Annotated in this window: 81 protein-coding genes, 3 pseudogenes and 1 riboswitch (1 of these 85 only partly in view); of the genes and pseudogenes, 43 read left to right on the top strand and 41 right to left on the bottom strand. The window is 72.2% G+C overall.

The window, feature by feature from the left end; genetic code table 11:
* Positions 1-106: 106 nt before the first annotated feature.
* Both rsgA and ACGFWI_RS02065 read right to left on the bottom strand, forming a co-directional pair.
* Positions 107-1234, bottom strand: a complete 1128-nt coding sequence (gene rsgA / locus ACGFWI_RS02070) for a ribosome small subunit-dependent GTPase A (RefSeq protein ID WP_393903952.1) — start codon at positions 1232-1234, stop codon at positions 107-109.
* 398 nt (positions 1235-1632) lie between these two features.
* On the bottom strand, positions 1633-2160 hold the full coding sequence (locus ACGFWI_RS02065; protein ID WP_393903951.1) for a DinB family protein: 528 nt from the start codon (positions 2158-2160) through the stop codon (positions 1633-1635).
* 332 nt (positions 2161-2492) lie between these two features.
* On the opposite strand from ACGFWI_RS02065, the gene ACGFWI_RS02060 reads away from it, so the two are divergent.
* Together ACGFWI_RS02060 and ACGFWI_RS02055 are read left to right on the top strand one after the other, a co-directional pair.
* Positions 2493-5045, top strand: a complete 2553-nt coding sequence (locus ACGFWI_RS02060) for a SpoIIE family protein phosphatase (protein ID WP_393904001.1) — start codon at positions 2493-2495, stop codon at positions 5043-5045.
* A 184-nt stretch (positions 5046-5229) separates the two neighbouring features.
* Positions 5230-5718 (top strand): hypothetical protein, encoded by a 489-nt coding sequence (locus ACGFWI_RS02055; RefSeq protein WP_393903950.1) that lies wholly within the window; start codon positions 5230-5232, stop codon positions 5716-5718.
* A 65-nt stretch (positions 5719-5783) separates the two neighbouring features.
* Here the strand turns inward: ACGFWI_RS02055 and ACGFWI_RS02050 are convergent, their stop codons facing one another.
* The gene (locus tag ACGFWI_RS02050) at positions 5784-6248 is read right to left on the bottom strand and encodes a DUF4118 domain-containing protein (protein ID WP_393903949.1); all 465 of its coding nucleotides are present in this window, start codon (positions 6246-6248) and stop codon (positions 5784-5786) included.
* Between the two features lie 285 nt (positions 6249-6533).
* Here ACGFWI_RS02050 and ACGFWI_RS02045 point away from each other — a divergent pair, with 285 nt between their 5' ends.
* Both ACGFWI_RS02045 and ACGFWI_RS02040 read left to right on the top strand, forming a co-directional pair.
* Positions 6534-8501, top strand: coding sequence for an amino acid transporter (locus ACGFWI_RS02045; protein WP_393903948.1), 1968 nt, complete (start codon positions 6534-6536; stop codon positions 8499-8501).
* A gap of 160 nt (positions 8502-8661) precedes the next feature.
* Positions 8662-9462 (top strand): maleylpyruvate isomerase family mycothiol-dependent enzyme, encoded by an 801-nt coding sequence (locus ACGFWI_RS02040; RefSeq protein ID WP_393903947.1) that lies wholly within the window; start codon positions 8662-8664, stop codon positions 9460-9462.
* Positions 9463-9484: 22 nt separating this feature from the next.
* Here the strand turns inward: ACGFWI_RS02040 and ACGFWI_RS02035 are convergent, their stop codons facing one another.
* Complete coding sequence (locus ACGFWI_RS02035; protein ID WP_393903946.1) at positions 9485-9919, bottom strand: MarR family winged helix-turn-helix transcriptional regulator; 435 nt, start codon at positions 9917-9919, stop codon at positions 9485-9487.
* 18 nt (positions 9920-9937) lie between these two features.
* On the opposite strand from ACGFWI_RS02035, the gene ACGFWI_RS02030 reads away from it, so the two are divergent.
* The gene (locus tag ACGFWI_RS02030) at positions 9938-10258 is read left to right on the top strand and encodes a hypothetical protein (RefSeq protein WP_393903945.1); all 321 of its coding nucleotides are present in this window, start codon (positions 9938-9940) and stop codon (positions 10256-10258) included.
* A gap of 98 nt (positions 10259-10356) precedes the next feature.
* Here the strand turns inward: ACGFWI_RS02030 and ACGFWI_RS02025 are convergent, their stop codons facing one another.
* Both ACGFWI_RS02025 and ACGFWI_RS02020 read right to left on the bottom strand, forming a co-directional pair.
* Positions 10357-11562, bottom strand: a complete 1206-nt coding sequence (locus ACGFWI_RS02025; protein WP_393903944.1) for an acyltransferase family protein — start codon at positions 11560-11562, stop codon at positions 10357-10359.
* Positions 11559-13985 carry a glycosyltransferase gene (locus ACGFWI_RS02020; RefSeq protein ID WP_393903943.1) on the bottom strand — a complete coding sequence of 809 codons (2427 nt, stop codon included), beginning with the start codon at positions 13983-13985 and terminating at the stop codon, positions 11559-11561. The genes ACGFWI_RS02025 and ACGFWI_RS02020 overlap by 4 nt, the downstream gene beginning before the upstream one ends.
* A gap of 645 nt (positions 13986-14630) precedes the next feature.
* On the opposite strand from ACGFWI_RS02020, the gene ACGFWI_RS02015 reads away from it, so the two are divergent.
* On the top strand, positions 14631-15356 hold the full coding sequence (locus ACGFWI_RS02015) for a transcriptional regulator (protein ID WP_393903942.1): 726 nt from the start codon (positions 14631-14633) through the stop codon (positions 15354-15356).
* 82 nt (positions 15357-15438) lie between these two features.
* On the opposite strand, the gene ACGFWI_RS02010 is transcribed toward ACGFWI_RS02015, so the two are convergent.
* On the bottom strand, positions 15439-17034 hold the full coding sequence (locus ACGFWI_RS02010; RefSeq protein WP_393903941.1) for a solute carrier family 23 protein: 1596 nt from the start codon (positions 17032-17034) through the stop codon (positions 15439-15441).
* Positions 17035-17421: 387 nt separating this feature from the next.
* Here ACGFWI_RS02010 and ACGFWI_RS02005 point away from each other — a divergent pair, with 387 nt between their 5' ends.
* The 5 genes and pseudogenes from ACGFWI_RS02005 to ACGFWI_RS01985 form a co-directional block, all read left to right on the top strand.
* A complete protein-coding gene (locus ACGFWI_RS02005) occupies positions 17422-19764 on the top strand; it encodes an FHA domain-containing protein (RefSeq protein ID WP_393903940.1) in 2343 nt (780 codons plus the stop codon).
* A 16-nt stretch (positions 19765-19780) separates the two neighbouring features.
* On the top strand, positions 19781-20506 hold the full coding sequence (locus ACGFWI_RS02000; RefSeq protein WP_393903939.1) for a hypothetical protein: 726 nt from the start codon (positions 19781-19783) through the stop codon (positions 20504-20506).
* Positions 20503-21555, top strand: coding sequence for a serine/threonine-protein kinase (locus ACGFWI_RS01995; RefSeq protein WP_393903938.1), 1053 nt, complete (start codon positions 20503-20505; stop codon positions 21553-21555). The genes ACGFWI_RS02000 and ACGFWI_RS01995 overlap by 4 nt, the downstream gene beginning before the upstream one ends.
* A 145-nt stretch (positions 21556-21700) precedes the next feature.
* Positions 21701-22249 (top strand): annotated as a pseudogene (locus ACGFWI_RS01990) (YciI family protein); the annotation flags it as partial.
* A 157-nt stretch (positions 22250-22406) separates the two neighbouring features.
* Positions 22407-22493, top strand: a pseudogene (locus ACGFWI_RS01985) (VOC family protein); the annotation flags it as partial.
* A gap of 37 nt (positions 22494-22530) precedes the next feature.
* On the opposite strand, the gene ACGFWI_RS01980 reads toward ACGFWI_RS01985, so the two are convergent.
* Positions 22531-22944: a DUF1398 family protein gene (locus ACGFWI_RS01980; RefSeq protein ID WP_393903937.1), complete on the bottom strand. Its 414-nt coding sequence runs from the start codon at positions 22942-22944 to the stop codon at positions 22531-22533.
* Between the two features lie 99 nt (positions 22945-23043).
* On the opposite strand from ACGFWI_RS01980, the gene ACGFWI_RS01975 reads away from it, so the two are divergent.
* Positions 23044-23496, top strand: coding sequence for a MarR family transcriptional regulator (locus tag ACGFWI_RS01975; protein WP_393903936.1), 453 nt, complete (start codon positions 23044-23046; stop codon positions 23494-23496).
* 33 nt (positions 23497-23529) lie between these two features.
* Here the strand turns inward: ACGFWI_RS01975 and ACGFWI_RS01970 are convergent, their stop codons facing one another.
* Positions 23530-24834, bottom strand: coding sequence for a streptophobe family protein (locus ACGFWI_RS01970; RefSeq protein ID WP_393903935.1), 1305 nt, complete (start codon positions 24832-24834; stop codon positions 23530-23532).
* 574 nt (positions 24835-25408) lie between these two features.
* Between ACGFWI_RS01970 and ACGFWI_RS01965 the strand changes: the two genes are divergently transcribed.
* Positions 25409-26410, top strand: coding sequence for a DUF6777 domain-containing protein (locus ACGFWI_RS01965; RefSeq protein WP_393903934.1), 1002 nt, complete (start codon positions 25409-25411; stop codon positions 26408-26410).
* Positions 26411-26733: 323 nt separating this feature from the next.
* Positions 26734-27915 carry an Ig-like domain-containing protein gene (locus ACGFWI_RS01960; protein WP_393903933.1) on the top strand — a complete coding sequence of 394 codons (1182 nt, stop codon included), beginning with the start codon at positions 26734-26736 and terminating at the stop codon, positions 27913-27915.
* 16 nt (positions 27916-27931) lie between these two features.
* Here the strand turns inward: ACGFWI_RS01960 and ACGFWI_RS01955 are convergent, their stop codons facing one another.
* The 3 genes from ACGFWI_RS01955 to ACGFWI_RS01945 form a co-directional block, all read right to left on the bottom strand.
* Positions 27932-28381: a hypothetical protein gene (locus ACGFWI_RS01955; RefSeq protein WP_393903932.1), complete on the bottom strand. Its 450-nt coding sequence runs from the start codon at positions 28379-28381 to the stop codon at positions 27932-27934.
* A 38-nt stretch (positions 28382-28419) separates the two neighbouring features.
* Complete coding sequence (locus ACGFWI_RS01950) at positions 28420-28818, bottom strand: cupredoxin domain-containing protein (protein ID WP_393903931.1); 399 nt, start codon at positions 28816-28818, stop codon at positions 28420-28422.
* Between the two features lie 172 nt (positions 28819-28990).
* Entirely contained in the window at positions 28991-30049 is a 1059-nt protein-coding gene (locus tag ACGFWI_RS01945) for an aldo/keto reductase (protein WP_393903930.1), read from the bottom strand.
* Between the two features lie 96 nt (positions 30050-30145).
* Positions 30146-30364, top strand: a riboswitch (cobalamin riboswitch).
* Positions 30365-30520: 156 nt separating this feature from the next.
* Here ACGFWI_RS01945 and metE point away from each other — a divergent pair.
* Entirely contained in the window at positions 30521-32845 is a 2325-nt protein-coding gene (gene metE / locus ACGFWI_RS01940; RefSeq protein WP_393903929.1) for a 5-methyltetrahydropteroyltriglutamate--homocysteine S-methyltransferase, read from the top strand.
* A 54-nt stretch (positions 32846-32899) separates the two neighbouring features.
* Here metE and ACGFWI_RS01935 read toward each other — a convergent pair whose 3' ends face one another.
* Positions 32900-34348 (bottom strand): APC family permease, encoded by a 1449-nt coding sequence (locus ACGFWI_RS01935; protein WP_393903928.1) that lies wholly within the window; start codon positions 34346-34348, stop codon positions 32900-32902.
* A gap of 36 nt (positions 34349-34384) precedes the next feature.
* A complete protein-coding gene (lysA, locus tag ACGFWI_RS01930) occupies positions 34385-35716 on the bottom strand; it encodes a diaminopimelate decarboxylase (protein WP_393903927.1) in 1332 nt (443 codons plus the stop codon).
* A gap of 137 nt (positions 35717-35853) precedes the next feature.
* On the opposite strand from lysA, the gene ACGFWI_RS01925 reads away from it, so the two are divergent.
* The 3 genes from ACGFWI_RS01925 (at position 35854) to ACGFWI_RS01915 (ending at position 37849) form a co-directional block, all read left to right on the top strand.
* Positions 35854-36132, top strand: a complete 279-nt coding sequence (locus tag ACGFWI_RS01925) for a hypothetical protein (RefSeq protein WP_393903926.1) — start codon at positions 35854-35856, stop codon at positions 36130-36132.
* A 40-nt stretch (positions 36133-36172) separates the two neighbouring features.
* Positions 36173-36961 (top strand): PucR family transcriptional regulator, encoded by a 789-nt coding sequence (locus ACGFWI_RS01920; protein WP_393903925.1) that lies wholly within the window; start codon positions 36173-36175, stop codon positions 36959-36961.
* Positions 36962-37327: 366 nt separating this feature from the next.
* Positions 37328-37849 (top strand): RICIN domain-containing protein, encoded by a 522-nt coding sequence (locus ACGFWI_RS01915; RefSeq protein ID WP_393903924.1) that lies wholly within the window; start codon positions 37328-37330, stop codon positions 37847-37849.
* Positions 37850-37927: 78 nt separating this feature from the next.
* Here ACGFWI_RS01915 and ACGFWI_RS01910 read toward each other — a convergent pair whose 3' ends face one another.
* The 4 genes from ACGFWI_RS01910 to ACGFWI_RS01895 all read right to left on the bottom strand — a co-directional run bounded on the left by ACGFWI_RS01910 (position 37928) and on the right by ACGFWI_RS01895 (position 42910).
* Positions 37928-39985 (bottom strand): phosphocholine-specific phospholipase C, encoded by a 2058-nt coding sequence (locus ACGFWI_RS01910; protein WP_393903923.1) that lies wholly within the window; start codon positions 39983-39985, stop codon positions 37928-37930.
* 641 nt (positions 39986-40626) lie between these two features.
* The gene (locus ACGFWI_RS01905; protein WP_393903922.1) at positions 40627-41184 is read right to left on the bottom strand and encodes an ATP-binding protein; all 558 of its coding nucleotides are present in this window, start codon (positions 41182-41184) and stop codon (positions 40627-40629) included.
* Positions 41185-41985: 801 nt separating this feature from the next.
* Complete coding sequence (locus ACGFWI_RS01900; RefSeq protein WP_393903921.1) at positions 41986-42369, bottom strand: hypothetical protein; 384 nt, start codon at positions 42367-42369, stop codon at positions 41986-41988.
* A 145-nt stretch (positions 42370-42514) separates the two neighbouring features.
* On the bottom strand, positions 42515-42910 hold the full coding sequence (locus ACGFWI_RS01895; protein ID WP_393903920.1) for a VOC family protein: 396 nt from the start codon (positions 42908-42910) through the stop codon (positions 42515-42517).
* A gap of 521 nt (positions 42911-43431) precedes the next feature.
* On the opposite strand from ACGFWI_RS01895, the gene ACGFWI_RS01890 reads away from it, so the two are divergent.
* A complete protein-coding gene (locus ACGFWI_RS01890) occupies positions 43432-44625 on the top strand; it encodes a serine hydrolase domain-containing protein (RefSeq protein WP_393903919.1) in 1194 nt (397 codons plus the stop codon).
* A 12-nt stretch (positions 44626-44637) separates the two neighbouring features.
* On the opposite strand, the gene ACGFWI_RS01885 is transcribed toward ACGFWI_RS01890, so the two are convergent.
* A complete protein-coding gene (locus tag ACGFWI_RS01885; protein ID WP_393903918.1) occupies positions 44638-45177 on the bottom strand; it encodes a MarR family winged helix-turn-helix transcriptional regulator in 540 nt (179 codons plus the stop codon).
* 170 nt (positions 45178-45347) lie between these two features.
* Here ACGFWI_RS01885 and ACGFWI_RS01880 point away from each other — a divergent pair, with 170 nt between their 5' ends.
* A complete protein-coding gene (locus ACGFWI_RS01880) occupies positions 45348-45599 on the top strand; it encodes a hypothetical protein (RefSeq protein WP_393903917.1) in 252 nt (83 codons plus the stop codon).
* A gap of 25 nt (positions 45600-45624) precedes the next feature.
* Here the strand turns inward: ACGFWI_RS01880 and ACGFWI_RS01875 are convergent, their stop codons facing one another.
* Positions 45625-47028 (bottom strand): hypothetical protein, encoded by a 1404-nt coding sequence (locus ACGFWI_RS01875; protein ID WP_393903916.1) that lies wholly within the window; start codon positions 47026-47028, stop codon positions 45625-45627.
* A gap of 248 nt (positions 47029-47276) precedes the next feature.
* On the opposite strand from ACGFWI_RS01875, the gene ACGFWI_RS01870 reads away from it, so the two are divergent.
* Together ACGFWI_RS01870 and ACGFWI_RS01865 are read left to right on the top strand one after the other, a co-directional pair.
* Entirely contained in the window at positions 47277-48530 is a 1254-nt protein-coding gene (locus ACGFWI_RS01870) for a molybdopterin-dependent oxidoreductase (protein WP_393903915.1), read from the top strand.
* Between the two features lie 104 nt (positions 48531-48634).
* Complete coding sequence (locus tag ACGFWI_RS01865; protein WP_393904000.1) at positions 48635-49099, top strand: hypothetical protein; 465 nt, start codon at positions 48635-48637, stop codon at positions 49097-49099.
* Here ACGFWI_RS01865 and ACGFWI_RS01860 read toward each other — a convergent pair.
* From ACGFWI_RS01860 to ACGFWI_RS01845, 4 genes are all read right to left on the bottom strand, one after another.
* The gene (locus ACGFWI_RS01860; RefSeq protein ID WP_393903914.1) at positions 49030-49767 is read right to left on the bottom strand and encodes a methyltransferase domain-containing protein; all 738 of its coding nucleotides are present in this window, start codon (positions 49765-49767) and stop codon (positions 49030-49032) included. The two genes, ACGFWI_RS01865 and ACGFWI_RS01860, sit on opposite strands and share 70 nt — an antisense overlap.
* Before the next feature lie 8 nt (positions 49768-49775).
* Complete coding sequence (locus ACGFWI_RS01855) at positions 49776-50444, bottom strand: DUF2064 domain-containing protein (protein WP_393903913.1); 669 nt, start codon at positions 50442-50444, stop codon at positions 49776-49778.
* A complete protein-coding gene (locus ACGFWI_RS01850; RefSeq protein WP_393903912.1) occupies positions 50441-51160 on the bottom strand; it encodes a glycosyltransferase family 2 protein in 720 nt (239 codons plus the stop codon). The genes ACGFWI_RS01855 and ACGFWI_RS01850 overlap by 4 nt, the downstream gene beginning before the upstream one ends.
* An 86-nt stretch (positions 51161-51246) precedes the next feature.
* Entirely contained in the window at positions 51247-52308 is a 1062-nt protein-coding gene (locus ACGFWI_RS01845) for an NAD-dependent epimerase/dehydratase family protein (RefSeq protein WP_393903911.1), read from the bottom strand.
* Positions 52309-52638: 330 nt separating this feature from the next.
* On the opposite strand from ACGFWI_RS01845, the gene ACGFWI_RS01840 reads away from it, so the two are divergent.
* Positions 52639-53643, top strand: a complete 1005-nt coding sequence (locus tag ACGFWI_RS01840) for a PP2C family protein-serine/threonine phosphatase (protein WP_393903999.1) — start codon at positions 52639-52641, stop codon at positions 53641-53643.
* A gap of 123 nt (positions 53644-53766) precedes the next feature.
* On the opposite strand, the gene ACGFWI_RS01835 is transcribed toward ACGFWI_RS01840, so the two are convergent.
* From ACGFWI_RS01835 to ACGFWI_RS01795, 9 genes and pseudogenes are all read right to left on the bottom strand, one after another.
* Entirely contained in the window at positions 53767-54501 is a 735-nt protein-coding gene (locus ACGFWI_RS01835) for a hypothetical protein (protein WP_393903910.1), read from the bottom strand.
* Between the two features lie 390 nt (positions 54502-54891).
* Positions 54892-56094, bottom strand: a complete 1203-nt coding sequence (locus ACGFWI_RS01830; RefSeq protein WP_393903909.1) for a 4-hydroxybenzoate 3-monooxygenase — start codon at positions 56092-56094, stop codon at positions 54892-54894.
* Positions 56091-57344 carry a 4-carboxymuconolactone decarboxylase gene (gene pcaC, locus ACGFWI_RS01825; protein ID WP_393903908.1) on the bottom strand — a complete coding sequence of 418 codons (1254 nt, stop codon included), beginning with the start codon at positions 57342-57344 and terminating at the stop codon, positions 56091-56093. The genes ACGFWI_RS01830 and pcaC overlap by 4 nt, the downstream gene beginning before the upstream one ends.
* Complete coding sequence (gene pcaB / locus ACGFWI_RS01820) at positions 57341-58846, bottom strand: 3-carboxy-cis,cis-muconate cycloisomerase (protein WP_393903998.1); 1506 nt, start codon at positions 58844-58846, stop codon at positions 57341-57343. Before pcaB ends, pcaC begins: the two co-directional genes overlap by 4 nt.
* 55 nt (positions 58847-58901) lie before the next feature.
* Complete coding sequence (gene pcaG, locus ACGFWI_RS01815; protein ID WP_393903907.1) at positions 58902-59561, bottom strand: protocatechuate 3,4-dioxygenase subunit alpha; 660 nt, start codon at positions 59559-59561, stop codon at positions 58902-58904.
* A complete protein-coding gene (pcaH, locus tag ACGFWI_RS01810) occupies positions 59561-60436 on the bottom strand; it encodes a protocatechuate 3,4-dioxygenase subunit beta (protein WP_393903906.1) in 876 nt (291 codons plus the stop codon). The genes pcaG and pcaH overlap by 1 nt, the downstream gene beginning before the upstream one ends.
* A gap of 83 nt (positions 60437-60519) precedes the next feature.
* Positions 60520-61767 (bottom strand): thiolase family protein, encoded by a 1248-nt coding sequence (locus ACGFWI_RS01805; RefSeq protein ID WP_393903905.1) that lies wholly within the window; start codon positions 61765-61767, stop codon positions 60520-60522.
* Positions 61767-62600: a CoA-transferase subunit beta gene (locus ACGFWI_RS01800; protein ID WP_393903997.1), complete on the bottom strand. Its 834-nt coding sequence runs from the start codon at positions 62598-62600 to the stop codon at positions 61767-61769. The genes ACGFWI_RS01805 and ACGFWI_RS01800 overlap by 1 nt, the downstream gene beginning before the upstream one ends.
* 300 nt (positions 62601-62900) lie before the next feature.
* Positions 62901-63701: pseudogene (locus ACGFWI_RS01795) on the bottom strand (CoA transferase subunit A); the annotation flags it as partial.
* Positions 63702-63877: 176 nt separating this feature from the next.
* Between ACGFWI_RS01795 and ACGFWI_RS01790 the strand changes: the two are divergent.
* A complete protein-coding gene (locus ACGFWI_RS01790; protein ID WP_393903904.1) occupies positions 63878-65620 on the top strand; it encodes an IclR family transcriptional regulator C-terminal domain-containing protein in 1743 nt (580 codons plus the stop codon).
* A gap of 206 nt (positions 65621-65826) precedes the next feature.
* Here the strand turns inward: ACGFWI_RS01790 and ACGFWI_RS01785 are convergent, their stop codons facing one another.
* Positions 65827-67197, bottom strand: coding sequence for an MFS transporter (locus ACGFWI_RS01785; protein ID WP_393903903.1), 1371 nt, complete (start codon positions 67195-67197; stop codon positions 65827-65829).
* Positions 67198-67426: 229 nt separating this feature from the next.
* Positions 67427-68551: a YihY/virulence factor BrkB family protein gene (locus ACGFWI_RS01780; protein ID WP_393903902.1), complete on the bottom strand. Its 1125-nt coding sequence runs from the start codon at positions 68549-68551 to the stop codon at positions 67427-67429.
* Positions 68552-68569: 18 nt separating this feature from the next.
* On the opposite strand from ACGFWI_RS01780, the gene ACGFWI_RS01775 reads away from it, so the two are divergent.
* From ACGFWI_RS01775 to ACGFWI_RS01760, 4 genes are all read left to right on the top strand, one after another.
* A complete protein-coding gene (locus ACGFWI_RS01775) occupies positions 68570-70213 on the top strand; it encodes an acyl-CoA dehydrogenase family protein (RefSeq protein ID WP_393903901.1) in 1644 nt (547 codons plus the stop codon).
* 464 nt (positions 70214-70677) lie between these two features.
* Positions 70678-71964: a GAF domain-containing protein gene (locus ACGFWI_RS01770; RefSeq protein WP_393903900.1), complete on the top strand. Its 1287-nt coding sequence runs from the start codon at positions 70678-70680 to the stop codon at positions 71962-71964.
* A gap of 240 nt (positions 71965-72204) precedes the next feature.
* Positions 72205-73065 (top strand): LLM class flavin-dependent oxidoreductase, encoded by an 861-nt coding sequence (locus ACGFWI_RS01765; protein WP_393903899.1) that lies wholly within the window; start codon positions 72205-72207, stop codon positions 73063-73065.
* 214 nt (positions 73066-73279) lie between these two features.
* A complete protein-coding gene (locus tag ACGFWI_RS01760) occupies positions 73280-73948 on the top strand; it encodes a class F sortase (protein WP_393903898.1) in 669 nt (222 codons plus the stop codon).
* Between the two features lie 121 nt (positions 73949-74069).
* On the opposite strand, the gene ACGFWI_RS01755 is transcribed toward ACGFWI_RS01760, so the two are convergent.
* Positions 74070-75221: an ABC transporter substrate-binding protein gene (locus tag ACGFWI_RS01755; protein WP_393903897.1), complete on the bottom strand. Its 1152-nt coding sequence runs from the start codon at positions 75219-75221 to the stop codon at positions 74070-74072.
* A 422-nt stretch (positions 75222-75643) separates the two neighbouring features.
* Here ACGFWI_RS01755 and ACGFWI_RS01750 point away from each other — a divergent pair, with 422 nt between their 5' ends.
* From ACGFWI_RS01750 to ACGFWI_RS01700, 11 genes are all read left to right on the top strand, one after another.
* Positions 75644-76243, top strand: coding sequence for a GNAT family N-acetyltransferase (locus tag ACGFWI_RS01750; protein ID WP_393903896.1), 600 nt, complete (start codon positions 75644-75646; stop codon positions 76241-76243).
* Between the two features lie 391 nt (positions 76244-76634).
* The gene (locus ACGFWI_RS01745) at positions 76635-78332 is read left to right on the top strand and encodes a nitrite/sulfite reductase (RefSeq protein ID WP_393903895.1); all 1698 of its coding nucleotides are present in this window, start codon (positions 76635-76637) and stop codon (positions 78330-78332) included.
* Complete coding sequence (locus tag ACGFWI_RS01740) at positions 78329-78532, top strand: hypothetical protein (RefSeq protein ID WP_393903894.1); 204 nt, start codon at positions 78329-78331, stop codon at positions 78530-78532. Before ACGFWI_RS01745 ends, ACGFWI_RS01740 begins: the two co-directional genes overlap by 4 nt.
* A complete protein-coding gene (locus ACGFWI_RS01735) occupies positions 78529-79221 on the top strand; it encodes a phosphoadenylyl-sulfate reductase (RefSeq protein ID WP_393903893.1) in 693 nt (230 codons plus the stop codon). The genes ACGFWI_RS01740 and ACGFWI_RS01735 overlap by 4 nt, the downstream gene beginning before the upstream one ends.
* A gap of 20 nt (positions 79222-79241) precedes the next feature.
* Positions 79242-79775, top strand: coding sequence for an adenylyl-sulfate kinase (cysC, locus tag ACGFWI_RS01730; protein WP_393903892.1), 534 nt, complete (start codon positions 79242-79244; stop codon positions 79773-79775).
* Positions 79772-80716 (top strand): sulfate adenylyltransferase subunit CysD, encoded by a 945-nt coding sequence (gene cysD / locus ACGFWI_RS01725; RefSeq protein ID WP_393903891.1) that lies wholly within the window; start codon positions 79772-79774, stop codon positions 80714-80716. The genes cysC and cysD overlap by 4 nt, the downstream gene beginning before the upstream one ends.
* A gap of 2 nt (positions 80717-80718) precedes the next feature.
* The gene (locus ACGFWI_RS01720) at positions 80719-82080 is read left to right on the top strand and encodes a sulfate adenylyltransferase subunit 1 (RefSeq protein ID WP_393903890.1); all 1362 of its coding nucleotides are present in this window, start codon (positions 80719-80721) and stop codon (positions 82078-82080) included.
* Between the two features lie 209 nt (positions 82081-82289).
* Entirely contained in the window at positions 82290-83399 is a 1110-nt protein-coding gene (locus ACGFWI_RS01715) for an aliphatic sulfonate ABC transporter substrate-binding protein (protein ID WP_393903889.1), read from the top strand.
* A 40-nt stretch (positions 83400-83439) separates the two neighbouring features.
* On the top strand, positions 83440-84246 hold the full coding sequence (locus tag ACGFWI_RS01710; protein ID WP_393903888.1) for an ABC transporter ATP-binding protein: 807 nt from the start codon (positions 83440-83442) through the stop codon (positions 84244-84246).
* Entirely contained in the window at positions 84233-85171 is a 939-nt protein-coding gene (locus tag ACGFWI_RS01705) for an ABC transporter permease (protein ID WP_393903887.1), read from the top strand. Before ACGFWI_RS01710 ends, ACGFWI_RS01705 begins: the two co-directional genes overlap by 14 nt.
* A gap of 3 nt (positions 85172-85174) precedes the next feature.
* Positions 85175-85945, top strand: a complete 771-nt coding sequence (locus ACGFWI_RS01700) for a sirohydrochlorin chelatase (protein WP_393903886.1) — start codon at positions 85175-85177, stop codon at positions 85943-85945.
* 22 nt (positions 85946-85967) lie between these two features.
* Here the strand turns inward: ACGFWI_RS01700 and ACGFWI_RS01695 are convergent, their stop codons facing one another.
* The 4 genes from ACGFWI_RS01695 to ACGFWI_RS01680 form a co-directional block, all read right to left on the bottom strand.
* Complete coding sequence (locus ACGFWI_RS01695) at positions 85968-87638, bottom strand: glycoside hydrolase family 13 protein (protein ID WP_393903885.1); 1671 nt, start codon at positions 87636-87638, stop codon at positions 85968-85970.
* A gap of 106 nt (positions 87639-87744) precedes the next feature.
* Positions 87745-88593, bottom strand: coding sequence for a carbohydrate ABC transporter permease (locus ACGFWI_RS01690; protein WP_393903884.1), 849 nt, complete (start codon positions 88591-88593; stop codon positions 87745-87747).
* Positions 88590-89573, bottom strand: coding sequence for a carbohydrate ABC transporter permease (locus ACGFWI_RS01685; RefSeq protein WP_393903883.1), 984 nt, complete (start codon positions 89571-89573; stop codon positions 88590-88592). The genes ACGFWI_RS01690 and ACGFWI_RS01685 overlap by 4 nt, the downstream gene beginning before the upstream one ends.
* Positions 89574-89578: 5 nt before the next feature.
* Positions 89579-90904: an ABC transporter substrate-binding protein gene (locus tag ACGFWI_RS01680; RefSeq protein ID WP_393903882.1), complete on the bottom strand. Its 1326-nt coding sequence runs from the start codon at positions 90902-90904 to the stop codon at positions 89579-89581.
* A 149-nt stretch (positions 90905-91053) separates the two neighbouring features.
* On the opposite strand from ACGFWI_RS01680, the gene ACGFWI_RS01675 reads away from it, so the two are divergent.
* The 3 genes from ACGFWI_RS01675 to ACGFWI_RS01665 all read left to right on the top strand — a co-directional run bounded on the left by ACGFWI_RS01675 (position 91054) and on the right by ACGFWI_RS01665 (position 94894).
* Positions 91054-92085 (top strand): LacI family DNA-binding transcriptional regulator, encoded by a 1032-nt coding sequence (locus ACGFWI_RS01675; protein ID WP_393903881.1) that lies wholly within the window; start codon positions 91054-91056, stop codon positions 92083-92085.
* A gap of 343 nt (positions 92086-92428) precedes the next feature.
* A complete protein-coding gene (locus tag ACGFWI_RS01670) occupies positions 92429-93679 on the top strand; it encodes a DegT/DnrJ/EryC1/StrS family aminotransferase (protein WP_393903996.1) in 1251 nt (416 codons plus the stop codon).
* 42 nt (positions 93680-93721) lie between these two features.
* Complete coding sequence (locus ACGFWI_RS01665) at positions 93722-94894, top strand: hypothetical protein (RefSeq protein WP_393903880.1); 1173 nt, start codon at positions 93722-93724, stop codon at positions 94892-94894.
* Positions 94895-94917: 23 nt separating this feature from the next.
* Here the strand turns inward: ACGFWI_RS01665 and ACGFWI_RS01660 are convergent, their stop codons facing one another.
* Positions 94918-95775, bottom strand: coding sequence for a LysR family transcriptional regulator (locus ACGFWI_RS01660; RefSeq protein WP_393903879.1), 858 nt, complete (start codon positions 95773-95775; stop codon positions 94918-94920).
* A gap of 1118 nt (positions 95776-96893) precedes the next feature.
* Here ACGFWI_RS01660 and ACGFWI_RS01655 point away from each other — a divergent pair.
* A protein-coding gene (locus ACGFWI_RS01655; RefSeq protein WP_393903878.1) for an FAD/NAD(P)-binding protein crosses the window boundary here: on the top strand, positions 96894-97908 show its 5' portion. The gene runs 935 nt beyond the window's last position; 1015 of the gene's 1950 nt are visible here — the first part of the coding sequence; it begins with the start codon at positions 96894-96896; its stop codon lies beyond the right edge, outside the window.

Below are 97908 nucleotides of genomic sequence, written 5' to 3'. Positions count from 1 at the left end.
AACCACCCGCCCGCCGCCGACCGGGGGGGGGGGGGGGTCTGGGGGGGGGGGGGGGGGGGGGGGGGGGCGCCGGCCCCCCCCCCCCCCCCCCCCCCGCCGCGTCACCTCACTTCTGCGGCCCCCGCTTCCGCTCCATCATGTGTCGGCCCAGCGCCTGCTTCTGCTTCCAGTCCCGGCGGATCTCGGCGCGCAGCCGGGCGTCCGTCTTGGCCACGATGCGCTGGTTCTCCCGCAGCAGCTTGCGGTAGCTCTCCAGCCGGCGCACGGGCAACTCCCCGCTCCCGAGGGCCTCTTGCACCGCACAGCCGGGCTCCGCCTCATGCGCACAGTCATGGAAGCGGCAGTCCTCGGCCAGCGACTCGACATCCGAGAACGTCCGGGCCAGCCCGGTCCCGGCATCCCACATCCCGACCCCGCGCAGCCCCGGCGTATCGATCAGCACCCCGCCGCCGGGGAGCGCCCGCAGATCCCGTGTGGTCGTGGTGTGCCGGCCTTTGCCGTCCCGGTCACGGATGGCCTGCACAAGCTGGACCTCCTGGCCGAGCAGGGCGTTGGCCAGCGTGGACTTGCCCGCACCGGACTGCCCCAGGAGGACGGACGTACCTCCCGTGAGCACGGCGGTGAGCACATCGAGCCCCTCGCCGGTCGCCGAGCTGACCGCCAGCACCTGCACCCCGGAAGCCGCGGACTCCGCATCGGCGGCGAGATACCCCAGAGTGTCCGCCCCACCGGCCAGATCCGCCTTCGTCAGCACCACCAGCGGCTGCGCCCCGCTCTCCCAGGCCAGCGAGACGAAGCGCTCGATACGCCCGAGATCCAGCGCGTCGGCCAGCGACACCGCGATCACCGCGTGGTCGACGTTCGCCGCGAGGATCTGCCCCTCGGAACGCTTGGAGGAAGCGGAGCGCAAAAACGCCGTACGCCGGGGCAGCAACGCCCGCACCACACCGTCGAGATGGCTGCCGACCAGCCCGTTCTCCAGGTCGATCACGGCCCAGTCACCGGTGCACGGCACCCGCATCGGATCGCTCGTGGCCACCAGCGCGGTATCCGCCAGAACGGTCCGGGTGCCCTCGCCCTCGGGCACGACGACATCCACCCGCCCGCGGTCCACGCGGACGATACGGCCGGGCACGAACCCCTGCCCGGCATGGGGGGTGAAATTCTCCGCGAACCCGTCGTCCCAGCCATAGGCGGTCAACGGGTGCGCAGCAGAGAGATCGAGGTCGAACAACGGGATGGCCCTTCAGGAAGGAGCAGCCCCGGCCGCCCGCGCAACGCGCGGGGAGAAGAAGAGATGTGACGTCGAGTCAGCCGGAGACCGCAGAAGTGAGATTGATGATCTTCTGGATGCGGACAGCACCCTGCGCAGCGACAGTCATCAGTACTCACCTCCCGCATTCCTCGACGGCCAACGACGGTGACCTCGGGACACCGTCTCGAACAGGGCTCACCGTAGACCGGCCCGGCACAGCGGCGCCATCCTTTTTCCCGACGCCACCTCCGCCCTCATCGGCGCCGCTCCCCCGGCGCCGCCCGCGCCATGCCCGCGAGGGGCCCGACCGCGTCATCCGGTCGGGCCCCTCGTACGCGCGGTGGACGGTCCGGGCCCAGGCGCCCGGTGTCACGGATTCAGGCGCCCGTGACGCCGTCGATGCTCTCCCTGAGCAGATCCGCATGGCCGTTGTGGCGTGCGTACTCCTCGATCATGTGGACCAGGATCCAGCGCAGCGAAACACCCTGACCGCCGACGAGAGCGGCCTCCTGTTCCGGGAGTTTGCCGGTGTCGTCCAGCGAGGCGGCGGCGATCAGCTCGCGGCTCCGGGCGACTTCCGCGCGCCAGAGGGCCAGTACCTCGTCGATCCCGCGGTCCGGCGCGAGCGCGAAACCGTCTTCGTTCCCCGCGCCGTTCACCGGCGGGACGTCCTGACCGGCGAACACCCTCTGGAACCAGTTGCGTTCGACCTCCGCCATGTGCTGGACCAGGCCCAGCAGCGTCATGGACGACGGTGCCACCGAGGCGAGGCGGAGCCGACGGTCGTCCAGTCCCTCGCACTTCAGCGGGAGCGTGGCACGGTGGAAGTCCAACCAGCTTTCCAGCATGGCGCGTTCATCGGCCTGTAGGGGCGGAATGGTCCGCCCGTCCGGTGTGGTCCCCATGGGCCCTACCCTTTCACGGGGCGCGGGCGGGTGGCAGGGCAATGTGGCAGCCCGCAACCAGGCGTCAGAGTGTCCTGTGAGACGGGCAGGACGAGGAAGGCGAGGGGCTTCGCCCCGGCGTCTCACGCGTAAGGGACCTGCGGCACGGGATGGGCGGTTAAGCACCGCTCAATAGCGTGTGGCGAGGGCGTAGCGGCGGCACACGGGGCCGACGCGGCCGAGCACCCCGCGGCGGAGCACAATGCTAAATATGGGTCATGACGGAAATTTTCGGGCGAGAGGGTGACACTTCCCGGCCGTCATCACGCTTCCCGGGACGGCGCCTCCGCTCGCTGCTGAAAGTGCAGAGCGTTGCGGGCCAGGTGTTGGTGCTGCGGCTCGCCCTCGCGGTGCTGCTGGTCGTCGCGACCGTCGTGGCTCTCGTCCCCCAGGCGGAGGCCGCGAGCATGCAGGAGGCCCGTCAGCGCTCCGTCGTCGGGGCGGCCGCCTTCGCCCTCGGCCCCGCGGTGAACACGACCGTTCCGGTCGCCGACCGGAACGGCTCGGCCGCCGGGTTCGTGTCCGTCGGGATCCGTGTCCGGCGGGCGGACGAACAGGTGGTGCACCCGTTGCCGCTGCTGCTCGGCGCCGCCGGTGGCCTGCTGGTGGTCGCCGGCGGGGCGGCGTGGGTGAGCCGTCGGCTGCGGCGGCAGACGCACGGGTTGCCTCCGGCCGAGTTGCGGCGGATGTATGAGCATCACGACGCGGTGCTGCACGCGGTACGGGAGGGCGTACTGATCATCGGCAGCGACGGACTGCTGCTGCTGGCCAACGACGAGGCCCGGCGGCTGCTCGCACTGCCCGTCGACGCGGAGCGGCGCCCGGTCGCGGAACTGGGTCTGGAACCGCGGCTGAGCTCGCTGTTGACCTCGGGACGGGAAGTGACCGACGAGGTGCTGCCGGCGGGCGACCGGCTGATTGCGGTGAACGTCCGGCCGACCGCCCCCTACGGCGGGCCCGCCGGGACCGTGGTGACGCTGCGGGACACCACCGACCTGCGGGCGCTGGCTGGGCGGGCGGGGGTCGCCCAGGAGCGGCTGAAGCTGATCTATGACGCGGGGCTGCGGATCGGCACCACGCTGGAGGTGGGGCGTACCGCCGAGGAGCTGGCCGATGTCGCGGTCCCCCGGTTCGCCGATGTGGCCACCGTCGAGCTGCTGGAGCCGGTGCTCCGCGGCGATGAACCGGCGGCCGGGACGGGCACCGATCTGCGGCGGATGGCGGTCAGCGGGGTCCCCGACGAATCGGCGATCTACCGGGTGGGCGAGGTGCTCAGGTTTGTGCCCGGCACCCCGATGGCGACGGCGCTGGAGAGCGGCCGGCCCATCCTGGTGGACGATCTGCGCAGGTCGGACGAGTGGCGGCGACCGGACCTGGAGAGCGCACAGCGCGTGCTGGACGCCGGTATCCGCTCGCTGATCGCCGTACCGCTGCAGGCGCGGGGCGTGGTGCTGGGCCTGGCCAACTTCTGGCGGACCGAGACGTCCGGCGGCTTCGAGGAGGAGGATCTGGCCTTCGCCGAGGAGCTGACCGCGCGGGCCGCCGTCGCGATCGACAACGCCCGCCGCTACACCCGTGAGCACACCACGGCCGTCACCCTGCAGCGCAGTCTGCTGCCGCAGACCCTGCCCGAGCAGTCCGCCCTGGAGGTGGCCCACCGCTATCTTCCCGCGCACGCCGGGGTCGGCGGCGACTGGTTCGATGTCATCTCGCTGCCCGGCGCCCGGGTCGCGCTGGTGGTCGGCGATGTCGTCGGACACGGTCTGCACGCCGCCGCCACCATGGGCCGGCTGCGCACCGCGGTCCACAACTTCTCCGCGCTCGACCTGCCGCCCGACGAACTGCTCAACCATCTGGACGAACTCGTCACCCATATCGACACCGACGAGGCGCAGGCGGCGGCCTCCGGAACCGGTGCGGAGGGCGAGGGCGAGGGGCCCTGGCCGGGCGGCATGGACAGCGGCTCCGAGGGGGTGCCGGCGTACACGGGGCGCACCGGCATCACCGGCGCGACCTGCCTGTACGCCATCTACGACCCGAGCGACGGCCGGACCACCCTGGCCAGGGCGGGCCACCCGGGACCGGCCGTGGTCGCCCCCGACGGCACCGTGTCGTTCCCCGACATGCCCGTCTCCCCGCCTTTGGGCCTGGGCGGCAGCGAGCCGGTGGAGACCACGGAACTCACCCTGAGCGAGGGCTCCCGGCTGGTGCTGTACACGGACGGGCTGATCGAGGGCCGCGACCGCGATATCGGCAGCGGCCTGGAACTCCTGCACACGGCCCTGGCCACCGCGGCGGACCGCACACCGGAGCAGATCTGTACGGCGGTCCTCGACACGATGCTGCCCGAACACCCCAGTGACGACATCGCCTTGCTGGTGGCCCGTACCCAGTTGCTGGACCCCGGCCGGGTCGCCGAATGGGAGGTGCCCTCCGACCCGGCGGCCGTCGGCCGGATCCGGTCGGCATGCCTGCACACACTGGAGTCCTGGGGGCTGGCGGCGCTCTCGTTCACCACCGAGCTGATCCTCAGCGAACTGATCACCAACGCCATCCGCTACGGGGCCCAGCCGATCCGGGTCCGGCTGCTGTACGACCGCGCCCTGATCTGCGAGGTCTCCGACGGCACCAGCGCCTCCCCGCATCTGCGCCGGGCCGCCACCACGGACGAGGGCGGCCGCGGTCTCTTCCTCGTCGCCCAGTTCGCCCAGCGCTGGGGCACCCGTTACACACCGAACGGCAAGGTCATCTGGACCGAGCAGTCCCTCGACGGCGGCCGGCCGGAACCCGGTGCGGACTCGGTCGACGACATCCTCGACCAGTGGGACGACGTGCCGGCGCTGTGACGACGTGCCGGCGCTGTGACGTGGCACGGCGGGGGGCGCGCCCGGGACGGCTGGGCGGAGGGCCGTCCGCCGTCACCCGTGCCCCGGCCGCCCGGCCCCGCCCGCGGCGGCCGGGCGGATGCACCCCCGTTGCCCCCTGGCTAAGCTCGGTGAAGGGGCCGAAGATCTGATCTTGGAGGCTCCCATGGTGCAGCTGCCCGAAGCGCGTGATCTGGCCCCCCGTCTGGCGACCGGTGCGTTCATCCTGAATTCCGGGCTGACGAAGCTGCACGCCGACCAGGCCACCGCGGAGGCCGTGCACGGGATGGCCTGTGTGGCGTATCCGTTCCTGGACAAGATTCCCGCCGAGCGGTTCACCCGGCTGCTGGCATGCTCGGAGCTCGTGGTCGCCGGCGCACTGCTGGTGCCGTTCGTACCGACCCGGCTGGCCGGACTGGCACTGACCGGGTTCTCCGGCGGGCTGGTCGGTCTGTATCTGCGCATCCCCGGGATGCGGCAGGAGGGAAGTCTGCGGCCGACCCAGGACGGGATTCCGATGGCCAAGGACACCTGGATGCTGGGCATCGGCCTGGGGTTTCTGGGCGCGTCGGGCCGGCGTCGGAGGGCCGCGGCATCCCGGTACCGGCACTCGGCCTTCTGCCGGCGGCACCACCGGGGACGTTGCTGGTGCTGAGGGCCGCGGAGGCCGCGTGCCGGTGCTGAGCCCCGGTCAGCCGTTCCCGGGCCGAAAGACACCGGCTAGTGCCGCCGGACCGCCCGTACGACGGCGGCGCAGCCCGCACCCGTGACACCGGCGAGGAGGAGGACCAGCAGGCCCGTCCGGTCCTGCGGTTGGAAGGCCAGGTCCGAGCGCTGGTTCAGCACGAAGCCGTCGTAGAACATCCACGACACCAGTGCCACGACGGGTACGAGCACCGGCCGGGCGAGCAGCGACACGGCCGCCGTCAGCAGGGCGAAGACCGCGAGCGCGACCGCGGCGTGGGCACGCTGACCGGTCAGCATCAGGGCGGTCACCAGCAGCGCCGCTCCCAGGGCCCCGAGCGGCAGCGCGAGGTCACGGGCGAGGGTGCGGCCGGGCGGCGCCCGGTGGGCCGGCTGCGTACGGGGCAGCGTCACCCGCGGGAGGTGTGGGGTGCGGGGGATGTCGGGGGTGTGGGGGAGGTGCGGGCCGGGTGAGGGCGCCGGGCGGTGAAGCGTGGCCACCGGGAACACCTCCTGCTATGGCCCCTGCGGCGGACCGGTCGGTCCCGTGAACCGCGGTGGACCCTTGCGGCCAGAGTGCGCGCCGGAGACGGAGCAGGAGCGCCGCGGCGCAGTCCTTAACGCCCTGCGTACGGGCGGCGGACGCTTTCTGACGCAGCCTTGACGGCCGGGGTGAACCCACCGATGTCGCCCGGCGCGGGGTGGGACGAGGCGCCGCTGACGTGGTGATGCATACTCGCTCCTCGTTGCCCGAACGACGACCGATGATCGGCAGGACCTCCCCGCATGACCACTGTCCAGGCGGACCCCACGCCCCCCACCTCCACCTCCCGACGGTGGCGCGCCTGGCTCCTGGACGGGCTCAGCAGCCAGGCCGCCCGCCACCCCGGGCCGCACGGCACCCCGCCGGCCGAGCACAAGGGCCACTCCTGGTGGCGCGTCATGTGCCTCACGGGCGTCGACTACTTCTCCACGCTGGGCTACCAGCCCGGCATCGCCGCGCTGGCTGCCGGACTGCTCTCGCCGTTCGCCACGCTCGTACTGATCGCGCTGACGCTGCTCGGCGCGCTGCCCGTGTACCGCAGGGTCGCCAAGGAGAGCCCGAACGGCGAGGGCTCGATCGCCATGCTGGAGCGGCTGCTGCCGTGGTGGGCGGGGAAGCTGCTGGTCCTGGTGCTGCTGGGGTTCGCCGCCACGGACTTCATCATCACCATGACGCTGTCGGCCGCCGACGCCTCGGCGCATGTCGTGGAGAACCCCTTCGCCCCTCCCCTGCTGCACGGCGCGAACCTGTGGATCACCCTGGTGCTGCTGGCCGCCCTGGGCGCGGTGTTCCTCAAGGGCTTCCGTGAGGCGATCGGCATCGCCGTCGGACTCGTCGGGACCTATCTGGTGCTGAACGTCGTCGTCCTGGCCACCGCGGCCTGGAATGTGCTGTCGCACCCCGTGGTGGTCGGCAACTGGTGGGGCGCGATGACCGCCGAGCACTCCTCACCGGTGGCGATCATCGGTGTGGCGCTGCTGGTCTTCCCGAAGCTGGCGCTGGGCATGTCCGGCTTCGAGACGGGCGTGGCGGTCATGCCGCAGGTACGGGGCGCCGCCACCGACACCGATGCGCGCCCGGCCGGCCGGATCCGGGGCACCCGCCGGCTGCTGACTACCGCGGCGCTGGTCATGAGCTGCTTCCTGCTGCTGTCGAGCCTGGCCACCACCCTGCTCATCCCGCAGAAGGAGTTCGAGACCGGCGGGTCGGCCAACGGGCGCGCGCTGGCCTACCTCGCGCACCAGTACCTGGGCGAGGCCTTCGGCACCGTCTACGACCTCTCCACCATCGCCATCCTCTGGTTCGCCGGCGCCTCCGCGATGGCGGGGCTCCTCAACCTCGTTCCGCGCTATCTGCCGCGTTACGGCATGGCTCCGGAGTGGGCCCGTGCGGTGCGTCCGCTGGTGCTGATCTTCCTGGCCACCGCCTTCGGCATCACCTTCTTCTTCAACGCCAGCGTCGATGAGCAGAGCGGCGCGTATGCGACCGGTGTGCTGGTGCTGATGCTCTCCGCGTCCTTCGCCTCCACGGTCGCCGCCCGCCACCGGCGGCTGCGCGCGGCCACCGCCGGCTTCGGCGCCATCACGCTCGTCTTCGGCTACACCCTGGTCACCAATGTCATCGAGCGGCCGGACGGCCTGAAGATCGCGCTGCTGTTCATCCTCGGCATCCTGCTGACCTCGTTCGCCTCACGCGTCCACCGGGCCTTCGAACTGCGCGCCGTACAGGTCGAGTTCGACGAGACGGCGGAGCGGCTGATCGGCGCCGCGATGGCGGCCGGGCCGCTGCGGGTCATCGCCAACGAGCCCGACGAGCGGGACGCGGCGGAGTACCAGGAGAAGGAGTACAGCCAGCGCGAGGAGACCCATATACCCGACGGCCGGCCGGTGCTGTTCCTGGAAGTGACCGTGAGGGACTCCTCGGACTTCACCACGGACCTGCACGTCCGGGGCGAGGAGCGGTACGGGGCGCAGATCCTGCGGGTGGAGGGCGCGGGCGTGGCGAACACCATTGCCGCCGTGCTGATGCAGCTGCGCGAGCACACCGGCCAGGTGCCGCACGCCTACTTCAACTGGACCGAGGGCCATCCGTTCAGCCATCTGCTGCGGTTCCTGGTCTTCGGTGACGGCGAGGTCGCTCCGGTCGCCCGGGAGGTCCTCCGCCGCGCCGAGCCCGACCCGGCCCGGCGCCCGCGGGTCCACGTCGGCTGAACGCCGCGGGCCGGCCCTCCGCCCCGCGGTACCTGAGGACCGGCGTCGGGGCCACCCGCACACGGGGTGGCCCTCCTCCCCCGCGGCCGGCTGTGACACGCTGCGCGCAGATGCCCGGCGGGTCAGGTCGCCGGGCCGAGGAGATCGGGAAACAGCGCCCATGAACACGTCGGACACCTCGGGCCGGGCGACCGTCACCCCTGCCGTTCACCGCGATGCCGTCGCTACGGAGACCGCGCGGTTCGTCGCGGCACTGGACGGCGCGGATCTCTCGCTGCCGGTGCCCGGCTGCCCCGACTGGACGCTCCTCGACCTGGTCAGGCACACCGGGAGGGTGCAGCGGGTGTTCTCCCTCCTGCTGCGTCAGCGCGTCCAGGAGCCGCCGCGCAGCCGCGAGGTGGAGGTGGAGCTGCCCGCGGACGACAACGGCTGGGGCGGCTGGCTGACGGCAGGTGCGGCTCAGGCTGCCGACGCGTTCGCCGAGACCGACCCGGATGCCCCGATGTGGGCCTGGGGCGCCGATCCCCATGCCCGGTTCTGGATGCGGCGGATGCTGTTCGAGACCCTGGTGCACCGCACCGACGCGGAACGCGCCGTCGGTCTCCGCACGGTGATCGACCCCGGCCTCGCGGCCGACGGCGTGGACGAGTTCCTGGTCAATCTCCCGTTCGCGGCCTCCTTCGCCCCCAAGACGGCGCAGCTGCGCGGCAACGGCGAGACCCTGCGCTTCCGGTGCACGGACACCGACGGCGAGTGGCTGGTCCGCCTGCGGCCGGACGGCTTCGGGGTCGAGCCGCAGACCGGCGACGCGGCGGCCGGCTCCGCCGACGCCGTCGTCGAGGGAGCCGCCGCGGATCTGCTGCTCCTTGTGTACGGGCGCCTCGACCGCGGCGCGGACGTCCTGCGGACCGGGGGCGACGAGGAGCTGCTGACCCGCTGGTTCACCAACTCCTCGTTCTGAGGCCGGTGTTGCCGGCAGGCGCTCATCCGCGGGCCGACAACTCCTTGAGGCGGGCCGTCTGCTCTTCCTGGATCCGGCGGGCCGCCTCCAGAAAGTCAAGGACCGCGGCGAGCTGCCGCTCGTCGTACTGCCGCAGGGCACGCCTGCCCGCCTCGCCCACGGGCCCGTACACCTCGCGCTCGGCGGCGCGAGCCGCCTCGGTGGCGGTGACCAGAACCCGCCGCCGGTTGGCGGCATCCCGGCTGCGGGTGACGAACCCCGCGCGTTCGAGGCGGTCGATGGCGGTCGTCGTGGCCGCGGGGCTGAGCTTGGCCGCGGCGGTGAGCTCCCCCGCCGCCATCGAGCCCTCGGCCAGGATCAGGTCCAGGCAGCGCAGGTCGGTGCGGTTCAGTCCGAGCACCGCCGCGGCGGCCTCGTCACCCATGCACGGGGACGCGCCGCCCTCCAGGAAAACCACGACCGGCTCTTCCGTGGCGTGCTGGCCGGATCGATGCTCGTCGGCGGTCCGGAGGCCGTCCGCCACCTCACAGCGGACGTCGCCGTCCTCCACGGCACGGCCTCGGTGCTGATGCCCTGGCGCTCCGAGTTGCCCAAGCGGCGGCTGTCCCGGCAGACACTCGTGGTCGTCCGTACGGAGCGGGGCTGGCTGATCTCCGCCCTGCACAACGGCCGGGTGCGGCCGGTGGCCCTCCCCGCCCCGGACGCCTTCCCGTCCCGGATGTCCCGGGCGATGAGCCGGATCAGCCGGCGGCTGGGCAGGGGACGCCGCCGCGGCGCCACGGATCTCGCGCACTGAGCAGCGGTGCACACCGCTCCCTGCCCGCGTGCATCGAAGATCTTCGCCGGAGACCGGCGCAAGCTGCGCTGATCTCCGGCGAAAACGGTGGCGAGGGGTCAGCGGGTGGCCGGCTCCGGGCGGGTGACCGGCTCCGGATAGAACTCCCGCGGACGGCCGCGGTGGTCCTTGAGGCCGCCGAGCAGGCTCGCCGGGTATTCGATGAGCCAGTAGCTCGCGGCGGCCACGGGCACCGCCGCCAGGAACACGATCAGCAGCGCCAACGGGAAGCCGGGCTGCCCGGTGGGCAGCAGGCCGGCGTTATGGAGCTGGAGCATGACCGGCTCGTGCCAGATGAACAGGCTGTAGCTGATCAATCCGGTCGCCGTCAGCCAACGGGACGTCAAGAACCCCTGCCAGAAGGTGTGTTGACGCACATGGACGGTGCTGAAGATCAGCACCACCCACAGGGCCGAGGCGATCGGATGGTAGAAGGTGAAGGTGAAGTTCTCCGGACCGGAGTCCAGGGAGAGCGCGAACAGACCGGCCAGTGCGAGCGCGGTCAGCGGCAGCGCGGTGCGCGGGCCGAGTCGGCCCCGGTCACCGAGCGCGGCCGTCAGCACGGCCAGCCCCATTCCGGCCGCGAAACCGCCGAAGCGGGCCTGCGGGCCGAAGTACGCCACCCAGTCGGTGTGCGGCACCCCGAACCCGTAGTGGGCCACGGCGATCCAGGCGAGCGGCGCGGCGAACAGGAACAGGCACCCCGCCGCGCACACCGCCACCCTGGTACGGCGCTGCCGCAGCGGACGGCAGGCGCGTACCGCCAGCGGCCCGAGCGCCACCAGGACGAGGTAGAAGAACACCTCCAGCGACAGCGACCAGGTGGGACCCAGGGTGTAGAAGATCCGCTGCTGGTCGAAGACATGGGTGAAGGTGAGGTGCTCGACCAGGTCCCGCCAGTTGCCCGGCAGCGTCGGATTGCGGCTCGCCCAGACGACCAGCACCGCCAGGACGTACAGCGGCAGGATCCGGATCGCCCGCCGGAAGAGGAAGTGCCGGGCCGGCCGGATCGAGCGCCCGTCGAGGGCGGCCCGTGCGTACGACAGCGTCAGCAGGTACGCGGACAGCACGAAGAAGAGGTCGATGACTTCGAGGGAGAGGGCGGCGCCGAGGACCGGGTTGTCGACCGGCGGGTGGCTGCCCTGCGCGTCGTAGCGGAAGTACTGCTGCCAGACGTGGAAGGCGACGGTGCTGATCGCGGCGAGCCCGCGGAAGCCGGAGATGGCATTGGTCCGGCTGCCGGCCGTGGCATCCGTGCTGCTCATCGCCGGGCCACCGCCTTCGTCGCGACGACCCGCGGAGTGACCCGCCACTGCCGGTCCCCCAACGCCTCCTTCAGATGGGCCTGTCGGGCCACCATGTTCTTGAAGTGGCTGTAGAAGAAGGTGGAGACGAAGAGGTAGGACCAGAACCACGGTCCGCGGCCGCGCAGTTCGGGAACCGCCAGCCGCCAGGCGAAGAGCGCCTGCACCGGACCGGCCGCCATGGTGAACAGCATCGCCAGCACGCACACCGGGACCGCCCAGTCGAGCCGCTGCAGCCCGCCGGCCTTCCAGGCCGCGTACAGCAGGATGGGCAGGATCTGCAGCGTCAGCCAGGGCTGCACCTCCCGCCAGCCCAACAGGACGAGAAGACCCAGCTTCTGACGGATCGTGAACACCGGTGAGCGCAGGCCCCGCCACAGATGCTTCAGCGACACCTGGAGCCAGCCCTGCGCCCAGCGGGAGCGCTGGTTCCACAGCGCCTTGAGGGTGGTGGGCGCCAGCTCACGGGAGATGAGGGTGCGGTCGACGGCGAACCGGGCGCCTTCGCCCAGTGCGCGCAGCGTCGAGTCGATGTCCTCGGTCAGCATCGAGCCGTGCATCCGGGTACGGGCGAGCAGGTCGGTGCGCCAGAACCCGTTCGAACCGCCGAACACACCGAAGCCGTAGAGCCGGGTACGGCCCGGGTGGCTGACCGCGTAGATCGCCTCGAACTCCACCGCCACCAGCTTGGCGACCCGGGAACTGTCGCCGTTGCGGATCACACAGTGACCCTGGACGACGTCATGGCCGTTGGACAGCCAGTGCCAGGCGTCCCGGAAGGAGTGCCGGGCCGGGTGGTGGTCGGCGTCGAAGATGCCGACGAACTCACCGCGGACGCGGGTGACCGCGGCATTGATGTTCTGCGCCTTGGAGGTGGAGCCGGCGACCGGCAGCAGCACCAGCCGCGGGTCGCGTACCGCGATCTCGCGGAGGGTGTCCTCGACGGGCAGCGGGTGCGGCGTGTTGTACGCCAGCACGATCTCCAGCTCGCCGGGGTAGTCGAGGCGCAGGAACGACTCGACGGTGTCCACGATCGTCGCGGCCTCATTGGGCAGATACGCGGCGATGACGGCACTGGCCGGCGGGTACGGCGCTCCGGGCGTCTCGGGCCGGGTGACCGCGTCGAGCGAGAAGAGGCACTCCAGGACGATCAGCAGCGCGGACAGCACCAGTCCGGCCACCACCACCCAGTACATGCCGGAGCCGAGGTCGAAGCCCAGCTCGTACGCCTGCCGGTAGAGCACGAACGGGACCGCGACGCCGAGCAGCAGCGCCAGGAGCGGGGAGAGCGCCGAGACGACGGGCCGGATCAGGGTGCTGAGCGGCGGGCGCCGGTGGCGGTGCGGTGTGCCGTGCATCCACGGCGCATAGCGGACCGGGCGCAGGTCCCGGTGGCGGAGCGCTTCTTGCACGGCGTCCCTGGCCTGGCCGGTGGCTCGGTCGCCGTCCGCGCATCCGGTCAGCGGGAGCCAGCCGATCGCGGGGGTGAGGCGGACGTTCTCGTCGGCGACGATGAACCGGGTGCCGGCCACGGTGGCGGCGAACTTCTCCAGGCCGCGGCGGGCCGTCTCCTCGTCGACGCCGGGCAGCAGCATCAGCAGATGACCGTCGTCGTCCCAGCCGAGCCGGTCACAGAAGCTGCCGAGCCGTTCCGCGACGCCGGCCAGCCGTTCGGCGACCTCGCGGCGCACCCGCTGCCCGAGCCGGGCCTCCAGGGCCGCCATCTCGGCCACGCCGACCACGGCGAGCACGCCGCCGTGCCGGGCGGCCTCGGGACGCTGTAATTCGCGGTCGAGTTCATCCAGGAAGTGCGGATGGGAGTACAGGCCGGTGCGCGGGTCGCGCAGCAGGTTCTCGACCGGCACGGGGACCCGTCGGAGCTTGGCCTCGATACGGGCGGACAGCTCGACCGGGTCGGAGGCCTCGGGTATGCAGTCGTCGGCGCCGTGGTGCAGCATCTCCGCCACTGCGGCGGGCTCCGGGGTGGCGGTGACCATCAGGAGCGGCAGCGCGCGGCCGGCGGGGACGGTGCGGACCTCGCGGATCACTTCGAGGCCGCGCTCGTCGTGGGCCCCGGGTGCGCCCTGTTCGCCGAGGGCGACGATGGCGTCCGGCTGTGCCTGCCCCATCCGCCGGTCGACCTCGCCGGGCGGGGCGTGGCTCACCTCGTGGCCGGTGGAGCGCAGGGTCCGGGTGAGCCGCTCCAGACGCGGTCCCGGAAGGCCGACCAGCAGGACGTGACCTCCGCCCCTTGAGCCGTCGGCGGGGTCGGTAGGGGCGGTGGGGTCGTCGCGGCGGGGGTGGGCCGGACGGACGGGGTGGTGCGCATCGTCGAGGAGGGCCGTGGGTGAGCCCTTTGAGTTGTGGTGGTGCGAAGTGAGCACCTCGGAAGGTCCTTTCGTGCAAGGAGACATGCCAGAGCCGGGCAGGCCGCCGTCTCGGCGGCAGCGGTCCGGATTCGTCAGCCGGTTGTCAGATGCATGACATGTGAAGCGCGCTCACTCTGCGGGGTCCGTCTCTCCGGGAGCGGACGAGGGCGCACGGGCGCACGGCTGCTGGTGCAGGCTCCAAGCCTCGGAACGCAAGAGCGCGTTCCAGCACTGATCGCATATGAAGGGTCCCATCCTGATCGGATTGTGGGGGGAGGACCGGATGTCAGGTGTGTGGACCAGCTCCGCGGGGCGGGGCCGGCCGACAACGCCAGCCTTGACGCTGACTGTGACACCACACCTTCATCTGCGTAACGCTCTTATTACGTCACGTCGACCGGGTGGTCTCAAGAGTCACTACCGCCCGGTAAGCACCAAGGCATCGGCTATACCCAGTAAGCGGGTTGATGCGTGAAATCGGACAGATAGTACACATCTCCCGCGCATCCGCCTTCGCGGCCCTTGAGAGCCTTCGACTCGAAGGGGAACTGGAGATTCGTACCTATCGACCATCTGTTAATCTGCCCGCTCCTGGAGGTTCCTCCAGCTCCGCTCCCCCCAAGCACCCCCCGTTCGCCGGTGCAGCGAGGTGTCCCGTAGGTGTACAGCACTCCCTTTTCCCCCGCAGAGGCCAGATCCGCGCGGGCCCGGGTGGGCCTGAGTACGGCTCAGGTCGCCCAGTCCATGACGGCGTGCGGCACGCCGGTCCATCCCGAGCTGATCGAGGCCTGGGAGTACGGGACCCAAGCGCCGTCCGAGTCGCAGCTGTTCGTCCTGGCCGATGTCCTGTGGTGCCCGCCGACCATGCTGATGGGCATCGAGCCCCGGACCCTGGCCGAACACCGGATGGCCCGCCAGTTGAGCGTGGAGCGGCTGTCGCAGCTGATCGGCATGGACCCGGCCATGTACTGGGCGGCCGAGTCGGCACAGCAGTGGAACGGTGACTACCGGCAGACCAAGGCACTGGTGGAGGCACTGGGGCTGTCGCTGCGGAAGCTGATCGGGGTGATGGGCCGGAACGACGAGCTGGCCGGGCATCTGCGGTCGGCCATCGACGGGCGCTGGAAGGCGCATGTGGGACCGATCACGGAGATCTCCACGCTGAACAAGACCCGGGTGAGCGACGCCCTGCGCACGATGCATGCGGAGTTCGCGGAGTTCTCCGAGCGCTACATGGGGCATGTGGTGGCGCGGAACGACGACTCCCGGCTCAAGGAGGTCGCGGCCGAGCGCTCGGCGTATCTGCGCCGGCTCGTCGACCACTTCTGGGATCTGATCGGGGATGCGGGCGAGGCGCCGCCGTTCAACACCGTGGCCACCCACTGACGGGAGCGGTCGGGCCGGACGGAGGGCAGCGGGCGGGGAGGGACCTGGATACGGTTCCCTCCCCGCCCGCGGCCGTCGAGGCTCAGTGGCCGGCGCTGCCCCAGTGCGGGCCCTGCGGTCCGGGCGGACCCTGCGGGTTGTGCGGGCCCTGCGGGTCGTAGAGGCCCTGCTGAGTGCGCGGGCCCTGCGGGTCGTACGGGTCCGCCGGGCCGGGCGCGCCGACCGGCTCGTGCGTACCCCACGCACCGTGCGCGCCGACCGGGTCGTGCGCGCCCATCGGACCCTGCTCCTCCGCCGACTCGTCGTCCTCCATGTCGTCCCAGTCGATCTCCATCGTGCTGCGGCGGGTGAAGACGTTGAAGAAGAGGTTCAGCAGGACGGCGGTGAGGCTGCCCAGCGTGATGCCGCTGTTGAGGACCGCGCGGACGTCCTCCGGCATCCGCTCGAAGAACGGCGCGACGGCGTTGGGCAGCAGCGACGCGGCGAGGCTGACCGCCAGGATCAGGGCGTTGCGCTCCTCGCGCAGATCCACCTTGCCCAGGATCTGGATGCCGACCGCGGCGACCATGCCGAACATCGCGATCGCGGCGCCGCCGAGCACCGGGTGCGGAATCGCGGCCACCACACTGCCCGCCTTCGGCAGCAGCCCCAGGACGATCATGAAGCCGCCGGCCGCGACCACCACGAACCGGCTCATGACCTTCGACATCCGCACCAGGCCGATGTTCTCGGCGAAAGCCACGTAGGGGAAGGAGTTGAACACCCCGCCGAGTACGGTGGCGACACCGTCGGCGCGCAGGGCGTTGGCGACCGTGGCGTTGTCGACCTTCTTACGGGTGATCTCCCCGATGGCGTAGACGTCTCCGGTGGTCTCCACCATGGTGATCAGCATGACGACGACCATGGCGATGACCGGGAACAGCTCGAACTTCGGCATTCCGTAGTGGAATGGCGTGCTGACACCGAACCAGTCGGCATTCTTCACCGGGCCGAAATCCACATCGCCGAGGAGCCAGGCGACCCCGGTACCGGCGACCAGACCGAGCAGTACGGCGAGGCTGCTCAGATACGGCTTCCCGAGCCGGACCACGGCCAGGATGAACAGCAGGGTGCCCAGCGCATATCCGAGGTTCTTGGGATCGCCGTATCCGGCGTGCCCGATCAACTGCGCACCGCCCGCCGCGTCCTGGAGGCCCTGCGGGATGAGGGTGAGGCCGATGATGGTGAGGATGGTACCGATGACGATCGGCGGGAAGTACTTCACCAGCTTGCTGAAGAACGGCGCGAACAGGAAGGTCGCTATGCCCGCGGTGATCACCGCGCCGTAGACGACGAGCAGCCCGGCGGTCCCGCCGCCCGCGCCCAGGCCGATGGCGATCATCGGCGAGACCGCGGTGAAGGTGACGCCCTGGACCAGCGGCAGCCTGGCGCCCACCTTCCAGACGCCGAGGGCTTGGATGATCGAGGCGACACCGCAGGTCAGCAGGTCCGCGTTGATCAGATAGACGAGCTCCTCATGAGAGAGACCCAGGGCGTTCCCGAGGACGATCGGGACGATCACCGCACCCGCGTAGAAGGCGAGGACGTGCTGGAAACCGTAGAGGGTGAGCTTGCCGACGGGGAGCACCTCGTCGACGGGGTGGGCCTGCTGGGGGTTTTGCCGGGAGACTCGTGCCATCTCTGCCTTGCCTTCGCGAGGTAGGTGAATAAGAAGGAACCGGCGCCGTCGCGTTTCGGGGGACGGACGGGCCGGCTGGGTCTTACAAAGCCGACGTTGAGCGGTGTCGCCGACACCACGTAGCCCTGTGCTGCACTTTGCGTCCTGATTCGGTAGGACTTCCTTCGATCAGCGCAGCAAATTCCGGTATTTCGATGGAATTTACAGGTGGACTAATCGGAACGTTCACCTTAGTTGACCTGCACCGTTTCTCGCGAGTAACCGGTCGTATTCGCTCGTATAAAAGGTGATCACGCCCCGAAATCCCGTTTTGGGAAGGGGTTTTGCGCGCCGCGGCAACGTATGCGCCAACGGGCGGGGCGCGGTCCGCCGCCGTAAAATTTCGGTATGCCTGAGCGGCAGGATGCGCCCACCGCGCCGGAACTCGTCGTCGAGTCCGACGGCAACACCCAGGTGATGAGCCCCAGCCGCGTCTATCACGTAGGGCGGGACCCCGAGAGCGAGCTCGTCATGAGCGACACCCGGGTTTCCTGGCACCACGCGGTGCTGCGGACGAAGTCCGGCCACTGGACGGTGGCGGACGAGGGCAGCACGAACGGCACCTTCACCGACGGGCGGCGGGTGGAGGAGACCGGCATCGGGCCGGGCAGTGTGATCCGGTTCGGCAACCCCGCCGACGGTCCGTGTGCGGTGCTCTCCGGGGTGTCACGGCCGACCCGGTCCGAGCGGCCCTCCGCCGTCTCGTATCCCGCCGGCACCCGCACCTTCCGCCGTCCCAGTGCGGTACGGCCGCTGCCGGCCGCCCGGACCACCCGTATCGGCCGCGCGCCCGACAACGACCTGGTCGTCGACGACCTCACGGTCTCCCGGCGGCACGCGGAGCTGCGGGCGGGCCCGGAGGGCTTCGAGATCGTCGACCTGGGCAGCCACAACAGCACCTATCTCAACGGCCAGCCGGTGGACCGGGCCCCGATGATCCCCGGCGATATCGTCGGCATCGGCCACTCCGCGTTCGCCCTGGTCGGCGATGAACTGCAGGAGTTCATCGATACCGGCGAGGTCTCGCTGGACGTGCAGGATCTGGCCGTACGGGTCGACAAGGGCCGGAAGACGCTGCTGGACAAGGTGTCCTTCCCGGTGGGCGAGAAGTCGCTGCTGGCCGTGGTCGGGCCCAGCGGCGCCGGCAAGTCGACGCTGCTCAACGCGCTGACCGGGCTGCGCCCCGCCGACGACGGCACGGTGCTCTACGACGGCCGTGACCTCTACCGCGACTACGCCGAGCTGCGCCGGCGCATCGGGCTCGTACCGCAGGACGACATCCTCCATCTGCAGCTGACCGTGCGCCGGGCGCTCGGCTACGCCGCACAACTGCGCTTCCCCGAGGACACCGCGAAGGGCGAGCGGCAGGCGCGGGTCGACGAGGTGATCCGTGAACTGGGCCTCGACCAGCGGGTGAACCAGCCGATCCACAGCCTCTCGGGCGGCCAGCGCAAGCGGGTGAGCGTGGCCCTGGAGCTGCTGACGAAGCCGTCGCTGCTCTTCCTCGACGAGCCGACCTCCGGTCTCGACCCCGGCATGGACCGCTCCGTCATGCATATGCTGCGCGGCCTGGCGGACGACGGCCGCACGGTCATCGTCGTCACCCACAGCGTGCTGAGCCTGGATGTCTGCGACCGGCTGCTGGTCCTGGCGCCGGGCGGGACGATCGCCTACTACGGGCCTCCGGAGGAGGCGCTGTCGTACTTCGGGTACGGGCAGTGGCCGGAGGCGTTCGAGGCCTTCGAGAACGACAGGGACCGTGACTGGGCGGGAGACTTCCGCGCCTCGCCGCCGTACCGGCGCTATGTGGCCGGTGACTCCCATCAGCCGCTGCGCGCCCCCGAGGCGCCGAAGCGGCAGGTGGCCGTGCCCAAGGCGCAGAGCTGGGGCAAGCAGCTGAACACGCTGGTGCGGCGCTATGCGGCGGCGCTGACCGCCGACCGGACCTTCCTGATCATCATGGTCGCGCTGCCGTTCGTGATGGGGGCGATGGCACACGCCCTGGCCGGATCCTCGCTCGCCAAGGGCGCGGCCGCGATCAACGCCCTGCTGATCCTGTGCGTCGGAGCGGTGCTGACCGGCGCCGCCAACGCGGTGCGCGAGCTGGTCAAGGAGCGGACGATCTATCAGCGGGAGAGAGCCGTCGGCCTGTCCCGCTCGGCATATCTGATGTCCAAGGTGCTGGTACTGGGCGCGATCACGATCGTCCAGGCCGTGGTGCTGACCCTGGTGGCGCTGTTCGGCGTCCAGCTGAACGCACCCGGCGGCAAGGGCGTGTTGCTGCCACCACTGATCGAAATCATCCTGGCGGTGGCCCTGTTGGCCTTCACCGCCATGATGCTCGGCCTGTTCGTGTCCGCGCTGGTGCGGAAGGAGGAGGTCACCATGCCGCTGCTGGTCCTCCTCGCGATCGTCCAGGTCGTGTTCTGCGGTGCGCTGCTCAAACTGAACGGGGTGCCGGGGCTGGAGCAGCTGGCGTGGCTGGTGCCGTCCCGGTGGGCCCTCGGGGCCATGGCGGGCACCATCGATCTGCACCGCCTCGTACCGCAGGGGACGTCGGACCCGCTGTTCCAGCACACCCCGGGGATCTGGCTGCTGAACATGGGCATGATGCTCGTGCTCGCGCTGGTCCTCGGATTCCTGGTCACCAAGCTGCTGCGGCGGCACGAACCCGAGATCATGCGCAAGTAGGGCCGAGGAGCCGCCTGTGACCGCGCCCGAGTTCCTCCCCAGCCATGTCGTTCCCCCGGAAGGGATGGCGACCTGGTCGGCGCCGGACACCACCCGGCCGACCTCGCCGCTCGATCCGCTGCTGCCGGTCCAGATCATCGACCGCCGCGGCGACTGGGCGCTGGCGCTGTGCTCCAACGGCTGGTCGGCATGGGTGGACGGCCGGCTGCTGCTGTCCGTACCGCATGAGCCGCCGGCCGCCGCGCAGCCCGCCGCCCGGACCGCCGACCCCCGTCCGCTGCTGGGCGCGGTGGAGGGTGAACTGAGCCGGTTCCGGCGGCTGATCGAGGAGCTGGCCGCCGGGCAACTGGACGGCGAGTCGTTCACCCGGCGCACCCGGGGCACCCGGCTGGGGGTGGTCGTGGACGGCGATGCGGTCTGGATGTACGACGCGCGGCACGAGCGGTGGTGCTACTGCGACGGGGTGTCGTTGCAGACATATGCGGTGACGGCGGGCCCGTCGTCGCGGCCGGGGGAGCAGACGCCTCCGGGAGCGGGCTCGGGCTCGGGAGCGCAGGACGAGCCGGGAGAGGCGGCGGATCCGCCGGCCGGCGACGGGTCCGGGGCCGGGGCGGAAGCCGATCCGCCGGGACCGGCGGACGGGCAGCCGTCGCCGCCCCCGCCGGATCCCGACCGGACCCGGGCCCTGCGCCCCGGCGATCCCCCGCCGCAGCCACCGAACCCCGTGGGTGACACCCGGTGAACGGCGAGCGGACGGGGCCCGACCGGCCCCGGGAGCGCTCCACCTCTCCCGACGCCTCCAGCCTGCGCGGGCGGCGGATCGCCGGGTATCTGCTGCAGGACGAGATCGGCCGGGGCGGGATGGCGGTGGTCTACCGCGCGGAAGATCTGCGGCTCGGCCGTACCGTGGCGGTGAAGCTGCTGGCGCCCGAGCTGGCCCGTAACGACACGTTCCGTCAGCGCTTCGCCCATGAGTCGCGGGTGGCCGCGGCGATCGACCATCCGCACATCGTGCCGGTCTTCGAGGCCGGCGAGACCGACGGCGTCCTCTACATCGCGATGCGCTACGTCCAGGGCCGGGATCTGCGGGCGCTGCTCGACCGCGACGGCCCGCTGCCCCTGGAGACCGCCTGCCGGATCGCCCTCCAGGTCGCCTCCGCGCTGGACGCCGCCCATGCGCACGACCTGGTGCACCGGGACGTCAAACCGGGCAACATCCTGATCGCCGAGGGCACCGACAGCGACCGCCCCGAACACGCCTATCTCACCGACTTCGGGCTGACGAAGAAGTCCCTGTCGCTGACCGGGTTCACCAGCGTCGGCCAGTTCGTCGGCACGCTGGACTATGTGGCGCCCGAGCAGATCTCGGGCCGTCCGGTGGACGGCCGCTGCGATGTCTACAGCCTGGCCTGCGTCCTGTTCGAGATGCTGACGGGGGCGCCGCCGTTCCGGCGCGATGACGACATGGCGCTGCTGTGGGCGCATCAGTACGATCCCCCGCCGGCGCTGACGGAGCGGCGCCCCGATCTGCCGGAGGCCGTCGATGCGGTCTTCGCCGAATCCCTGGCCAAGGCACCCGAGAACCGCTACGAGACCTGCCGGGGGTTCGTGGCGGCCCTGCGCGCGGCCGGACGGACCGCGGCCCCCGGGTCACCCGTGGGCACCTCGCGGGCGCACCCCATGACGCAGGTGGACGCCCAGGCGGACCCGGGCGGCCGGCGCAGTCCGGCTCCCCCGCCGCCACCGCGCTGGGCGACCCCGATGTTCCCGGGCCGCGCGGGCCCGTCGTGATCCGCGTAGCCGCGCGGGCCCGTCGTGATCCACGCGGGACAGGGCCTGGGCGGCGCGTGCGGCGGCCTTCTGGATGAGGCCGCCGAGCAGTCATCGCAGGGAAACCCGCTCGACCCGGCTGCCTCCTTGAAGAGACCCTACGGGCATGGAGTTCTTCTGCTACCACCGCGACCGGCCCGGCTCCGTAGCGCTGCGCGACGAGCTACTGGAAGAGCATTGGTCCTATATGGACCGGTACGCGAAGGAGCTGATCGCCCGGGGCCCGACCCTCGCCGACGACGGCGAGACACCCACCGGCAGCGTGCACATCGTCGATCTGCCCGGTCCCGTCGCCGCCCGCGCGTTCGCCTTCGACGAGCCGAACTACCAGGCCGGCGCGTACCGGGACGTGCTGCTGCGACGGTGGCGCAACACCCTGGGGCGCACCATGTGGGATTTCCCCGGCGGCCGGACCGATGGCAACCGGTACCTGGTGCTCGGCCTCGGCACAGGGCAGGCCGCCGACCTCGCGGTCCCGCCCGACCAGGACGAACTGATCGCCTACGGGCCGCTGTTGTCCGACAACGGCGCCACCTGGCTGGGCACGGCGGCGTTGGTCCGGGCGCCGGACCCGGACACGGCACGCGCCGTCCTGACCCAGGACCGGTACGCCGACATCGAGGTGCACAACTGGCAGTTCGGCGGGCGGCCGTCATACCCCGAGGACGTCCAGGCCGACGTCACCCCCGAAGCCCTTCGGACCGCTCGGCATCCTCGTGTTTCACCCGACCCCACCGATGCCTCGGCCTGACACACACCGGTGGTCCCGTGGCGGTTCATCCGGCAGGGCCGAGCCCACTGGTTGGCGAGCCGACCTCGACCTCGGCCAGGGCGACGTGCCATGGACGTGCCTGGCCGACCCGGAGGGCCACGAGTTCTGTGTCCTCGCCCCGTCCTGACGCGGAGCCTGAGCGCAAGTCAGCCGGCGAGCAGGCGTCAGATATCGACGTGGGGATAGAACTCGACATAGTTCTCGCCCGTCGCGCCGCGGTACGTGCAGCTCCGCTCGGCGAGGTCGACGGTGTAGTCGACGACACCCGCCGCCCAGAGCGCCCGAGTGAACTCGGGGTAGCTGCTTTTACCGGCCTGATCGGTCCGGAGGGCGGTGACGACGGCCTCGGCATCGAACGGGGCGACATCCGTCATCCCGTTGCAGAGCGGCGTGGCCTGGTTGATGACGGGGCCGGTGCCGGTCAGGAACAGGTTGGTGGCCGAGGCCACCGTGTGGCGGTAGGTGGTGATGCCGGCCTGACGGAGAGCCTCGGCGAGGTAGGGGAATCCGCCCACCTGGGGGCGGACGGCGGCGGCGCGTTCCAGGGCGGCTTCGAGGGTGTCGGTGGTGATGCTCATGAGTTCCTCCGGGGATCCGGTGTCGGCCCGGGCAGTGCCACGGTTATCATGGCAACAGAATGCCAAGATGGCAACATGTTGTCAAATATGGAGCGTGAGATGCCCGACGAGATGGCTCTGCTGGTGGCGGATGTCTTCGAGGCCGCGGGAGCCCTGCGCCGTGCGGGCGAGGCCGTAGCCGCCGCCGAGGGACAGACCCAGGCCCGCTGGCAGTTGATGAGCGCGGTATCGGAGCAGGCGCTCACGGTTCCGCAGGCGGCCCGCCGGCTCGGCATCGCCCGGCAGGGCGTCCAGCGCGTGGCCAACGATCTGACCGGCGCCCGCCTGGCGGAGTTCCTGCCCAACCCGGACCACCGCACGTCCCCGCTGCTGACCCTGACCGCCGAAGGGCGCACCACATTGCGCAAGATCACGGCGCGCGCCGAGGCGGCCCACAAGGCTCTCGCCGCGCACCTTCCCGAGCACGATCTCGCCGCCGCGCGCGCCGTCCTGCAACGCCTCACCGAGGAGGTACGGAACCAGGGAGCCGGCCAGGTGCGGGACCCGGAGTGAGCGCGGAGGCGACGCCCCGGGCTCCGGCTCCCGCTACGGCTCCCCCACCTCGCCCGGATGGCGTACGCGCCGCGCCGCCAGGCTGCCGAGGAAGCCGGTGACCAGCCCCCAGGCGAGGCCCACGCCCACCAGCCGCAGGAGTTGCGGGTCCACGGTGACCTCGCCGCCCAGGTCGCCGCCGAGGTCACCGATGCCCAGCAGGGAGAGCCCGTAGTGGGCGGAGATGCGGGTGAGCAGTCCGACGACGAGCAGGGTGAGCCCCAGCGCGACGGCCATCTCGACGGCGTGCCGCCAGGCCGGCAACCGGGCCGGGGAGCGGACCGCCGCGGTGAAGGCGGCGACGAGCAGCACCACGGCCGCCACCGCCACCAGCAGCCAGGCCCGGCCGTCACGCTCCGCCAGCGAGCCGAGGTCGAGGGTCTGCTTCCCGTGGGTACGGAGCACCTGGTCGAGGATGTGCGGCAGGGGCAGTTTGATGCCCTTGTCGACATGCCCCACCCAGGCTCCGCCGGTGCCGATGCCCAGCGCCATCCAGGCGAGGTTCGGCAGCCCGAGGAAGATGACGGCGAACGTCTCGGCCGGGCGCCCCTTGGTGAAGAGCTCGACAACGGCGATGACCAGCCCGATCACGACATAGCCCAGCAGCGTCAGCAGCATCGCGAAGGCGGGTGGCCGTACGGAGGACTGGAAGTGCAGCAGCTGGGGCGAGAGCGGGGCCCGCCGCGAGACGACGAAGGTCAGCACGAGCAGCGCCAGCACCCACAGCAGTCCGAACCCGAGGGTCGCGGGCACATCGGCGTGGAAGCCGACGGTGGGGGTGGCGCCCAGGTCGGCGCCGAGCTGATCGGCGAGGTCGTTGCCGACGGAGATCCGGAAGCCGTGCCGGGCGGCGAGCGTGAGCAGCAGCAGAAGCACCAGCCAGCACACCGCCGTTCGGACGATCCGGCCGAGCAGCTCCCGGGTGCCGGCCACCGCCCGGTGACGCAGCGGCAGCAGGAAGACGGCGGCGGTCACCAGCGCACCGGCGAGCGTGACCGACAGCGGTACGACGTCCAGGGCGGCATCGGCCTGCGCAAGGCCGCCGACGTCGCCGTAGAGACCGACCGAGCCGCCCGCCGCGACCAGCACGGTGGCCGCGACCACGGAGGGGAACGCCCCGCCGGGAAGGTCCGCCGCGCCCGCCGCCCACAGGCCGAGCGCGGCGACCACGATCATGGTGACGATGCCCGCCAGGGCCGTGCCCAGCGCTTGCGCCCAGAACCGGACGGCGGGCGGTGCGCCGCGGCGGCGCACCGGGCCCGGCGAACCGGCCGACGCGGGGCCTCGCATCTGGCTCACGCTCTCTCCTGCCGGTCACGGGACCGCGTACCAACGATCCGCCTGGAAGGACACCTTGGCCGCCCCGCAGGGAAGGAAAATGCAGGAAACGGCCATGTGGCGCAGAACGCCTGTCCCGATACTTGTCCCGCATCCACGGCATGCACGCACCACCGTAAGCACCGGCGGGCCGCCCCGCTTGCGGACGGTGTCGCCCCCGGGCACACAATGGTCACGACCTTGACAAAAGCGGGCGAATTTCGCATCGCCGGATGGCCCACCCGCGACGGAAGAGGTACCCGTGACATCTCCACCGCCGCCTGACAGCCACCCGACCGGACCACCATCGGGCCCGCTCTCCGGCCCGTCGTCCGAGCCCTCGCACGAGCCGACTCGGGTGAGTCCGGAACCGGGGCGGACGCCGCCGACGGAGCCCACCGCGCCGGGATCCGGCACTCCCCCGGGCGGGTCCGGCGGGGGCGACGAAGGCGGCGGGGGCGGTGGCGGCTCCGGCCGTGGTGGGGGCGGCGGGGCGGCCGGGGGCGGCAGACCCTGGTGGCGGTCCGCGCCGCGGGTCGCGATCATCGCGGCCGCCGTGGTCGCAGCGGTGATCCTGACGGTCGTACTCACCCGGCCGGGCGGCTCCGGCACCGGCGAGGTGTTCGCCGAACCGGCCGGCTCGACCGGCCGGGACCCGGTCACCAAGTCGACGGCGAACGAGTCCTCCCCGGCCCCTTCCGCCACGCCCAAAAAGCCGTCCGGCGGCGGGAACAGCACCTTCCAGGGCGCGACGCCCGGCCTCTACGGCGGCACCCGGAAGAGCGCGAGCTGCGATGTCGAGAAGCAGATCACCTACCTGAAGGACGCCCCCGCGAGGAACCGGGCGTTCGCCGGCGTCCTGGGCAAACAGCCGGCTCAGATCCCGTCCTATCTGCGGTCGCTGACGCCGGTGCAGCTGGGCTATGACACCCGGGTCAGCAACCACGGCTTCAAGGACGGCAAGGCCACCACCTTCCAGTCGGTCCTGCAGGCCGGCACCGCGGCCATGGTGGACTCGTATGGAGTGCCGCGGGTGCGCTGCAAGTGCGGGAACCCGCTGACCGAGCCGACACCTCTCAAGGGCGGGGTGAAGACGGTCGGCACGAAGTGGCCCGGATACCAGGCCTCGAACGCGGTCGTCGTCACGCCCGCAAAGACCAAGATCAAGGAATTTGTGCTGCGCGACCCGAAGACGGGCACGTGGTTCAAGCGCCCCGAGGGCGGCACCGGCACCACGGACACCCCGACGACCCCGCCGGCCGAGACCCCCAGCGGCCCCACCACCTCCGAGCCCCCGCCGAACGGGTCGCCGTCGGCCGGTGAGACCTCGTCCGGGACCTCCGGCCCCTCGACCCCGGGCACCGGTACGGCCACCCCCGGGTCTCCGACGGACACCACGGGAGGGTCCGGCACCACCGGCGGGCCGACCGGGCACTCCCCGAGCCCCGGGGGCACGCCCGGCGGCGGGTCACCGGGCGGCGGGTCGCCCGGCAGCGGTGGGTCACCCGGCGGCCGGGCTTCACAGCCGGGAGGCGGCAAGACACCGCCGTCCACCTGACAGCAAGCGCCCCGTACGGGAAAGCGGCGGGCAGCCGGAAGGCCGCCCGCCGCTTTCCTGCTGCACGGCTTTCCTGCTGCGCGGCTTTCCTGCTGGGCTGCTGGGCTGCTGGGCTGCTGGGCTGCTGGGCTGCTGGGCTGCTGGGCCACCTTCGCCGCATGCCCGATGTCGAACTGTGTCCTAATCATCCGGCGCACCGGACAACCTCCGAAGCGGAGAGACCCTCTGCCTATGCGGCGGGTGCATTGGCGGCCCTTGACGGTTATCCCCGCACAGGGCCGGGCTCCGCCACTGTCAGTTGTTCTGCTTTGCAGGGGACCCCCGTGCACGCCGGACCACGCCGCCACCCCGCCTGGTTGATACCCGCCCTGATAGCGGCGGGCACGCTGTTGACCGCGTGCGGGGCGGGTGCCGACGCGCCGGAGGCGGGGCAGCCCGCGGCGAAGGTGACCGTCACCCCGGCCGCCGGAAACACCTCGGCCAAGCTCGGCTCGGAGATATCCGTACGGGCCGACGGCGGAAAGCTCACCTCGGTCGAGGTCAAGGACGACAAGGGCGGCACGGTCACCGGGAAGCTCGCCGGTGACGGCGTGTCATGGAAATCGGACGGCAAGGTCAAGCCCAAGACCACCTACACCGTGCGGACCAGGACGAAGTCGTCGCAGGGCAAGGAATCCGCGGCCACCTCGGAGTTCACCACAGAGCAGGCCGACAAGGTGAACAAACTCACCAACACCCCCTCCGGCGGGCAGACCGTGGGCACCGGAATGCCGGTATCGATCCTCTTCGACCACCCGATAGCGAAGGACCGGCGCGCCGAAATCGAGAAGGCGCTGAAGGTCACCACCCAGCCGAAGGTCCAGGGTGCGTGGGGCTGGGTCAAGGACTACTCCGGCAAGGACCGGATCGACTGGCGCCCCAAGGATTACTGGCCCGCCGGCACCAAGGTCTCCGTCAAGGGCGCGCTGTCCGGGATCAACTCCGGTGACGACGGCGGCTGGTTCGCCCGCGACTACAACTTCGGCTTCCGTATCGGTGCCGACCACAAGGCCGTCATCGATGTGCCCTCGCACACGCTGACCATGTACGAGAACGGCAAGAGCGTCGACAGCATCCGCGGCTCCGCGGGCTCCCCGCAGGACCCGACCCGCGGCGGGGTGCACACCGTACGCAGCAAGAACGCGGCCGAGACGATGGACTCCGCCACCATCGGCCATGGCGACGAGTGGAGCCTGGACTCCAAGTGGGTCACCCACCTCACCGCGTCCGGGACCTTTCTGCACTCCGCCCCGTGGAACAAGTCGATCGGTGTGGACAACAACAGCCACGGCTGCTTCGGCATGACCACCTCGGACGCCAAGAAGATCTACGACTTCCTGCCGATCGGCTCCACGGTCGAGGTGAAGGGCACCAGCAACACCAACAGGACCGACGTCGGCAACGGCCTGGAGGTCTGGCAGGAGAGCTGGACGCAGTGGCAGCAGCGCAGCGCGCTGCAGCACTGACCCGGGCGGCGGGCACTCATCTGCGGTGTCTGCGGGGGCTGCGGGTGCGGGTGAGCAGCAGGAAGAAGGTGGCCAGGACGGCGACGGCCTGACCCAGTGCCGCGAGCCTCTTGTCGCTGCTCCAATCCGGTTCGTACATGTCCGGGAGCGGTCCCGGCGCGCCGATGTCCACGTAGGTGTAGAGGAGCAGCAGCGCGAGTCCGCCCGTCGCGACGAGCCAGGCGAAGGTGTCGGCCGCCGGCCGGCGCCAGGCCAGGACGAGCAGGGCGGCGAGCGCGGCCAGCGCGGCCTCGACACGGAAGAGCATGCCCTGGCTGATGGTTGCCGTGACCCCGTCGTACCGGCCGGCGAGCCGGGCGTGGACGTAGGCGTCCAGGGCCAGGCCGGCCGCCGCCAGCAGCCGTGCGATACCGCGGGCGACGCGGCCGGACCGCCCGCGCTCCGGGACGGAGTTGTCTGGTGCCACGGCTTCTCCAAGCCTCTCGGTGAGCGGCGGTAGCCGGGTCAGCGGACGGTGAGCCGGCCCTTCATGTACGGGTGGATCGTGCAGACGTAGGGGTAGCGGCCGGGCTTGGCGGGCGCCGTGAAGGTGACCGTCCGGCCCGGCTTGATGCTGCCGGTGTCGAAGGCCTTGGCGCCGGTGGCCGTCACGGTGTGCGTGGTGGAGTCCTCGTTGACCACGGTGATCCTGGCGCCGGGCCGTACGGACAGGGCGGCCGGCTTGAAGGCGAAGTCCTTGACGGTGAGCCGGGTGCCGGCCGGTGCACCGGGGCTCGGCTGCGCCGTGGGGGTGCGGGATCTCGACGGGGCGGTGCCGCCGCCGGTGTGCGAGCAGCTGCCGAGGCCCGTGGCGAACAGGGCGACAGCAGCCACGGCGACGGCCGTCCTGGCGGTCTTCCTCATCGGGCGTCCGTCTCCTTCGGTCCGGCCGGTCCGGCCTCGGCGGGCCGCACACCTCAATAGACCGCAGACGCCGCCGCCCGGCCATCCGGGCGGCGGCGTTCGGCGTACCGGGCGGACGGCAGGGCGGGCGGCGGGCGCCGACGCCGTTCCGTACGCAGCGAGGCCGTACCGGTCAGCGGATCTCGCTGGTCGTACGGCGATAGGTGGAGCGCCGGTCCTCGATCTCGGGCCAGCGGTCGCCGTAGACGTTCTCGGTGATGCCCGGCTCCCGCAGGAAGTCGTGCGGGAAGCCCAGCGGTACCGCGCTGCTCCGTTCGAGCCGTGCCAGCGCGTCGGCGTCCAGCGTGACATCCACCGAGGCGAGGTTGTCCAGGAGCTGGCTCTCCTTGGTGGCGGCGATGATCGGGATGATGTTGCCGGGCCGGCTGCGCAGCCACGCCAGCGCCACCTGCGCCGGGCTCCAGCCGCCCTGCTCGGCGATCTCCAGCACCGCGGTGACGGTCCCCTCCGCGTTGTGGTCCCGTTGGCCGTCCTCGCCGACGATGTCCAGCCGGCCCGTCTCACCGCGGCGGTACTTGCCGGTGAGCCGGCCGCCCGCGAGCGGTCCCCACGCCAGTACGGCCAGGTCGAAGGCGCGGGCCTGCGGCAGCAGTTCGCGCTCCGGCGTCCGCTCCAGCAGGTTGTAGCGCAGCTGCGAGCCCGCGAACGCGGTCCAGCCGCGCAGCTCGGCGAGGGTGTTCGCCTGCGCGATCTCCCAGGCCGGCCAGTCGGAGACGCCGATGTAGAGCACCTTTCCCGACCGCACCATGTCGTCGAGCGCCCGCATCACCTCCTCCACGGGCGTGAAGTTGTCCCGGGCGTGCACCCACAGCACATCGAGATGGTCGGTGCGCAGCCGCTCCAGGCTCTCCTCCACCGACCGGACCAGGTTCTTGCGGTGGCTGCCCGCCGCGTTCACATCGCCCTTGCGGGTCGCGCAGGTGTACTTGGTCGCCAGGACGAAGCGCTCCCGCCGGCCTTCGAGCAGCTCGCCCAGGATCCGTTCCGAGGCGCCGTCGGTGTAGTTGTTGGCGGTGTCGATGAAGTTGCCGCCCGCGTCCGCGTAGGCGTCCAGGATCCGGCCGCTGGTGTCCTTTCCCGCGCCCCAGCCCCAGTCGTCGCCGATGGTCATGGCGCCCAGGCTCAGCTCGCTCACCCGCAGACCGGTCCTGCCGAACAGTGTGTAGCGCACGTGGTTCCCTTCGATCGGCGCAGCTCTCCGGTGCTGCGCTCACGCTAGGAGCTGGAGCGCGCTCCAGCGCAAGGCGCGGCGTTGACGGCATGCCCTAGGGTGGCGGGAGCAACTGGTTCGCCCTGTCCGCCAGGCAGGCGCGTCGCAAGAGGGAACTCCGGTGGAAATCCGGGACTGCCCCGCAGCGGTGAGTGGGAACGACCGCCGTCATACGCACTGGGCCCGGCCGGGTCTGGGAAGCGACGGCCAGTAGATGTCCGCCCTTGGTGGATGTGCCCATGAGTCCGAAGACCTGCCAGTGCCCCCGTGCGACCGGTGCGCGGGGAGATCTCGGTGACCTCGAGGGCGGGTCGGCGGACATCAGACGGGCACATACGGCGGGAATGCGCCGGGGCCCGTCCGGTTTGCCGTCCCTTCGCGCCCCCGACCCGTCCCGTGGTCCATGGAGGCATACTCGCGAAGGAGAGTTCCGTGACCAGCACGTCCGCAGCCGCGGCAGCACACGCCACCGTGCACGGCTACCCCCGTCAGGGGCAGCACCGTGAACTGAAGAAGGCCATCGAGGGCTACTGGAAGGGCCGCGTCAGCGCCGACACCCTCCGCAGCACCGCCGCCGGGCTGCGCCACGGCAATTGGCGGCAGCTCGCCGAGGCCGGTGTCCACGAGGTGCCGACCGGTGACTTCTCGTACTACGACCACGTGCTGGACACCAGCGTGATGGTCGGCGCGATCCCCGCCCGGCACCGCGCCGCGCTGGCCGCCGACCCGCTGGAGGGGTACTTCGCGATGGCCCGCGGCACCCAGGACGTGGCGCCGCTGGAGATGACCAAGTGGTTCGACACCAACTACCACTACCTGGTACCGGAGTTGGGGCCCGACACGGTCTTCGCCGCGGACTCCGCCAAGCAGGTCGCCGAGCTGACGGAGGCACTCGGTCTCGGGTTGGCCGCCCGCCCGGTGCTCGTCGGGCCGGTCACCTATCTGCTGCTGGCCAAGCCGGCGCCCGGTGTCGCGCCCGATTTCGATCCGCTGACGCTGCTCGACCGGCTGCTGCCCGTCTACGCCGAGGTGCTCGCCGACCTCCGGGCGGCCGGCGCCGACTGGGTGCAGCTGGACGAGCCGGCACTGGTGCAGGACCGCTCCCCCGCCGTCCTGAACGCCGCGGCCCGCGCCTACCGCGGCCTCGGTACGCTCCCCGACCGCCCGCGGCTGCTGGTCGCCTCCTACTTCGACCGGCTGGGCGAGGCGCTGCCGGTGCTGGCCAAGGCGCCCGTCGAGGGGCTGGCACTGGACTTCACCGGCGCCGCGGCCGGCAATCTCGGGGATCTGGCGGCGGTCGGCGGGCCGCCCGGGAAGCGGCTGGTCGCCGGTGTGGTCGACGGCCGCAATGTGTGGATCAACTCCTTCGAGAAGTCGCTGGCCACCCTGGGTACGCTCCTCGGCCTGGCCGACCGGGTCGATGTGTCGTCCTCCTGCTCGCTGCTGCACGTCCCGCTGGACGCCGCCGCCGAGCGCGACATCGACCCGCAGATCGCCCGCTGGCTGGCCTTCGCCCGGCAGAAGACCGCGGAGATCGTGACGCTGGCGCGCGGCCTGGCGCAGGGCACCGACTCCATCGCGGCCGAACTCACCGCCAACCGCGCTGACTTGGCTTCCCGGGCCGGTTCGGCGCTCACTCATGACCCGGTGGTACGCGCCCGTACCGCCGCCGTCACCGACGCCGACGGCCGCCGTTCGCAGCCGTACGCCGAGCGGGCCGCCGCCCAGCGCGCGCACCTCGGGCTGCCGCTGCTGCCGACCACCACCATCGGCTCGTTCCCGCAGACCGCCGAACTGCGCACCGCCCGCGCCGATCTGCGGGCCGGGCGGATCGACACCGCGGGGTACGAGGAGCGCATCTCGGCCGAGATCCGCGAGGTTCTGGCCTTCCAGGAGAAGGCCGGTATCGATGTGCTGGTGCACGGCGAGCCGGAACGCAACGACATGGTCCAGTACTTCGCCGAGCAGCTCACCGGCTACCTCGCCACCCGGCACGGCTGGGTCCAGTCGTACGGCACCCGCTATGTCCGCCCGCCGATCCTGGCCGGGGACATCTCCCGCCCCGAGCCGATGACGGTCCGCTGGACGACCTACGCCCAGTCGCTCACCGACCGGCCGGTCAAGGGCATGCTCACCGGCCCGGTCACCATGCTCGCCTGGTCCTTCGTCCGCGACGACCAGCCGCAGGGCGAGACGGCGCGCCAGGTGGCGCTCGCCCTGCGCGACGAGGTGAACGACCTGGAGGCGGCCGGGAGTTCGGTGATCCAGGTCGATGAGCCCGCGCTGCGCGAGACGCTGCCGCTGCGTGCCGCGGACCGTGCGGAGTATCTGGCCTGGGCCACCGAGGCATTCCGTCTCACGACCGGCGGGGTCCGTCCGGACACCCAGATCCACACCCATATGTGCTACGCGGAGTTCGGCGACATCCTGCAGGCCATCGACGACCTCGACGCCGATGTCATCAGCCTGGAGGCGGCCCGCTCCCATATGCAGGCCGCCCGGGAGCTCGCCACGGCCGGCTATCCGCGCGAGGTGGGCCCCGGCGTCTACGACATCCACTCGCCGCGCGTACCGGGCGTGCACGAGGCAACCGCCATGCTGCGTGAGGGACTCGACGCCATCCCGGCCGAGCGGCTGTGGGTCAACCCCGACTGCGGTCTGAAGACCCGCGGCTGGCCCGAGGTGCGGGCCGCCCTGGAGAACCTGGTCACCGCGGCCCGCGAGGTCCGTGGGGGTCTGCCCGGCGCGGCTTCCTGACCGCGGGCGGGCCGGGGCCGGCGCCCGTGGGGGGTGCCGGCCCCGGCCCGTCGCTCACTGGAGCCGCGAACGGTGGCGGCTGTAGCAGAGGTACACGGCCAGCGCCACGGCGAGCCAGCCGGCGAACAGGAGGTAGGTGGGCAGCGGCAGGCCATAGAGCAGATAGCCGCAGAACGCCACCGAGAGCAGCGGCACCACCGGATAGCCGGGCACCTTGAAGCCACGGTCGAGACCGGGCGCGGTACGGCGCAGGATGATCACGCCCACCGAGACCACGGTGAAGGCGACCAGGGTGCCCAGGCTGGTCAGATCCGCCAGGACGTCCAGCGGGAAGACCGCGGCCAGTACGGCGACGAACCCGCTGACCAGGACCGTGCCGAGCACCGGGGTCCCGGTGCGGGGGTCGACGCGGTGGAAGACGGCGGGCAGCATCCCGTCGCGGCCCATGGAGTACAGGATCCGCGTCTGCCCGTAGAGCACCACCAGGGTGACGCTGACGATGGACAGCACCGCGCCCGCCGACAGCAGCACCCCCGGCCAGCCCGCCCCGGTGACCTTCGCCAGGATCGCCGACAGCCCCGCCTCCTGGCCCGCGAACGCGGTCCACGGCTGGGCACCCACGCCGACGAGGGCCACCAGCACATAGACGGTGGTGACCGCCAGCAGCGCACAGATGATCGCCAGCGGGAGGGTCCGGCGCGGGTTGCGGACCTCCTCCCCGGCCGTGGAGACCGCGTCGAGTCCGATGAAGGAGAAGAAGACCGTGGAGGCGGCGGCGCCTATCCCCGCCATGCCCATCGGGGCGAAGGGGTGCAGATGGGCCGGGTCGAAGCCGGTGACGCCCAGCGTGACGAACAGCGCCAGCACCGCCAGCTTGAGCAGCACCATCACGGTGTTGACCAGCGCCGACTCCTTGGCGCCACGCACCAGCAGCAGACCGCACAGCACCACCAGCACGGCGCCGGGCACATTGAGAATGCCGCCGTCACCGGGCGGCGCGGAGATCGCCGCGGGCATCTGAACGCCGAAGACCCGCTGGGTCAGATCGTTGAGGTACTGGCCCCAGCTCACCGCGATGGCCGCGCCGGAGACCGCGTACTCCAGCAGCAGGCACCAGCCGACGGCGTACGCGGCGAACTCGCCGAGCGTGGCATAGGCGTAGGAGTACGACGACCCGGAGACCGGTACGGCGGAGGCGAGTTCGGCGTAGCACAGGGCGGTGAGCGCCGCGGCCACGGCACCGATGACGAAGGAGAGGAGGACGGCGGGTCCGGCCTCGGGGACCGCGGCGTTGAGGGCGAAGAAGATGCCGGTGCCGACAGTCGCCCCGATACCGATCATGGTCAGCTGGAAGGCGCCCACGGTACGGCGCAGTCCGCCGCCGTCGGCCGGCGCCTCGGCCTCGGCGAGAAAGGCCTCCGGCGGTTTGCGGCGCAGGAGCTGATGGCGCAGTCGCGGGCGGGCGAGGGGTGGTTGGCCTGGCAGCACATCGGTGGGTCGCACGGGGGCCTCGATCCGGGGAGGGGCAGGGGTGGTCCGTCAGGGCAGGTCGCGGCGCATCAGGTCCGCGTAGGTCTCGCGTCGTACGACGGGGCGGGAGCGGCCGTCGCGGCAGAAGATGACCGGCGGACGGCGGGCCGCGTTGTAGTTGTTGGCGAGGGAGTACGTGTACGCGCCGGTGGCCGGGACGGCGATCAGGTCCCCGGGCCGCGGGTCCTGGAGGAGCACGCCCGTGCTGAGCACATCGCCGGATTCGCAGTGCCGGCCGACGACGCGGCACCGTTCGCCGGGGGACCCTTCGGCGGGGGCCCGCACCCGGGTGGCCACCGTCGCCTCGAACCGCTGCCCGTACAGCGAGACTTCGAGGTTGTCGCCCATCCCGCCGTCCACGGCGACGAAGGTCTCGCCGCCGGAGCGCTTGACCGTCACCACGCGGTAGAGCGAGACGCCGGACTCGGCGACCATCGACCGGCCGGGTTCGATGATGACCCGGGCACCGGCCGGCAGCAGCTCATCGGCCGCCGCGGTCAGCGCGTCCAGATAGGCCTCGACCACCGGCGGCCGGTCGTCGTACGTGTAGCGCGCCCCCAGCCCGCCGCCGAGGTCGTACACGGGGAACCGGCCGAGCTCCGCCACCGCCGCCACGGCCCGGACGAACGGTTCGGTGGCGAGGATCTGCGAGCCGATGTGCACATGCAGTCCGTCCAGGCGCAGCCGGGCGCTCGCGCGCAGCCGGGCGACCGCCTCGCGCGCCTGCGGCAGCAGCAGACCGAACTTCGAGCCGCGCTGGCCGGTGGAGACCGCCTCGTGGGTGTCGGGGCGGACATCGGGGGTGACCCGGACCAGGACGGCCTGCTCGCGGCGGCCCGCGCCATGGGCCCGGTCCATGACGTGTTCCAGCCGGTCGATGTCGTCGAAGTTGTCGATGACGACAAGGCCGACACGGGCCTCGACGGCCGCCCGGAGGTAGCTCTCCGTCTTGGCGTTGCCGTGCACGATCACCTTGGCCGGGTCGGTGCCCGCGGCGAGGGCCAGCGCCAGTTCGCCGCCGCTGGCGACATCGACGCCGAGCCCCTCCTCGGCGAGCAGCCGGTAGACGGCGGTGCACGGGAAGGCCTTGGAGGCGAAGGCCACCATCGAGTCCGGCCGGCGCGCGGCCAACCCGTCGGCGTAGCGGCCGGCCCGGTCCCGCAGCGCACCCTCGTCGATGAGCAGCGCGGGCGTGCCGTGGCGCGCCGCCAGCTCCGCCACATGGCATCCGCCGATGCGCAGCCCGCCGTCCGCCGCCGTCGTGGTGCCGGGCGGGAACAGCCCGAGCAGGGCGTCGGCGAACGGGGGGACGGGCGCTGCGGTGGTGGTCCCGTGAACCATGGAAGTGCTCCTTGCTGGGGCGCGTCGGGGTACGGGACGCGCGGTGCGCCCGTCGGGCCCCGGCCCCGGATCGGCTCCGCACCATGCTGGGGCCCACCCCCTTCCCCGTCGTTGGCGCAATCGCCTAGGGTCCGACCGTGGAACTGACGGATTCGCCAAACCCGCATGGCTTCGGCGGTACCAGCGAGGAGCTGTTCGCGCTGGCCAATGCCGTTGCCGCGGTGATCGGTGGTTCGGTGGCGATCGAGGACCTCGACCACCGGGTGCTGGCGTATTCGTCGGTACCGGGCCAGCGGATCGACGAGCTGCGCCGCCGCGGCATCCTGGACCGGCGGGTGCCCGACGAGCCCGAGCAGCGGCGCCAGTACCGCGAGGTGCTGGGCGCGCCCGGCGTCCCGGCTCGATGCGGCCGGTGACCGGGCGCTGCTGGACGGTGCGCGGCTCGCCGCGCTGCACATGCTGCGCCGCCGCAGCTCGGCCGAGCTGGATCTGCGGGCGCGGGAGGACACCCTGCGTGCGGCGCTGCGTGGCGACGGCACCGCACCGGAGATCCGCTTTCAGCTCGGTCTGCCGGAGCGCTCGCGGCTCACGCTCCTCGGCTGTGCGCCGGCCGCGGGCGGCCCCGACCGGACGGGTCCGGCGGCCGTCCGGCTGGGTGCCGCGGCCACCCGGCACTGGGCCGCCGTGCACGGCGAAGCGGCCGTGGCCACCGTCGGCCGTACCGTCTATACCCTGCTGCCCCGGGCCGGCCAGGCCGAGGCCCGGCGGCTGTCCGGGCAGGCCGTGGCCGCGCTCGGCCGCACCCTGGAGACACCGCTGCGCTGCGCGGTCAGCCGCCCCGCCGACGACCCCGCCGAACTGCCCGCGCTGCGTGCCGAGGTGGACGACATCCTCCGTGTGACGACCGCGGATGCGGACGCCCCGGACGTCGCGGCGCTCGGCGACGTACACGCCCGGGTCCTGCTGCTGCACTGCGCCGACGCGCTGGACCGCCGCCCCCGGCTGCGCCACCCCGGTATCGAGGCCATGCGGGAGCACGACCGGGCCCGGCACACCGACTACGCCGCGTCGGTCCTGGCCTGGCTGGACGCGGCCGGCAATGTCGGCGAGGCCGCGCGGCGGCTGACCGTGCACCCCAACACCCTCAAGTACCGCCTCCGCCGCGCCCACGAGCTGTTCGGGATCGACCTCGGCCACCCGGACGTGCGGCTCTCGTGCTGGCTGCAACTACGGCTGACCGACTGACTTGCGTGAGGCCGCCGGTGGTACGGCGCACACCACCGCGGCCGGCACGGTGTATTCGGCCAACCTCGCCAACACCCCGCCACCTCTCGGCCATCGGGCCCGGATCCGCCCCGGGGGAAAGGCCCACGCCAGGGCCGCGGCCCGCCGGACGGCCGCGCCCGCCGCTCCCCCTGCGCGCCGTTGTGCCTCCCCGGCTCCGCCCTGCGGAGTTTCAAAAGGGACAAGACACCTGATCGCATGAAAGACAGTGCGAAAACCCATCGAAGCATGGTGACTTCGCTACCTTCCCAAGGGCGCCGCACCCCTCCCCGGGCCGGTGCGGCGCACCGCTCACCGCACCCCACGAAGCACGGAAAGAGGTCTGTCATGCATCGCGTCCTCAGCCGGTTTCTCCTGGTTCTCGGCCTGCTCACCGCCCTGCTCGGCGGGTTGACCGCCGGCGCCGCCACGGCTGTCGCCGAGACTCCCCCCTACCGCATCCTCAACAATGCGACCGGCGGCAGTCTGCTGCCGGCGGGCTACGGCAGCGACTCCTCCGACGGCATCCTGATGTACGCCTGGAACCCCGGCTACACCCTCGGCGGTGACCAGTGGACGTTCGAGGAGGTCGACGGGGCCTATCTCATCCGCAACACCAAGACCGGCAAGTGCCTCAAGCCGGGCGGCCCGTGGTACGGCAAGACGTATGTGACGCAGGGCGCGTGCAACAGCAGCTATGAGTTCCAGTGGTGGCTGCAGCAGCGGGGCTCCGACGGTCAGTTCAAGATCACCTCGCGCTCCTCGCGCCAGGTGATGACGCCGTATTACGGCAGTGCGCTCGGCGAGGTCGTCGTCCTGGAACCCGACAGCAATGTCGCGAAGAACTGGTGGTCCGTCGACCGGATCTGAATCGCGGCGTCACGGGGCACCCGCCGGATCGGCGGGTGCCCCGTTCTGTGTGCGGTGCGCCGGACCTGCGTGGTCCGCTCAGCCGGTGATGATCGCCGGGTCGCTCACGCCCGCCTCGCCGTTCTCCACATGGCCGGCGAACCGGCGCAGGAAGGTGCTGTCGGCGTCGGAGGTGACCGACAGGTCGTACCAGCGCTTGCTGGCGCGCAGGTCGACCGGCTTCTTGACGGTGGCGCCCGCGCGGACCGTGAAGGTCTCGTGTGCGCCGCCGTAGGCGTGGGTGACGGTGAGGTGGCAGTCGGTGCTGCCCTGGTTGGTCAGGGTGAGTTCGATCCGGCCGGCGGACGCGTCGTGGCGGGCGGTCACCTCGGGGCCGGCCTTCTTGCCGTCGCCCTTGAAGGAGCGCAGAAAGCCGTTCGGGCCGAACACCGACAGGTCGTAGGTGTCCTTGGAGTAGGAGGTGTTCCAGGTGTCGGAGATCGTCTTGCCGGCCTCCGTGGTGTACGTCCAGGGGCCGTCGGTGCGGTTGCCCGCGGTGACGGTGAAGCAGGCGCCGGCCTTGTCGCCACCGCTGAAGGTGAGGGTGTAGCGCCCGGTGGAGGGGGTGACGGAACCGTCGACGAGCGGCACGTACGGCAGCGGGCGGGACGGCCGGGAGCCCGGCTCCTGCTTGGGCAGGACGGGGTTGGCCGGCGGCTTCGGCACATAGCTGTCGTGCCGGTCCGTGTCCGGCGGCTGGTAGCTGTCGGTGGCCGGCAGCGCGGCCGGCTTGGTGTTCTCCAGGCCGAAGTCGAACGCGGAGGTCAGGTCGCCGCAGATGGCACGGCGCCACGGCGAGATGTTCGGCTCGTGCACACCGAAGCGGCGCTCCAGGAACCGGATGATGGAGGTGTGGTCGAAGACCTCGGAGCAGACGTAGCCGCCGGTGCTCCAGGGGGAGACGACGAGCATCGGCACGCGCTGGCCGAGGCCGTACGGGCCGGCGGAGTAGGTGGCGTTGCCGCCGAAGCTGTCCAGCGCAGTGTCGACGGTCGACTTGCCCTGGTCGGCGGAGGCCGGCGGGAACGGCGGGACGACATGGTCGAAGTACCCGTCGTTCTCGTCGTACGTGATGAGCAGGGCGGTCTTGCTCCACACCTCGGGGTTGGCGGTGAGCGCGTCCAGCACCTGGGAGACGTACCAGGCGCCGTAGTTCGCCGGCCAGTTGGGGTGCTCGGAGAAGGCTTCGGGGGCGGCGACCCAGGAGACCTGGGGGAGCTTGTCGGCCTTCACATCGGCCTTGAGCCGGTCGAAGTAGCCGTCGCCCTGCTTGGCGTTGGTGCCGGTACGGCCCTTGTCGTAGAGCGGGTCGCCGGGCTTGGCGTCGCGGTACTGGTTGAAGAAAAGCAGCGAGTTGTCGCCGTAGTTGCCACGGTAGGCGTCGTCGATCCAGCCCCACTTGCCGTTCGCGTCCAGGCCGTCACCGATGTCCTGGTAGATCTTCCAGGAGACCCCGGCCTTCTGCAGCCGCTCCGGGTACGTCGTCCAGCCGTACCCCGCCTCCTCGTTGCCCAGGACCGGGCCGCCACCCGAGCCGTCGTTACCGACGTGGCCCGAGAACATGTAGTAGCGGTTGGGGTCGGTGGCTCCGATGATCGAGCAGTGGTAGGAGTCGCAGATGGTGAACGCATCGGCGAGCGCGTAGTGGAACGGGATGTCCTTGCGGGTCAGATAGGCCATCGTGCCGGTGCCCTTGGCCGGGATCCAGCTGTCGTACTTGCCGTCGTTCCAGGCCTTGTGGCCGCCTTCCCAGTCGTGGTTCAGGCCCTCGATGAACTGCATGCCGAGGTTCTCGGCGTCCGGGTGGTAGGGCAGCACATCCTTCGAGCCGTCCGGCTGGTGCCAGACGGACTTCCCGCTGTCGAGAGTGACCGGGCGCGGGTCGCCGAAGCCGCGTACGCCCTTCATCGAGCCGAAGTAGTGGTCGAAGGAACGGTTCTCCTGCATCAGGACGACCACATGCTCGATGTCGTCGATGGAGCCGGAGCGTCGCTTGGCAGGGATGGCCGCGGCACGGGCGATGCTGCTCGACAGGGCCGAGACACCCGCGGTGGCGCCGGCGATCTGGAGGAAACGCCGCCGATTCAGTTCAGGCATGACTTTGGGGACCTCATGTCGTGTGGGGAGTTCGACTGGGCAACGATGCTGCGCGGTGGTGTGAGCTGTGAGGAAACTGACGTCAGCAGAGTGTTCCAAGAGGAACGAGCCGTGGGGAAGGGGGGGTGTCCCAGGTGTGACACATCGCGGTACGCGCGGCGAACTCCCTGGTCGGGCGGGGCACACCACATCCCGGGGCATTCCGGGCAAGGGGGCGCGGCGGGCCGGGCGGCGGCCCTCAGGACACCGGAGTGAGCGGCGGGAGGCGCGGCCGGCGGGCGGCTTCACAGCAGGGCAACGCCCCGCAGGCGCAGGCCCACACCTGGAACGGGGCGGGACGCACACAGGTCCGGGCAACGGCCTCCGCGCCACGCTACGGTGAGCGGCGGCTGAACACCAGGGCCCGGACGGTGTCACGCTCGGCAGCGCGGCGTGACAGGCGACCGCTCGACGGCGGTGAGCTCCTCAACTGCCGTGCCGGCAGGAGCGCGGGGCGGTGTCCCGGGCGGCGGCGCAGAGCGCGCGCGTGGGAGGCCCGGCGGACGGATACCGTGCCCGTGGGCGAGGCGTGACAGGGGTGAGCGTCAGTCGCCTCGCCGGCCCCGTCGAGGGTGTGTCGGACGAGATCGAATCGGTAGTGGTCAGACGACGAGCGACACCGCGGACCGCGCCGGGGCGGCCTCGGCGGCGGCCGCGACGGCGGGCTCGGGCGCGGGCTCGGCCTGCGGCTCGACCGGTTCGGCCGGCGGCACCGCCGGCTGGACCTTTGCGTCGGGCACGCTGCGCAGCGGAGTGCGGCTCGTCAGCCGGGACTTGCGGGTCGCCTGGACCCGGCGGGTGAACCAGATGACCTTGCCGTCCGCGGTGCCACAGGTGCCCCAACTGTCGCTGAGTGCCGCCACTGTGGAGAGTCCACCGCCGGCGACGGAGAGCAGTTTCGGCAGCCGTGGCCCCTCGTCGGCGACGGACGCCGTGAGGTGACGGCCGGTCCAGCGGAGTTCGATGACGCACCGGGCCTGCGGCCCGATATGGCGATGGACATTGGTCAGGAGTTCCGCCACTCCCCGGCATACGGGCGGGATATGCAGTTCGAGATCCCAGTACCGCAGGTGCGCGGTAAGAATTCGCCGGATCTGCGGCACACGCTCCGCCGAAGCATGCAGTTCGACCGTGTAGTGCCGGTCGCTGGGAAGTGTCATGTCGTGGCTCCTCACCGCGAGGCTCATGCCCTTCACCTCGTTGGACCAACGAACCCCGAAACACGAAGAGTGAGCATTTATCACGTATGGGTCATTTGACATGGTGACCCCGCGGAGCGGGTTCCGCAACAGATCATGAACCGCCGGAATTCCGGGACACGGCACCGTCCTGGCCGGTCCGCGGCCCCGCCAGGGCCTTGTCCGGAGCGAGCGGGAGGTCGCGCAACCGGAGGGCCGGTGGCGTGCCGTACGGCGTTGCCGAGGGCCGCCGCGGTGCCCACGATGGCGATCTCCCCGATGCCCTTGCTGCCCTTGGGTTGAGGTGGGGGTCCTCCTCGTCGAGCCAGGGTCGCCAGGCCCCTGGTCATGCCGCCGTTGAACAGGGGTGTGCTGTAAGGGAGTTGAGGATGTGGCCGACCGCGGAGCCGCCCACCGCCGCCGCGGGTGGCGGATCCCTGCTGCCGGTCTCGTTCCGGATCCGGTCCTCCGGCACGGCGCGCGCGGCGGCGACCCGGCAGCGGGCCGAAGCGCTCCGCACCGTCGCGCGGACAGCCGACGAGGGGACGGCTGCTGAAGGCGCGGTCGCTGTCCGGCTCGGTGTCCGGTTCATCACGGATCCGCAGGTCGACGGGGGCGCTGTCCCTCAGGACAGCGAGTTCGTCCATGGCCGGCTCCAGGGCGCGGCTTCGGGGGACCCCGCCCGGTGCGCTCCTCCACGTTCCAGGCCGTGGGGGCAGCTGCCGCGGGCCGGGCCCGCGTGGTCGCGCGGGTCCCCGCTCCTCCCCCGCCGTGAGTGACCCGCTAACGGGTCTCCAGTCGGAGTTCGACCTCCTTCTCCTGGTCGCCGGCTGCCGTGCCGAGGACGTGCACCGTGAACGCGGACTCCAGGCCCTTGCACAGTTGGTCGACCGCCCAGTAGCCGCCTTGGAGGCTGACCAGGACGGGGGCGGTCAGCCGGCGGGGCTCGGCCGCGGACTTGAGTTCACTCACGTCGAAGGTCGAGGTCCACACGGTCGAGCCCGCCCCGGCGACCTCCTCGGGTACGTCGTCCGCCGCCCGGTCGGAGGTGAAGGAGGTGCGCAGCGCACTGAAGACGGCATGCGCGTCCTGCGTCGCGCAGCTCTCCAGCTCCACCATCACCTCGGCGGATACATGTTCCGTGTCTGCCGGTTTCGCGCTGTTCACTGTGGTGACCTTCCTCTGCGGCCGTCCTCCGGGAGCCGAACGCTTCCAGGCTCGCCCCGCGGACCGGTGTGTGCGACCGGAGGCGCGCGAAGGGGCGGACGGACGGCGGCCGCACCCCGGAACCGGCCGCCGGCCGGGGCTGCCGTCAGACCGGCTGGGTGAGGTTGACCGCGTTGCCGTCCGGGTCCCGGATATGGGCGACCCGTTGGCCCCAGGGCATGTCGTTGGCGGGTCCGAGCACCTTTCCGCCGAGCGGCTCGACCCGGTCCAGCAGGGCGTCGACGTCCGCCACGGCGATGCTCAGCAGGATCCGGGTCGGGGTGCCGGTCTCGACGCTCCGGTCCGACACGATGCCCAGCTCCGAGCCGTCGAGCCGCAGCCCGACGAAGAAGACCGGGCCCTCCTCGGGCACCCGGGTGAATTCCTCGGCGCCCACCAGCCGGCTGTAGAAGGCCTGCAGACGATCGAGGTCAGGGGTGACGATCACCGGCTGGACGGCGGCGGGGGCAGGGGACGGGGATGGGGATCGGGTGGCAGACATGGTCTCCTCCGGTTGCGTGGCCTATGGGGTCAGTGGGACAGACCGCGTCCGGGGTGCTGATTCATCGGTCCGAACCGGAACCGGAGCGGGAATCGGTGCCGGGTGCCGCCGGAATGCCGTAGGTGGCGGGTGCGTGGTGCGGCAGGACGACACGGAAGTCGCGGGCCAGGGCCTTACGGGCGGTGGCGATGACGCACCTCTCGCGCTCTTGCGGACCACGGTCTCGCGGGGTCCGGGCGCCACGGGCAGCTGGAGTCGCCGGCCAGGGGGATGCGGCTCATCGACGGTTCCGGGTGCACCGTCTCTCCGCAGAGGGACGACGAAGGCCGCCCGGCCACGGTCTATGCCGGGCGGGCCGGTACTCACCCGCCGGGGGCGGAATCCGGACACGCGCCGCTGAGCCGTCCGGACCCACATGGTTGCCACGGGCATCGAGCCGGACGGATCATCCGGTAGGGGACGCCGTACGCACGTACGGAAGCACGGGATGACCGCACACGGACGACGCGAGGAGAGCCACCGTGGGACCAGCCACCGTCAATGGCCACTGCGCACCGAACTTCACCGGCGTACAAGAAGCGTTCGAGCGGAACTTCAGCGAGCACGGCGACATCGGCGCGGCGGTCACGGTGACCGTGGACGGCGAGGCGGTGGTCGACCTGTGGGGCGGCCATGCGGACGCCGCCGGGACCCGCGCCTGGGAGCGCGACACCCTGGTGAATGTCTACTCGACATCCAAGGGGATGACCGCGCTGTGCGCCCATCTCCTCGTGGACCGGGGCGAGTTGGACCTCGATGCGCCGGTGGCCCGGTACTGGCCCGAGTTCGGACAGGCCGGCAAGCAGGACATACCCGTACGCTGGCTGCTCAGCCACCGCGCCGGCCTGATCGCGCCCCGTGAGCCGCTCCCCGCCGGCTACGCCTACGACTGGGACCGGGTGTGCGCCACCCTGGCAGCGACCCCGCCGTGGTGGGAGCCGGGCACCGCGCAGGGCTATCACGCGGTGACCTTCGGATACCTGGTGGGCGAGGTCGTACGGCGGATCACCGGACAGTCCCTCGGCGCGTTCCTGCGCAGCGAGATCACCGGGCCGCTGGACGCGGGGGTGTTCATCGGCACCCCCGCCGAGGAGCACGCCCGCTGTGCGGACATGGTCGGGCAGCTGGACGAGGCGCGGATCGCCGAGCGGTTCCCCGGCGTACCCGCGCCGCCGTTCCGGACGTTGTCCGACCATCCGCTGGCCGTGGTGATGCTGGCCCTGACGTACATCCCCACCGGGGATGTCAACAGCGCCGCCTACCGGTCGGCCGAGATCCCGGCGGGCAACGCCCACGCCAACGCCCGTGGGCTGGCGACCGTGTACGGCGCGCTGGCGGGCGGCAAGCTGGTGGGTCCGGGCACCCTGGAGGCGATGCGCCGGTCGCAGAGCCTGCCGGGCGAGCGTGATCTGACGATCGATGCGCTCGCCCCGGCGGGCCACGAACACCGCTGGGGTCTGGGCTACATGCTCAACCACCGGGGCCAGGCGGGGCCCAATCCCGGGGCGTTCGGGCACGGTGGCGCGGGCGGCTCGTATGCCTTCGCGGATCCGGAGAACCGGCTGTCCTACGCGTACACCATGAACAAGTACGACGGTGGCACGACGGGTGACGACCCGCGCAACCGCGGCCTGGTCCGGGCGGTGTACCGGGCTCTGGAGGAGAACCGCAGGTGAGGCCCGGCCGCCTCACGGAGCGGCCGATTCGGGCGGCGGCGCCGGTCGCGGGGCCACCGGAGGCTCGCCCGCCACGCCGGTGAGGGCGCGCAACGAGTCGATGAGCCCGGCGCGCTGGGGGGCCGGCAGCCGGGCGACGATCTCGGCGATCTCCGTGTGCCGGTCGGCCAGCACCCGCTCGACGAGACGGCGGCCCTCTTCCGTCAGGCTCAGTACGACCTCGCGGCGGTTGCCGGGGTTGGTCTGCCGGGTGACGCCGCCGGCCGCCTCCAGCCGGTCGACCATCCGCATCGCGGTGGACGGGTTGACGCCCAGCGCCGCGGCCAGCGCGGCGAGCTTGGCCGGGCCCTGGCCGTCCAGCACCACCAGGGCCCGCAGCTGAGGCAGGGTGAGGGAGGGGGCCGTGCGTGCGAGCGACCGGGCGGAGATCCCGACCAGCAGCCGGGAGGCGGTCAGCACCGCGGCAATGACCTCCTCGACGTCGTGATCGAGATCCTCGCCGGGCGCGGCCGCCCCGGCCTGCCGCGGTGCGCGCTGCGCGTCGTGCCCCATGGCGCCTTTATACCCGGTGAGGGCATCGTGCCTGGTGGCGGGCCCTGCCGAAGGCCATCGGGGGTACGGAAATCTGCCCCCGCGAACCCCCTTGCAGAGCGCAATAATGGGAAGTGCGGCATGCAGCCGGCCCGGCGCGAGTGCGGCGGGCCCGAGAGGGCGTGATGACCATGGAACGGGACACCGAGACGGTTCACGAGGCGTATGCATTCGTCTGTCTGCACTGTGGACACGGCTGGGAAGAGGAGTACGAGATCCGGCACACCACGGATCTGGCCGGCCACCGGCGCGCCGACTACTTCGCCCGCGGCTCCCGGGTCCCCTCGCCGCTGACCCTCAACGACTGCCCGTCCTGCAATCTCGGCCCGATCCGGATCCTGCGCCCCGGCCGGGTGAACTCGACCCGCCCCTACCTCGCCTGACCCCTGGCACAAACCTGATATACCGTCACCACCCGGTGTACAGAAGGTGGTTGATCAGTAGTGCCAGTACGGCCTGGGCCGTCAGCCACGTGCGGTGCCGGGTCGTGGGCAGCAGGGCGCAGGCGGCCGGCAGCCAGGCGGCGAACGGCAGCCAGATGCGTTCGGTCTCCGCCTTGCTCATCCCGGAGAGATCGGCGACCAGCACGGCGAGCAGCACCGCCGACACCAGGACGGCCAGCCGGTCGGCGGGGGCGCGCAGCGGCCCGGCGGACGGGCGGAGCCCGCGCAGGGCGGTGGGGGCCGCCGCGAGGGTGCGGCGCAGACCTGCCACCGTCGCCAGGCCGGTGATCAGGACGGTGCAGGCCAGATTGCCCCACACCCAGTAGGCGTACGGGCGGACCGCCGCGGCGCCCTGGTAGTAGCGCTCGATCAGCAGGTGATAGCCCTCCCACCAGCGGAATCCGGCAAGGGTGAAGACGGCCGCGACGGTCACCGCCCCGGCCGCCAGGAGGGGCAGCGGGCGCGCGGTACGGGTGAGCAGCAAGATCGCCGCGGCAATCAGCGCGACCAGGGTGAGGCCGTAGGAGAGATAGCAGGTCAGACCGAGGAGAAGCCCGGAGGCCAGGGCGGCGGCGGCCGGACGGCGGGTGCGGCGGGTGGCGGCGAGGGCGAGCAGCGCCAGGGACCAGGCGGCGACGGCCGCGAAGTAGCCGTCCGCCGAGGTGCCCACCCAGACGGCGGCCGGAGCCAGTACGAGGAACGGGGCGGCCCGGCGGGCGGTCGGCTCGTCGGTGAGGGCGCGCAGCGCGATGAGGACCGCGGCCACGGCGGAGGTGCCGACCGTGATGCACCAGACGCCGGCCCAGCCGCCACCGCCCAGACCGATGCGGTCCAGGCCGACGAAGGTGAGGACGGCGGCCGGTGGATGCCCGGCGACATGGGCGGGCCAGTGGTCCGGCGCGTTGTTGAGGATGTGGTGGGTGAAGTCGCGGAGCGCCGGGCCGAGAGCGTCGAAGCGGCGGATGACGGTCAGGTACTCGTACTCGGTGGTGAGCCGGCCGGCGATACCGGTCCGCCAGCCGTCTATCAGCGCCAGTGCCCACGTCCAGGCCAGGGCGGCGGCCCAGCCCGTGAGGACGAGGGGGCGCCAGGCCAACCGGGCCGCGAGGGGCGGCCCGTGGACGATCACCACGACGGCGACCGCGAGCGCGGCGGGGGTGCCGGGGCCCAGGTGCGGGGACCACGAGGCGTACAGCGGAGGCCAGTTGACGTGCAGGCTGCCGTTGGCGTGCTCGATGACGGTACCGGCCAGCGCGGCAGCCACGACGAGGAGGGCGCCGGCCGCGGCGGCGGCCAGATCGAGGCGGTGCACGGGGCGTTGCGGGGAGGGCGGAGGGGAGGCCGGACGGGGGGTCACACGGGAGGTCACAGCGGCACGCTAGGCGCCGGCCGGCGGCAACGGCCGCTCGGTGGCCGCGGCGTCATCGTTCCGTCAGATTTCCCCGGCGCCCTGCCGTCGAAGGGTCTGACCGCGCGCCGACGTCAGAGTTTCGTCATGCGGCACGGCCCTGTCGGCGCACCGGTCGCGGCATACCGTCGAGATCAGGCCCGCCGGCCCTGACCGCCGGCCCGGCCCAGGCGGCGGACCCTCGTCGCGCCAACCGCCAAGGACACACCATGAGTGCCCCTCCCCCTCTCACTTCCCCGGCATCGCCGTCGTTCTGGCGCAGTCCGCTGCGCGGCCCGCGGCTGACCGCGCTGCTCGGCGTCGTCCTGCTGGCCGGGATCACGCTGCTGTTCGTGACCGGTCTGCTGTCGTACGCCGCGTACAACCCGGATCTGGCCGGCGGTGTCAACGACAAGACGCCCGACAAGGGCCTGCTGGGCTTCTACCTCTTCAGCTGGCCGACCGGCCCGTACTGGCTCTACCGGCTCACCCAGGGGCTGCATGTCACCGTCGGGATCGCGTTGGTGCCCGTCCTGCTGGCGAAGTTGTGGTCGGTGATCCCGAAGCTGTTCACCCTGCCGCCGGCCCGGTCCCCCGGCCATGCACTGGAGCGGCTCTCGCTGCTGTTGCTGGTCGGCGGGGCGCTGTTCGAGTTCATCACCGGCATCCTCAACATCCAGCTGGAGTACCTCTTTCCCGGGTCGTTCTATCCGCTGCACTTCTACGGCGCGTGGGTGTTCATAGGGGCCTTCGCCGCCCATCTGGTGCTGCGTCTGCCGCGGACCGTACGGGCGTTGCGGGAGCGCACCGACCCGGGTGCGGCGGACGATGACACCGGGCTGGTGGCGGCCCGGCCGGACCGGCCGACCGTGACCCGGCGGGGAGCGCTGGGGCTGGTCGGCGCCGGTTCACTGCTGCTGTTCACGACGACGGCCGGGCAGAGCATCGGCGGGTGGTGGCGGCGGACGGCCGTGCTGGCGCCGCACGGTGGCCGCGATCCGGGCAGCGGCCCGAACGGCTTCCAGATCAACAAGACCGCCGCGGCCGTCGGCATCCGGACCCAGGAGACCGGCGGGGACTGGCGGTTGACGGTCGAGGGCGGCGGGCGGCGGGTGCGGATCAGCCGCGCCGAGCTGCTGAGGCTGCCGCAGCACACGGCGACGCTGCCGATCGCCTGTGTCGAGGGCTGGTCGACGGACGACCAGCAGTGGAGCGGGGTGCGGCTGCGGGACCTCGCCGCGCTGGTGGGGCTCGGTGAACGGCCGCCCGGTGTGCTGGTGGAGTCGCTCCAGCTGCACGGCGCGTTCCGCCGGGCCGCACTGCGGGACAACCAGGTGCGCGATCCGCGGGCGCTGCTCGCGCTGCGGGTGGGCGGCGCGGAGCTGTCCGCCGACCACGGTTATCCGGCGCGGATCATCGTCCCGGCGGCGCCCGGGGTGCTCAACACCAAGTGGGTCGCGCGGCTGACGTTCGGGGAGTGGTGAAGGTGCGGACGAGGCAATCGGCACGGCGCGAACGGGCGGTGCGGGCACTCAGGGCGGTGCGCCCCCCGCGCCGGTACGGCGAGGGTCCGCTGCATCTGCTGCTGATGCTCGCCTCGTTCGCGCTCACCGCCTTCGCGGGGGTGCGGCTGCTGGCCGGCGGGCAGTGGCCGCTGGTGCTCGGCTGGTTCGCCGGCGCGGCGCTGCTGCACGATCTGGTGCTGCTGCCGCTGTATGCGCTCGCCGACCGTGCGGTGGTCCGCTGCACGGCGGGGACCGGCGGGCACCGGGCCTGGACGGCGTATGTCCGGGTGCCCGCCGCGCTGTCCGGGCTGCTGCTGCTGGTGTGGTTCCCGCTGATCGCCGGCTCGGTGGGCAGCGGCTCGGCGGCACACTACGAGGCCACGACGAGGCTGCCCGGCGGGGTGTTCCTGACCCGCTGGCTGCTGGTCACCGCCGGGCTGTGCGCACTGTCCGCGCTGTGGCTGGCGGGCCGTACGGTTCAGCAGCGGCTGCGCGAGAGGTCCCGGCGGCGCATGGAGACGAAGCAGCGTTCGGCGCCCGGTACCTGATCGGCCCGGTCCGTGACGGTCCACTGCTCGACGGGCGTCCAGCCGGCGGCGGCCGCGTAGCGCAGCAGCGCGGGGCCGCCGACCCGGGCCCAGGGGAACAGCTCGCCCGGTGCCTCCGGTGCACCGGGGCAGGGGTGGTACCCGCGCTCGACCCGGACCTGGACCTGTTCGTCGACATCCGCCGCGGTGGTCTCCACGATCAGCAGACCGCGCCGGCCGACCAGTTCCGCGGTGCGGGTGAGCAGGGCGCACGGGTCGCCGCCGATGCCGATATTGCCGTCGAGGAGCAGTGCGGTGCCCCAACTCCCCTCGCCGGGAAGGGAGTCGAAGACGGAGCGGTGCAGTGCGGAGCCGCCGACCGCTGCGGTGCGGGCCACCGCGGCCGCGCTGACGTCGATACCGAGCGCCCGCCGGCCCTGTGCGACGAGCGCCGCGACCAGCCGGCCGGGGCCGCAGCCGATGTCGAGGACGGTGCCCTCGCAGCGGCGCAGCGCCGACAGATCGGCGGCGTCCGCACCGGCGCACCAGCGCTCGACCTCCAGGGGCAGCAGCCAGCCGTCACTGCGGCGCAGGAAGAGCGGGCCGCGGCCACTGCGCAGGGCGTCGGCGTAGGGGTCCGCGCCCCAGGTGACGGTGTCGTGCCGGTCGGTTTGTGCCGTGGGCGGCATGGCGGTGCTCATCGTCCGGTGACCGGGGTCAGCCGGGCGAGGGTGGCGGCGAACCGTCCGGCGGGTGCCGCGGCCGCGACCCGCTCCGCATCGTCCGCGGTGTCGACGTCCCGCAGCGGCGGCAGGTCCCGCACCCGGAGCCCGGCGGCGGTCAGCCGCGCGCGCTGGGCGGCGCCGGTGTGTTCGGTGGACATGGGGACGCCGCGCAGCAGCCGGGGGTCGGGAACGGCCAGGCCGAGCGCCCAGAATCCGCCGTCCTCGGCCCCGCCGAACCAGGCGTCGCAGTCGTCCCAGCCACCGAAGTCCAGTGCAGGGGCGAGGAGTTGGGGGGTGACCTGAGGGGTGTCCATGCCGATGAGCAGGGTCGGGCCCGCGCTGTCGGCGAAGGCCGCGGCGAGCCGCTCGTCGAGGCCGCCGCCGCACTGCGGCCGGACCTCGAAGCCGGGCGGCAGCCAGTTCCCCGGACGGCCGTCGAGGACGACCACCCGCCGCCGGGCGGGCATGGCGCGTACGGCCTGGAGGGTGTCGTACAGCGCGGCCTCGGCCAATTGGGCGGCCTCGTCAGGCGTGTAGGGCGGGGTGAGGCGGGTCTTGACCCGGCCGGGCACCGGTTCCTTGGCGATGACCAGGAGCGTCGTCGGCCCGGGACATGCCGGGCGGTCTGCGGGCTCGGTCATCGGGCCGTCTCCTCCGTACGGGGCGCGAGCGGTGGCTGGTTCAGGACGGTGCGCATATCGCGCACCGCGTGCCAGGTACCGCGCCAGGTGCCGGTGACCTTGGAACGGCCGGTGCGCGGACGGTAGGGCACATCGCGTTCCTCGACGCGCCAGCCCGCGTCGGCGGCCCGGACGACCATCTGCAGGGGGTAGCCGCTGCGGCGGTCGGTGAGGCCGAGGCCGAGCAGCGCGGTACGCCGGGCGGCGCGCAGCGGGCCGAGGTCGTGCAGCCGCAGTCCGGTACGGCGGCGCAGCATCCGGGCGAGTGCGAGATTGCCGAGCCGGGCGTGCGGCGGCCAGGCGCCGCGTCCCTGCGGGCGGCGGCGGCCCAGCACCAGATCGCTGGCGCCGTCGCGGACGGCGCGGACGAACGGGGTGAGCAGCACGGGGTCGAGCGAGGCGTCGCAGTCGCAGAAGCAGACGATGTCGGCGTCGGCGGCCAGCAGTCCGGCGTGGCAGGCGGCGCCGAAGCCGCGGCGCGGCTCGTGCACCACGGTGGCGCCCAGGCCGCGGGCGATCTCGGCGGAACCGTCGGTGGAGCCGTTGTCCACGACGATCGCCCGCCAGCCGGCCGGGATCCGCGCCAGCACCCAGGGCAGCGCGGCGGCCTCGTCGAGGCAGGGCAGCACGACATCCACCGAGGCGGTTCGGGGGGCGGGAGGAGGGGAGTGGGTCACGCCTTCACCTATGCATCAGAAGCGGACAACAGGGATTTTCAGGTTCTCGTGGAAGGTGGCTGCCGGAGGGCCGGCGGCGCCGTGGGTCACCCCGTCGGCGCCGCCCTCATCCCCTCCCGGGCGAACTCCTGCATCCCCTCGGCGAATCCGGTCGCCGCCCGCCAGCCGAGGTCCTCGGCGATCCGCTGCGACGAGGCGGTGATGTGCCGTACGTCGCCGAGCCGGTACTCCCCCGTCACGACGGGCGCCGGTCCGCCGCAGGCCTCGGCCAGGGTCCGCGCCATCTCGCCCACGGTGTGCGGCACCCCGCTGCCCGTGTTGTACGCGGTGAGGGTGCCCGCCGCCCGGTCCGGCAGGGCTTCCAGGGCCACCGCGTTGGCCGTGGCGACATCCCGCACATGGACGAAGTCCCGCCGCTGGCCGCCGTCTTCATAGACCGTCGGCGACTGACCGCGGGCCAGCGCCGAGCGGAAGAACGAGGCCACCCCCGCGTACGGGGTGTCGCGCGGCATCCCGGGCCCGTAGACATTGTGGTAGCGCAGCGCGACGGCCCGGCCGCCGGTGGCACGCGCCCAGGAGGCGGCCAGATGTTCCTGGGTGAGCTTGGTGGCCGCGTAGACGTTGCGCGGATCGGTGGGCGCGTCCTCGCCGACCAGCCCCGGCCGCAGTGCGGCGCCGCAGTGCGGGCAGCGCGGCTCGAACCGCCCCGCGTCCAGATCGGCCACCGCCCGTGGGCCGGGCCGCACCACTCCGTGGCCGGGGCAGGTGTAGCGCCCCTCCCCGTAGACCACCATCGACCCGGCGAGCACCAGGTCGCGCACCCCGGCCTCGGCCATCGCGGCCAGCAGCACCGCTGTGCCCAGGTCGTTGCAGCCGACATAGTCGGGCGCGTCCGCGAAGTCCTTGCCCAGGCCCACCATCGCCGCCTGATGGCAGACCGCCCGCACACCCCGCAGGGCCGCGTCGACCGCCGCCCGGTCCCGTACGTCGGCGACGATGCGCCGCTCCCCCGGGCGCGGCGGCGGGGGCTCGGGATGCGCCGAGGGCAGCAGGGCATCGAGCACGACGGGCTCGTGGCCGCGCGCCGTGAGCGCCTCGACGACCTGCGATCCGATGAAGCCGGCGCCGCCGGTGACCAGTACACGCATGCTGGTCACGCTAAGCGGGACAGGGCGCGCCGGCCCGCGCCTGAGCCACCGTGTCATGGGTCCGTAAGATCCGCGGCCGCGTCCGGCGCGGCGGCCTCCCCGCCGTCCTGGCCACTGCAATTCGGTAACAGGGCGCATTCGAGGTATTTCGGTACGGCATATGTTGCATATGCTCAGGTCGGGGGTCGGGGGGCCGCTTTCGGACACTCCGACGGCCGACGGCCCCTCACCCGATCACTTCACCTGACACCGTCGGAGAACACCTTGACCGTGGAGAACGAGGAGCAGCGCACCGGCTCCCGTGTGCTGTCCGCGCTGCCGTACGCGGTCATGGCCGTGGTCACCACGGTCGACCTCACTGCGGGTCCGGGCGTCGGGTTTCTCCCCCTGGTGTCGCTGGGACCGGCGTTCGCGGGGCTGGTCGGCGGCTGGCGGCGGACCGCCGTGGTCGGGCTGACGGCGTTCGTGCTCTGCCTCGGCCTGGGGGTCTACAACGGTGTGTTCGAGAACCGGCGCGGGCTGACCGCGCTGCTGTCGGTCGCGGGAGTGACCGCGGCCGGGGTGGTCGCCGCGGTGATGCGGCAGCGGCGCGAGGCGGAGCTGGCCAGCGTCCGCTCCATCGCCGAGGTCGCCCAGCGGGTGCTGCTGCGCCCCGTGCCGCGCGGTGCGGGCCCGCTGAGGATCGCGGTCTCGTACACCTCGGCGGTGGCCGAGGCCCGGATAGGCGGCGATCTGTACGAGGTGGTGACCTCGCCCGCCGGGGTGCGGATCATCGTCGGCGATGTGCAGGGCAAGGGCCTGGAGGCCGTGGAGAGCGCGGCGGTGGTGCTGGGTGCCTTCCGGGAGGCGGCACACGACGAACCGGATCTGCCGGCCGTCGGCGAGCGGGTCGAGCGGGCACTGAACCGCCATCTGTCCGGCGAACGGTTCGTCACGGCGGTGCTCGCCGAGATCGGTGACGGTCCGAACGCCACGCTGCTCAACTTCGGCCACCCGGCGCCGCTGGTCGTCCGCCCCACCGGCGCGGTGGCCTTCGCCGCACCGCCCGACCGCGCCCTGCCGCTCGGCCTCAGCCTCCACGACGCCGGGGCGCCGATCCCCTACGAGGTGCCGTTCACGCCCGGCGACCAACTGCTCTTCTACACCGACGGCGTCACCGAGGCCCGCGATGCGGTGGGCCGCTTCTACCCCCTCGACGAGCGCGCCGCACTGCTCAAGGACCCCGACCCGGAGGCCGCGCTGCGCGCGGTGCGCGAGGACCTGGTCGAGCATGTCGAGGGGCCGCTGCACGACGATGCGGCGATGCTGCTGGTCCGCCATCGCGCGGCCCGCTGAACCGGCGTCAGGCCGGGGGGCGGGCGGCGGAGGCGGTGGTGGCGGTCAGTGGAACGGCGACCGCTGCGGCGGTGGAGCCGCCTGGCTGCGGAGGTGGCTCCACCGCCGCAGCCAGGCGGGGCTTTACTTGTGGGCGCTGATCACACCGCCGTTGCTGAGCACGATGTACACGCCGTTGGCGTCGACCCCGACGTCGTGCTGGTTCGTCTCCAGCGTGGCGGCCACGCCGTCGTGGCCGAGGATCTGCGCGCGGTACCGCAGCTCGCCGACCTTCGTGACCTTGGCCGTCCAGCCGCCGGCGAGCGTGAAGGTGCCCGGTCCCTGGTGTCCGCCGCCCATCCAGGAATGGACCTGGCCGTCCAGCGTGAGCGTGACGAACATGTCGTTGGCGTCGAGCCCGGCGTCGCGCCCCGTCGTCTCCAGCGTGGCCAGGACCGAACCGCGGGCGACGATCTTGGCACGGTAGTGCTGGTCGCCGAGCTTGTAGATCTCGGCCTTGCTGATGCCGTCCGCCAGGCGCTGGGTGCGGACCGGGGATGCCGCCGTGCCACCGCCGGTGGCGTGCGTGCTGCCCGACTGCTTGCCCGCGGCGCCCGCCTTGGTGTCGGCCTTGGTCTCGGCCTTGGCACTGGGACCCGCCTGGGCATCGGAGCCCTGCGCTCCGGCGGAGGAGCCCGCGCCGCTGGACTCGGCGGCGGCCATGCCCGTGTCCGTGTCCGTGTGGCCTGCGGGCTTCGCGCCGGCGGCGTCCGAGCCGGAGCAGGCGGTCAGGGTGAGGCCGGCGACCGCGGTCAGGGCCACGGCGGCAACGCGCAGCGTGCGGCGACGAGCGGTGCGGACAGTGGTGCTGGAGCTCATTTCGGATTCCCCCGGGGCAGTCGGTGTCGTTGTCTCTCGGTACGTCACCCACTCTGATCGGGGCCACTGTCGCGAGGCTGCCGCTCCGCTAACGTCCGGCTAACACGGGTGCGAGTAGGGGGAGGACGCCAAGGAGAACCCGAAGTACCGGACTGTGTCGCCCAGTTGGGAAGCATGCAGTTGCTTGCCGGAATCAGGGGCATCCGACAGGTCAAGGTCATAGCCACAGGCGTCCCGCCCACAGCGACCGGAACGGTCAGGACACCCAGAAGTCACACGACCCAGCAGAAGTCACGCGACCCATCGGACACGTCCCGGGCCGGAGGTGGCCCCGAGGCCGGAGGAGCCCCGATGTCAGCGGCAGCCCCGATGTCGGGGGGCAGTCCGGCCTCAGTGGAGAGTCCCGACGTCGAAGGGCAGCCCCGTGTAGTTCTCCGCCAGCTCCGCGGCGGCATGCGGGGAGGCGGCGATCCGGTCGAGCCGGGAGAGCTGCAGCCGGGTGTCGAACGGGCTCTGGTCCGGGGCGGTGTGCAGGGTCGTCGTCATGGAGTACGAGAAGTGTTCGGCGCGCCAGACCCGGCGCAGACAGGTGTCGGAGTAGGCGTCGAGCAGCTCCGTCGAGCCGGTGTGGTGCAGCCGGTCGAGGGCGTGGGCCAGCACGGTGACATCGGCGACGGCGAGGTTGAGGCCCTTGGCTCCGGTGGGCGGCACGATATGCGCCGCATCGCCGGCCAGCAGCACCCGCCCATACCGCATCGGTTCGGTGACCGAACTCCGCATGGGCAGTACGGCCTTGGCGGTGAGCGGCCCGCGGGCCGGTTTCCAGGGGGCGTCGATCGCGGCCCGCGCCTCCAGTTCGTCCCAGATGCGGTCGTCGGGCCAGTCCGCCGGGTCGGTGCCGTTGGGGACCTGGAGGTAGAGCCGGCTGACGGTCGGTGTTCGCATGCTGAACAGCGCGAAGCCGCGTGCGGAGTGAGCGTAGATCAACTCGTCGGAGGAGGGCGGGACATCGGCGAGCACACCGAGCCAGGAGTACGGGTAGCCGCGCTCGTAGGTGCGGCGTGCGTGCTCCGGTACCGCCTGCCGGGCCACGCCGTGGAAGCCGTCGCAGCCGACGACGTAGTCACAGGTCAGGGTCTGCTCGCGGCCCTGGTGGCGATAGCGGATACCGGGCCGGCCGGTGTCCGCGCCCGTCACCTCCAGCGCCTGCGCCCCGAACAGCAGCGGCGCCCCGTCGTCGAGCTGCAGGGCGATCAGGTCCTTCACCACCTCCGTCTGGGCGTAGACCGTCACCCGTCGGCCGCCGGTCAGCGCCGGGAAGTCGAGACGGTGGGCGCGCCGGTCCCAGCGCAGCTCGACACCGTCGTGGACCAGGCCCGCACGGTCCATCCGCTCCCCCGCCCCGCAGGCGCGCAGCACATCGACGGTGCCCTGTTCCAGGATTCCCGCGCGCTGCCGCTGTTCGACGTAAGCGCGGTCCCGGCTCTCCAGGACGACACAGTCGACGCCGGAACGGTGCAGCAGCCGGGCGAGCAACAGCCCCGCCGGGCCGCCGCCGATGATGCCGACCGTGCTGTGGCGGGTGCGGTTCACTTCTCGGTTCCTTCCGCGGGGTGCGGTGCCGGGTCGTCGAGGTGTGCGGCGACGATGCGGTCGGCGACGGCGAAGGCGGTGTTGGCGGCCGGGACGCCGCAGTAGACGGCGGACTGGAGGAGGACTTCCTGGATCTCCTGCGGGGTGAGGCCGTTGCGGAGGGCGGCCCGCAGATGCATCGCCAGTTCGTCGTGGTGGCCGCGGGCCACCAGCGCGGTGAGGGTGATGCAGCTGCGCGTCCGGCGGGACAGCCCGGGGCGGGTCCAGATCTCACCCCAGGCGTAGCGGGTGATGAAGTCCTGAAAGACCTCGGTGAGAGCGCTGGTGCGGGCCTGGGACCGGTCCACATGGGCGTCGCCGAGGACAGCACGGCGTACGGCGGTGCCCGCCGCGTGCCGGGATCGGTCGTCCGCGGCGGGGAGGCCGGCGGCCGGATCCGCCGGGCCGTCCTGCGGGTGCGCGGCGAGATGGCCGAGCAGGGCGGCCAGCACCGGGGCCGGGCGTTCGACGTTCGCGAGGTGGGCGGCGGCGGCCAGTTCGACCAGGCTCGCTTCCGGGATGCCGTCGGTGAGTTCGCGGGCGCAGGCGGGCGGGGTGGCCGGATCGGCGCGGCCCGCGACGACGAGTGTGGGGGCGGTGATCCGGCCCAGATCGGCGCGCAGATCGTAACCGGCGAGCGCGTCGCAGCAGGCCGCATAGCCCGCGGGCGCCACCCCGCTGCGCACCGTGTCGACCAGGGCCACGGCCTGCGGGGAGCCGGCGAAGGACGGGGTGAACCAGCGGCTCGCGGTGGTCTCGGCGACCGGTCCGAGCCCGGCTTCCCGTACGAGCGCGGCCCGCTCCCGCCATCCGGCCGGCTCTCCGAACCGGGCGGCGGAGCAGATCAGGGCGAGCGAGGCGATCCGCTCGGGGTGATCGGCGGCGAGCCAGGCACCGACGGCGCCGCCGAGCGAGATCCCGGCGTAGGCGAACCGTTCGATGCCGAGGGAGTCGGCGAGATCCAGGACCAGCCGGGCCAGCTCGGGCACGGTGGTGGTGGGGACCGGTGCGGGAGCCAGTACGTCGGTGGGGGTGCCGCCGTGGCCGGGCAGATCCCAGCGTACGACGCGGTACCGGCGTGCCAGGGCGGGGAGTTGGGGGTCCCATACGGCGTGCGAGGAGCCGAGCGAGGGGCCCAGGAGGAGTGGCGGGGCGCCTTCGGGGCCGTCCACGGTGTGATGGAGGAGCGGGGCGGCGGGTGACTGGGTCATTCGGACTCCTGCGGGTCGTTCTCGGTACGGGCCAGCGCGCGGTCCACCAGGGCACCGGCGGACCCCAAATAGGCGGTGGGATCGAGGAGTTGACGCAGACGGGACTCGGGGAGGGATGGCACGGCCGGGGCGCCGGACGGGACAGCCGGGGCATCGGACGGGACGGAACCCTTCGGCGGCCCGGCGGCAGCCCCGTCCTCGCCCCGGGCCGTGTGCAGCGCGTCGCGCAGCGCCGTGGCCAGCTCGATGCCCTCCGCCGCGGTGCGCCGGGCCGCCGTGTCCATGATGCGGCGGGCCTCGTCGCGGCCGGTCAGGGCGGTGAGGGCCGCGACGAGGCGTTCGGTGACGACCAGTCCGCCCGTCGCGTCGAGGTTCTGCCGCATGCGGTGCGGGTGGACCCGCAGTTCCGCGGTGAGTTCGGCGGCGTCCCGGGCCGCGCCGCCGGCCACCCGCAGGGCGTCCCGCAGCGGCTGCCATTCGGCGTGCCAGGCGCCGGCCGGTCGCTCGTCCTCGGCGGCGAGACACCCGTAGAGCACCGCGGCCAGGGCCGGGACCTGCCGGGCGGCGGCCGCGATCAGCGTGGCACGCACCGGGTTGGCCTTGTGCGGCATCGCGGAGGAGCCCCCGCCGGTGCCCTCGGAGAGCTCGCCGAGCTCCGTGCGGGAGAGGGTGAGGACATCGGCGGCGAGCTTGCCGAGGGCGCCCGCGGTGAAGGCGAGCGCACCGGCCAGATCGGCTACGGGGGTGCGCAAGGTGTGCCAGGGCAGGGCCGGTTCGGCGAGTCCGGTCTCGGCGGCGTAGCGGGCGAGGAGCCGTCCGCCCAGGTCGGGAGCGGGCGCGGGCCCGCGCTCGGGTCCGGGTCCGGGTCCGCCTTCGGCTTCGGCTTCCGCGTAGGCATGGAACGCGGCCAGGGTTCCGGCCGCACCGCCCAGTTGCACGGGCAGCGCGGCCCGTACGGACGCGAGCCGGTCGCGGGCGTCGAGCACGAGGCTGCGCCAGCCCGCGGCCTTGAGGCCGAAGGTGGTCGGCACCGCGTGCTGGGTGAGGGTGCGGCCCGCCATCGGGGTGTCGCGGTGTTCCGCGGCCGTACGGTGCAGCGCGTCGGCGGTGCGGGTGAGGTCCACCAGCACCGTGTCCACGGCGCGGGCGCAGACCAGCATCGTGGCGGTGTCGAGGATGTCCTGGCTGGTGGCGCCCCGGTGGACATAGGCGGCGGCCTTCGGGTCGCGGGAGGCGACGGCGGCCGTCAGATCGGCGACGAGCGGGACCACCGGGTTGCCCGCCGCGCGGGCGCGCAGCGCGAGGGTTCGGGGGTCGGCGTCGCGGTGGAGGCCGGCGGCCGCGGCGGTGACGGCGGCGGCCGCCTGCTCCGGTGCGAGGCCGAGGGCGGCCTGGGCACGGGTCAGCGCGGCCTCCGCGTCGAGCAGGGCACGCAGATACCCGGCGTCACCGGTGACGCGGGCCACGGCGGAGCCGGCCCAGGACGGAGCCAGCAACCCCATGTCGGCGTCGTCGTAAGGGAGTTCGACCGACGAGGGCGTGCCGGCCCCCGGCAGGTCAGCGGAAGGCAAGGAAGACCGTCTCCTCGTACGTGCCGTCCTCCGCCTGCTGCAGATGGACGTCGAAGCGGTACCGGCCGGGGCCGTCGGGGCGGGCGAGCAGCGTACGCGCCCGGTCAGCGGGCAGCCGCGCGAGCAACGGGTCGGCGGCGTGGGCCGTCGCATGCTCGGGGAAGTAGACCCGGGTGAACAGGTGATGGAGCAGTCCGCGGGCGAAGACACACACGGCGAGGTACGGCGCGGCGTCCGGGCGCCCGGCGGGAGCGGTGGCCGGCAGCGTGCGGACGGCGTAGTGCCCGTCGGCGTCGGTCGGCACCCGTCCGAAGCCGGTGAAGTCCACGCCGTTGCGGCCGATGACCGCGCCGGTCGCCGGGTCCCGGCGCAGCGAACCGGGCGCGCCGGTGAGGCTGCCGTCCGGGCCCGCCTGCCAGAACTCCAGCAGGGCGTCCGGCACGGGGGCGCCGGCGCCGTCCCGTACGCAGCCGTGCACGGTGACCGTCCCCGGGTGGCCGGCCGGTGCGATCCGCTCGCCGCCGGGGAAGGGGAGGGCATAGCCGTAGAACGGCCCGACGGTCTGTGCGGGGGTCGGGGCGTGCGGCACCGGCGGTGCGCCGGGCGTCCGGTCGGGCGGGTCGTGGCGGGTGGTGGCGCGGGGCATCAGCGGCCTTCCTCGATCCAGGTGGCGGACGGGCCGTCCAGGACCACGTCCCAGCGGTAGCCCAGGGAGGTTTCGGGGCGGGACAGTTCGTGGTCGTAGGCAGCGACCAGGCGGGCACGGGCCGCGGGGTCGGTGACCGAGCCGAGGATCGGGTCGTAGGGGAAGAGCGGATCGCCGGGGAAGTACATCTGGGTGATCAGCCGCTGGGTGAAGGCCGGTCCGAAGAGCGAGAAGTGGATATGGGCCGGGCGCCAGGCGTTGTGGTGATTGCGCCACGGGTAGGCGCCGGGCTTGACGGTGGTGAACGCGTAGCGGCCCTCGTCATCGGTCAGACAGCGGCCGGCGCCGGTGAAGTGGGGGTCGAGCGGGGCCGGGTGCTGGTCGCGCTGGTGTGCGTACCGGCCGGAGGCGTTGGCCTGCCAGATCTCGACGAGTTGACCGCGTACGGGGCGGCCGGTGCGGTCGAGGATGCGGCCGGTGACGGTGATGCGTTCGCCGAGCGGCTCACCGGCGTGCTGCCGGGTGAGATCGGCGTCCAGGTCGGTGATGTCCGTGACGCCGAACGCGGGTCCGTGGAGCTCCACGGCCTCCGGATCGGCACGGTGGTCGATCTCGACCAGCGGCCGGTGGGGGTGGCGCAAGGCGCTGCTGCGGTACGGGGCGTAGTCCCTGGCGGGGTGTTCGAGGGGCGGGGCGCCCGCCGCCCGGTCGCGTTCGCCGGCGGTGTGCAGGGCGGCGATCTCGCGGCTGATGTCGGCCTGGGTGGGGAGGGGCGGGGCGACGGGGGCGCGCCGGAGCGGGGCAACGGGCGCGGGGACGGGGGCGGGGGCGAGGTCGGGGGAACCGCCGGGCGGGGTGGTCGGGGGCAGGGCCATGGGTGCCATCTCCATGCGGTGGGTCACGGGTTGGGGCCGACGGGGCGGACGGGACGGGCGCAGCAGGTGGGGATACGCGGGCGCTACCTCTCCAGCACCACGGCGAGCCCCTGCCCCACGCCGATGCACAGCGTCGCCAGTCCCGTACCCGTGCCGGCGGCGGCCAGTCGGTGGGCGACCGCGCCCGTGATCCGGGCCCCGGAGGCGCCGAGCGGATGCCCGAGGGCGAGGGCGCCACCGTGCGGGTTGACGAGGCCGGGGTCGAGATCCGGCCAGCCGGCCAGACAGCCGAGCGCCTGGGCGGCGAACGCCTCGTTCAGCTCGACGGTGCGCAGCGCATCGAAGCCGCGCCCGGCCTTCTCCAGGGCCCGCCCGGCCGCCTCGACCGGGCCGAGCCCGAAGTACTGCGGTGCGATACCGGTGACGGCGCTGCTGCGGATCCGGGCGAGCGGTTCGCACCCTGAGGCGCGCAGCCCCTGTTCGTCCATCAGCAGCAGCGCCGCCGCCCCGTCGTTCAGCGGGGAGGAGTTGCCGGCGGTGACGGTGCCTCCCCCGGCCTCCGGCCGGCCGGACCCCCGCCTCGCCTCGCCCGCCTTGCGGAAGGCGGGCCGCAGCTTTCCCAGCGCCTGGAGTGAGGTGTCCTCACGGATGCACTCGTCGTGGCGTGCGGCCGCACCCACGGCATCGTCCTCGTACGGCACGACCTCCGCGTCGAAGGCGCCGTCCTTCCGGGCCCGCGCCGCCTTCTCATGACTGGCCAGCGCATAGGCGTCCTGTTGCGCACGGGTGATGCCGTAACGGTCGGCGATCAGTTCCGCGCCCTCGCCGAGGGCGACGGTCCACTCGTCGGGCATCCGCGGGTTGGTCAGCCGCCAGCCGAGGGTGGTGGAGTGCAGGGTCTGCGGCCCTGCGGGGAAGGCCCGTTCGGGCTTGGGCAGCACCCAGGGCGCGCGGCTCATCGACTCCACGCCGCCGGCGACGGCCACGGAGGCATCGCCGAGCGCGACGGCCCTGGCGGCCTGGATGACCGCCTCCATACCCGAGCCGCAGAGGCGGTTGACCGTGACACCGGGCACGGTCACCGGCAGCCCCGCGAGCAGCACCGCCATCCGCGCCACATCGCGGTTCTCCTCACCCGCGCCATTGGCGTTGCCGAGGTAGACGTCATCGATCCTGGCCGGATCCAGTCCGGGCGCGCGGTCCACGAGGGCCCTGACGACATGCGCGGCGAGGTCGTCGGGACGGGCTGCGGAGAGCATGCCGCCGTATTTGCCGAAGGGGGTGCGGACGGCATCGACGACATGGACGTCCCGGGGGCGGTCGGTGAGCATCAGGCGTCCTTCCGGGAGCGGTGGGCGTCGGCCGTGCCTGTGGCGGAGGTGTCGTGCGCCGGTACACCGGGGGTGTCGTGTGTGGCCGCCTTCAGGGCCCGCAGGGCGGTGAGTTCGGCGGCGGTGGGCGGGGCCGTGACACCGATCCGGCCGGCCTCCCTGAGGTCCCAGCCGGTGGCCTCCCGTACCTGTCGGGCCGTCACTCCCGGGTGCAGATCGGTGAGGACGAGTTCCGCGGTGACCGGGTCGGGGCGCAGCACGCCGAGGTCGGTGATGACCGCGGTCGGCCCGGCGCCGGGCAGTCCGAGTGCCGCCCGGTCCCGGGGGCCGGTGCCGTGGCCGAGGGTGGTCACGAAGTCCAGAGAACCGACGAAGTTACGGCGGCTGTGCCGCAGAACCATCAGCACCTGCCCGCAGTTGGCAGCGATCTCGGGGGCGCCGCCGGCGCCGGGCAGCCGCCCCTCGGGACGGCCGGGGCCACGCCGGACGACGGTGGTGTTGATATTGGCGAACCGGTCGACCTGTGCGGCGCCGAGGAAGCCGACATCGATCCGGCCGCCCTGCAGCCAGTAGTTGAACATCTCCGGCACGGACACCACCGAGTCCGCGGTGTCGGCCAGCTCGCCGTCCCCGATGGACAGCGGCAGCCGGGTCGGCTTCGAACCGATGGTGCCGGACTCGTAGACGAGCACCAGATCCGGATTGACCGTACGGCGGGCGAGGTTGGCGGCCGTACTGGGCAGCCCGATGCCGACGAAGCAGCTCCGCGCACCGGCCAGGGCACGAGCGGCGTTGATCTCCATCAGCTCGTCGGGGGTGCAGTCGGGGGCCATCTCCGGGGCTCCCTCAGGGGTGGACTCGGGGACGGGCTCGGGGGCTTTTTCGGGGACGGGCTCCGGGGCCGCCTCAGGGGCGGGCTCCGGTACGGCTTCGGGGGCGGGGTCAGGGGTGGTGGTACGCGCCGTCGACGGGGCGGCGGCCATCGCGGCAGCGGTGGCTCCGGTCACCGACACCGTGGCCGGCATCCGCGCCGGGTCCGCATCCCCCCGTTCGCTCTGGTCGCCCCGTTCGCCCTGGCCGCCCTGCTCCTCCTGCTCCCCCTGCGCCTCGGGCCTGTCCTCCTCCCCGGGCTCCCGGTGCACACACTCGCCGAGCCACCGCCCGAACGCCGCCCGGTCCCGCGAAATGCGGTCCCATTCCCGGTAGAAGGCGTTGTCACGGACCGAGTAGCCCGCCGCATACGACGGATGGGCGCCACCGGGGACGACCGCGACCGCGTCGACGACCCACGTGGGCAGGACGACGCCGCCGGGACGGGGCTCCAGTGCCTCGACGACCTCCTCGACGGTGACCAGCACACGCCTGGCGGCCAGCGCCGCTTCCTTCTGCACCCCGGTCAGGCCCCACAGCTGGACATTGCCCGCCGTGTCCGCCTGCTGCGCATGGATGACCGTGACATCCGGCGTGAGGGCGGCAACGGCGGCCAGTTCCTCGCCGGTGAACGGGCAGACGACGGTGGAGACCGTGGACGTACGGGCCGGGATGTCGCTGCCGCGGTAGCCGCGGAGCACGGCGAACGGGAGCCGTGCCGCGCCCGCGGCGTAGCGGTTGGCCATCCCGGCGTGGCTGTGTTCGTCGATCTCCAGCGGGGCGGGCCAGCCGTTCTCGACCGCGTCCCGGAAGCGGTGCAGTGAACCGACGCCCGGATTGCCGCCCCAGGAGAAGACCAGCTTGGCGGCCACCCCCGCGCCGATCAGCTGGTCGTAGACCACGTCCGGCGTCATCCGGGCCAGCGTGAGGTCCTTGATGCCCTGACGGATGATCTCGTGCGCCGCGGCGAACGGGATGAGGTGGGTGAACCCCTCCAGCGCCACGGTGTCGCCGTCGTGGATCAGCTCCGCGACGGCATCGTGCAGGGAACGGATGTCGGCCATGTCCTCGCCCTCGGGTCGTGCCGGGGCCTGGCCTCACGGGCCGCCCCTCATCAACTTGTTCGCACAGTGAACTTAAGTTCATAATTGAGCTGCCCCGAGTTTGACCCCGGCCCCCGGCCCTGTCAACGGTCTGCCCGGGTACGGTTCCGACGAGATCGCCGCACCATGGAGAGGCCATGACCCAGCCCGCCGCCACCGCCCCGTCCGCACCGCCACCGCCCCCTCCGGAAGCGGTGGGGCCGCTGATGCGCAGCCTGTCCGTGCTGCGGGAGCTGACGGCCGGCGGCGGCCGCCGGCCGGTGGGCGACCTGGTACGCCTCACCGGCCTCGCCCGCTCCACCGTCGACCGGGTACTGAGCACCCTCGCCCGCCTCGGCTACGTACGCACCGAGGGGCGGGACGCGGTGCTCGCGCCCCGGCTGCTGGAGCTCGGCAACGCCTACCTCGCCGCCTCCGAACTCCCCGACCGGCTCGGCCCCCTCGCCGACCGGCTGGCCGACGAGCTGGACGAGTCGGTCTCCCTCGCGGTGCCGGACGGCGACGGGGTGCGCTTCGTCCACCAGGCGACCCGCCGCCGCGCCATGTCGCTCGCCTTCCGCATCGGCGATCTGCTGCCCGCCGAGCGGGGCGCGCCCGGGGCGCTGTTCGCGGACCGGTGGGACGCGGCGGACTGGCGGCGCTGGCGGTCGCGCCGCGCAGCCGACCCTACGGACGCGGGCTTTCCGGCCGTACCCCCGCGGCGCGCCGAGGACGGGGCGGACCCCGCGGCCGCGACCGCGGCCGGGCCGGGCACGGATGCCGCGGCGCCCACCGGTTTCGAGGCCCGGGTGGCCGCGGCACGCGCCGCCGGCTGGTCCCTGGACGACCAGCTCATCGAACCGGGCCTGGTCGCGGTGGCGATGCCGGTCCACGACACCACCGGACGCCCGGTCTGCGCCCTCAGCGTCGTCAGCCACACCAGCCGGCTGAGCGCCGCCGAGCTGCCGGACGCGGTGCTCCCGCGCCTCCGCGAGACGGTCTCAGCCATGGAGTACGCCCTGAGCCTGCCCCGGGACGCGGCGCCCGGCCCCGACGCGGCGCCCGGCCCCTCCCACACCTCGCACGCCACCTGGATGCGGGCGTCCAAGCAGGAACTGGGCCCCGAATTCGTCGAATCGATGGCCCGCGGGCTGATCACCCTCACCACCTTCGGTGCCGGCCGCGCCGAACTCCCGCTCACCGCCGTGGCGGAGGACACCGGCCTGGCACGGGCGACCGCCCGCCGCGCCCTGATCACCCTGGAACACCTGGGCTACCTCGCCACCGACGGCAAGCTCTTCCGCCTGACACCGAAGGTGCTGGAGCTGGGCTTCGCCCCCCTCTCGGGCCTCACCCTGCCCGCCGTCGCCCAACCACACCTGGCCGCGCTGGTCGAGCGGGTACACGACTCCGCCTCCATGGCGGTCCTCTCCGGCGATGACATCCAGTACGTCGCCCGGGTCCCCACCGTGCGCATCATGAGCGTCAACATCACCCTGGGCACCCGCTTCCCGGCGTACCCGACCTCCATGGGTCGCGTCCTGCTCGCCGACCTGCCCCCGGCCGAACTCTCCGCACGACTGGCCCTCACCGACCTCAAACCGCTCACCCGTCACACCGTGACCGACCCCGAACAGCTCCTCGCCGCCCTGGAAGAGGTCCGCACCCACGGCTACGCCCTCGTCGACGAGGAGCTGGAAGAGGGCCTGCGCTCCCTCGCCGTCCCCGTACGGGACCGCACCGGCCGTGTCGTCGCCGCCGTCAACGTCTCGACCCACGCGGGCCGTTGCACCCCCGCCGAGGCCCGCGACGCCCTCCTCCCGGCCCTGCGCACCGCCGCCGCCGGCATCGAGGCCGACCTGCACGTGGCGGGACGGTATGCGCGGATCCCGGCGCTGTGAACGCCTCTACGGGCGCGACGGGTGATCCCGGCGACGTACGACGGCGGCGCGGGGGCAGCCGGGTACCCGAAGCCGCCCGGCCCGCCCTTCACCGCGCTGCCGGAAGAACCTGAGCCGGGTGCGGTACCGGGCCCGCTCCGAGCCCGTGCCGGACGTCCACGGCCTCTCGCGGGATCGGTACCCGGGTGCGGCGCCCTCGGCCACCGTCACGGCTCCGCGCTGACCGCCGTCGGTGCCGGTGCGGTCGCCGCGGGACGGCCGAGGCGCCGGGCGAGCGGCACCAGGCCGATGGCGAGCGCGCCCAGCAGACCGGCCAACGCGAAGGCGGTGAAGCCCAGTTGGTCGTTGCCGGTGGCGGCGAGGGTGCCGCCCAGCCAGGGGCCGACCACCGCGCCGGTGCGGCCGATGCCGGTGACCCAGCCGATGCCGGTGGCCCGTTCGGCGGCCGGATAGACACGGTTGGCCGCCGCATAGACCATCACCTGCGCACTGAAGAGCCAGACGCCGGTGACGGCGACGACCACATAGGTGAGGCCGAGCGGCAGCCGCGCCCCGAGGAGCAGCGCACCGGCGGCGGTCAGCAGGAACCAGACGGCGGAGACCTTGACGGGGCCGTAGCGGTCGGCGGTGCGTCCCGCGATCAGCATGCCGACGATGCCGCCCGCGTTGATGATGAGCAGAAAGCTCACCGAGGACGTGAGGCCGTAGCCGGCGGCACGCATCATCTGCGGCAGCCAGGTGCTGACGCCGTACACCAGGAGCAGACCGCAGAACGAGGCGAGCCACAGCAGCGGCGTCGCCCAGCGTGCGCCGGGACGGAACAGCGCGAGGACCGCGGCCAGCCGGCCCTTGGCTCCCTGGGCCGGTGCGTCGGCGGGGACGGGGCGGGCCATGCCGTAGCGGTCGGCGACCGCGTCGGCCTCGGCGGTACGGCCCTTGGCGAGCAGCACGTTGGGCGACTCCGGCAGCAGGCGCAGCAGCAGCGGGGCGGCGATGACCGCGGGCAGCACACCGGCCCAGAACACCCAGCGCCAGCCGAGCACGGGGGCGAGCGTCAGGCCCAGGCCCGTCGCGAACATGCCGCCCGCGTGGTACGAGGTCATCAGCAGGCCGGTGGCGAGTGCGGCCCGCCGGGGCGGTGCGAACTCCATCACCATCGAGAGGCAGAGGGGCATCAGGCCGCCGAGGCCCAGACCGGCGAGAAAGCGGCCGGCGCCGAACGGCCCCGGCGCGCCGGACAGCGCGCAGACCGCTGACCCGGCGGAGAACAGCAGCACGCTGGCGACCAGGACCGGGCGGCGGCCCAGCCAGTCGGTGAGGGTGCCGGTGCCGAGGGCGCCGATCAGCATGCCGAAGGTCGTCCAGCTGCCGATCGTGCCTGCCCCGCCGGGGGTGAGGCCGAGTCCGGGGTCGTCGAGCATGTGCGGCATGACGGCGCCGTAGACGTTGACGTCCATGCCGTCGAAGAAGACGGCGAGCCAGCACAGCGCCAGGACGGGCGCGACGGAGCGGAAGGTGTGCCGGCGGTGGGAGTCGGCGGACGGGCCGGTGGACGGCGGAGGGCCGGTGGGAGACATGGGGACCTCGGATTCACGATGCACGAGGCGCGACGTGTGCGGCACGCGGCACGCGGCGCGAGGTGACGGCCGGAAGGCGGAAGTTCGCCTGGTGAACTTTCGTTCGCGAAGTAGTCGGCATGGATCATCTGCCGGAGTCCCGGGGCTGTCAATGACTTGCGCACGCCTTCATGGACAGCGGCGCAGAAGGAGCGGCGGCCCACGGTGAGGCCGGCCGGGGTGCGCCGGCTCAGTCGTCGCGCGGGCTGTCGGCGCCGCGGCCACCGCCATGGCCACCGTCATCGTGGCGCCCCTCGCCACGACCGCCGTCGCCGCCACGGCCGCGGTCACCGCCGTCCGCCGCCCCCTTCGCGTCGCCGGCGCCCGCCTCACCGGCTCCCGCCTTCGCCGCCGCCTTCGCCGCCGCCCGCCGTGCGACCTCCTCACGGGCCGCGGCCGTGGCGACCGACGGCCACACCCGGTCGAGTGAGGCGTTCATCGCGGCCCCGACCAGCACCGCGAAGGCGGACACCCCGATCCACAGCAGTACGGCGACCGGAGCCGCCAACGAGCCGTAGATCGTGGGCCCCTCGACCGTCGAGGTGAGATAGAGCCGCAGCAGAATGCTGCCGAGCACCCACATGCCGAGCGCGACCACCGCACCGGGAATGTCCTCCGGCCAGGGCGAACGGACCGGTACGGACGCGTGGTAAAGCGTGGTCAGAAAGGCGACCGACAGCAGCAGGACGACCGGCCAGTACAGCGCCCGGATGATGTGCTCACTGGCCGGCAGCCAGCTCACGACGGTGTCGGGACCGGCGACCATCAGCGGCAGCGCGACGGCCCCCACGACCAGCGCGGCGAGGTACAGCGCGAACGCCAGCAGCCGGGTCCTGATGATGCCGCGCCGGCCGTCGAGCCCGTACATGATGGTGATGGTGTCGACAAAGACGTTCATCGCCCGGGACCCGGACCACAGGGCGATGGCGAAGCCGAGGGAGATGATGTCCGGGCGGCGGCCGGTGAAGACATCGTCGAGCAGCGGCCGGGCGATCTCGTTCACGCCCTTGCCGGACAGTACGGTGCCGGCGGCGCCGAGGATGTGCCGGCGGACGCTGTCGATGGTGTCGTGCCCGATCCATGCGTTCGTATAGCCGAGCACGCCCAGGAGTCCGAGGATCAGCGGCGGCAGCGACAGCAGGCTCCAGAAGGCGGCCTCGGCGGCCAGGCCGGTGACGCGGTACTTCATGCAGGAGTTGACGGTGTCCTTGAGCAGAAGCCAGGCCAGCCGACGCTTGGAGACGTTGCGATAGAGGGCGCGGGCCTTGGTCAGACGGCCCGCGGGCCGCTCGGTTGGTTCGTTTGCCGGCTGCACCTCCTTACCGTATCTGCCATGGCAGCCACCACTCACATGGTCACGAACCAGCCTCCGCCCCTGGTCGGATACGACGTCTTCGCCGGCGACGCGGCCCTGACCGAGGGCATCACCCGGCATGTCGCCGACGTCCGGCTCGACGAGGTACGCGAAGAGCTGAGCACGCTGGGGAAGGCGGCCGGCTCCGCGCACGCCCAGCGCTGGGGCGAGCAAGCCAACGCGAACCCACCGGTCCTGCGCACCCATGACCGCTACGGCCGACGCATCGACGAGGTGGAGTTCCACCCGGCGTGGCACCGGCTGCTCGGCCATGCGGTCACGGCCGGCCTGACCGGCGCCTGGTCCCGGCCGGACGGACATCTCCGCCGCACCGCCGGCTTCATCGTGTGGACCCAGGCTGAGGCGGGGCACGGCTGCCCCGTGTCGATGACCCATGCGGCGGTGCCCACGCTGCGCGCCGAGCCCGAGCTGGCGGCCGAGTGGGAGCCGCTGCTGACCTCGCGGGTGTACGAGCACGAGCTGCGCCCGGTCGCCGAGAAGGGCGGCGCGCTGGCCGGGATGGCCATGACGGAGAAGCAGGGCGGCAGCGACCTACGGGCCGTCACGACCCGCGCCGAGCCGCTGGCCGCACCCGGCGAATACGTACTGACCGGTCACAAGTGGTTCTGTTCGGCACCGATGTCGGACGCCTTCCTGGTGCTGGCCCGGGCGCCGGGAGGGCTCACCTGCTTTCTGCTGCCCCGGGTGCTGCCGGACGGCAGCCGTAACGCCTTCCGCATCCAGCGGCTCAAGGACAAGCTCGGCAACCGTTCGAACGCCTCGGCGGAGGTCGAGTTCGACGGGGAGAGCTGGGCGCGCCGGGTCGGCGAGGAGGGGCGCGGGGTGGCGACGATCATCGAGATGGTCGCGGCGACCCGGCTGGACTGTGTCAGTGCGTCAGCGGCGGTGATGCGACAGGCGGTGACGCAGGCGCTGCACCACACCGCGTACCGGGAGGCCTTCGGGGACCGGCTGATCGACAAGCCGCTGATGCGCAATGTGCTGGCCGATCTGGCGCTGGAGTCGGAGGCGGCGACCACGCTCGCGCTGCGGCTGGCGGCGGCGTACGACAGCGGCACCGAGCAGGACCGGCACTTTCTGCGGCTGGCGGTGCCGGCGGCGAAGTACTGGGTGACCAAGCGCTGCACGCCGATGGTCACCGAGGCGCTGGAGTGCCTGGGCGGCAACGGTTACGTGGAGGAGTCGGGGCTGCCGCGGCTGCTGCGCGAGGCGCCGCTCAACTCGATCTGGGAGGGCGCCGGCAATGTACAGGCGCTGGACGTCCTGCGGGCACTGCAGCGCGAACCGGAGGCGCTGAACGCGTTCCTGACCGAGATCGGGACGGCGCAGGGCGCGGACCACCGGCTGGACCGTGCCATCACCGGGATGCTCACCGAACTCGCCGATCTGGAGGGCATCGAGGCGCGGGCGCGGCGGCTGACGGAGCGGATGGCGCTGGTGCTCCAGGGTTCGCTGCTGGTGCGCCACGCGCCGTCCGAGGTCGCGGACGCGTTCTGCGCCGCCCGGCTCGGCGGCGACGCGGGCGCGGCGTTCGGGACGCTGCCGCACACGCTGGATCTCGCCGCCGTGGTGGCGCGGGCCCGGCCGGTGACCGACGGCTGAGCGCCGCGCCGGCCCGACGCGGCGGCGGCTCCCCGTCGCCTCCGGGCCGTTCGCCTCACGAGGCAACGGGGACAGGGGGATGCCGCCGCCGCGTCGGTCAGGGAGCGGTGCCGCGCCGACTCGGCACCGCTCCCGGTATCAGGGGCATCCCAGGGGCTGCGGCGGGGACCCGGCGCCGCGGGACGACGAGGCCGGTGAGGGCCGGCGCACCGTGCCGACGTCGCGCCTGGCGGCCGATGGAATCCCCGGCGACAACCGGCGGGTTCCCCGACGGGTGACCGGCGAACCCGCGGTGGCGGGACACCATCGGCCGCTCCGGCCAGCCTCCCGGAACACACCATGAGCGACAACGGTTGCAGTGCGTTGCAGCCCCCGGAGGCGGGCCGGGACAATGGGCCCTCCAGGACGGACCGGTGAGCGCACGAGAGGCACGACCCGAGGCTCAGGGCACTACGGAGAACAGCGTGAGCGACAGAGCGATCGACAGCGCCGTCTGGTCGGCCCAGGACAACCGCACCACCGCGCACCGCCTCGCCACGGTCCACGAGGCGGTGCTCGCGGGCGAGGAGCCCGACGCCTCGCCCGGAGCGCCGCGCGCGGTGATCGGTGAATCCTGGCGCCGGGTGCTGGTCTCGGGCGTCGACCCGGACCGGGACCGCCCCCAATGCCCCCTTTCCGTGGCGGAGTTGGAGCGCCGTCGGCAGATGTCCCAGCTGGCGACGGTGCTGCCGGTGCTCCACGAGGGGCTGCTGCCGGCCGCCGACGCCGCGCAGCAGATCATGGTCGTCACCGACGCCGAGGGCCGGGTGCTGTGGCGCGAGGGCAGCGCGCCGGTCCGGCGGATGGCCGACCGGCTGGGCTTCGACAAGGGCGCCGACTGGACGGAGGACGTCGTCGGCACCAACGCCATCGGCACCGCGCTGGTGGCCCGCCGGCCGGTGCTGGTGCACTCCGCGGAGCATTTCGTCCGCAGCCACCACCAGTGGACGTGTGCCGCCGCGCCGCTCCACGACCCGCGCGACGGGCGGCTGTTGGGCACGGTGGACATCAGCGGTCCGGCGCCCTCCTTCCACCCCACGACGCTCTCGCTGGTGTCCGCCGTCGCCCGGCTCGCCGAGGGCCAACTGCGCACCCGCCACCATCTGTCCCTGGAACGGCTGCGGTCGAGCGCGGCACCGATGCTGGCGCGGATCGGCGGGCGGGCGCTGGCCGTCGACCCGAGCGGCTGGGTGGTGGGGGTGACGGGCCTGACGCCGCCGGACCGGGTGGCGCTGCCCAAGACGCCCGAGGCCGGGCCGCTGTGGCTGCCGCGGTACGGCATGTGCATCCTGGAGCCGTTGCCCGGCGGCTGGCTGATCCGGGTCGGGCGGCAGGAGCGGGACATCGGGCCGAGCCGGGTGGTGCTGGATCTCAGCGGGCGCAACGGCTCGACGGTCACCGTCAGCGGCCCGGCCGGCAGCTGGTCGCACGAGCTGACCCCGCGCCATGCCGAGCTGCTGTTCGTCCTCGCCGCGCATCCGCAGGGGCGCAGCGCCGCCGAACTCGCCCGGGACCTCTTCGGCGACGACAGCCGTACGGTCACGGTGCGGGCCGAACTGTCCCGGTTGCGCCGCCATTTCGCGAGCGTGCTGGCGCACCGGCCGTACCGCTTCGCGGACGGGGTGGAGGTGGAGCTGCTGCTGCCGCCCCGTCCCGCCCACCTGCTGCCGCAGTCGTTGGCGCCCGCGGTGGCGGCGGCGCGCCGGGGGTGACGGGACGGCAGGAACCGGAGGACGGGACGGCAGTCCGGCGGTGACGCGGGCGCCGGGGCGAAAAGCCGATGCGGTGGTGCAAGCCCTTCCCATAGGGTGGCCGCACTCTGACCTGAGCTCTCCAGAAGGACGTCGCAGAACGGGAGCAGCCCGCGCGCAGCGAACGCGCGGAGCCGAATGAGTGGGCGACACGACAGTCCGTGATCACTCATGCCCGAATGTCCTTCTGGAGGACCCTCCATGTCCGTAGGCCTTGGCCTTCCCATCGGCGACCCCGCGCAGCTGCTGAGCTGGGCCCGGCGTGCCGAAGCCACCCCCTTCACCACCGTCGCCCTGCTCGACCGGCTGGTGTTCGGCAACCCCGAGCCACTGATCACGCTGGCCACCCTGGCCGGCGCGACCTCCCGGGTCCGGCTGCAGACCGAGGTGCTGCTCGCCCCGCTGCACCGTACGACGCTGCTCGCCAAGCAGGCCGCCACGCTCGATCTGCTGTCCGGCTCCCGCTTCACCCTCGGCATCGGCATCGGCGGACGCGACGACGACTATCTGGCCGCCGGTGTCGACCTCCGCACCCGCGGCCGGCGGCTCGACCGGCAGTTGGCCACCATGCGCCGCATCTGGTCCGGTGAGCCGCTCTCCGAGGACGTCGGCCCGATCGGTCCGGCCCCCGCCCGGCCCGGTGGGCCCGAGGTGCTGCTGGGTGGTTTCGTGCCCGCCGTGAGGAAGCGCGTGGCCCGCTGGGGCGACGGTTTTCTCGGCGCCGCGCTCCCGCCCCCGCAGATGGACGGCATGTTCCGTGCGGTGGAAGAGGCCTGGTCCCGGGCCGGACGTACGGGCCGGCCGCGGCTGCTGGCCCAGGTCAATGTCGCCCTCGGTCCGGAGCCGACGCTCGACCGGGCCCGTGAGGAGCTGCGCGCGTACTACCGGCCGAGCGGCTACACCGAGCATGTCGTGGAGGGGCTGCTCACCACCGGGACGCAGATCCGTACGGCGGTGGCCGCCTACCGGGCGATCGGCGCGGACGAAGTGATGCTCTACTGCTGGTCCCCGGACCCGGACCAGGTCGAGCGGCTGGCCGATGCGGTGTTCCCGGCGCCGTAGGTTCGGCCGGACACCGCTCCCCGTGAGCGGGTGGGCAGCGGCGGGCGGGCAGGCGGGCGAGCGTGCCGGGCAGGCCGGAGGGCCCGGCGACGCGGCGTCCGCCACCCGTTCGGCCGTCTGCTGTCGCTCCTGCCCGGCCGCGCGCCTAGCGTGCCGACAGCGGACCGCTCCCCGGGGACGGGCACCCCGGGGAGGCGGCCACGGGAGGTGAACGATGAGCCCGACAGGCCCGCAGGAAGCGACGTCCGGGGAACCGGCGGCCGCACGCCGGCCCAGGTGGGGCGTGCTGGCGCTGGCCGGGCTCATCGGCATCGGCATGGTGCGTCAGGGACTGTCCGGTGAGGCGGACGGGCCGCCCCAGCCGGGGGCCGGCACCGCGCTCTTCCCCGGCGACCTCCCGCCCGACGGCCCCGCACCGCCGCCGCTGCCCCGCTCCGCCCCCTCCCGGGTGGCGATCGAGTCGATCGGCGTGTCGGCGCCGCTGATGCCGCTGGGCCTGAACAGGGACGGCTGGATCGAGGCCCCGCCGCCCGACGCCCCCCGGCTGGCGGGCTGGTACGAGGACGCGCCGGCCCCGGGCGAGAACGGCACCGCCGTCATCGTCGGACATGTCGACGGTCGCAGCGGGCCCGCCGTCTTCTACGCGCTGGGCGCCGTGGAGAAGGGCAGGACGATCCGGGTGACCCGCGAGGACGGGCGGACCGCGGTCTTCGAGGTCTACGGCATCCAGGTCTTCGACAAGCGGAAGTTCCCCGCCCGGAAGGTCTACGGCACCACCGGACGCCCCGAGCTGCGCATCCTGACCTGCGGCGGCACCTACGAGGCGGGCTCCGGATACGCGGGCAATGTGGTGGTCTTCGCCCGGATGACGGCGGCCGGCTAGCTTGCGCCGGACGCTGCCGAGGTGGGTCGTGCGCCTGCCGGGGAGGCGGGCCGGCCGGCCGCGCGGTGCCGCCGCGGGGAGGAAGCGGCGGGCACCACGTCGGCCCTGGCGCGAGTCGCGGTCACTGGGAAGCGGGTTCGCCCCAGCTCTGGGCGATGATGCCCTTGGCATTGCTCTGCTGGGTCTCGGTCGGGAAGCTCGGCGTGCCGGAGACCTTCGGCAGCTTCGCCGCCGCGGCCTTGTCGAGCGTGCCGGCCTCCTTCATGGCGGGCATCAGAGCCGGGCGGGCGTAGCCCTTGAGTCTGATGTTCTGGCCCTCGGTGCTGTAGAGGTACTCCTGCCACAGGCGCGCGGCCGCGGGGTGCGGCGCATCCTTGTTGATGGCCTGCGAGTAGTACTGGGAGAACTTGCCGTCCGAGGGGACCGCGACCTTCCAGTCGAGGCCCTTGGACTTGAACGCGTTGGTGTACCCGGCGTTGAGGTAGTCCCAGTCGATGCTGATCGGCGTCCGGCCCTTTTCGATGCCGGCCGGGGTGGAATCGACGGACGTGTAGTTGCCGTTTCTCTTCAGCTTGGCGAAGAAGTCCAGGCCGGGCTGGATGTCGTCGAAGGAGCCGCCGTTGGCGAGGGCGGCCGCGTACACGGCGCCGAAGGCCGAACCCGACTTGGTGGGGTCGCCGTTGAGCGCGACCTGCCCCTTGTACTGCGGCTTGAGCAGATCCTTGAAGCTGGTCGGGCAGGTCTGCACACGCTTGGCATCGCAGCCGAAGGAGATATAGCCGCCGTAGTCGTTCGCCCAGCGGCCGATCGAGTCCCGCTGGGCATCGGGGATGTCAGCGAAACCGGTGACCATGTACGTCGCGAGCAGCCCCTCCTGGGCGGCGCTCTGCGCGAAGGAGCTGCCGAGGTCGAGGACGTCGGGCGCGCGGTCCTGGCCCTTGTGCGAGGTGACCGCACTGATCTCGTCCTGGCTGGCGCCGTTCGGGTTCTCCACCTCGACCTTGATGCCGTACTTCTTTTTGAAGCCGTCCATCAGGGCGCCGTAGTTGGCCCAGTCGCGGGGCAGCGCGACCGCACGCAGCGTGCCCTCCTTCTTGGCCGCCTCGGCCAGGGCGTCGATGCCGCCGAAGGCTTCGGCCGTGGTCGCGGTGGCCGCACTCTTTCCGCCACCGGCCGACGCGTCGGAGGGCCCGCCACAGGCGCTGAGGGCGAGTGCGGCGGCGACGGCGAGGACGCCGGTGAGGACGGCTGTCCTCGGCAGGAACACGGTCACGGTCTCTCCAGGGGTACGCACAGAGGGTTGAGGGGTTTCATGCGGGGCCACACCAGGGATGCACGTGGGGGGTGAGCACCTGTCCGACGACCTGTCTGACAAGTTGGGCCACAGTAGGCCCAACTATGGTGTTCGCCAGGTAAACATTGGTAAAACTCATGACTCCGATTCCTAGCCACCACAGCTCGCAGGGGTCACCACGGCACCCGTTCAGGCCGACCAGGCTGCACACTCTGCGCACGACTGCGCGCGAGAGAGGAAGCCCGGCAGCGCCACCCGACAGTGCCCGCCACACCCCACACTGTGAGCCGGTGTCTCACCATTCGGGACGATCCCCCCTCGCGCGTCCCTCACCCCCCGCTCATCCGCCCCCTCCCCCGGGCCACACCCAGCCCCCGAGGCGGGTGTGATGTGCTGGCCGCATGAGCATCTCGGTCACCACGTGGTACCTCCAGCAGACCTCGCGCACCGACCTGTCCCCCGTCGAGGGACCCCCGGCCGAGCAGGACGTCCGCATCGTCCGGTCCGAGGTGCCGTCGCCCGAATTCAGCCGCTTCCTCTATACGGCGGTCGGCGGGGACGTCACCTGGACCGACCGGCTGTCGTGGTCGTACGCACAGTGGGTGGCGCACCTCGGGCGCCCCGGGAGGGAAACCTGGGTGGCGTACGAGCACGGCACGCCGGCCGGGTTCATCGAGCTGGCGGCGGAGGCGGACGGCTCCGTGGAGATCGTCTACTTCGGGCTCATCTCGGGCTTCCGGGGGCGCCGGATCGGCGGGCAGCTGCTCGCGTACGGGACCGAGCGGGCCTGGGACCTGGCCGAGCGGTGGCCGGGGCTGGCGCGGACCGAGCGGGTGTGGGTGCACACGTGCAGCAAGGACGGCCCGCACGCACGGGCCAATTACGAGCGGCGCGGCTTCCGGGTGTACGACACCACGGTCACCGAGGAGCCCGAGATGCCGGCTCCCGGACCCTGGCCCGGCGCGGGGCCCACCACGGCCGAAACACCCGCCGGGGAGTGATCGACACCACACTGTCTCTCGATGTGAGACGTAGGTGTCCAAATCCTGGATTACGGTGGACTGGCCGGAGAGCGGCGTGCCACGCTTCCGTCATGTCTCGAGCTGGAATTGCCTTGGTGAGTCGGCGGCACGTCGACCTCGGCCGCATGTCCAGCGCCATTTGTCGGGCGGGCTGAGGCTGTATTCACCAGGAGCCTTCGGCCCCTGGCAGCGCCCAGCACCACCGAACCTCACGCCGTCCCCATCGTCGCGGACGCGCTGACGCCCCTTGACCCGCAGACCCTTCCGACGCGTTGCCGCGCGCCGCCTTTCGGTATGTCTGCGCAGGTCATCGTGGGGTGCTCGGCGCCCCGTCCGCGTTTCCTGAGCCCGCCCAGAAGGACGTACACCCATGGCCGCCTCCCCCGAAGTCCCTGCAGCTGCCACGACCCGCCGCAAGGCCGGACGCCACCGCGGCGAGGGCCAGTGGGCCGTGGGCCACCACACACCGCTCAACGGCAATGAGCAGTTCAAGAAGGACGACGACGGTCTCAATGTGCGGACACGCATTGAGACGATCTACTCCAAGGCCGGTTTCGACTCCATCGACCCCAACGACCTGCGCGGGCGGATGCGTTGGTGGGGCCTGTACACCCAGCGCAAGCCCGGGATCGACGGCGGCAAGACCGCGGTCCTGGAGCCCGAGGAGCTGGACGACAAGTACTTCATGCTGCGGGTCCGCATCGACGGCGGGCGGCTGACGACCGAGCAGCTGCGGGTGATCGGCGAGGTCTCGCAGGAGTTCGCGCGCGGCACCGCGGACATCACCGACCGGCAGAACGTCCAGTACCACTGGATCCGCATCGAGGACGTGCCGGAGATCTGGCAGCGGCTGGAGGCCGTCGGCCTGTCCACCACCGAGGCCTGCGGTGACACCCCCCGCGTCATCCTCGGCTCCCCGGTCGCCGGTATCGCCGAGAACGAGATCATCGACGGCACCCCGGTCATCGAGGAGATCCAGAAGCGGGTCATCGGCAACCCGGAGTTCTCCAACCTGCCGCGCAAGTTCAAGTCCGCGGTCTCCGGCTCGCCCCTGCTGGACGTCGCGCACGAGATCAACGACATCTCGTTCGTCGGCGTCGAGCACCCCGAGCACGGCCCCGGCTTCGATCTGTGGGTCGGCGGCGGGCTGTCCACCAACCCCAAGCTCGGCGTCCGGCTCGGCGCGTGGGTCTCGCGCGAGGAGGCCGCCGATGTCTACGAAGGCGTCATCTCGATCTTCCGCGACTACGGCTACCGCCGGCTGCGCACCCGCGCCCGGCTGAAGTTCCTGGTCGCCGACTGGGGCCCGGAGAAGTTCCGCCAGGTACTGGAGGACGAGTACCTGGGGCGCAAGCTCACCGACGGTCCCGCGCCGAAGCAGCCCGACCAGCAGTGGCGCGACCACATCGGTGTCCACAAGCAGAACGACGGCCGCTACTACGTGGGCTTCGCCCCGCGCGTGGGCCGGGTGGACGGCGCCACCCTCACCAAGATCGCCGAACTGGCGGCGGAGCACGGCTCGGGCCGGCTGCGTACCACCGCCGAGCAGAAGATGATCGTGCTCGACATCGACGAGTCGCAGGTCGAGTCGCTGGTCTCCGGTCTGGAGGCGCTCGACCTGCGGGTCCAGCCGTCCCCGTTCCGGCGCGGCACGATGGCCTGCACCGGCATCGAGTTCTGCAAGCTGGCGATCGTGGAGACGAAGGCCCGCGGTGCCTCGCTGATCGACGAACTGGAACGCCGGCTGCCGGAGTTCGACGAGCCGGTCACCATCAACGTCAACGGCTGCCCGAACGCCTGCGCCCGGATCCAGGTCGCCGACATCGGCCTCAAGGGCCAGCTGGTCCTGGACGACGACGGCAACCAGGTCGAGGGCTACCAGGTGCACCTGGGCGGGGCACTGGGCCTGGAGGCCGGCTTCGGCCGCAAGGTCCGCGGCCTGAAGGTCACCGCCGATCAACTCCCCGACTACGTCGAGCGGGTGCTGCGCAACTTCGCGGAGCAGCGCGAGGACGGCGAGCGGTTCGCCACCTGGGCGGCCCGCGCCGAAGAGGGTGCATTGAAGTGAGCGAACGCGCCGCGCCGTTCTACTGCCCGTACTGCGGGGACGAAGACCTGCGGCCCTCCGAGGAGGGGACCTCCCGCGGCGAGGGTGCAGCGTGGGAATGCCGGGCCTGCAGCCGTGCGTTCCGGCTGAAGTTCCTGGGCCTGCTGGCGCCGGGCAACACCGGCCGGGCCCCTACCGCTTCCGACGGAGGTACCTCGTGACCACCGCTACCGACCTTCAGCAGCTCGCCGAGCAGGCGGGCCGGGACCTGGAGGACGCGCCCGCCCTGGAGATCCTCCGGTGGGCCGCCGAGACCTTCGGTCCGCGCTTCTGCGTCACCTCCTCGATGGAGGACGCGGTCGTCGCGCACCTGGCCTCGCGGGCCTTCCCCGGCGTGGACGTGGTCTTCCTGGACACCGGCTACCACTTCCCGGAGACCCTCGGGACCCGGGACGCGGTGGCCGAGGTGATGGACGTCAACGTCATCACCCTGACCCCGCGCCGGACGGTGGCCGAGCAGGACGCCGAGCACGGCCCGAAGCTGCACGACCGCAACCCGGACCTGTGCTGCGCGCTGCGTAAGGTCGCGCCGCTCGAAGAGGGCCTGACCGGCTACGACGCCTGGGCGACGGGCCTGCGCCGGGACGAGTCGCCCACCCGGGCGAACACCCCCGTCGTCGGCTGGGACCCCAAGCGGCGCAAGGTGAAGGTCTCGCCGATCGCCCGCTGGACGCAGGCCGACGTGGACGCGTACGTGGCCGAGCACGGGGTGCTCACCAACCCGCTGCTGACGGACGGCTATGCCTCCGTCGGCTGCGCGCCCTGCACCCGCCGGGTGCTGGAGGGCGAGGACGTCAGGGCCGGCCGCTGGGCCGGCAGCAACAAGACCGAGTGCGGGCTGCACGGATGACCGAGCATCAGGAGATATCCATGACGGGCGCCACGATCTGGCTGACCGGTCTGCCGAGCGCGGGCAAGACGACCCTCGCGCACGAGCTGGCCGCCACGCTGCGCGGCGCGGGCCACCGCGCCGAGGTGCTCGACGGCGACGAGATCCGCGAGTTCCTCTCCGCGGGCCTCGGTTTCACACGCGAGGACCGGCACACCAACGTCCAGCGCATCGGCTTCGTGGCCGAGCTGCTGGCGAGCAACGGTGTCAAGGCGCTGGTGCCGGTGATCGCGCCGTACGCGGAGAGCCGCGAGGCCGTGCGCAAGCGCCACCAGAGCGAGGGCACCCCCTACCTGGAGGTGCATGTGGCCACGCCCGTCGAGGTGTGCTCCGAGCGGGATGTGAAGGGGCTGTACGCGAAGCAGGCGGCCGGTGAGATCTCCGGTCTGACCGGCGTCGACGACCCGTACGAGGCACCCGAAGCACCCGATCTGCGCATCGAGTCACACACCCAGACCGTGCAGGAGTCCGCGGCGGCGCTGCACACGCTGCTCACCGAAAGGGGACTGGCATGACCACCATCGCTGCCGTGACCGAGAACGCCGAGGACGCCAACAACCCGTACGCCCTCTCCCACCTCGACGCCCTGGAGTCCGAGGCGGTACACATCTTCCGCGAGGTGGCGGGTGAGTTCGAGCGGCCGGTGATCCTCTTCTCCGGCGGCAAGGACTCCATCGTCATGCTGCATCTCGCGCTGAAGGCGTTCGCGCCGGCCGCGGTGCCGTTCTCGCTGCTGCACGTCGACACCGGGCACAACTTCCCCGAGGTCCTCGACTACCGCGACCGCACGGTGGAGCGGCACGGCCTGCGGCTGCACGTCGCCTCCGTCCAGGACTTCATCGACCGCGGTGAGCTGCGCGAGCGTCCCGACGGGACCCGTAACCCGCTGCAGACCGTTCCGCTGCTGGACGCCATCGAGAAGAACCGCTTCGACGCGGTCTTCGGCGGCGGCCGCCGGGACGAGGAGAAGGCACGCGCCAAGGAGCGGGTCTTCTCGCTGCGCGACGAGTTCGGCGGCTGGGACCCGCGACGGCAGCGCCCCGAGCTGTGGCAGCTCTACAACGGCAAGCACTCGCCCGGTGAGCACGTCCGGGTCTTCCCGCTGTCCAACTGGACCGAGCTGGACGTGTGGCAGTACATCGCCCGCGAGAAGATCGAGCTGCCCGCCATCTACTACGCCCACGAGCGCGAGGTCTTCGGCCGCAGCGGCATGTGGCTGTCGCCCGGTGGGTGGGGCGGTCCCAAGGACAGCGAGAGCCTGGAGACCCGGCAGGTGCGCTACCGCACCGTCGGCGACATGTCCTGCACCGGCGCCGTCGACTCCGACGCCGACACCATCGAGGCCGTGATCGCGGAGATCGCCGCGTCCCGGCTCACCGAGCGGGGTGCCACCCGGGCCGACGACAAGATGTCCGAGGCCGCCATGGAGGACCGCAAGCGCGAGGGGTACTTCTAACCATGAGTTCGACCACGAACACGGGCGCCATCGACGTCGTCGACGCGGGTGCCACCTCGCTGCTGCGGTTCGCCACCGCCGGGTCCGTCGACGACGGCAAGTCGACGCTGGTGGGACGGCTGCTGCACGACTCCAAGTCGGTGCTCGCCGACCAGCTGGAGGCCGTCGAACGTGCCTCCCTGGGCCGCGGCCAGGAGGCGCCCGACCTGGCGCTGCTGACCGACGGACTGCGCGCCGAGCGCGAGCAGGGCATCACCATCGATGTCGCCTACCGCTACTTCGCCACCCCGCGGCGCCGCTTCATCCTGGCGGACACCCCCGGGCATGTGCAGTACACCCGCAACATGGTCACCGGCGCCTCCACCGCCGAGCTGGCCGTGGTGCTGGTCGACGCCCGCAACGGCGTGGTCGAGCAGACCCGCCGGCACGCCGCGGTCGCCGCCCTGCTGCGCGTCCCCCATGTCGTGCTGGCCGTCAACAAGATGGACCTGGTCGACTACGCCGAGCCCGTCTTCGCCGCCATCGCCGAGGAGTTCACGACGTACGCGGCGTCGCTGGGCGTCCCGGAGATCACCGCGATCCCGATCTCGGCGCTGGCCGGTGACAACGTGGTGGCGCCGTCGGCCCACATGGACTGGTACGGCGGCCCGACCGTGCTGGAGCACCTGGAGACCGTGCCCGTCGTTGCCGACCCCTCGGACGACCCCGGCCGTTTCCCGGTCCAGTACGTGATCCGTCCGCAGACCGCCGAACACCCCGACTACCGCGGCTACGCGGGCCAGGTCGCCTCCGGTGTGCTGCGCGTCGGCGACGCCGTCACCGTCCTGCCCTCGGGCCGGACGAGCACCATCGAGGCGATCGACGCGCTCGGCCAGGCCGTGGACGCCGCCTGGGCACCGCAGTCGGTGACCGTGCGGCTCAGCGATGACCTGGACATCTCGCGCGGTGATCTGATCGCCCCGACGGCCACCGCGCCGGGCGTCTCGCAGGACATCGAGGCGACCATCTGCCATGTGGCGGACCGTCCGCTGAAGGTCGGCGACCGGGTGCTGCTCAAGCACACCACCCGCACCGTCAAGGCGATCGTCAAGGACATCCCGTCCCGGCTGACGCTGGACGACCTCTCCCAGCACCCGGCGCCCGGCGAGCTGGTCGCCAACGACATCGGACGGATCGTGGTCCGTACGGCCGAGCCGCTGGCCCTGGACGCCTACGCCGACTCCCGCCGCACCGGCTCCTTCCTGCTGATCGACCCGGCGGACGGTACGACGCTGACCGCGGGGATGGCGGGCACCGCCTTCGCGGAGGCGGCCGCCGAGGCCGCTCCGGCCGACGGCGCGGACGACGAGGGATGGGACTTCTGAGCGTGCTCAAGGACGTTTTCTCGACCTTCGCGAAGGAGGGCGGCCGCATCGGCAGCGGCGCCCTGGGCAGCGGGCAGGGCGGAGTCGGCCGATGTGTGTGCTGACGATGCCTGACTCCGTATCCCCCACACCCCCCTTCCGAAGATCCATCGATCTGCCGGGCGCGCCATAGGCGCGTACTGACCCGGCCCTCCGAGAGGAACACCTCCGTGTCTGCCGTTCGTCACCGCCTGCTGGCGGCCGCCGTCACCATCCCGCTCCTGACCGGGGCGCTGGGCGCCTGCGGCTACGGCTCCGAGGCCAAGAAGGACACTTCGGCCGGTGTCGCGCCCAAGGGCGCCAAGACCGACGGGCTCGATCACGTCACGATCGGGGTCTTCGGCAACACCACCCACGCCACGCCACTGATCGGCCTCCAGAACGGCGAGTTCCAGAAGGAACTGGGCGGCACGAAGGTGAAGTACTCCACCTTCAACGCGGGCCCCGCCGAGATCGAGGCGCTCAACTCGGGCGCCATCGACATCGGCTGGATCGGCCCCTCCCCCGCGATCAACGGCTACGCCAAGTCGCACGGCAAGAGCCTGAAGATCATTGGCGGTTCGGCCTCCGGCGGCGTCTCGCTGGTGGTCAACCCCAAGAAGATCAAGAGCCTGGACGATCTCAAGGGCAAGACGATCGCGACCCCGCAGCTGGGCAACACCCAGGACGTCGCGCTGCTGAACTACCTGGCCGAGAAGGGCCTCAAGGTCGACGCCGCCACGGGCAAGGGCGACGTCACCGTCCAGCGCACCGACAACAAGGTGACGCCGACCGTCTTCCAGCAGGGCGGCATCGACGCCGCGTGGGTGCCCGAGCCCACCGCTTCCAAGCTCGTCGCCGAGGGCGGCAAGACGCTTCTGGACGAGAAGAAGCTGTGGAAGGACGGGAAGTTCGTCATCACGAACATGATCGTCTCGCAGAAGTTCCTCAAGGCGCACCCGAAGGCCGTCGAGGCGGTGCTGCGGGCCTCGGTGCAGACCAACTCCTGGATCCGCTCGCACCCGGCCGAGGCGAAGAAGGCCCTCAACGACAAGCTCGCCGCCTCGGACGTCTCCGGCAAGGCACTGCCGGACAACGTCATCGACCCGGCGTTCAAGAACGTCGACATCACCGATGACCCGCTGGCCGTCACCCTCCAGCAGGAGGCCGATCACGCCGTCAAGGCGGGCCTGCTCAAGAAGCCCGACCTCAAGGGCATCTACGACCTCACCCTGCTGAACAAGGTGCTCAAGTCCGAGGGCAAGAAGCCGGTCTCCGACGCCGGACTCGGCAGCAAGTAGCCCCGCCCGCAGTACCGCACTCCCCCAGGAGGTGACACCGATGACGACCACCACGCTCACCAAGCAGCAGCCCGCCACGGCGGACACGGGCACCACCGTGCCGTACGCGGCCCGCATCGACCATGTCTCGAAGTCGTTCGGCCGCACCGGCGCACAGCAGCATGTCCTGGACGACATCAACATCGATGTGGCGCCCGGCGAATTCGTCTGCCTCCTGGGGGCCTCGGGCTGCGGCAAGTCCACCCTCCTCAACCTCGTGGCCGGTCTCGACGCGCCGTCCGCCGGCGCCATCGAGACGCCCGGCGGCCGGCCGGCCCTGATGTTCCAGGAGCATGCGCTGTTCCCGTGGCTGACCGCGGGCCGCAACATCGAACTGGCGCTGCGGCTGCGCGGGGTGCCGCGCGCGGAGCGCCGGGACGAGGCCGAGCGGCTGCTGGAACTCGTCCGGCTCAAGGGCGCCTACGGCAAGCGCGTACACGAGCTGTCGGGCGGTATGCGCCAGCGCGTGGCGATGGCCCGTGCCCTGGCGCAGGACAGCCAACTGCTGCTGATGGACGAGCCGTTCGCCGCACTCGACGCGATCACCCGCGATGTGCTGCACGACGAGCTGACCCGCATCTGGCGCGAGACCAACCTCTCGGTCCTGTTCGTCACCCACAACGTCCGTGAGGCCGTGCGGCTCGCCGAGCGGGTGGTGCTGCTGTCCTCCCGTCCGGGCCGGATCGCGCACGAGTGGCGGGTGGACATCCCGCAGCCGCGCCGCATCGAGGACTCCGCGGTCGCCGACCTTTCCATCGAGATCACCGAACAGCTCCGTGGGGAGATCCGCCGCCATGGCCAGCACTGAGACCAAGGCCCCGTCCGCCGCCGCCCGGGGCGGCGAGGACACCGCGGCCGACAGCACCGCCGCCAGGGCCGGTGATATCGCCGGCCTGGAGGCCGGGCTCGACGCCCTGGAATCCAGGGTCATCGACCGGCAGCCGTGGCTGCGCACCGCCGTCTCGAAGGCGTTCCCCCCGCTCGTCGCCGTCCTCATCGTGCTCGCGCTGTGGCAGCTCGCGTTCCACTTCGAGCTGAAGCCGCACTACCTCCTGCCGAGCCCCGCCGACGTCGCGCACTCGCTGCAGCAGAAGTGGCTGGAGGGCACCCTGCTGGGCTTCGTGTGGACCAGTGTCTCCCGCGGCGCCCTCGGCTTTGTGGCCTCGGTGGCCATCGGTACGGTGCTCGGGCTGATCGTCGCCCAGGTCAAGGCCGTACGGGCCGCGATCGGGCCGATCCTCAGCGGACTGCAGTCGCTGCCCTCGGTGGCCTGGGTCCCGGCCGCGATCATCTGGTTCGGGCTGAGCGACGCCACGATCTACGCGGTGGTGCTGCTCGGCGCCGTCCCCTCCATCGCCAACGGCCTGGTGGCGGGCGTCGACCAGATCTCCCCGCTCTACCTGCGGGCGGGGCGCACCATCGGCGCCACGGGCCTGGCGGGGGTACGGCATGTGCTGCTGCCGGCCGCGCTGCCGGGCTATATCTCCGGACTCAAGCAGGGCTGGGCGTTCTCCTGGCGCTCCCTGATGGCCGCCGAACTCATCGTCAACGCGCCCGACCTGGGCACCGGGCTGGGCCAGCTGCTGGAGCAGGGCCGTGAGTTCCAGGACATGTCCTGGGTACTCGCCGCGATCCTCCTCATCCTCATCGTCGGCATCGGCATCGAGCTGCTGATCTTCGCCCCGATCGAACGCCGGGTGCTGCGCAGCCGCGGCCTCCTCGTGAAGAGCTGAACCATGGACGCACGCCCCACACTCCTCGTCATCGCCCACGGCAGCCGCGATCCGCGGCACGCGGCGACCGTCTCCGCGCTCTGTGCGCAGGTCCGGTCGCTGCGGCCGGGGCTGCGCGTCGAGGTCGGCTATCTCGACTTCAACGCGCCCCGGGTGCCGCGGGTGCTGGAGCGTCTGTCGGCCGAGGGGGTGCGGGAAGTGGTGGCGCTGCCGCTGCTGCTCACCCGCGCCTTCCACGCCAAGTCCGACATCCCGGCGGTACTGCGGGAGGCGGCCGCGCGGCTGCCCCTGCTGACCGTCCGCCAGGCCGAGGTGCTCGGCCCCTCCCCGCTGCTCACGGCCGCGCTGGAGCGCCGGCTGGAGGAGGCCGGGCTGCGGCCCGGCGACCGCCGCTCGACCGGAGTCGTACTGGCCTCGGCGGGCTCTTCGGACCCGGAGGCGATCGCAGTGATCGCTGAAATCGCGCGGGAGTGGCGGCACACCGCTGGCTGGTGTGCCGTGCGACCTGCGTTCGCCTCCGCATCTCTGCCCCGCACGGCCGACGCCGTGCGGGCCCTGCGCGCCGAGGGCATCGGCCGGGTGGCCGTGGCCCCGTACGTCATCGCCCCCGGCTTCCTCCCGGACCGCATCGCCGCCGGGGCCCGCGAGGCCGGCGCCGATGTCCTCGCCCCCGTGCTCGGCCCGGCGCCCGAGCTGGCCCGGCTGCTGCTGCGGCGCTACGACCGGTCGGTGCTGGACCGCGCCAGCGGGGACCTGGCGGCGCTGGTCGCCTGACGGGTCCCCGCGGCGCGGCGGGTCAGGCCGTCGTGGTGCGCAGCCAGACCGTCGTCCACGGCGGCAGCTCGTCGCCGGTGACCGGTGCGGAGGCCAGCAGCAGTTCGCCGGCCGGCAGCGGCCGGGGCTCGTCCGACAGGTTGGTCACGCACTCCCAGCCGCCCGAGCGGCGGAAGTGCAGCACCCCCGGGCCGGCCGTCGGCGCGTCGTCGGCCCATTCCAGCGCCTCGTCGGCCAGCAGCCGGCGGCGGGTGGCCAGTGCCGTGCGGTACAGCTCCAGAGGGGAGGACGCCACCCCCTGCTGTGCCTCGACGGACAGTTCGCCCCAGCCCGCCGGCTGCGGCAGCCAGGAACCCCCGCTGCCGAAGCCGTACGAGCTGCCCTCGCGCCGCCACGGCAGGGGCACCCGGCAGCCGTCCCGCCCCTTCAGCCGGCCTCCGCTACGGGTCCACACCGGGTCCTGGAGGCTGTCCCGGGAGAGGTCGGCGACCTCGGGCAGCCCCAGTTCCTCGCCCTGGTAGACGTAGCCGGAGCCGGGCAGCGCCAGCATCAGCAGGGTTGCGGCCAGCGCCCGGCGCAGCCCGGACTCCCGGTCCAGGACGGGCTCCTGTCCGTCGGAGAGCAGCCAGGCCTCCTCGTCGCGGCCGTCCGGAAGGCCGTACCGGGAGGCGTGCCGGATCACATCGTGGTTGGAGAGCACCCAGGTCGCGGTCGCCCCGGCCGCCCGCGCGTCGGCGAGTGCGGTGTCGATGGAGGCGCGCAGCTCCCCGGCGTGCAGCGAGGCCTTGAGGAAGTCGAAGTTGAAGGCCTGTCCGAGCTCCTGCGGGGTGGCGTACGCGGTACGGCGGGAGGTGCGTACCCATGCCTCGGCGACGGCGACCCGCGGCGGGTCGTACTCGTTGAAGACCTTGCGCCAGTCGCGGAAGATGTCGTGCACCTCGTCGCGGTCCCAGAACGGGTGGCTGCCGTCCTCGGGCAGGTCGCCGGGCTCATAGCCCTCGATGGTGCCGACGTCGCGAAGCGGTGCGGCCAGGTCCTTGGCCAGGCCGTGGGCCACATCGACCCGGAAGCCGTCGACACCGCGGTCGGACCAGAAGCGCAGGGTGTGCCGGAAGTCCGCGCGGACCTCGGGGTTGTCCCAGTTGAAGTCGGGCTGCTCGGGGGCGAAGAGGTGGAGGTACCACCAGCCGTCGGGCAGCCGGGTCCAGGCGGGGCCGCCGAAGCAGGAGATCCAGTCGGTGGGGGGCTCTTCGCCCAGCTCCCCCTTGCCCTCGCGGAAGACATAGCGCTCCCGTGCGGCGGACCCGGGCTCGGCGCGCAACGCCTCCTGGAACCAGCGGTGCTGGTCGGAGGAGTGGTTGGGCACGATGTCCACCATCACCTTGATGCCGAGGCGGTGCGCCTCGGCCACCATGGCGTCGAAGTCGTCGAGGGTGCCCAGCCGCGGGTCGACATCGCGGTAGTCGGCGACGTCATAGCCGCCGTCGGCCAGCTGCGAGGGGTAGAAGGGGCTCAGCCAGACGGCGTCCACACCCAGGTCGGCGAGGTAGGGCAGCCGGGAGGTCACACCGGGGAGGTCGCCGATGCCGTCGCCGTCGAAGTCGGCGAAGCTGCGCGGATACACCTGGTAGACGACGGCCTGCCGCCACCAGTCGGTGGTGTTGCGGTCGGAGCCGAGGTGCTGTGCGGTCACGTGGAGGCCTTTCGATACGAGAGCGGTCGCGTGACGGGGTACGGCGCGGTGTGGCGCCGGGTTCGGTCGGGTGCGGCGCGGGCGGCGGGCCCTCGGGGCGCCGGTCTCATCCCTTCACCGCCCCTGAGGTCATGCCCGAGACGATCGAGCGACGGAAGATCATGACCAGGACGCCGATGGGGACGGTGGCCGCCACGGCCCCCGCGAACAGCGTCCCGTAGGGGACCGTGTACTGGCTGGTGAACAGGGCGATGCCGACCGGAACGGTGCGGTGGCCGTCCTCGCTGTTGAAGGTCAGCGCCAGCAGGAACTCCGACCAGGTCGCGGTGAAGGTGAAGATTCCCGCGGTGAACAGCCCCGGCCGGGCCAGGGGGGCGATGACGGTCAGGACGGTACGCAGCGGGCCGGCACCGTCGACGGTTGCCGCCTCCTCCAGCTCACGGGGGATACCGATCAGATAGTTGCGCATGATCCAGATGGCGAACGGCAGATTCAGCGCGACATAGGGCACGATCAGGCCCGCATAGCTGTTGAGCAGCCCCAGTTGCCGCTCCAGCAGGAAGAGCGGTACGACGAGCGCGATCGGCGGGAAGACGGACAGCATCAGCAGCGCCGTCATGATGGCGCCGCGGCCCCGCAGCGGTGTGCGGGCCAGGGCATACCCGGCGAAGAAGGACAGCCCCAGCACGGCGACCGTGGAAACCGACGCCACCAGCACGCTGTTGAGCAGATAGCGGCCGATCCCGTTGCGGACGAAGGCCTCCGCGTAGTTGCCGAGCGTCGCCGCTTTCGGGACCAGGGTCGGCGGGGCGGCGCTGATCTCGCCCGGTCCCTTGAAGGAGGACGCGATCATCCAGTACAGCGGCAGCGCCGACAGCACGACGATCGCCAGACCGCCGAGGTTGACGGCGTTGACGTACCGGCGGATGCCGGACGCCGGTGCACGGCGGCTCATACCCGCCCCCCTTCGTCGGCCTGCGTCTTGAAGACCCGCAGGAAGAGCAGACAGCAGGTGATCACGATGACGGCGGTGGTGGTCGCCACCGCCGCGCCCCGGCCGATGGCGAGGTTTTGGAAGAGCGTTTTGTATCCGAGGATCGCCAGGGACTCGGTGGCGGTGCCCGGACCGCCCTGGGTCAGGACGAACGGCAGATCGAAGATGCCGAAGGCCTGCAGGATGCGGAAGAGGACGGCGATGGCGATGATCGGGCGCAGCTGCGGCAGGGTCACTTTCCAGAACGTCGTCCAGGTGCCGGCGCCGTCGATCTCCGCCGCCTCGTAGACGTCGCCGGGGATCAGCATCAGCCCGGCGAGGACGACAATGGCGACAAAGGGTGTGGTCTTCCAGACATCGACCACCACCATGGCGCCCATGGCGGAGGCCGGCTGCCCGAGGATGTCCGGCTGGCGGCCGAGGATCTGCTCGAAGAGCCAGGTCAGCCCGCCGTAGGTGCCGTTGAAGAGATATCCCCACAGCTGGGCGGCGACGACATTGATCAGGGCCCAGGGCAGCAGCAGGACGGCCAGGACCCAGCCACGGGCGGCCCCCAGCCGTTCCAGCACGAGCGCGGCCACGGTGCCCAGCACCAGTTCCAGCAGGACGGTGACGGCGGTGAACCCGAAGGTGAAGACGAGCGCCTGGCGCCATTCCGGGCTGCTCAGCACGGCGGCGTAATGGTCGCCCGTCAGGGAGAGGATGCGGAATCCGCCGTACTCCAGGCGGACATCGGCGAAGCTGAGCAGCAGCGAGAAGAGCACCGGGAAGACCGTCACGGCGGTGATGGTCAGCAGCGCCGGGGAGGCGAAGAACCAGCCGGTGCGCGCCCGGCGGCGGCCGCTCACCCGGGCCGGACCGCCGCCGCGCGGCGCCGGACCCGTCCGTGGGCCGGTCTGCTCGGAGGCCTGGGCCCGCGACGCGGTGGCGGAGGATGTCATGGCATTCACAGCGCCCTGCCTTCCAGCGCGGTCCGGATATCGGCGCGAGCCGCGCGCACGGCCTGGGCGGGCGTGGCCCGGCCGCCGATCACGGCGTTGGCCCTGGTGTAGAGCGCCTTGCTGACCTGGGGGTAGTACGGGGTCTGCACGGGCCGGGCGACCAGCCGTAGTTCGCGTACCCGGGTGAGCGTCGGATCGCCGACCGCGCGCGCCTCCGGCCGGGTCAGCACCTCTTCGAGCGCCGGAATCACCCCGGCGTGCTTCAGCAGGATCATCTGCGCCTCCTCACCGGCACAGAAGCGGGCAAAAGCGACAGCAGCTCCGAGGTGGCGGGAGTTGGGGTTGACGAAGTTGCTCCAGCCGCCGGCGCAGCTCACCCCGCGCGGGCCGCCGCCGGCGAAGCCGGGGCGGGGTGCGACGCCGACCCGGCCCGCCACCTTGGAGACCGAGCGGTCGGCCGCATTGCCCCAGGCGTACGACCAGTTGCGCAGAAAGACGCCGCGGCCGCCGGTGAACGCGTCCTGCGAGTCCGCTTCCACGTAGGTGGCGACCGTAGGGGGCGTGACGCCGGTCTCGGTGAACTCCCGCATCAGGGCGAAGGCCCGCTCCGCCCCCGCCCCGCTCAGCGCCACGCGGCCCGCACCGTCCAGTACGGGGGCCTCGGCGTCGGCCAGGAATTCGGCGACGTTGCAGGTCAGCGACTCCGATACGGACCCCTGCCAGAGAAATCCGTACGGGGCGTCCCCGGCCCGCTGGATGGTGCGCGCGGTGCGCAGCAGCTCTTCCCAGGTGCGGGGCACCGGTCGGCCGTGCTTGGCCAGCAGGTCCTTGCGGTAGTAGAGGAAAGCGCTGTCGGTGAAGAACGGCAGCGCGTACACGGCGCCGCGGTACTCACTGACCCGCCGCAGGGCCGCCGGGTAGTCCGTCCAGTAGCCCTTGGGCAGCAGCGTCTGCAGCGGCAGCGCAAGGGAGTTGGCGCCGAACTGGGCCGGCCAGGTGGTGTCGCCGAGATAGACGTCCGGGGTGGGTGAGCCGCCCGCGAGCTGCGTGGTGACCGCGGCGCGGTTGGCGTCGGTGGTGCTGAGGGCGTTCGACTTTCGGACATGGATGTTCGGATGGCGGCGCTCGAAGGCGCGGATGATCAGGTCGGCCACCACGGGGCCGTTCCGGGAGGGGATTTCGGACACCCACCAGGTGAGGGTGGCCGGGGTACGCGGGACGTGGGCGGCTTGGGTCAGCAGGGTGTCCAAGGGCTTGCCCGCGCAACCGCTGGTGAGCCCGACTCCGGCGGCGAGACCGCCCGCAAGCAGGGTTCTGCGGCTCAAGGCCATGAGTGCTCCTCACGTCTTGCCTGCCATCGATGACAGCGCTTGCAGGCTAAAAGCGGGCTTGTCGCCAGGTCAACGGCTGATGAACAACAGATTTCGCGAGAGGATCTTCTGGCAACGCTGTCATCGCCAATTTGTGCTAGCGTCCCCGCATGTCCTCAGCGCAGAGCGAGGCCACGATGGCCGATGTGGCCCATCGGGCGGGGGTTTCGGTGTCCACGGTCTCGCGCACCCTGCGCGGTCTGTCGACGGTCTCGGATCCGACGCGCGCCCGGGTGGAAGCGGCAGCCCGCGAACTCTCCTTCGCGATCACCCGCAGTGCCTCCAGCCTGGTCACCGGCCGCACCGGACGAGTCGCCGTACTGATGCCGGACCTGGCCTCGTGGTTTCTGAGCTCGGCACTGTCCGGCATGGCACCCGCGCTGCGCGAGGCGGGCCTCGATCTGCTGGTGTACAGCGTGACCGACGTGCACGAACGCGCCGATTTCTTCGACCGGTTGCCCGCCCGCCGCAACGCCGACGCCCTGCTCGTGGTGAGTTTCTCGCTCTCCCCCGCCGAACGCGCCCGCCTCGACGACCTGAGCATGCCCCTCGTCTTCGTCAGCCAGCACGCCCCGGGACGCCCCAGCGTCTACGTGGACGACGAGGACGCCGCCCTGCGCGGCACCCGTCATCTGGTCAACCTCGGGCACCGGCGGATCGCCTTTCTCCAGACGTCCGACACCACGGGCTTCGCCTGGAGCAGCAAGAACCGGCTCACCGGGCATCTGCGGGCGCTCACCGAAGCGGGGCTGGAGCACGATGACTCGCTCATCCTGAGCGTGCCGGGCTGGAAGGGCAACGGCATGGCCGCGGCCGTGGGGCGGCTGCTGAGCCTCCAGGAACCCCCGACCGCAATGTTCACCGAGACCGATGACATGGCCTTCCGGCTGCTGGCGGCCCTGCGGGAGGCCAACGTCCCGGTACCGGGGCGGGTTTCGGTGATGGGCTTCGACGACCACGTCATGGCGGGAGTCATGGGCCTGACGACACTGGCCCAGCCCGCCGTGGAAATCGGGCGCGCCGCCGTCCGCCTCACCCGCGCGGTGATCGACGACTCCGACGGCGCTCACGAGCGGCACATCGTGCTGCCGACCGAACTCGTCCCACGCGGAAGCACGGGGCCGCCGCCCGAGGGGAGTTAGGCCGGTGTCTTGCGGATCGGTGCGGTCCCGTGCCGATCCACAAGACATGCCTGCCGGACGCTGAGATCACGGATCTCGCTACGCGCTGCCGTCCCGCTCGCCGGAGCCGGCACCGGAGCCAGTGGCCGCGGGACCGTCCGCCCCCCTCGGGAGGAGCGCCGTCCGGAATCCCGTGGACCGGTGCGGTCCAGGGACCTCGTGGGCCGGGCCCCGGCACCGGATGGCAAAGCTGACCTAACTGACCTTGCTGACCACCGCTGACTCTTCACCAGCATCCCGTCCATCGACTGTCATAGGGACCGCACACCCACCGGTGCGGCCAGTGACGATCTGGGGGGAACTGATGCTGGACAGGAGTTACGTCGTGCCCTGGGGAAAGCGGGGCAGCATGTCGGCCGGCGCCGAGGCGGCCGTACTGACCGAGCTGACCCACGACAGCACACGCCTGCCGACGGGCAGCCGGCGCGAGGGGTTCGAGCGCTCCTTCGCCGAGACGGTCGGCAGCCGGCACGCGATCTCGGTGACCAGCGGCACGGTCGCCCTCCAACTCGCGGTCCGCCTGCTCGACCTGGCACCCGGCGACGAGGTGATCACCACCCCGCAGACCCATCGGGCCACCGTCCAGCCGCTGTCCGACCACGATGTACACGTCCGGTTCTGCGACATCGACCCGGCGACCCTCAACATCGACCCGGCCGCGCTGGAAGGGCTGATCACCCCGCGCACCAAGGCCCTGCTGCTGGTGCACTACGGCGGCTGCCCCGCCGAGATGGACACCATCATGGCGCTGGCGCGGCGCCACGGCGTCGTCGTGCTGGAGGACTGTGCGCATGCGCTGGGCGCCCGCTACCGCGGACGGAGTCCCGGGTCGCTGGCCGACCTCGCCACCTTCAGCCTCCGCAACGCCAAGAACGGCACCATGCCCGGCGAGGGCGGCCTGATCACCTGCGACCGGGACGACTGGGCCGAGCGCCTCCGCCTGCTGCGCACCGCGGACCGGGGGACCCGGACCGTGCGCACCGGGCCGGCTCGGCCGGGCGTGCTGCCGTGGACCCCGTACGACGGGCCCCTTCACCGCGGCTCCGTGCGGCGGCCCGGCAGCGACGCGACGATGCCGGAGGCGGTCGCGGCCCTCGGACAGGCCCAGCTCACCGGGCTGTGGGCCGCCGTCGGCCGGCGGCGCGCGCTCGCCGGGCGGCTGGACGAGGTGCTCACCCGCTACCCGTTCATCACGCCGCAGTCGGCGCCCGCGCACAGCGAGCACGCCTACCACCTCTACACCTGTTTCGCCGAGCGCCAGGAGCTGCGCGACCTGCTCGTCCTGGCCCTGGACCGCAGGGGCGTGGAGATCCAGCTGCGCTACTTCCCCCAGCATCTGCTGCCCCAGTGGCGGCACCGGGGACATCTGCGCGGTGAGTGCCCGGTCGCCGAACGCAGCTGGTTCGACCGGCACGTCAACCTCCCCTGCCATCCGCTGCTGACACCCTCTCAGGAGGACTATCTCGTCGAGGCGCTGGACGAGTCGCTGGCCGAGCTGAACGGCGGGACGCCGGCCCCGTTGGCGGTGTCGGCGACGGCCTGCGGACGGAAGTAGGGAGGAGAGCGGAAGGGAGCGGGAGAGGGAGGGAAGAAGGCCATGTCCCTGGGAAAGGCGTTACCGGGTGTGGTGGACGGCGTACCGTCCGGACCGGCCGGCGACGAGGCGCGGACGCATCTGCCGGCCGCGCCCGCGGCGGGCCGCGAGCCGGTGCCGCTGCAGATCAGCGCGCTGGACATGTCGGAGTCACCGCGGCTCGGAGGCTGCGACGAGGCGCACATCCGCACCCTCGCCGAGGCGGACCCGGACGGTCTGCCGCCGGTTCTCGTGCACCGCCCCACGATGCGGGTGCTCGACGGGATCCACCGGGTCCACGCGGTGATCCTGCGCGGCGGGTCCGAGATCAGCGCGGAGCTGTTCCACGGCACGGAGAAGGAAGGCTTCGTGCATGCCGTACGGTCCAACACCGCCCACGGGCTGCCGCTGTCCATGGAGGACCGCAAGGCCGCGGCGCTGCGCATCCTGCGGGACTACCCGTACTGCTCGGACCGTTCGCTGAGCGCCGTCGCCGGGCTGTCGGCGAAGACCATTGCCGCGCTGCGCGGGCGTTCGACCGCGCACGAGCCGCAGTCGAACGCAGCCCGGCTCGGGCGCGACGGGCGGGTCCGCCCGGCCAGCACGGCGGACGGCCGGCTGCTGGCCGGGCATCTGCTGCGCGAGAATCCCGGAGTGACCCTGCGGGAGGTCGCGCAGTGGGCGGGGATCTCCCTGGGCACCGCTCAGGACGTGAGCCGACGGCTGCGCAGCGGACAGGATCTGATCCCCGCACAGCAGCGGGGCATCGCCGCCGGCCGCCGCAGGCTGGAGGTGCACGGCCGCACCCGCGATGCCGAAGAGGGCGACACCTCTGCCGGAACCGCACCGCACACCCCCTCGCACGGCGCCGCCCGGAGCGCCTCCCCGCCCGACGCTCCGCAGCACGCATCCGCGCACGGCGGAGCGCCCCGGAACGGCACCCCGCACGCACTCGCTGCGCCCTCGCTGGCACGGCTGCCGTTCCTGCGGCAGGACCTCTCCCTGCGGTCCACGGACGCGGGACGCGCACTGCTGCGGCTGCTCATCGCGCAGGAGGCCGCGCTCGATGACGTCGAGCAACTCGCCAACGGGGTACCGGCCCACTGCGTCCCGGCACTGGCCGAGACGGCGAGCGCCTGTATGCGGCTGTGGGCGGAGTTCGCCGAGAGCCTGGCCCGCCGCGAGGGGACGGAGTGACCCGCGTCGGGCCAGGGGCACGGTCAGTCCGGGCGGGCCGCAAAGATCTGCTGGATGATGGTGACGAACTCGGCGGTGAGGGGGTGGGCGCCCTGCCGGGGGAAGGCGAGCTGCAGGGGAACGGGCGGGGCGTCCACCAGGCGGACGAAGACGACGGACGGATGGATGTGGCGGTCGGCGACGGATTCGGGGACGACTCCGACGCCATGGCCCGCGGCGACGGACTCCAGCCACTCGTCGAAGTTGGTGCAGGTGGCCGCCAGTCGGGGGCGGCGTTCGGCGGGCCAGTCCTCCAACCGGGTGGTACCGCTCACGGTGTTGATGACCAGCGGCAGTCCGGAGAGTTCGCTCCATCTGATCCGGTCCCGACGGGCCAGGGGGGAATGGACCGCCACGGCGGCGATGCGGTCCTCGTGCAGGAGGGTCACCGAGCGGATGCCGGGGGTGGTGACCGGCCCCCGCAGAATGGCGAGGTCGGCCTCCCCCCGGTCGAGGCCGGCCAGTGGCTCGTCCCTGCGTATCGGTACGACACGGGCGCGGGTGAGCTCGTGGAAACGGTCCATGGCCTCGTGGGCCCAGCCGGCGGGGAAGCCCCAGGTGAACCCGAGCCGCAGGACTTCGTCCGCCCGGTCGGGCCGCAAGGCCTCCTCCAACCGGGGTAAGAGCTGGGCGAGTTGACGGTAGAGCCGTTCACCGGCCGGCGTGAGGGTGACGCGGCGGGTGGTGCGCTCCAGGAGACGGACGCCAAGCTGCTCCTCCAGGCGCCTGAGATTCCTGCTCAGGCTCGGCTGGGAGAGATGCAGTCTGGCGGCGGCCCGGGTGAAGTGTTGTTCCTCGGCGATCGCCAAGAAGCCCCGTAAGTGGTGCAGTTCTATCCCCATATCCAGGAGCATACGAACCGAGGCGAGGACGGCCGAGAATCGGGGCACCCCGGCATCGGCCACCTCGCGCGTATTACCGCTGGTTAAGGGGAGACCGGAATGGGGATCCGGGCCGTTCGCGGACGGCGTGCGGTTCGCGTCTCCGGGAACCTCCGCATTCGTTGCGGGCAACGCCGGACCTCCTTCATTGCGGCAATGTCGGTTCGCTCCTTCAAGGGGATACGGCTCTCACTCGGGCCCCGGGCCGGGGGGCGAGGAGTAAGGGTATGAGAGGGCGGCATACATGAGAAATGACTTGACGCACCGATTCATTCATGGACGACATAAGTGCAGTTGATCCACCCTGCCGGGCGGAAAAAGTTGTAGCTGACAGCGAGTTGCGCGGTGCCGCCCATTCATACGCACCGGCTATGAGTGGGACGCGCTTGATATTTCACACGGCCGCAACCTCGTGGCTAGCCTTGTTGTGCGATCTGGAAGCGGCCTCATGCGGGCCGATTTCCGCCGTGACGGAAGCGAGTGGGGGACGTGATTCAACGTGCGAGCGCACACAGGCGGAATCTGCCGGAGAGTAAATATCCGACACCGGGCCGGGCCGGGATTCCCGGCATGCTCGCGGCCCTGGGCACCGGGCGCTTCCGCCGGCCGGTGACGATCACGCCGATCGCGGCCGGTGGGGGCCTTTCCCGGCGGTGCTCGGCGCTGGTCGCCGCGGCGATGACCGCCGCCGCCCGGCCCGTGCTCCCCGCCCGTACCCTTCGGCACCCCGCCCACGACGGCCACCGGACCGGCACCGGTTCCGCCGCCCCTGCCCCGCAGGCACCGGGCCGGCCGACGGTCCTCTCCTCTGCGCTGCTCGCCGCCGTCACCGCCGCCGTCACCGCGCCCTGCCGACCGGGCGGGCAATGTGCCGCCTCTCGCGTGGCCTTCGGCGCTCTGCCGGCCGTCGCACTCCGTCGATGTCAGTGCCCGGCCCCGCCCCTCACGGCCTGATCTCCCCTCCCGCTGTCCCGTTCACCGATTCCGCTCCAACCCCACCGGTTACCGACGGGCCGCTCCCCGTGCCCGTTTCCGCCGCCGTGCGACGGCGTACGGCCACCCAACTGCTTGGAGAGACGATGAAGACGACCCGTGAGATCGCGATTGTCGGCGCAGGACCGCGCGGACTGAGCGTGCTGGAGCGAATATGCGCGAACGCGCGAGGCGCCGCCGGGGACAGACCCGGCACGCTCGTCGTCCACCTCGTGGATCCCTGGCCGCCCGGCGGCGCGGTCTGGCGCACGGACCAACAGCCGGAACTCCTGATGAACACCGTGGCTTCCCAGGTCACCCTGTTCACCGACACGAGCCTGAGCTGCGCGGGTCCGGTGGAAAGCGGCCCGAGCCTGTACGAGTGGGCCCGCTTCGTGGTCGTCATGGAAGGCGTCGAGTCCTGCCCCGCGGACGTCGCCCTGGAGGCCGCGCGGCTCGGTCCCGACGACTACCCCACCCGCGCCTTCTACGGCCACTACCTGAGCTGGGTGTACCGGCGGCTGGTGGAGACCGCTCCACGGGGCGTCCGTGTGCGGTTCCGTCGGACGCGCGCGCTCAAGGTCACCGAGGACGACGCCGGGCAGCGCGTTCTGCTCGGCGACGGGGGTGAACTCACCGGCCTGGACGCCGTGGTGCTCGCCCTCGGCCACCTCCCGGCGGTCCCGTCCGGGGAGACCGAACGGCTGGAGAAGGGCGCGCGGGCCCGCCACCTGCGCTATCTGCCGCCCGCCAACCCCGCCGACGTCGACCTCGACGGCATCGAGCCGGGCGAGGCGGTGATCCTGCGCGGGCTGGGCCTGAACTTCTTCGACCACCTCGCCCGCCTCACCGCCGGCCGCGGCGGCACCTTCCACCGCGGCGAGGACGGGCGGCTGGCGTACCGGCCCTCGGGGAACGAACCCCGGCTCTTCGCCGGATCGCGCAGAGGGGTTCCGCACCACGCCCGCGGCGACAACCAGAAGGGGGCCGAGGGCCGGTACCTGCCGCGGCTGCTCACCCCCGCCCTCGCCGCCGAGCTCCACGAGCGGGGCGGGCTGCGCTTCCACACGGACCTGTGGCCGCTGATCAGCCGTGAGGTGGAGTCCGTCTACTACGCCACGC

The organism is Streptomyces sp. NPDC048434 (assembly GCF_043200375.1).
In the GTDB taxonomy this organism is placed as follows: domain Bacteria; phylum Actinomycetota; class Actinomycetes; order Streptomycetales; family Streptomycetaceae; genus Streptomyces.
Note: the sequence above shows the minus strand (reverse complement) of the source record. Positions and strands in the feature narration are given on the sequence as shown.

Coding starts and splice junctions, on each gene's coding strand:
- ACGFWI_RS01885 (WP_393903918.1), bottom strand. CDS start 45,177: ATGGGGCACGACGCGCAGCGCGCACCGCGGCAGGCCGGGGCGGCCGCG.
- lysA (WP_393903927.1), bottom strand. CDS start 35,716: ATGGTTCACGGGACCACCACCGCAGCGCCCGTCCCCCCGTTCGCCGAC.
- ACGFWI_RS01710 (WP_393903888.1), top strand. CDS start 83,440: ATGACGACCACCACGCTCACCAAGCAGCAGCCCGCCACGGCGGACACG.
- ACGFWI_RS01910 (WP_393903923.1), bottom strand. CDS start 39,985: ATGCCTGAACTGAATCGGCGGCGTTTCCTCCAGATCGCCGGCGCCACC.
- ACGFWI_RS01785 (WP_393903903.1), bottom strand. CDS start 67,197: ATGTCTCCCACCGGCCCTCCGCCGTCCACCGGCCCGTCCGCCGACTCC.
- ACGFWI_RS02040 (WP_393903947.1), top strand. CDS start 8,662: ATGAACACGTCGGACACCTCGGGCCGGGCGACCGTCACCCCTGCCGTT.
- ACGFWI_RS01765 (WP_393903899.1), top strand. CDS start 72,205: ATGTCCGTAGGCCTTGGCCTTCCCATCGGCGACCCCGCGCAGCTGCTG.
- ACGFWI_RS01840 (WP_393903999.1), top strand. CDS start 52,639: ATGGCCGTGGTCACCACGGTCGACCTCACTGCGGGTCCGGGCGTCGGG.
- ACGFWI_RS01920 (WP_393903925.1), top strand. CDS start 36,173: ATGCTGCGCCGCCGCAGCTCGGCCGAGCTGGATCTGCGGGCGCGGGAG.
- ACGFWI_RS01905 (WP_393903922.1), bottom strand. CDS start 41,184: ATGACACTTCCCAGCGACCGGCACTACACGGTCGAACTGCATGCTTCG.
- ACGFWI_RS01680 (WP_393903882.1), bottom strand. CDS start 90,904: ATGGCCTTGAGCCGCAGAACCCTGCTTGCGGGCGGTCTCGCCGCCGGA.
- ACGFWI_RS01880 (WP_393903917.1), top strand. CDS start 45,348: ATGGAACGGGACACCGAGACGGTTCACGAGGCGTATGCATTCGTCTGT.
- ACGFWI_RS01745 (WP_393903895.1), top strand. CDS start 76,635: ATGGCCGCCTCCCCCGAAGTCCCTGCAGCTGCCACGACCCGCCGCAAG.
- ACGFWI_RS01915 (WP_393903924.1), top strand. CDS start 37,328: ATGCATCGCGTCCTCAGCCGGTTTCTCCTGGTTCTCGGCCTGCTCACC.
- ACGFWI_RS01845 (WP_393903911.1), bottom strand. CDS start 52,308: ATGCGTGTACTGGTCACCGGCGGCGCCGGCTTCATCGGATCGCAGGTC.
- ACGFWI_RS01860 (WP_393903914.1), bottom strand. CDS start 49,767: ATGCCGCCCACGGCACAAACCGACCGGCACGACACCGTCACCTGGGGC.
- ACGFWI_RS02065 (WP_393903951.1), bottom strand. CDS start 2,160: ATGGGGACCACACCGGACGGGCGGACCATTCCGCCCCTACAGGCCGAT.
- ACGFWI_RS02055 (WP_393903950.1), top strand. CDS start 5,230: ATGGTGCAGCTGCCCGAAGCGCGTGATCTGGCCCCCCGTCTGGCGACC.
- ACGFWI_RS01670 (WP_393903996.1), top strand. CDS start 92,429: ATGCTGGACAGGAGTTACGTCGTGCCCTGGGGAAAGCGGGGCAGCATG.
- pcaC (WP_393903908.1), bottom strand. CDS start 57,344: ATGACCCAGTCACCCGCCGCCCCGCTCCTCCATCACACCGTGGACGGC.
- cysC (WP_393903892.1), top strand. CDS start 79,242: ATGACGGGCGCCACGATCTGGCTGACCGGTCTGCCGAGCGCGGGCAAG.
- ACGFWI_RS01855 (WP_393903913.1), bottom strand. CDS start 50,444: ATGACCGAGCCCGCAGACCGCCCGGCATGTCCCGGGCCGACGACGCTC.
- ACGFWI_RS01675 (WP_393903881.1), top strand. CDS start 91,054: ATGTCCTCAGCGCAGAGCGAGGCCACGATGGCCGATGTGGCCCATCGG.
- ACGFWI_RS02045 (WP_393903948.1), top strand. CDS start 6,534: ATGACCACTGTCCAGGCGGACCCCACGCCCCCCACCTCCACCTCCCGA.
- ACGFWI_RS01975 (WP_393903936.1), top strand. CDS start 23,044: ATGCCCGACGAGATGGCTCTGCTGGTGGCGGATGTCTTCGAGGCCGCG.
- ACGFWI_RS01865 (WP_393904000.1), top strand. CDS start 48,635: ATGCTCGCCTCGTTCGCGCTCACCGCCTTCGCGGGGGTGCGGCTGCTG.
- ACGFWI_RS01685 (WP_393903883.1), bottom strand. CDS start 89,573: ATGACATCCTCCGCCACCGCGTCGCGGGCCCAGGCCTCCGAGCAGACC.
- ACGFWI_RS01775 (WP_393903901.1), top strand. CDS start 68,570: ATGGCAGCCACCACTCACATGGTCACGAACCAGCCTCCGCCCCTGGTC.
- ACGFWI_RS01665 (WP_393903880.1), top strand. CDS start 93,722: ATGTCCCTGGGAAAGGCGTTACCGGGTGTGGTGGACGGCGTACCGTCC.
- ACGFWI_RS01835 (WP_393903910.1), bottom strand. CDS start 54,501: ATGAGCTCCAGCACCACTGTCCGCACCGCTCGTCGCCGCACGCTGCGC.
- ACGFWI_RS01660 (WP_393903879.1), bottom strand. CDS start 95,775: ATGGGGATAGAACTGCACCACTTACGGGGCTTCTTGGCGATCGCCGAG.
- ACGFWI_RS01870 (WP_393903915.1), top strand. CDS start 47,277: ATGAGTGCCCCTCCCCCTCTCACTTCCCCGGCATCGCCGTCGTTCTGG.
- pcaH (WP_393903906.1), bottom strand. CDS start 60,436: ATGGCCCTGCCCCCGACCACCCCGCCCGGCGGTTCCCCCGACCTCGCC.
- ACGFWI_RS01805 (WP_393903905.1), bottom strand. CDS start 61,767: ATGCTCACCGACCGCCCCCGGGACGTCCATGTCGTCGATGCCGTCCGC.
- ACGFWI_RS01980 (WP_393903937.1), bottom strand. CDS start 22,944: ATGAGCATCACCACCGACACCCTCGAAGCCGCCCTGGAACGCGCCGCC.
- ACGFWI_RS01750 (WP_393903896.1), top strand. CDS start 75,644: ATGAGCATCTCGGTCACCACGTGGTACCTCCAGCAGACCTCGCGCACC.
- ACGFWI_RS01760 (WP_393903898.1), top strand. CDS start 73,280: ATGAGCCCGACAGGCCCGCAGGAAGCGACGTCCGGGGAACCGGCGGCC.
- ACGFWI_RS02010 (WP_393903941.1), bottom strand. CDS start 17,034: ATGGCACGAGTCTCCCGGCAAAACCCCCAGCAGGCCCACCCCGTCGAC.
- pcaG (WP_393903907.1), bottom strand. CDS start 59,561: ATGCCCCGCGCCACCACCCGCCACGACCCGCCCGACCGGACGCCCGGC.
- ACGFWI_RS01895 (WP_393903920.1), bottom strand. CDS start 42,910: ATGTCTGCCACCCGATCCCCATCCCCGTCCCCTGCCCCCGCCGCCGTC.
- ACGFWI_RS01800 (WP_393903997.1), bottom strand. CDS start 62,600: ATGGCCCCCGACTGCACCCCCGACGAGCTGATGGAGATCAACGCCGCT.
- pcaB (WP_393903998.1), bottom strand. CDS start 58,846: ATGGGGTTGCTGGCTCCGTCCTGGGCCGGCTCCGCCGTGGCCCGCGTC.
- ACGFWI_RS01950 (WP_393903931.1), bottom strand. CDS start 28,818: ATGAGGAAGACCGCCAGGACGGCCGTCGCCGTGGCTGCTGTCGCCCTG.
- ACGFWI_RS01790 (WP_393903904.1), top strand. CDS start 63,878: ATGACCCAGCCCGCCGCCACCGCCCCGTCCGCACCGCCACCGCCCCCT.
- ACGFWI_RS01720 (WP_393903890.1), top strand. CDS start 80,719: ATGAGTTCGACCACGAACACGGGCGCCATCGACGTCGTCGACGCGGGT.
- ACGFWI_RS01690 (WP_393903884.1), bottom strand. CDS start 88,593: ATGAGCCGCCGTGCACCGGCGTCCGGCATCCGCCGGTACGTCAACGCC.
- ACGFWI_RS01705 (WP_393903887.1), top strand. CDS start 84,233: ATGGCCAGCACTGAGACCAAGGCCCCGTCCGCCGCCGCCCGGGGCGGC.
- cysD (WP_393903891.1), top strand. CDS start 79,772: ATGACCACCATCGCTGCCGTGACCGAGAACGCCGAGGACGCCAACAAC.
- ACGFWI_RS01700 (WP_393903886.1), top strand. CDS start 85,175: ATGGACGCACGCCCCACACTCCTCGTCATCGCCCACGGCAGCCGCGAT.
- ACGFWI_RS02005 (WP_393903940.1), top strand. CDS start 17,422: ATGCCTGAGCGGCAGGATGCGCCCACCGCGCCGGAACTCGTCGTCGAG.
- ACGFWI_RS02025 (WP_393903944.1), bottom strand. CDS start 11,562: ATGAGCAGCACGGATGCCACGGCCGGCAGCCGGACCAATGCCATCTCC.